Raw genomic sequence first — 114,451 nt, 5'->3', positions numbered from 1 at the left:
CCAGGCCGTAGAGCATACGGCTGGTGGAGAAAATACCGCTGTTGGCCGAAGAGGCGGCGGAGGTCAGCACCACAAAGTTAACGATGCTGGCGGCCGCCGGCAGGCCAATCAGCATAAACATTTCCACAAAAGGACTGCGGTCGGCCACGACCTGCGTCCACGGCGTAACGGCCATGATCACCAGCAGCGCAAAAACATAAAACATAATGATGCGCAGCGGGATAGCGTTAATAGCGCGCGGCAGGACTTTCTTCGGATCGTGCGTTTCCGCAGCCGCCGTGCCTACCAGCTCAATACCGACAAAGGCGAACACCGCAATCTGGAAGCCGGCAAAAAAGCCGCTCATTCCTTTTGGAAACAGGCCGCCATGATCCCAGATATTGCTCAGCGCCGCCGTGCCGCCGCCCGGTGAAGGGTAGTGCATAGCGACCAGCACAATGCCGGTAACGATCAGCGCGACAATGGCCACTATCTTGATGATGGCGAACCAGAACTCCAGCTCGCCGAACAGTTTCACCGTGGCGATATTCAGCGTCAGGAAAACGGCGATGCAGAGCAGGGCGCTCATGCCGACCGAGAAGCTGGGGAACCATAACTGGAAATAAGAGCTGATGGCGACCACGTCCGCAATACCGGTGACCACCCAGCAGAACCAGTAGGTCCAGCCGGTAAAGTAACCCGCCCAGGGGCCCAGCAGATCGGCGGCAAAATCGCCGAAAGATTTATATTCAAGGTTGGAGAGCAGCAGCTCGCCCATCGCCCTCATCACGAAGAACAGCATAAAGCCGATGATCATATAGACGAAAACAATCGACGGGCCGGCAAGACTGATAGTTTTCCCGGACCCCATAAACAGGCCGGTGCCGATAGCGCCGCCGATTGCAATAAGCTGGATATGCCGGTTATGTAAGTTGCGCCGCAGCTCGCCGGGCGCCTCCTCCTGAAGAGGCTTTTTCAATTGGTCAACCATAACGAGAAGTTATCCTGTAGATGTTGTGTCAGCTCTGAGGGCTGTTATTTAGTTAATGCGCGTCGGCAACTCGTTGTATTACCGCGCTCTCCGGGAAAAAACGGCATAAGGCCGACATCGTTTTTCCGCTTAAGGGCGCAAATCTTAACGTAAAAGCGCGTGGCTGGCAGGTAAAGTTATTCACAGTTGGTTCGATCGCACAAAAACGCCGCTACACTCATTATTCGACAAAACGGGCCGGCGGAGCGGCATGAACGGGAGGAGATGATGAAAGCACTGATTGGCGCAGGCATCATTATTCTGCTGACGTTGCTGATAACGCCGTGGCTGCAAAAAAACCTGCCGTCGGCCTGGAACCCCTTTACGCCGCTGAACGTCACCGACGCGCCGGGCTGGATCACCCGCTATAAGCTAAAGCGGCTGCAAAACGATCCCGAAGCCTGTATGGCGGCACTACGGCGAGCGCAGGAAGGCGGCTATATCCGCTTCAGCCGCGTCCGGCCCGTTGGGGGAAATTGTCCGCTTGCCGATCCGGTGCGCGTACAGGGGTTCGGCGATGTGCGTCTCAGCGCCTCGTTTCTGGCCAGCTGCTCGCTGGCGCTCTCAACCACGATGTTTATCACGGCGGCAAAACCACTGGCGGCTGCGCAGCTCGGCTCACCGCTGGCACGTATCGATCATGTCGGCAGCTACGCCTGTAGAAATATTTATCACCGTGCCACAGGCAGGCTAAGCGAACATGCCACGGCGGAAGCGCTGGACGTGGCGGGTTTCCGCTTACAGGATGGCAGACAAATTACCGTGCAGAAGACGTGGGGACAGCAGCGCCCCGAGGCGCTCTGGCTACGGCAAGTTTTCCAGCAAAGCTGCGCCTGGTATGGTAATTCACTGGGCCCGGATTACAACCGCGCCCACGCCTCGCACTTTCATCTGGGCATGCGAGGATTTGGCGTCTGTCGGTAACCTGCCGGCGCCATATTTCCAGATCGGGTAAAAGCGCGTCGTCGCCAATTGAGGGCGGAGAAAAGGCGTACTACAGCCGTAATTAATAATTATCCTAAAGACAAATTTCTGTCTTTAATGCTTTAATTTGCTGTAAATCAGATGGTTATAATATTTGATACTGTCGTATCAAATTGATTTTCCGCAAGTGCCTCCTTTTAAGCAATAAATTTTTAGCAGGCTTTAAAATCGACCCTTAAAAGCGCATGATTGAATATTTCCAGGAAAAATCTTATTCTTGTTTCTTAAAAGAGGCATCGGGCGGGTACAAGGTAACCTTTTGGCTGATGGCTGATGGCTGATGGCTGATGGCTGATGGCTGATGGCTGATAGTGGATAGTGGATAGCTACGGCTACCGGCGTCACCAGGCGCAATCACGCTGCATTTTTCTGTTAATTTAAAAGGTTACTGCTATGCCTGCGATTTTCGGACAATCAGGAGCACCTTTTCTTGTTATTATCCCGCGACATAAGGATAAGTAGTGGGCGTTAATTCTCCCCCTATATTACCTGGTATTCAGAATTGACCCTAAATTTACAGCAGGATGCGGGCTGATGCCTCATCCATCCGAGGCAGCAATGGCTACTGGAAATTATTTCAGCTGGTGTAAGGAAACCGAGGCGGCTTTCCTTGAGGTCACAGATACGACTGAAATAATGCGACTGCTTGCCCAACACACGCTGGATCTGGGGCTAAATTTCTATGCGCTATATATACGCCATCCTGTTCCTTTTACTCGCCCTAAAATATTTGTTTTTTCCAACTATCCTGAAAGGTGGGTGCGGAAATGGCAGGAAGAAAATTTTTCGGAAGTTGATCCGATCATTCGCTATTGCCAGGTACCGGGCACTTTGCTGCTGTGGAACGATCCGGTGGTCAAGGAAGGACGAAAAGTGTTCGATGCCGCTAAAGAGTTTGGTATTCGTTCCGGGTTTTCCTGCTCCAGGATAGCCAGCAACCGCGTTGTGGGCATTTTGTCGATGGCCTCGGGTAAATCTTTTGAAAAGACAGCGTTATGCGCTGAAAAACAACTTAAACTCCAGTTTTTGTCGGACCGGATACTTGATGCTTTACAGCGCGTAAAGGATCGTTCGCTCAGCGTAATGACGATACCTTTAAGCCAGCGGGAACGAGAAATACTCAAATGGACAGCAGAAGGCAAAACCGCAGCGGAAATCTCACTGATCCTGTCCATTTCAACACATACTGTGAATTTTCATCAGAAAAATATGCAAAGAAAGTTCAACGCGCCAAATAAAACGCAGGTGGCCTCTTATGCCGCTGCGATTGGGCTACTTTAAACGAATCATAGCTACCAATTTTAGTAGTTTCGTATTGCCGGTCGGTTGTCTACCCTGCGCCTGGGGTTGCCAGGCCTGAGCCACATGGAAAGGCATTCAGCGGTGAATGCAACAGAGGATTAATGATGAAGATTATCCAGACCAAGCTAAGGGACATGCCCTCGTCTTTGCTGGCAGAATTAGGAAGTTATCGCTACAGCGTTTTCGCGCGGGGCGAAGGATGGTCGATTCCATCGCGGTTAAGTACGCCTGGCCAGGAGTACGATCGCTTTGACCGCTCGGACGTGGTCTGGTTAATCGCCTGGACCGCACAGCAAGGCATTTGCGGCTGCGCTCGCCTGATGGAGTGGAACGACAGGGAAAGCGGAGAGAAGCGCCAGCAGGCTATCTGGGAAATGTCGCGTTTTTCTGCCCGTCTGGATGTTGACCCCGAGCTACCGCTTAGCATTCTCTGGCACAGCGTGCAGCTGGCCGAACAGTCGGGCGTGGAATACCTTTATAGCGCGGCTACGCCAATGCTGGAAAGAATGTTCGAACAGCATCTGGTGGTCTATGAACCGTTAACGGCAGGCGTCATTCAGTCTGAAGATAATCTTTTCGCCGTCAGGATCCCGGTTAACCAGCCTAATCTGGCGGAAAAATTCCGTGGCGCGCGCCGTTTCAGCCCTGAAGAGGTGCTGCCGACGCTGGGTGTTTCCGTCAGCTGGAGCGGCAGAGGACGTCAGGCTTAAGCCTGACTGCGCGCCCACAGCGTAATCAACAGCCATGCGGCCAGACACCAGCACCCCACGGCGCCACCAAGCGCCAGGGGGAGCCGCATCATGCCGACAAAATACCAGAGCGTCAGCAGATAGATAAAATAGGGGATGATGGCCCACATACCAAAGATGATGGTGGTGCGGAGGGCCTCAATGCCGCGTTCGCTGGCTACGATATAGTGGGCAATCAGCGCGAAGGTAGGGAAGAGCGGCAGCAGGCCAGCCAGATAATAGCTGCGCGTTTTAGATAAAATACCAATCAAAACGACAACCAGCGCACCCAAAACAGCTTTAAAAATTAAGCCCATTGTTCCCTTAAGTCATTGGTGAGTTAAGCGAGCCCCACGCTGACCGGCAGACAATGGGCTACTTTGCTGCGGGCAATTACTGGCGGTAAGCCTGCTTAATTTGACTAATCGTGCTACTGAACACGTCCGCCTGCTGGCGATCCGTCAGCTGAGCAATATATTTTTCCATGTTAATAATTACCTTACCGGCATCGGCCTGGCCCATACCTTTCAACATAAATGTAACCAGCGCTTTCATGCAGGCCATCTCTTCGGCCAAAGTTTGCGTATCTTTACTGGTTGAAAAATCAGTGTCGCTCATGTTTTCTCCTGGTTTTTTTATTAACGGATCGGCTGCGCGATTTTTGGTGCTGATAATACAATTAAGTAACGAGTATATCATATTTACCCCATCTATACAGGCACCTGGCGCGCACGGCGTGCAATAACACCCGGCGGAACAGGCGTTTATTTATGTTCTAACGGCAATCAAAAAGAGGTAAAATCGACGGTCTGTTAATGATCCTTCCCCCCGTTAATACCCATTTGGAGAGGCCTTTTGATACGCGTTCTTCTTGTTGACGACCATGAACTGGTGCGGGCCGGCATTCGACGCATTCTGGAAGACATCAAAGGCTTTCAGGTTGTCGGTGAAGCCTGCTGCGGCGAAGACGCAGTGAAGTGGTGCCGCAGCAATGATGTCGACGTCGTGCTGATGGATATGAACATGCCCGGCATCGGCGGGCTTGAGGCAACGCGGAAAATCGTGCGCTACAGCCCGGATGTGAAAATCATTATGCTGACCATCCACACTGAAAATCCGCTGCCCGCCAGGGTAATGCAGGCGGGGGCGGCCGGCTATCTCAGCAAGGGCGCCGCGCCGCAGGAAGTGGTCAGCGCGATTCGCCAGGTTAACGCCGGACAACGCTACATTGCCTCGGATATCGCCCAGCAGATGGCCCTCAGCCAGATCGAGCCGCAAAAAACGGAGTCGCCTTTTGATTGTTTGTCGGAACGCGAATTACAGATTATGCTGATGATCACCAGGGGCCAGAAAGTGGCAGATATTTCCGAACAGCTTAGCCTGAGTCCGAAGACCGTTAACAGCTATCGCTACCGTATGTTCAGCAAGCTGAACATTAGCGGCGACGTCGAGTTAACGCATCTGGCTATCCGGCACGGGCTGTTCAATGCGGAGTCGTTAACCAGTAGTGAATGATGTTTTTGATGCCAAATCTTTCCTGAAAACGGTCACCAGCCAGCCAGGCGTCTATCGCATGTATGATGCTGGCGGCACGGTTATCTACGTCGGTAAAGCCAAAGATTTAAAAAAACGCCTGTCCAGCTACTTTCGTGGCAATCTGGGCAGCCGAAAAACCGAAGCGCTGGTCGCCAGCATTCATCAGATAGACGTGACGGTCACCCATACCGAAACCGAAGCGCTGCTGCTTGAGCATAACTACATCAAGCTGTATCAGCCGCGCTATAACGTCCTGCTGCGCGACGACAAATCCTATCCCTATATATTCCTCAGCGCGGATGAGCATCCTCGTCTGGCCAGCCATCGCGGCGCCAAGCATGCCAAAGGCGAATATTTCGGGCCTTTCCCTAACGGCTATGCGGTGCGGGAAACGCTGTCGCTGTTGCAGAAAATATTCCCGATCCGCCAGTGCGAAAACAGCGTATACCGCAACCGCTCCCGCCCGTGCCTGCAATATCAGATCGGGCGCTGCCTTGGGCCGTGCGTGGCGGGGTTAGTCAGCGAAGAAGAGTATGCGCAACAGACGGACTATGTACGGCTGTTCCTGTCCGGCAAAGACGATCAGGTGCTGAAGCAGCTGATTAGCCGTATGGAGGAAGCCAGCCAGGCGCTGAAGTTTGAGGAAGCAGGGCGGCTGCGCGACCAGATCCAGGCGGTACGGCGCGTAACCGAACGGCAGTTCGTTTCCAATAATGGCGACGATCTGGATGTTATCGGCGTCGCTTTCGATGCCGGGATGGCCTGCCTGCACGTGCTGTTTATCCGTCAGGGCAAAGTGCTGGGCAGCCGCAGCTACTTCCCTAAAGTGCCGGGCGGCACCGATATCGCCGAAGTGGTGCAGACGTTTGTCGGGCAGTTCTACCTACAGGGCAGCCAGGCGCGCACGCTGCCTGCTGATATTCTGCTGGACTTCGCGCTGCCGGAAAAAGATCTGTTAGCCGCGTCGCTGAGCGAAATGGCCGGCAGAAAAGTTTCCATTCAGAGCAATCCGCGCGGCGATCGCGCTCGCTACCTGAAGCTGGCAAGAACGAATGCCAGCACCGCGCTGGTTAGCCGTCTTTCGCAGCAGTCCACTATTCACCAACGCTTACAGGCGTTAAGTGAAGTGCTGGATCTGCCGGAAATCAAACGGATGGAATGCTTTGATATCAGCCATACGATGGGCGAGCAGACGGTGGCTTCCTGTGTGGTTTTCGACAGCAATGGCCCACTGCGTTCTGAATATCGGCGCTATAACATTACCGGCATTACGCCGGGCGATGACTATGCGGCCATGAATCAGGTGCTGCGCCGTCGCTATGGCAAAGAGCTGGAAGAGAGTAAAATTCCAGACCTGATCCTGATCGACGGCGGCAAAGGCCAGCTGGCGCAGGCGAAAGCCGTGTTTGCGGAACTGGATGTCGGCTGGGATAAAGATCGGCCGATCCTGCTGGGCGTGGCCAAAGGCAGCGATCGCAAAGCCGGGCTGGAAACGCTGTTCTTCGAGCCGGAAGGGGAGGGATTCTCTCTGCCGTCCGACTCGCCAGCGCTGCATGTCATCCAGCATATTCGTGACGACTCTCACAATCATGCAATTACCGGCCATCGCAATAAACGGGCGAAAGTTAAAAATACCAGCGCCCTGGAAAGCATCGAAGGCATAGGGCCTAAACGTCGTCAAATGCTGCTTAAATATATGGGCGGCCTGCAGCCGCTGATGAACGCTTCGGTCGAGGAGATTGCTCGGGTGCCCGGCATTTCGCAGGCGCTGGCGGAGAAAATCTTTTATTCGCTGAAACACTAAGCATTGCGTTGGCTAAGGCATTGTAGGAACATAGGGACAAATTCTACTCTGCCCAGACAGTTAGCGTACCTATGCATTTTAATATTCCGACCTTACTTACTCTGCTTCGTGTCGTGTTGATCCCTTTCTTTGTATTGGCTTTTTATCTGCCGTTTGAATGGGCGCCGCTGGTTTGCGCACTGATCTTTATCGTGGCGGCGATCACCGACTGGTTCGACGGCTGGCTGGCGCGTCGCTGGAAACAAACCACGCGTTTTGGCGCGTTTCTCGATCCGGTTGCGGACAAAGTGATGGTGGCTATTGCGCTGGTTCTGGTGGCCGGGCATTACCACGAATGGTGGATTACGCTACCGGCGGCTACGATGATCGCGCGGGAAATTATTATCTCGGCGCTGCGTGAGTGGATGGCGGAAATCGGCAAGCGCAGCAGCGTGGCCGTCTCCTGGATCGGCAAAGTGAAAACCACGGCACAGATGCTGGCGCTGTTTGCGCTGCTGTGGCGTCCGGATCGCCTGGTAGAAGGCATCGGCGTGGCGGCGCTCTACGTGGCCGCCGTCCTCACTTTCTGGTCGATGTATCAGTATTTGAGCGCGGCACGCGGCGATCTGCTCGAACGATGATCAATGCGATTTAAAAAGCAGCAAACGAGAAAAAAGTGCGGATATTTGTGTTGACTCATTTCGTCCAGTCAGTAGAATGCAACGCATCGAAAGGCAGCTGAGTCGCCAGAAGATAAAGTAAATCAGCAAGTTCTGTTAAGAACGCTGAAAAATGCGGGAATAGCTCAGTTGGTAGAGCACGACCTTGCCAAGGTCGGGGTCGCGAGTTCGAGTCTCGTTTCCCGCTCCAGATTTAGCGGTCAGCGTAGCGCTGGCAGCAAAGCAGAATAAAGGCGCGTTGGCAGAGTGGCCATGCAGCGGATTGCAAATCCGCCTACCTCGGTTCGACTCCGGGACGCGCCTCCACTTTACACCCATGCCCGGGTGGTGAAATCGGTAGACACAAGGGATTTAAAATCCCTCGGCTTATGGCTGTGCGGGTTCAAGTCCCGCCCCGGGCACCACGCTTTGACTACCGATTAAAACAAATAAAAACAAGCACTTTGTGCAATGTCGTGAAGCCGCCGCAAGGCGGTTTTTTTGTGCCTGAAAATACCCGCCTGACATGCCGCCTGACATCATTTTTTTGTGTGTGCATGACTATTCATTTTTCCTGATTACCTGGCACTGGAACTATTTTAACCTTTCTGTCATAGCGCATAGTTTGTTCGATATTTTGCGCCTGAAATTCCCCGTCTGAAATCATGATGCGTACATGGTTACCCCTTTTTCCTGACTATCCGGCACCGCAACTATTTAAACCGCTCTGGTATGGTGGGGCGCTGCCGCCTCGCTTTATATTCTGTCAATGATTTTCAGGAATAAAAAACCTTTATCGCGGGCTGCTGGCTTGCCGTGCAGGCGCAGAGCCTGTTTTGCGATAATTTTCCCAGGACCACGGCAAACCGCTTTCTGTCGACTATGATCCTTGATTATAATCATGCTCTGTTTTTTGTTAGCAACCTAATTATCAGGCTTCTATATATTGAATATTCAGGATCTCACCTTTTCCCGGCTGCTTCACCTGACTGCTCAGGCCTGGCGGCAGGCGATCGATCGTCGTGTGAAAGAAGATGGTTTAACCACCAGCAGCTGGATGGCGATAGCGACGCTGGCAACGCAAACCGCGCCCGTCAGCCAAAAAGAGCTGGCGCTGGCGCTGGGCCTGGAAGAGGCGACGATAGTGCCGCTGGTGGATCGGCTGGTTAAACAGCAGCTGGTGGTGCGAACGCAGCCGCCGGAAGATCGCCGCAAACGTCTGGTCGCCATTACGCCAGCGGGAACGGCCCTGCATCAGCAGCTGGCGGGCGAGATAGAAAAGCTGCGTAACGAGCTGCTGGCGACCATCAGCCGCGACGAATTAATCGTCGCACAGCGAGTGCTGCAAAAACTGTTGAAAGCGACCGAGGCGAAATAGCGTGCGCGCTAACCGTCCCGATCCTTTCGCGCCGCGCGAATGGGCGCCAGGCGAAAAGCCGATGCTGCCCGGATCGCCCTCAACACCTCTCCATCCCACGCCAAAACGCATCGCCTTTGGTCTGATCGGACTGCTGATTTCCGTTACCGGCGCGCTGAGTAATGCGCTGGTCACGGCGAACCTGAGCAATTTACAGGGCGTGTTTGGCGCCTACAGCAATGAAATAGCCTGGCTGCCTTCGGTTTACGTGATGGGCAACATTTCTATTAACCTGCTGCTGGTGAAATTCCGCCAGCAGTATGGTCTGCGCGCCTTTACCGAAGCCTTCCTGGTGCTTTACGCGCTGGTGTCTTTCTTTCATCTGCTGGTTAACGATCTTAGCTCGGCGATTATCGTGCGCGCCGCCCACGGCATGGTAGGCGCGGCCCTTAGCTCGCTGGGCATTTATTATCAGGTGCAGGCCTGGCCGGCAAAGCATCGCTTAAAAGCGATGGCTATCGGCCTGGGCGCTTCACAGCTGGCTATCCCGCTGGCGCGCCTCTTTTCCAGCGAGCTGCTGCAGCTGGAGCAGTGGCGTGGTCTTTACCTGTTTGAGCTTGGGCTGGCGATGATCTGCCTGGGGGCGGTGCTGATCCTGAAGCTGCCGCCGGGCGATCGTATGAAGGTGTTTGAAAAGAAGGATTTTCTGACCTTTATGCTGATGGCGCCGGGTATGGCGCTGTTTTGCGCCGTGCTGTCGCTGGGCCGCATTGAGTGGTGGACCAGCACGCCGTGGCTGGGCGTATGTCTGGCGCTCGGGCTGGTGCTGGTGATTGCCGCCGTGGTGCTTGAACATAACCGCAGCAATCCCTTAATCAATACGCGCTGGCTGCGTACCGGTGCCATTTTCCGTCTTGGCATCGTGATGGTGATGCTGCGCGTCACGCTGGCCGAGCAGAATACCGGCGCTATTGGCTATTTACAGCAGGTCGGGCTGCTGAACGATCAGATGCAGGGCCTGGCGCTGGCTATCCTGCTGGGGGTGATTGCCGGCATCGCCACCAGCGCGCTGACCATCAATGTTAAACATCTTAGCTGGCCAATCGTGGTGTCGCTGCTGTTGATTATCGTAGCCTCGTTGATGGACGCACAGTCAAGCCCTTTGACCCGCGGCAACAATATGTATTTCAGCCAGTTCCTGCTGGGTTTCAGCAGCACCTTCTTTATTGCGCCCGCGCTGCTGCTGAATATCGGCAGCGTAGTGACCCAGCCGAAAAACCTGGTCAGCCTGGTGGTGCTGTTCGGCATGAGCCAGAATCTGGGCGGCCTGATCGGATCGGCGCTGCTGGGAACGTTTCAGGTGTGGCGGGAAAAATATCACTCCAGCCTGCTGGGCGACCAGCTCTCCCTGCTGGATCCCAACGTCACCGAGCGGCTGTCGCAATATTCAGGGCTGTTCAACAGCCTGATCGGCGATCCCGCTCAGCTCAGCGCGCAGAGTACGGCGCAGCTACAGACGGTAGCTACGCTGCAGGCAAACGTGCTGGCTTACAACGATACCTATCTTCTTACGGCCGGCATGGCCTTTGTCACATTAATCTGGGTACTGTGGCGTCTGTCGCGGCTGCGCTATCTCAACTGGCAGCAGGCCAAACGCGAAGCGGAAGCGGAAAGGCAGATGCTGCAGGCGAATAAAATAATGAGGAATGAATGAGTCAGCAGGAACAGAGCCAGCTCGCCGAGCGTGAACGCAATAACAGGCTACGGATCATCTCTATAGTGACGGGCGCAGGCATTGCCCTGGTCGGGGTGCTGGTGATCCTTTATGCCTGGCAGCTGCCGCCTTTCACCAGTTCAGTTCAGTCTACGGAAAACGCCTACGTGCGCGGCCAGGTCACGTTTATCAGTCCGCAGGTCAGCGGCTACGTCACCGCCGTCAACGTGCTGGATTACCAGCCGGTGCGTAAGGGCGAGGTGATGATGACCATTGACGATCGTATTTACCGGCAGCGGGTGCATCAGGCGCAGGCGCAGCTGGCGATCAAAAAGGCGGCGCTGGAGAACAACGTCCAGCAGCGGCGCAGCGCGCAGGCGGTGATCGCCCGCAACCAGGCCGTGCTGGAAAATGCCAAAGCTCAGGCGCTTAAAAGCGGGCTGGATTTAAAGCGCGTCGAGAATCTGGTGTCTGACGGCTCGCTGTCCGTGCGCGAGCGCGACGCCTCCCGCGCCAGCAATGCCCAGACGCTGGCCGAAGTACAGCAGGCGAAAGCCACGCTGGAAGTTTCCCGTCAGGATCTGCAAACCGCGATTGTTAACCATGCCTCAATGGAGGCGGACGTGGCGAATGCGCAGGCCGCGCTGGAGCTGGCGCAGATCGATCTGGACAATACCCGGATTATCGCGCCGCGCGACGGCCAGCTGGGGCAGATTGCCGTTCGCCTGGGCGCTTACGTGGCGGCAGGCACCCGGCTTACCTCGCTGGTGCCGCCGCAGAAGTGGGTCGTTGCCAATATGAAAGAGACGCAGATGGCGCATATCCGGCCTGGCCTGCCCGTGACCTTTACCGTCGATGCACTGAACGGCGAAACGTATCAGGGCAAAGTTGAATATATTTCGCCTGCGGCCGGTTCGGAGTTCAGCGCGATTTCGCCGGATAACGCTACCGGCAACTTTGTCAAAATCGCCCAGCGTATTCCGGTGCGGATAGCCATTACCAGCGAAAAAGTAGAGCGTCTGCGACCCGGCATGTCCGTTGAGGTGAATATCGATACCGCCGCCGGAGAGTCGAAATGAGGCCTCGGGCGCTGGCGCTGCTGATCGTTATCCTGCTGCCCGTCGGCTGCGCCACCAAAGTCGAAAAGGCGCCGGGATCGCTGCCCGTTCCGGCGCAGTGGCGCCATCAGGCCGGGCCTTCCTCACCCGTAGAAGCCGGATGGTGGCGCGCCTTTGGCGATCGCGATCTGAACGTACTGGTTGAGCAGGCGCTGAAGCATAATCTGGATATCCTTACCGCTCGTTCCCGCGTCGATCAGTACCGTGCTGAGCTGCGGGCGGCCGAGGGTGATAACTTTCCCACGCTGAGCGCAGGCGGCTCCGCCAGCCACGCCAGAGCGCTCTCGTCGGTCAGCGGCCAGCCCCATGAATCTGCCGTATTTCAAGGGTTGCTCCAGGCCAATTATGAGGTGGATTTATGGGGCGCACGCAGCAGCAACATTGCGGCCGCTGAGTCCTCGCTGGCGGCAATCCAGGCCGCGTCTTCTGCCGCAGAGTTGACCGTAGCCAGCTCGGTGGCCTCTGGCTATATGACGCTGCTGGCGCTGGACGAGCAGCTGCGCGTAACGGAGGCGACGCTCGCCACGCGTGAGAATTCGCTGCGGCTGGCGCAACGGCAGTTTGAAACCGGCTATACCTCCAGGCTGGAATGGGTGCAGTCGCAGTCGGAATACCAGACGGCAAAAGCGCAGATCCCGGTGCTGCGGCATCAGATTGCGCAGCAGGAGAATGCGCTCAGCATCCTGGTGGGGATGAATCCTCGCGAAATCGCCCGACAGGGCCGTTTTAAGCAGGTCGCTCCACAGCAGCTGCCTTCTCTGCTGCCTTCCGAACTTTTGCAGCGGCGTCCGGACATCGTTCAGGCCCAGCGCCTGCTGCTGGCGGCGGACGCCACGCTGGCCTCTTCGAAAGCGCGCCTGCTGCCTTCGCTGAATTTGACGGCCAGCGGCACGCTGCAAAGCGCCGCGCTGCATCAGCTGGCGGATAATCCGTTCCGGCTCTGGAGCATCGGCGGCAGCGTGCTGGCGCCCATCCTCAACCGCGAGGCGCTGACGGCGCAGGTCGATGTCTCTATGGCGGCCCGCAATCAGGCGCTGTTTAACTATGAGAAGGTGGTGCGCAACGCTTTCAGCGAGGTGAACAACGATCTGGATGCTATTGCTCGCTATAAAGAGCAGCTGGCGGAGCTGCAAACCCAGGAGCAGGTAGTGAGCGAAGCGCTGCATATTGCCAATAATCGTTATCAGAACGGTTACGCATCTTATCTGGAGGCGCTGGACGCGCAGCGAACGCTGTTCAGCACCCAGCTGAACCTGGTGCAGGTAAAAAATAATTTACTGCAGGCGCAGATAGATCTGTATCGGGCGCTGGGCGGCGGCTGGCAGGCGGGAGACGCTGGCAGCGGATAAAACCCTGCGCAACTAATGGATTACTTCTCTTAAAGTGGCGGTAAAAGTGGAGTTTACCGCTTGCATTCCCGGCAGCTATAAAGATAATCGCAATCCGAATAATAATGATTATCACTCAGCTTGCTATCAGGGAACCGCCATGGCCCATACACGCCTGTTTCACCGCCGCTTCAATTTTACGTTGCTGGCGACGTTTATCGCGTCCGCCGGTATGCCAGCTATGTCGGCAGAAACGCCTGCCGCCGCAAAAACAGTCTCTGCCGCCGCCAACGTCCCGGCCGACAAGACCATGACCGTTATTGCCACAGGCGCGGATAATTTCAAATCGGGCGGCGACCAGCTGGTGCCCGCTTATCTGGAAGGGCAGGTCGCCAACGGCGGCCGCCTGGGCATGCTTGGCGAGCAGAATGCGCATGATGTGCCTTTCAACGTGATCGGCTACACCAGCAAGATGATCCAGGATCGGCAGGCGCAAACGCTGAAGGATGTGGTTGCTAATGACGCCTCGGTACAGAACGTGCAGGGCTACGGCAACTTTGCGGAAACTTATCGCATTCGCGGTTTCGATCTGGACGGCGACGATATGACCTTCGGCGGGCTGCCTGGCGTGATGCCGCGTCAGGTCGTTTCTACCCAGATGGTGGATCGCGTGGAAATCTTTAAGGGATCTAACGCGCTGATTAATGGTGCCGCCACCAGCGGCGTCGGCGGCATGATTAACCTGGAGCCTAAACATGCCGAAGACGCGCCGTTGACTCAACTGGGCGTGGATTATACCTCTTCTTCCCAGGCAGGGACGTCGCTGGACGTAGGACGCCGCTTCGGTGACAGCAACCAGTGGGGCGTGCGCGCCAACGTGTTGCATCGTGAAGGTGAAACGGCGATTGATAACGAAAAGCGCCGCACCACATTAGCCTCGCTGGGACTGGACTATCGCGGCGACAGGCTGCGCACTTCGCTGGATCTTGGCTATCAGAAGCAGGCGTTCCACGGCGGGCGCATTGGCGTTAACGTCAGCGGCGTCGATTTTATACCCGCCGTGCCGCGCGCAACCAGCAACTACAGCCAGAACTGGGTTTACAGCAACCTGGAAAGCGAATTTGGCATGGCGCGCGCGGAATACGATCTCACCGACAGCTGGACAGCTTACGGTGCCGTGGGCGGCCAGCACTCTCACGAAATGGGCGCTTACGGTACGCCGAAACTGCTTGATGAAGACGGATCGGCGACCATCAGCCGTATGGATACCAATAAATATGTCGACGCCTTCAGCGGCATGGGCGGCGTTCGCGGTAATTTTCACACCGGTTTCGTCAGCCACAGCGTCAACATCGGCTATTCGGCACAGACCAAACGTGAAAAAACCGCTTATGGCATGGCACTGACGCCGCAGGCGACCAATATCTATCAGACCTCCGCCGTACCGGCGCCAGCCAACACCTATTTCGGCGGCGATCTTGACGATCCTCGCCCCACCAGTCGGATCCGTACGCAGGGCGTTCTGCTGGCCGATACGCTCGGCTTTCTGGATGATAAGATTTTGCTGACGGCAGGCGTACGTCATCAGAAGGTGGTGGTGCGTAACTATGCTTACGGCACGGCGATCGAAGATACCGACTCGCGCTTTACCCAATCGCGCTGGACGCCGGGCTACGGGCTGGTGGTGAAACCCTGGGAAACGGTTTCGCTTTACGCTAACCATATTGAAGCGCTGCAGCCGGGCGACACGGCCACCAGCGACGCAAAGAACGCGGGACAGGTCACCGGTATTTCACTTTCCAGGCAGAATGAAGTGGGCGTGAAGCTTGATAGCGGTCGTCTCGGCGGGTCGCTGGCGCTGTTTGAAATCAAAAAACCAACCGGCATTATTAACCAGCAAACGCAGATGTTTGGGCTTTACGGCGAGCAGCGCAACCGTGGCGTGGAGCTGAATCTCTTCGGCGAACCGGTTTACGGCGTGCGGCTGAACGGTAGCGCCACCTGGCTGGATCCAAAAATGACCAAAACGGAAGATGGCCTCTACGAAGGGAAAAACGCTATCGGCGTGGCGAACTTCTATACGGTGCTGGGCGCGGAATATGATATCAAACCGGTTGAAGGGCTGACGGCGCTGGCGCGGGTGACGCATTCCGGTTCGCAGTACGCCAACGCCGCCAATAGCAAAAAGCTGAACAGCTACACCACGCTGGACTTAGGGCTGCGCTACCGCATAAGCGTGCAGCAAAACGAGATGACCTGGCGTCTGGGCGTGGAAAACGTCACCAACAGGAAGTACTGGTCGGGCGTGGAAAGCTATGGCTCTTATATCTATCAGGGAAACCCTCGCCAGCTTAAGCTTTCAATGGCCTACGATTTCTGATTATTTCCTGCTAAATCCGCGAGGCGTTCGTTGCAAAAAAGGGACGAGCGTCTCGCTTTAAACCGTCTCAATTTTCACCGGCAGCCCGGCTGAATTTTCCAGATTAATCTGTAATTTATTGTTCTTACTGGTAATATTAAGAAACATTACTCTACATTTACATTTGTCTAACAAAGGTGCGTTAAGCTTTAGTGAGGCTGAACAATTATCAGGCTCCGTAACGTCTTTTAGCGCCATATAAAGCTAAAGCTTGTTCTGTTTTACTGTCAGGACCCTACGTTATCTCTTTTCCTTCCACGCAACTCAATGGTGAACAATGTGCTGATTAAGAAAAAGAAGGTCAGGTCCCACACGGAAGATCGTTACCTGGCGTTAGTATTGGCCACCACGGCAGGGATTTTGAACGCTATGGCGCTGGGCGCGTTTGGCTTTTTCCCCTCGCATATGACAGGAAACACCTCGCAGATCTCCTCAGAAGTTTTCAGCGCCGATATGCAAGGCCTGATTTTTCTGGCGGTGCTGATCGCGGCTTTTGTCATTGGCTCCGTCTGTGCAAGATTTATGGTGCTGGCGGGACTAAAAAAGAATTTCAGAACCATTTTCTGCCTGATTATCCTGGCAGAAAGCGTGGTACTCTCTCTGATCTCCGTTTTTGAGCTGGCTTTCTATTCGCCGGGCAATAACAAGGAAATATCGGTGCTGCTGGGTTTCCTGATGGGCATCCATAACTCGACGTCCACGCAGCTTTCCAACGGGCGGGTCAGGGCAACGCACATCACCGGCACGCTGACGGATGCGGGTATCGCCTTAGGCTCGTTCGTCTCTTCCTTTATCAGCCATGTTTCTTACAGCGAGCGCCGCTTTCAGCAGAAACAGCTTTATACCCATCTGACCACCGTCTTTTCCTTTTTGACCGGCTGTATCGTGGGCCTGCTGCTGTTCAGATTCGCCGGCTTTGTGGCGATGCTGGGGCTGGGCGTGTTCCTGGCGGTCGTGGCGCTTTGGGCAATCGCCGTCACGCTGCACAGAGCTAAAAAAAACGTTTACGGACTAAATAAGATACGTCTGTCTTAAAGCTTTATTATCTGGCCGGCAGGGAAGCCGACTCTCCACTTTTTTTAAACGCCCGTCTTATTTCCTTCCTGTTTTACTTCAGATTATTCTTAGCTTTTCATGCGCCAATACTTTATTATATTTTATGAGTACACGCTGCTGCTCTGAGAGGTAAGACATGACTTTAATAAGGGATTCCATCCTGAAAAAGGCCGTGCGCGATGGGGTGCTCCATCGCGGTACGCTAAGGATCTGTAACTTTAGTAAATCACTGGATAACGACATTGATGTCTCGCCTGCGGGCGGCTTTATTGATTTTCTTAAGGGTATGGATGTAATAAAAGAAGAGTATGCAAAGAAAGGATTCGTTAAAAAAAATCGCGCTCTGTTTCTTTATAATGAAGGACTGGTCGATAAAAACAGTACGCTGTTGCTGGCTCGTAAAGGCGATCGGGTGTTAGGCACGATAGGCGTTATCAGAGAGAAAAATAATAAACTGCCGTGCAGTAAGCTTTTTGCCGAAGAGCTGCAGACGCTTAATCTCCAGCATCGACAGGTGACGGAAATCGGCGCGCTCTCCATTAAGAGCGATGCGGGCACGGAAAACCTGGTGTTTATGCTTTATCTGAAGACGATGATGTACGCCATTTTTGTGGATAAAGTGGACGACATCGTGGTGCAGGTCAGAGAAAAAGTGGCTGCTTTTTATATCAGAAACTTGCTGTTTGAACAGATTGGCGCAACCAAAATCCATCCTGATTACGGCAATATACATACCTGTCTTCTACGGGTTGATGTTAAGGCCATCCGGGAAAAAATTTACGAAAAGCCGCAATACGGTACCCGAGGCTGGATAAGGATATTACACGAGCTGGGCCTGCTGGCCGAATACAAGAAAACCTGCCATCAGAGCTGGCTGTGTAACAAATTTACCCTGGATAAAAAGGACGCTGAGCTTTATCACTATCTTTGCCATCTATAAATTATTCCAGTAGTAATGAATTTGCAATAATAACTACGTATGCTTTATGCGTTTGCTTTTCTGGCGCTGTTGCCGCTCAGGGAAAATAAAGACTTTCTTTCTCTGTTGATATTTATTGTTGCTGCTATTAATTTTCATTGAAAATAAACTCAGGTCTCAATGCTGGTGAGGGGCGTATTGCGCATGCCTGTTATTATTAAACGAATATGAAACTATCGTGCGGATTGCATTATAAGTGAGCTTAATTATCGATAAATAAAAATCGGGGTTCAAAATTGAGACGATAGTAGCATTAAATAAGGCTATTTATCTTTGCGTCCCCAGGCAGGGATTATGATACACTCCCTTTTTTATGCGCGGCAGATGTACGACACCTGAAGGAATCAGCGACGCTAAAGCGTAAATTTTATTTATGCGCTGCCTTGTCAGAACGATAACGCTTTGCCCGGAGTGCCTTGCGTATTTAACAGAGCAGGGCTGGCAGCGTGTCAGGCCAGCCGACAGTGATTAACATGACAGAACCAACGCAAGAAAGCCTTTCCGGCGAGTCGCGTCACCAGCTTGACGATGCCCATTTTGCTATTGTGGTGCTTGCAGTCGCTTCCTTTACGCTGATAATCTTTGTGCTACTGGTTACGTTATTAATGACGTAATGGTTGTCAGGATGGAGGTAAAAGAGCATGGACACTCGCGAAGATCGCCTGCTGGCGCTCACAGGATTGCTGGCCGCCGGGCTGATTGCCGTGGCGGTTATCTTTGTGCTGACCTGGCTGTCAGACGTGCGGCGCACGCCGGTGCCTTACCCACTGCAGGAGTGCGCGCCGCCCTCGTCCGTTATCCCCCTAAAGACTTCATCCTGATATGCTGGCTGCGCAGCTCCAGCGCATAGGGCTCGCAAATCGTGCGGTTGCCGTTGGCATCAGGCAGGCCAAACAGCCCGCCCGGCGAGCGGCGATCGTCGGCCCATGAAGGGTAGTCCACCACCGGAAAAATCGAAACGCCTTCCACATCTGCACCCTGATCCCTGGCCTGCATGACCTGTGCTACGACGTTTCGCAGCCACGGCGCGCGCTTATCGCCTTCCGCGCCCGTTTCCGCTATCAGCAGCGGTCGTTGATAGCGCTGCCAGACCTCCAGCAGCAGGCTGGACAGCTCGCGATATTCAGCCTGTTCGGGCGTAAGCGGATCGCCGTTTAAATACCATTGGTTATCGGGATAGTAATTAAGGCCGATAATATCCAGCAGCGAAGGATCGCCGCCCAGCTCGGGCATCAGCCGCCCGCTTAGCATATCCCAGGCCTCAAACTGCGCGTCGTGCTGGCGCTGAGCCTCTTCGCGAGCGGCCGCTGACGCTTCGTGGGTGGCGATATGTACCAGCGGATCGGTCAGCACAAATCTTGCGCCCGGCAGCTCTTCGCGAATAGCGCGCATCGCGGCAAGCGAAGCCCTGACCAGCTGCTGCTTCAGCGCCTTGCCACGGCCCGTCACGCCGGGATTAAACAGCGCGGCTTCGGCGCCTGCCCATGCCCAGAACGAAATCTGATTAACCGGGGTGAAAAAAGGCGTCTCGTAGCCTTCGTCCCGCATCAGACAAGCCATAGCACGCGCAAAGGCGGCAAAGCGATCGACAAAGGCCGGCTGCCAGATATCCAGGCCGTCGGGCCAGCCAAAGTGCGCCAGCTCCCAGATAATTTCCAGCCCGTTGTTTTCCGCGGCGTGCAGCATAGGCAGAAAGGTCGACCAGTCGTAGTCGCCCGGCGTTTTTTCAATCAAATACCAGCGGGCGCTGTCGCGCGCGGTGAGCAGCTGGTTAGCCGCCAGCTGTGCATAATCCTTCTCCAGCAGCATATCGTGGCCGCTGTTGATCACCAGATCCACTCTTTTTCCCTCGCCCCGACAGGCGGTGGAGCAGGCGAAACTGCCCTGGAAAAAGCTTTTGAACAGCGGCTGGTCGTGCCTCTGAGACGGCAGCGGATGCGTTACTCTCATGACGTTTTCCTCATAGCAAAACCTGCGCGATATGCGCTAAGTCTAGACCAATTGGTATTAACGACTATGTTTATCACTGCTGCCGCACCGCTATCAGAACAGTCGCATGACAATCTGCCATAACTGGAACAATAATAGAGAGTGCCTGAATTGTTCCTCACCGCCTGTATATCGGGAAGTTAAAATAAGGAAGAACCGTGGTTGAAGCTTTTGCGCCAGAAGATGAGCCAGCCGCGCGCGCGTCGCTGACGAGCGCCGTTTCCTCTCTGGTAGAGAGTCACCCTGAACACAGCGGCATTTATCCGCTGGAAGAGGGCCTGGACGCCTTTGCCGCCCGCTATCAGCTGATGGCTAACGCCGAACGCACGCTGGATATTCAGTACTATATCTGGCAGGACGATATGTCCGGCCGTCTACTGTTCAGCGCCGTGTTGGCGGCAGCAGATCGCGGCGTGCAGGTGCGGCTGCTGCTGGATGACAACAATACGATGGGGCTGGACCACACGCTAAGCGAGCTGAGCCGCCATAAAAATATTCAGGTTCGGCTGTTTAATGCCTTCTCGTTTCGTACGCTGCGCGCGCTGGGCTATCTCACCGATTTCGCCCGGCTTAACCGCCGTATGCACAACAAGAGTTTTACCGTCGATCGGGAAGTCACCATCGTGGGTGGCCGTAACGTAGGCGATGAATACTTTGGCGCCGGCGACGAACCGCTCTTTTCCGATCTGGATGTGATGGCTATCGGCCCGGTAGTGAACGAGGTGACGGATGACTTTGAACGTTACTGGGAAAGCCATGCCGTGCAGCCCTTCAGTAAAGTGGTGGATATTGAGCATGAAGCTGAACGCGCAGCGGCGTCGCTGCCCGCCGAGTGGCTGAATAACCCGCAGGTGAAACGCTATCTGCAACGTATTGAAGCCTCCTCCTTTACTACGCAGCTGGCCGCGGGCGATCTGCCGCTTACCTGGGCTAAAACGCGCCTGCTCAGCGACGATCCTCGTAAGGGATTGGGCCGTGCCAAAGCGTCGACGCTGCTGCCACAGCGTATGTTAGAAGTGATTGGCCAGCCCCAGCGGCAGTTCGATATTATCTCCGCCTACTTTGTACCTACTCGCGCGGGCGTGGCACAGCTGTTAGGGCTGGTCAGAAAAGGCGTAAAAATAGCGATTTTGACCAATTCGCTGGCGGCAAACGATGTGTCGGTGGTTCATGCAGGCTATGCCAAGTGGCGCAAAAAGCTGCTGCGGCACGGCATCACGCTTTACGAGCTGAAACCTAACACCGGGCTACGTGAAAAGCCGCACGATCGCGGCCTGACCGGGAACTCCGGTTCCAGTCTGCACGCCAAAACTTTTAGCGTCGACAGTGAAAAGGTGTTTATCGGCTCGTTTAATTTCGATCCCCGCTCGGCCATGCTCAATACCGAAATGGGTTTTGTGATTGAAAGCGAACCGTTAGCCACCAGCATCCATCAGCGTTTTATCAGCCGGATCCGCGACCGCGCCTGGACGCTGCGGCTGGATAAATGGGGCAGGGTAAACTGGGTGGAATATCCCGGAGAAGGCGATAAGGAGATCGTTCATCGTCACGAGCCGGGTACGCGTTTTATTCAGCGGCTGCTGGTGCGGCTGGTCTGGCGTTTGCCTATAGAGTGGCTGTTATAAAAGGCCCGGCGTCGCCGGGCCAGTTTTCAGGCGCTATTTTTGCGGCAGCTTGCCCGAAAAGAGAAAGCGCAGCACCGGGATCCGCAAATGGATCTCGTAAAGCATAAACGCGATACCGAAGACGAACACCAGACCGGCGAAAAAGCCCAGCGTATTGCTGCCGATATGCGGCACCAGGAAAATACCGTAAAGGATAGTCAGCGGGTGGTGCACCAGGTAGATAAACAGGGAGGCGTTGACCAGATAGGTCACGCGAGGCGAATGGCTGTTCAGCAGGCGATGTCCCAATGAAAACACCACGTTAACCATCCACAGCCCCATCATCATTGATACCACGGCGTCAATCTCATAGAGCCAGCCTTCGCCTTTACTCCATGTCTGATTAGCAATATAGGCGACAAACGCGAGCGCGGAACCGATAAACGTCCAGGGCACAGGTTTAATTAAAAGGGCCTTAATCGCCGGATATTTCCACGCCATCGCGCCCAGTATAAAGAAGGGCAGGAAGAACAAGGTTTGCATAACCACAAAATTAAACAGGGCATTACTTAACAGCTGCGGCTCGAAAATAAACAGCAATCGCCGAATCGCTCCCCAAATCACGCTGCAAAGCAGGATAGCCAGGCTAAGACGTGTCCAGTTCAGCTCGGAATAGTCCGTTAATTGTCTTCCGTCACGCAGTTTTTTAAACAGCCATGCGCCGGTCAGGGTCAGCATAACCAACACCAGCAAAAACCACAGGTGCGAGATAAGATCCCAGCTAAGCGCATTAAATTTCTGATAAAGCGTTAGCTGGCTCCAGTCGCCAATTCTCGCGGTCCAGGCCTTTAGCATAAAAAACTGCGGCAGCGTCAGCAGCGGCACGGCCGCCAGCATCGGAATGCCTACACGCTCCAGACGCACCTTCAGCCAGTACTGCGGGCTGTAGCGTAAAAAGAGCATATAAGAGAAATAACCTGAAATAACGAAGAATACCTGCATCCTGAATGCGTGAATAAAATCATTCAGCAGCGTAAGCCATTCGGAAGCGTGCGGACTATTTACTGACCAGCTTTGGCTGGAATAAATCAACGAGACGTGAAAAGGTACGCCTAAAAGCATCAGGTAGGCTCTGATCGAGTCAAAAAAATATTCTCGCTGCCCGGATTGTTTTGTCATATTCGTCCCATATTCAACACGTTACAGCGTTTGCTCACCCTGAGCCACGCTAAAGCTTACCGCTTACTCTAGTGGAGAAAACACAGGTATACTATCAGGGGAATCCGTATCCGCTAAGCAGTTGAGAACAGGGCGCTAAAAGCAACAAATGCGAGGAACAAAAATGTTGTTGAGCTGTCGGAATTGCGAATTATCCATTAAGATGGATGGGATTGATTTAAGCACACGAAAGGGGGGGATGTGCTGATTAAAATGAAAAATAAGCCAAAACTGATGAAATTGCGTCTGATTGGCGCAACGGTTTTGCTGTCAATGTATGCCAGCTCCGGCTGGGCTTTCAGCATTGATGATGTAGCAAAACAGGCGAAAGATTTGGCCGGGAAAGGGTATGAAGCGCCCAAAAGCAATTTACCTTCCCAACTGCGCGAGATGAAATATGCTGACTATCAGCAGATCCAGTTCAATCGCGATAAAGCCTGGTGGAGCAAGCTGAAAACCCCGTTCAAGCTGGAGTTCTATCACCAGGGCATGTACTTCGACACGCCGGTGCAAATTAATGAAGTGACGGCGTCTACCGTTCATGAGATTAAATATTCACCGGACTATTTTAATTTCGGCAATGTTAAGCACGATCCTGAAACCGTCAAAAACCTTGGGTTTGCCGGATTTAAAGTGCTTTATCCGCTTAACAGTAAAAATAAAAAAGACGATGAGATCACCAGTTTCCTGGGTGCCAGCTATTTCCGCGTTATCGGGGCTGGTCAGGTTTACGGTCTTTCGTCGCGCGGGCTGGCTATTGATACCGCGCTGCCTTCCGGCGAGGAATTCCCGCGTTTTAAAACGTTTTGGGTAGAACGACCAAAACCGGCCGACAAGCATCTGGTGATCTACGCGCTGCTTGATTCGCCACGCGCGACCGGCGCCTATCGCTTCCTTATCACGCCAGGTAAAGAAACCACTGTCGACGTACAGTCGAAAGTCTACCTGCGCGATAAAGTCGGCAAACTGGGCGTAGCGCCGCTGACCAGCATGTACCTGTTCGGCGCTAACCAGCCTTCCTCGCAGGTTAACTATCGTCCTGCTCTGCATGATTCCGACGGCCTGTCGATCCATGCCGGCAACGGCGAATGGATCTGGCGTCCGCTGAATAACCCTAAACACCTCGCGGTCAGCACCTTTACCGTAGAGAATCCAAAAGGCTTCGGCCTGCTGCAGCGCGGCCGCGATTTCTCTCAGTATCAGGATCTGGACGACCGTTACGATTTGCGCCCAAGCGGCTGGATTGAACCGCAGGGCGAGTGGGGCAAAGGACGGGTGGAACTGGTAGAGATCCCGACGGCTGATGAAACCAACGACAACGTCGTGGCCTACTGGACGCCGGAAAGTCTGCCGGAGCCGGGCAAAGAGATGAACTTTAAGTATCGTCTGCACTTTACCCGCGACGAAAGCCAGCTGCACTCGCCGGATATGGCGTTTGTAAAAGATACGCTGCGCTCAACCGGCGATGTGAAACAGTCTAACCTTGTTCGTCAGCCGGACGGCACGGTCGCCTTTATCGTCGACTTCGCCGGTCAGGATATGAGCAAGCTGCCGGCCGATACGCCGGTTGCGCCTCAGGTCAGCATCGGTAATAACGGCGAGCTGGTGGAAAACAGCGTTCGCTACAATCCGGTCACCAAAGGCTGGCGTCTGGTGATCCGTCTACGCGTTAAGGACAACAAACAGCCTACAGAGATGCGTGCTGCGCTGGTTAACGGCGACAAAACGCTGACCGAAACCTGGAGCTATCAGTTGCCTGCCAATGAATAAGACTAACGCTGATTATATTGATGCGCTGCCTCTGCCCGCGGAGCGGAAAGAGGCGCTGCTGAACGCGCTGCCTGACCAGTCTGAGGCGGCTTTTAGCCAGCTGCATCAGACGCTGGGCGAGCCGCCAATGCCGGAGCGCGCGGACGACGCGCCGCTGGCTTCGGTGAAATCGCGGATTGAGATGACGTGGCCGGATGCCGTGGGTAAAGGCGAACAGTTTGCCGAAGATGCGCTGCATCGCACCACGCTGAAGGCGATGCCGCCCCACACGCGTTCTTCTATGTACCCGGAAGCCTGGCGTACTAACCCGGTGTCACGCGCGTGGGATTCTCTGCGCGGGCATAAAACCAAACCGCGCTATGCCAATGCCGAAGAGCAGCGTGCAGAAGATAAATGGCGTCACGTCGGATCGATTCGCCGCTATATCCTGCTGCTGCTGACCATCGCGCAAACGGTGATCGCCACCTGGTACATGAAAACCATTCTGCCTTATCAGGGCTGGGCGCTGATCGATCCTATGGAGATGATCAACCAGAACTGGCAGCAGTCGGTGCTGCAAATTCTGCCGTACGTGCTGCAAACCGGGATCCTGTTCCTGTTTGCCGTGCTGTTCTGCTGGGTTTCCGCCGGCTTCTGGACGGCGCTGATGGGCTTTTTACAGCTGCTGATCGGCAAAGACAAATACAGTATCTCGTACAACAGTAACGATAACGATCCCATTAACCCGGAACATCGTACCGCGCTGATTATGCCGATCTGTAATGAGGATGTGGAACGCGTTTTCGCTGGCCTGCGGGCTACCTGGGAGTCCGTGGTCAGAACGGGCGAGCAGCAGCATTTCGATGTTTATATCCTCAGCGACAGCTACAACCCGGACATCGCGATGGCCGAGCAGAAAGCGTGGATGGAGCTGGTACGTGACGTGGGCGGGGAAGGGCGCATTTTCTATCGCCGCCGCCGCCGCCGCGTGAAGCGTAAAAGCGGCAACATCGATGACTTCTGCCGCCGCTGGGGCAGCCAGTACAGCTACATGGTGGTACTGGATGCGGACAGCGTCATGAGCGGCGAATGTCTGACCGGCCTGGTGCGTATGATGGAAGCTAACCCGAACGCGGGTATCATCCAGTCTTCGCCGAAAGCTTCCGGTATGGACACGCTCTATGCGCGCTGCCAGCAGTTCGCCACGCGCGTCTACGGGCCGCTGTTCACTGCCGGTCTGCACTTCTGGCAGCTGGGCGAGTCGCACTACTGGGGCCATAACGCCATTATCCGCGTGAAGCCGTTTATCGAGCATTGCGCGCTGGCACCGCTGCCGGGCGAAGGCTCATTCGCCGGTTCTATCCTGTCGCATGACTTTGTGGAAGCCGCGCTGATGCGCCGTGCGGGCTGGGGCGTGTGGATCGCTTACGATCTGCCCGGCTCCTATGAGGAGCTGCCGCCAAACCTGCTGGACGAGCTGAAACGCGACCGCCGCTGGTGTCACGGCAACCTGATGAACTTCCGCCTGTTCCTGGTTAAAGGGATGCATCCGGTACACCGTGCGGTGTTCCTGACCGGCGTGATGTCCTATCTGTCGGCGCCGCTGTGGTTCCTGTTCCTGGCGCTGTCAACGGCGCTTCAGGTGGTGCATACGCTGATGGAGCCGCAGTACTTCCTGCAGCCAAGACAGCTTTTCCCGGTCTGGCCGCAGTGGCGTCCCGAACTGGCGATAGCGCTCTTCTCCACCACTATGGTGCTCTTGTTCCTGCCTAAACTGCTCAGTATCATCCTGGTGTGGTTCAAAGGAGCGAAGCCTTATGGCGGCGTGGTGCGCGTAACCGTTTCGCTGTTCCTGGAAGTGCTGTTCTCCGTCCTGCTGGCGCCGGTGCGTATGCTGTTCCATACGGTGTTCGTGGTCAGCGCCTTCCTGGGCTGGGAAGTGGTCTGGAACTCGCCGCAGCGCGATGACGATGCGACCCCATGGAGCGAGGCGTTTAAACGTCACGGTTCCCAGATGGCGCTTGGCATCGTCTGGGCGGCAGGCATGGGCTGGCTGGATCTGAACTTCCTGTGGTGGCTGGCACCGATCGTCTTCTCGCTGATCCTCTCGCCTTTCGTGTCGGTGTATTCAAGCCGCTCCACGACCGGAATGGCGTCGAAACGCGCTAATCTGTTCCTGATCCCGGAAGAGTTTGAGCCGCCGAGAGAGCTGGTCGACACCGATCGCTACAACGCGCTGAACCGTGAACGTGCGCTGAAAGATGGCTTTATGCACGCGCTGTTCAATCCGTCGTTCAACGCACTGGCCAGCGCGATGGCCACTTCGCGCCACCTGAAAAGCGATATTCTGGAATTCGCCCGCGATCGCCGTGTCGAGCAGGCGCTGAGCGAGTCACCGGCGAAACTGGATCGCGATCGTCGTCTGGCGCTGATTAGCGACCCGGTGACGCTTTCCAGAATGCACTATCGTCTGTGGCAGAACGCCGATAAGTATCACGACTGGTTCGATTACTATCAGTCGCTGCGCATGAATCCGCTGGCTATTCAGCCGACGAAAATCTGATGCAGGCATAAATAAAAAATCCGGGAACGCAGGTTCCCGGATTTTTTTTGCCTTAAGGAAGAGGCGTTACTTTTTCGCTTCTACGCCCGGCGCGGCGTCGCGCGTCATAAACTGCTCGGTAACGTCCGGCAGATGATTCAGCGCCCAGTCGGCCATTGCCACTTCCTGCTCGCGGATCTGCGCGAAAATTCTTGCGCCTTCGGTATCGCCAACCAGTTCAGCCGCCGCAATCAGCGAGGTGTAGCTGGCAATTTCCAGGTTCTCAAACACATAGCTGCTGATAGCGCCTTTCACGACTTCATCATCCGCCATCATGCCGCCCATCGCCTGACCAAAAGCGGTGAGTTTACCCATGGTATCTTTAAAGACGGAATTTGAAGTATCGTAGCGGTCGATAACCGACTGTACCAGCGCCTGCTGCTGACGAGTTTCTTCAATATGCTGCACGATACGGGCTTTCAGATCGGGATAATGCTCAAGACGTTCTGCCTGTTTTTCCAGCATGCTTTCCGCCTGTTTTTCCATCGCGTGCGCATCTTTCACCCAGGCTAAATAGTTCTCTTCATGCGTTGTCATGGTGTACCTCTTGATTGAATTATTTTCCGGGGGCCAGCTTCTGGCGTTACTGCTGCTCAGCGATGACGGTAAGCTTCTCGTCAGTGGCCTTCTCTTCTTCCAGCGTTTCGCCCAGTAGGCGAGCAGCCTCTTTATAGCCCAGCTTTAAAGCCAGCGCGCGCAGCGTGCCGTAAGTGGCAATCTCATAGTGCTCGACTTTTTGCGCCGCGCCGATCAGGCCAGCGTCACGAACCGGGCCAGCCTCCACGGAATCAATAATTTCCTGGGCTTCTTCTACCAGGCCTTCAAGCGCGTGGCATTTCATTCGCTTAATGCGCACGCCGTCGGTGCTTTCCACCAGCTGGTCCAGACGCTCTATCTGGCCCTGAGTCTCTTCAAGATGCTGTTTGAAAGCGGCTACCAGTTTTTCATCGGTAGCGGCACGCGCCATTTTAGGCAGGGCGCGAGAGATTTGTTTTTCTGCGCTATACACATCCGACAGGTCATGAATAAATAAATCTTCCAGCGTCTTGATGGTCATATTTCACTCCATTTCAATAACAGGAAAGAAAGTGCAAATTCACACTCTGTAAAGCTACAGGAATAAGGTTAGCCTGGTCTGAGCATTTCGGAAGGCAAGAAGGGGAGAATATCCTTTTCAAGGAATATTCTGAGACAGCGGTCACAGACAGAGGGGAAAAATATAATTAACAAATAGTTAACTTATGAACGTTATCAACGACCCACGCTGGCGAGCTGTTAAAAAGTCGCCGGAGGTAAAGCATCTGGAAACGTCAGACTTCCAAAAATAGCGGCGGTACTTTACGGAAAAACAGTTCGTTTTGCCCGCCAACAGATACTGTGGCGGGCTTAAGATTAATTAAACCGTTGCCTGGGCGCTTGCCATTCCCGGCACCAGGATAATCTTGCGACAGTCTTCCTGACGCTTTTCAAAGATCTCATAGCCACGTGCCGCCTCTTCCAGCGGCATATGGTGGGTAACGATCTCTTCGGGTTTCAGGTGGCCCTGCTCGATCAGTTTCAGCAGATCGGGAAGGTAAGCGTGAACGTGAGTCTGACCCATTTTAAAGGTCAGCCCTTTATCAAAGGCATCGCCGAACAGGAAGCCATGAATAAAGCCCGCATAAACGCCCGGTACGCTGACAATGCCGCCACGGCGCACGGCCGCAATGCACTGGCGTAGCGCTTTGCCGCTGCTGCCTTCCAGCTTCAGGTTGCTGAGCACGGTTTCCGTCAGGCTGCCTTTGGCCTCAAACCCTACCGCATCGATCACCGCATCCACACCGCGATGGCCTTTGGTATTTTCAATAATCCAGGCGGCCGGATCGTCATTTTCATCAAAATTGATCGGGATAACGCCATAGCGCTCGCGCGCAAAGGCCAGTCGGTAGTTATGATGGTCAATCATAAAAATCTGCTCGGCGCCCGCCAGTCTGGCGCAGGCGGCGCTGAGTAAGCCAACCGGGCCGGCGCCAAAGATAGCCACGCTGGAACCCTGTTTGACTTCAGCGTTCTGTACCGCCTGCCAGGCCGTGGGCAGAATATCGGAAAGAAACAGTACTTTCTCATCCGACAGCGTGTCCGGCACTTTAAAAGGGCCGGCGTTGGCTTTCGGCACGCGCACGTATTCCGCCTGTCCGCCGGGAATACCGCCATAAAGGTGGCTGAAGCCGAACAGCGCGGCGGGCGGCGTGATTTTTTTCGGGTTCAGAATGGCACCGCGGCCGCTGTTAGTGGTTTCACAGGCGGCATACTGATGCAGATGACAGAAAAAACAATCGCCGCAGGCAATCACAAAGGGAATAACCACCCGATCGCCTTTTGCGACTTTGGTCACGCCACTGCCTGCTTCCACCACTTCGCCCATAAACTCGTGGCCAAAAATGTCGCCATGCTCCGTGCTGGGAATTTTTCCGCGGTAAAGATGCAGATCGGAACCACAGATAGCGGTGGCCGTTACGCGCAGAATAATATCGTCTGCGGCTTCAATCGTCGGGTCGGGCATGTTATCAACGCTGACCCGATGCGGGCCGTGGTAGGTAAGGGCTCTCATAGTCTCTGCTCCGGTATTTTTTTCAGTCTCACGTCAAGGCAAAAAAATTTGCGTTTACCAAGCATAGAACATGAAAAACGAACGCAGGGCGCGCGGCGAGCCGAAAGGTCAAACATCGGACAAAGAGAAGGCTAAAATTAAGGAAGATTTTACGGATATTTTGCGCTGCGCAGGCTTACTGCCCTTAGCCGTTGCTGTACAATGGCGCGTTTTTTATACGGATCGGGAAAGGTAATGACCACACTGTTACGTGCTTTATTGCTGGCATGCTGCCTGACGATGCTGACCGGCTGCGGCAGCATCATCAGTCGAACCCTGCCCGGACAGGGGCACGGCAATCAATACTATCCTGGCGTGCAGTGGGATGTCCGTGATACGCCCTGGCGCTTTCTGACGATTATCGATTTGCCGCTGTCGCTGGTTCTCGATACGTTGCTGCTGCCGGTGGATGCGCACCACGGACCCTACGAGTAAAATTACTCCCAGCGGTCTGCGCGGTCGGAATCGCTGTTATCGTCTTCCCACTCGTCCGCCGCTGCTTTGCCTTCTTCGGTATCGCCCGGCGGCTCCAGCTGAAATTCGCCTTCATCCCACTCATGCAGCGTATTTTCCGGCAGCCACTCCTGACGCAGTTCGATCTCGTCAAAATCACCGTCGAAAATGGCCTGTGCCGCTTCACCGCTGCGCAGCGCCAGCACCTCTCCCTCTTCGATATCATCCGCCAGGAACTCCGCCTGCCACATGATATCGCCATCCTGCATCACATATTTTTGTAGGTTGAACTGGCTGACCGCGGCATCGTCCTCTTCCATCTCCGGATTAGCGGCCAGAAACTCTTCACGCGCAGCGTCGATAGCCTCTTCCAGGGTTGCATACATGCTCATTGGGTATCTCCATAACGAAAAATGCAGGTTTTAAAGAAGGATAGTAGAAGATCGGCTGCGGTAAACCCGGCGAAGGAAAAAAATAAATGAGAATTTATATTAATTAATCAATGAGTTAATACTATAGCGTCTGTCAGCACCAGGCGAGCATCCAGGCGCCTGGTGAGATAAGCCAGGAAATAGGGAGCGGGCAGAGCTTGCTGCGCTGCCATAAAACAAAAAAACCCGGCCTGAGCCGGGTTTTGTCTTGTAGCGTAAGGCTTACTGCAGCAGAGACAGCACGCCCTGTGGAACCTGGTTGGCTTTTGACAGCACGGAGGTACCAGCCTGCTGAAGGATCTGCGCCTTCGACATGTTAGAAACTTCAGTTGCGTAGTCAGCATCCTGGATACGTGACTGTGACGCGGTCAGGTTGGTCACAGAGGTGTTCAGGTTGTTGATGGTGGATTCAAAACGGTTCTGAATCGCACCCAGGCCGCTACGTGCGGTATCAACGCTCTTGATACGCGCGTCGAGGTCTGACAGGTTACCGCCGGTCACGCTGAAGGTTGCGCCCAGGCCAGAAGACTGGAAGCCTGCGCCTGACAGGTCGATATTGATGACGTTAGCGTCGGTTGCGTCGTTGGCGCCAACCTGGATTTTTACGCTGCCGGTGCTGTTGAAGATCGCCGTGCCGTTGAAGGTGGTAGCCGTACCGATACGGTTGATTTCAGACAGACGCGCGTCAACTTCTTTCTGGATTGAGTCGATGTCGTCGGCGCTGTTGGTGCCGTTTTTCGCCTGCACAGTCAGTTCACGGATACGCTGTAAGTTGGTGTTCATCTCGTTCAGAGAGCCTTCAGCCGTCTGAGTCAGAGAGATACCGTCGTTGGCGTTACGTGAAGCCTGAGTCAGACCTTTGATCTGCGAGTTCATGCGGTTAGCAATCGCTTCGCCTGCTGCGTCGTCTTTTGCGCTGTTGATACGCAGACCGGAAGAAAGACGCTCGATAGCGGTGCTCAGAGAAGCCTGTGATTTGTTCAGGTTGTTCTGAGTGGTCAGGGACATAATGTTAGTATTGATAACGGACATAATCGTTTCCTTAAAGTTTAACCAGGGTTCGGATACGGCGCCAGGATGCCCGTCACCGTCTGTATTATTTATCGTCACACCCTGAAAAAACTTTAAACAGTTTTAGCATAAAACCTGCACAAAACGGCTTATTCCTCCACATACGAACGATATCAATGGGTTACCCGGATGATCGGCTGAAGCATCGCTAATATTTCATCAACAGCACAAAATGAATTTACACATTTAAATGTTTAAATATAATAGCGGCTCTTATTACCTGAGCGAGTGGAATTATGAGCAAGCAAACCCTGTTTACGCCTTTGCAAATTGGCGATCTGACCTTACGTAACCGTATCGTGCTGCCGCCGCTGACGCGTTGCCGCAGCGACCAGCCGGGCAACGTGCCGGGCGAGATGATGGTGGACTACTACCGCCAGCGCGCCAGCGCCGGTTTTATGATCACGGAAGGCACGCAGATTGAACCGCGCGGGCAGGGCTACGCCTGGACGCCAGGTATCCACAGCGCGGAGCAGATTGCGGGCTGGAAAAAGGTCACCGCAGCCGTCCATCAGGAAGGCGGAACAATTTTTTGCCAGCTGTGGCATGTGGGACGCGTTTCACATAGCGAACTGCAACCGGGCAAGCAGCCGCCGGTGGCGCCGTCTGCCGTGCCTGCAACGGGCGTACGCGTCTTTATCGAAACCGGACCGGGCGAAGGCATCCTGACCGCGCCGGATGCGCCGCGCGAACTGACCACCGCCGAAGTCAAAGAGATTGTCGAGCTGTACCGCACGGCGGCGCAAAACGCGAAGGAAGCCGGGTTTGACGGCGTTGAGCTGCATTCAGCCAACGGCTACCTGATCAATCAGTTTATTTCCGAACACAGCAATTTCCGCACCGATGAATATGGCGGCTCGCTGGAAAACAGGCTGCGCTTCCTGAAAGAAGTTACCGAAGCGGTCAGTTCCGTGTTTGGCAGCCATCGCGTCGGGGTACGCTTTGCACCGCTGTTTACCAGTACGGATGAAGAGCGGGTTTACCTGGGCCTGGTGGAAAGCGATCCGCAGACTACCTACACCGTAGCGGCAGAGATGCTGAATACGCTTGAGATCGGTTATCTGTCAATCGCAGAAGCCGACTGGGATAACAGCCCCGATCTGCCGGAAACCTTCCGCATTGCGCTGCGTAAAGCCTGGCGCGGGCCAATTATCTATTCCGGCCGCTACACCCAGGAAAAGGCAGAACACGTGCTGCAACAGGGCTGGGGCGATCTGTTTGGCTTTGGCAGAACCTTTATCGCCAACCCGGATCTGCCGGAACGCTTTCGCCACGGCTATCCGCTGAACGCCGTGGATGCCGCTTCGCTATATGGCGGCACGCGTAAAGGGTATACTGACTATCCTTTTTACGGTTCCTGATTTTGTGAGGCTGGATGACCCCTGAAAACGCGATGAAGCTGCTGGCCAATCCGACACGCATGGCCGTGCTGGCCTGGCTGAAAAACCCTGATGAAGCCTTTGCCGGCTATAGCCAGCTGTATGACTTCGACCGTTACGGGGTGTGCGCCAGCCTGATTCAGGACAAGGCGGGCTTATCGCAGCCCGCCACCTCGCTCTGCCTGAAGGTGCTTCAGGAAGCGGGCCTGCTGGAGGCGAGCAAAGTCGGCAAGTGGACCTACTATCGCCGCTGCGAGCCGCGTATCCGCGAGCTTGCCGACACGATAGGTAATTTCCTGGGCGCGTTATAGTTTACGCGTCCGGTCTCGTCACGCGGCGGCGCAGCGTCCGCCATGAGTAAACCGCATTGAAAAGCACGATGGCGGCCGTCACGATAAACACCGCACGAAACCCCCAGTGAGCCGAAACCACCGCGCCCATCAGCGGCCCGGTAACGTTGCCAATATCGCGAAATGACTGGTTATAGCTAAAGATACGTCCGGCGACGCTATTGCTGACGTTATAGATCAGCAGCGTCTGTACCGCGGGCAGCAGCGCGCCGTCGGCCGCGCCCAGCAGAAAACGCAGGATCCCCAGTTGCAAAGGGGTCTGCACCAGCGACATCGGGATCAGTAGCAGCACGGAAACCACCAGCATGGCGATAAGAATACGCTCAGGCCCGATACGGTCGCCCAGTTTACCCAGCCGGGGCGCGCTGAGCAGCGCAGCGACGCCGGGCACCGAGGCAATCATTCCGCTGACAAACGCCAGATTCTGGATATCGCCAGCCAGATCCCGCACGTAGAGCGTCAGAATAGGCGCGATAGATCCGGTAGCAACCTGAATAATCAGCGTGGTGACAAACAGCGCCAGCACCAGCTTCGGCCGTTTTAAAGAGCTAAAAACGTCACGGGCGTGCAGCATATCTTTCTTCTGTACCGGCACGAAGGTTTCGCGGATAGCAAACAGCGTCATCAGGAAACAGAGAAACAGCACGGCGGCGGTAATAAAGAACACCGGGCGCAGGCCAAAGCTGTCGGCCAGCAATCCGCCAATCAGTGGGCCGATCAATGCGCCGCTAACCGCGCCCGTCGACAGCCAGCCCAGCGCCCAGCCGCTTCGCTTCCGCGGCACCTGAGTCGCTATCAGCGCGTTGGCATTGGGCACAAAACCGCCCAGCAGACCTAACAACGCCCGCAGCGCCAGAAACTGCCAGATGGAGGTGGCCATCCCCATCAGCACCATCACTATCGCCATGCCAAGCGCCGACCGCAACAGCATGATTTTGCGGCCTTTACGATCGGCCAGCCCGCCCCAGAATGGCGACGCGACAGCGGAAAACAAAAAGGTAATGCTGAATACCACCCCCGACCAAAGATTCAGCGACTGCGGATCGGTTACGCCAAGCTGCTCGACGTAAAGCGGCAGAAAGGGCATCACGAGGCTGAAGGCGACGCCGGTCAGAAAACAGCCGCACCAGGCGACAAAGAGGTTTTTTTGCCAGTTAATCGGGGAAGGGGAAGCATCGGTCACAGCCATAAGCGCAGCCTGGTCAGTTTGTTAGCAGACTAAGTATGCGCCTAAAGCGCACGACTTAATAGCACCCGCCGGGGAAAACGCGGGAGGATTGAGCCGTGGTTGAGAAACGGGCGGGGTCGGTTCCGCCCGGAGCATCAGTACAGAGAGGGTTCGCCTGCGGGGCGCGTTTTAAAGCGGCGGTGCAGCCACATATACTGCTCCGGCGCCATCAGCACGCCGTGCTCGACGACTTTATTCATTCGCGCGGCGGTAGCAGCTTCATCATCCAGCGGCATATTCTCTTCCGCCGGCAGGATCACCATCTCATAGCCTCTGCCGTGCGGTAAGCGACGCGGCACAAAAGGGATCACGGCGGGCTGGCCGCTGCGGATCAGCAGATAGCTGCCTTTGGTGGAAGCCGCTTTTTCCACGCCGAAAAAGGGCACGAACACGCTGCTTTTTGGGCCGTAGTCATGATCGGGCGCGTACCAGATAATATCGCCGTTTTTCAGCGCGCGGATCATGCCTTTCAGATCCTTGCGATCCAACATGCTTTTATTGGATCGCATTCTGCCCCAGGTTTGCAGCCAGTCCAGCAGCGCGTTGTCGTTAGGACGATAAACGCCGATACCGGGATTATGGATGCCGAAGATGCGGGCGCCCAGTTCCAGGGTCAGAAAATGCATCCCGATCAGCAGCACGCCTTTGCCTTCCTGATGCGCTTTGTCGATATGCTCCAGACCGCTGACCTGAAACCATTTGCTGATGCGCCAGTCGGGCCAGAACCAGGCCATGCCGGTTTCGATTAAGCCCATGCCGACGGATTCGAAGTTGCGAACCACCATCGCCTCGCGCTCCGCTTCCGGCATTTCAGGGAAGCAAAGTTCCAGATTGCGTCGGGCTACCGCCACGCGGCGAGTGATAAAACGCATGGAAAGACGACCCAGGCCGCAACCGAGGCGATAGAGCACGGGATAGGGCAACAGCACCAGCACGTAGAGCAGACCAATACCCAACCAGGTAAACCAATAACGGGGATGCAACAAAGCGCGCGAAAACTGAGGCAGCTGAGTCATGAGTTTCCAGATCGTAAAAAAGGGGCACCATTATGCTGCCCGGGATTTATTATTTATGACCTATTGTGCCATTTTTTGACAGCGAACTGAAATAATGCGTTGAGATTCAGAAGGTTTAAACACCAGCGCGCGGGCGCGCGCTGGTTAACAGGGACTACGAATTAAACAGCCCTTTGACTTCATGGGGTTCGCAACGCCAGTATTGCTCTGGCGCGTCCACCTTCGCACCCAGCTCGGCGGCGGCATGCCACGGCCAGCGCGGGTTATAAAGCATACCGCGAGCCAGCGCGACCATATCCGCTTCGCCTTCCACCAGCACCGCTTCCGCCTGGCGCGGTTCGGTAATCAGCCCGACCGCAATCACCGGGATGGCGACTTCTTTTTTAATCGCCGCAGCGAAAGGCACCTGATAGTTCGGGCCGACGGTGATTTTCTGCTGCGGTGCCAGGCCGCCGCTGGACACGTGGATATAGGCACAGCCTTCCGCCTCCAGCGCTTTGCTCAGCGCGATGGACTGCGCCAGATCCCAGCCGCCGTCTACCCAGTCGGTAGCGGAAATACGCACGCCAACCGGCTTGTCTGCCGGGAATACGCGACGCACCTCGCGGAACACTTCCAGCGTCAGGCGCATACGATTTTCCAGCGAGCCGCCGTACTGGTCTTCGCGCTTGTTGGAAAGCGGAGACAGGAACTGATGCAGCAGATAGCCATGCGCGGCGTGAACTTCCACCAGATCCAGACCAAGGCGATCGGCACGAACAGCGCTGTCGACGAAGGCCTGTTTGATCTCTTCAATACGTTCGAGCGTGAGCGCAACCGGCGCGTTATCGTCATCGCTGAAAGGCACCGCAGAAGGCGCGGAGGTCTGCCAACCGCCCTGTTCCGGCTGCAGGAAACCGCCGCCGCGCCATGGCACATCGGTAGAGGCTTTGCGGCCGGCATGGGCCAGCTGGATACCAATCGGCATCGTGGAATAGCTGCGTACATCCTGCAGCACGCTGCCCAGCGCCTGTTCGGTTTCGTCATCCCACAGGCCTAAATCCTGCGGCGTAATGCGGCCGGCGGCTTCAATGGCCGCCGCTTCGACAATCAGCAGGCCGGCGCCGGAGAGCGCCAGATGACCCAGATGAATGCGGTGCCAGGCGGTGGCTTTGCCGTGCTCGGCGGAGTACTGGCACATCGGTGCGATGGCGATACGGTTCTTAAGCGTTAACTTGCCCAGCTCGATTGGGGTAAATAGCTGACTCATGCAATATCTCCGTAAAAAATTAAGTCGGAACAGGCTAACTATAGGCGGATTTTTTTGTGATGTTGGTCCGGATATGCTTTTCCGCCTGTTGCAAGGCTCTAACTTTCCTGAGACAAATTTTTTACGCTGCGTCCCGATTTTGGTTTGCTTCTGGCGCTATTCAGGTATGATATCGCCCGCAAAATTTCTCAAAAGTCGCAGGAACGTACACCATGCCAGTGTTACATAACCTTGTTTCTAATGAAGAGCTGAAAGCGCGGATGCTGGCCGAGACCGAGCCGCGTACCACAGTCTCTTTTTACAAGTATTTCACCATTACCGATCCCAAAGCGTTTCGTGACGCGCTCTATATCGCCTTAACCAAACTGAAAGTGTTTGGTCGCGTTTACGTCGCCGCAGAAGGGATCAATGCGCAAATCAGCGTGCCGGCCAGCAATTATGAAGCGATGAAGACGATGCTTTACGCTTTCGACCCGGCGCTGGACAACCTGCGAATGAATATCGCGCTCGACGATGACGGAAAATCGTTCTGGGTGCTGCGTCTGAAAGTGCGCGAGCGCATCGTTGCTGACGGCATCGCAGACGAAACCTTCGACGCCAGCGACGTCGGCGGCTACCTGAAAGCGGGCGAGGTCAACGCCATGCTGGACGATCCGGATGCGGTCTTTGTCGATATGCGCAACCACTACGAGTATGAAGTCGGGCACTTTGACAACGCGCTGGAAATCCCGGCGGATACCTTCCGCGACCAGCTGCCGATGGCCGTGGATATGCTGCAGGACAGCAAAGATAAAAAAATCGTGATGTACTGCACCGGCGGGATCCGCTGTGAAAAGGCGAGCGCCTGGATGCGGCACAACGGTTTTGAGAACGTCTATCACATTGAAGGCGGCATTATCGAATACGCGCGTCGCGCACGCGAGCAGGGGCTGCCGGTACGCTTCAAGGGCAAAAACTTTGTTTTTGATGAGCGCATGGGCGAACGTATTTCCGATGATGTTATTGCGCATTGCCATCAGTGCGGCACGGCCTGCGATACGCACGTTAACTGCAAAAACGACGGCTGCCATCTGCTGTTTATTCAGTGCGCCAGCTGTGCGGAAAAGTATCACGACTGCTGTAGCCCAATCTGTATGGAAGAGCTGGCGCTGGCGCCGGAAGAACAGCGGGCGCGTCGCGCCGGTCGGGAAAACGGCAATAAAATTTTCAACAAGTCGCGCGGCTTGCTGAATATGACGCTAAAAATCCCAACGCCCGATAACTGAGTGACCGTCAGGCAGCATTCAGGGCCGGTTTTACCGGCCTTTTTTGCTCTTTCAGCCGGTAACGGCGGCAATTCCCCGTTTTCTCACTTTTTTGCTCCGCTAACATTGCGCTAACGTTTTGTCGTCTGCACATAGTTACAACATACTGAAAGCCCGTAAAGAATGTCAATCTGAGCAGCCAGTAGCGCATCAGCACGGCTTTTTCAGGCAGGGCGTCCTGCTGCCTTCCGGCTCCCCAACGCGATACGCACAGTATTAAAATGGCTATTACAGCGATTTCTGTCACAAACTTGATAAAAAGAAGACTGTCGTATAGAGTAAATTCCCGTAAAGAAACGTTTTTAAGCGCCGTACTTTTAATCTTCGCTGCTTTATAGCTTTCATTCCCTTCTTTCTCTACAGGCTCCACCGGCAACGAAAGCTATGATGCTGCCAGTCATTCTCATTAAGGGGACTGCATGAGCACGCACTCAGAAAACAGACATAAAAAGCACTTCTGGCAGAAAAAACAGAAAGAACTCACCGTAGACGATATCACCATCGTGGATAACGACATGCTGAAGCGTGCCGTCGGCGCAGCCGCGCTCGGTAACGCGATGGAATGGTTCGACTTCGGCGTCTACAGCTATCTGGCCGTGACTATTGGTAAGGTCTTCTTCCCCGGCGGCAGTTCGGCGGCCCAGCTGCTTGCCGCCTTTGGTGCCTTTGCGGCAGCCTTTGTGGTGCGTCCTATCGGCGGGCTGGTGTTCGGGCCGCTGGGCGATAAAGTTGGACGGCAGAAAGTGCTGGCCGTCACCATGATTATGATGGCTATCGGTACCTTCTGTATCGGCCTGATCCCCAGCTATGACAGCATCGGTATTCTTGCGCCAATTCTGCTGCTGGTCGCTCGCCTGGTGCAGGGCTTCTCCACCGGCGGTGAATATGGCGGCGCGGCGACTTTTATCGCCGAATACTCTACCGATAACCGTCGCGGCTTTATGGGTAGCTTCCTGGAGTTCGGCACGTTAGGCGGCTATCTGCTCGGCGCAGGGCTGGTCACCGGCCTGACGGCGGCGATGCCGGAGGCGACGCTACTGGACTGGGGCTGGCGTATTCCGTTCTTTATCGCCGCGCCGCTGGGGCTGTTTGGTCTTTATGTCCGTCTGAAGCTGGAAGAAACTCCGGCGTTCCAGAAGCATATGGAAAAGCAGGACGCGCTGGAACACAGCAAGCCGCGTCTGACGCTGCTGCAAATGCTGAGCAAATATCGCGCCCAGATGCTGAAATGTATTGGCCTGGTGCTGCTGTTTAACGTCTCCAACTACATGCTGACCTCCTATATGCCAAGCTACCTGACCGGTATCCTCGGCCTGAGCGAGATGAGCAGCCTGCTGCTGATCCTGGTGGTGATGTTTGTGATGATGCCGCTGACGCTGTTTTCCGGGCACTGGAACGATCGCCTGGGCCGTCGTCCGGTTATTTTAAGCGGCGCTATCGGCCTGATTGTGCTGGCTATCCCAAGCATGATGCTGATTGGTTCCGGTAATATGTGGCTGGTGTTTGCCGGGCTGATCATCCTTGGCGTGCTGCACACCTGCTTTAGCGGCTCGATGCCGGCCACGCTGCCTGCGCTGTTTGCCACGGATATTCGCTATAGCGCGCTGGCGATCGGCTTTAACCTGTCCGTTTCGCTGTTTGGCGGCACCACGCCGCTGATTACTACCTGGCTGGTGGAAACGACGCATAACCTGATGATGCCGGCTTACTATCTGATGGGCGCTGGCGCAATCGGCGTGATCACCGTCTTTACCATGCGTGAAACGGCACGTAAGCCGCTGACCGGTTCAGCGCCTGCGGTTGGCAGCGAAGCGGAAGCGCACAAGCTGGTGAAAAAACTCCGTCTGCGTCAGCAAAAGAAAGATGCGGCGGCGTCGGTTAAATAATATTTCTCGCCGTTATCAGATGACGGCTGGAAATAATTAGCGTTATGGAAAGGCGGCATTTAACGATGCCGCCTTTTTTATTTATAAGCGGGAAAGTGAGAAGGGCGTTAAATCAAATTCTGCGGTTTTTCCCTGAGCAAATTGCGCGGCGATTTCACCCAATACCGTGGCGAATTTAAATCCGTGTCCGCTTAGCCCGCTAATAATCAACCTGTCTGCTCCCAGCGTATCGATAATAAAATCTTCGTCCGCCGTATTATCGTAGGTACAGGCTTCACCACGCAGGCAAACGCCTACACCAGGTAAAAACTGCCGTAAAAATCCGAAGAGTTCGCTGCCGTCTTCAGCAACGGCGCCAAAAGGCTTACGTTGTTCCGGCGCGCTAATCGGCTGACCGCCGTTGTGCTTGCCGATTTTGATCGCGTTGTTTTCAGCAGGAAATCCATAAAAATGGGTGCCGTCCGGCATTTCCACGGCAAACGCGGGAAACTTATTATTTTCACTGTAGCGGCCGTCCGCCTGATGCCAGGCAAAGACTTTTCTGACAGGGGTGACAGGCAGTTCCGGCAGCAGCGTTTTGATCCAGGTTCCGGCGCTCAGCAGCAGCTTTTTGCCCCGGAAGGCGCCTTCCGGGGTCTGGACGACTTGCAGGCCGTCACGCTCCTCCAGCCCGGTGACCGCGCAGTTAAACAGCTGCGCGCAGCCCGCTTCTTTGCACAGGCGGATCAGGTGACGAATAGCCAGTTCGGATTTCAGATAGCCGGACTGCGGCTCGTAAATCCCCGTATAGTTTTCAGGGACGGCCAGCTGCGGCCAGCGCCGCATGGCATCTTTACCGCTGAAGATCTCCACCGGCAGGCTATAGGTTTCGGCGCTCTGCCGCACGTTGCGGATAAATTCGGAACGATCAGGCGCAAGATTCAGCACGCCGCTGCGCTGCATAATTCGCTCGCCGCACTGCTGCTCCAGCTCGTCCCACAGCTGCTGAGCGCGCAATACCATCGGCACGTAGCGGGCGCCTTCGCCGTAAGCGTGGCGAATTAAACGCGTGTCTCCATGATGGCTGCCTTCGCGATGGGGCGGATGCGCCCGATCGATCATCAGGACATTCAGTCCCGCCTGGGTGGCGTACCAGCCGGCCGCTGCACCTACCGAGCCGCTGCCCACCACAATTAAGTCATAAACCATCAGTACCTGGCTCCATCGGTTATACAGGCAGGCAGAATAGCAAAATGCGGCTGGAATGAAAAAAAATGCGGCAGAAATGAAAAAGGCACCCATTTGGGTGCCTTCAGGCCAACGCGGACGAAATTAGTGCTTTTTGTAGTCGCGATCCTGATATTCAGTAGCTTCTATCTTCGCTATGCCAGCTTCGAGAATGGAGATAAATTGTCTGGCAACATCGGTGGTCAGCCAGTAGGTCTGGCCCACTTCAGCTTCATCGTCTGGCTGTTCATTTGATGAAAGTGAATGCAGACGGATCATCATAGCATCGTAGCTGTCTACGGTACTGATATCCCACCCAACGAGGGGATGTGTCTGGATAACCTCTTTGTTTCTGTCCATTATAACCCCCTTATTACTCGTGTTAACAATGACAACGAAGTGATTTATCGAGGTTCAATGCGGCTTTTTTTCATAGAACAGGAAAATTATAACAGAAATTCCAATGTTCGCAGAATGAAATGTCGATCTGAGCCGATTGCCTTTAATTGTTACGGGATTGCGTACGCAGAAACTAAGAGCGGGTGCTCCCGATATAATAAATATCGGCAGCGAAATAACAATACTTGAGTAAATATTATTCACCCGGCTCGTTTGGCTAACTCATCGGCCAGCGCGGCGAAGTGCTGCCGCTTATTTTCATCATAATCTGAACGGGTCGCTTCCAGACGAAGCTTGTCGACCAGCCGCAGCGCGGCCTGTTCATCCAGGCACAAAGAGAGAGAGGAGAAAGCAACTTCCAGCACGCTCAGGCGGCGCTGTTGATCGGCGATCAGCGCCAGCAGCTCGCCAAACGTCATCGCTTCTTCAGGATTTTCAACATTCATGGCAGACCTCTTAGCCAGCGGCAGCAACGCATATTTGGTCACTCTACTATAGCCAGATTCCGTCAGGAGCAAAGAGGGGAGAAAAGAAAAAAGCCGGACGGCGAAGCCCGGCAAAAAACGGAAAGACCACGGGACGTCGATCAGTCGGTGATAAACCAGTCGTCGGCGCTTTCCCAGGTTTCCTGCAGGATATCGGTAATCTGGTCTTTTGCCTCTTTACCGCCGCCCATCACCGTCAGATTATTGGCTGCGGCGTAGCGTACCGAAACGCTGTGGGCGGATTCAGGAAATTGTTTGTCGATTCGCTTGCTCAGCTCGGCGCTCAGCGCATCGATGGCGCCAGCGGGCAGCGAGGTGGTTCTTGCTACAGTGACTTCAATACGCATAAAAGCCTCCGATGAATTCACTGTGAATATATACAGTAAGATCGGCGGAAGCAATCATTTTGTCTGAATTACAGCTCGACGCGCCAGTTCAGCGTTTCGCCAGCCAGGAACGGCACCAGCGTGTCTTCGCCCAGCGTGACGCTCTCCGGCACCGTCCACGGCTGACGCACCAGCTTCAGCGTGCCTTCATTCAGCGGCAGGCCGTAGAAGCGCGGGCCGTTCTCGGAACAGAACGCGGCGAAATGCGCCAGCGCGCCCAGCTCTTCAAACACGGTGGCGTAGGCGGGCAGGGAAGAAGGGGCATTAAAGACGCCTGCACAGCCGCAGCTGGCCTCCTTACGATGACGCAGGTGCGGCGCGGTGTCCGTTCCCAAAAAGAAGCGTTCGTGGCCGCTGGCGACCACTTTGCGCAGTGCTTCCTGATGCACGTTGCGCTTCAGGATGGGCAGACAGTAAAGATGCGGACGCACGCCGCCCACCAGCATATGGTTACGGTTGAACATCAGGTGCTGCGGGGTGATGGTAGCACCAAGCAGATGATTGCCTTCCTGCACGTACTCAGCGGCTTCTTTGGTGGTGATATGCTCAAAAACCACTTTCAGCGCCGGATAGCGTTTGCGCAACGGCTCCATCACGGTTTCGATAAAGCGTGCCTCGCGATCGAAAATATCGATGTGCGCATCGGTCACTTCGCCGTGGATCAACAGCGGCATGCCGATTTTCTGCATCCGCTCCAGCACGGTGGCGATGGCATCGATATTGGTCACGCCGTGGCTGGAATTGGTGGTCGCATGGGCGGGATAAAGTTTGGCAGCGGTAAACACGCCTTCGCTAAAGCCTTTCTCGACCTCGTCCGCAGCCAGCGAATCGGTCAGATAACAGGTCATCAGCGGCGTAAAACGGTGGCCTTCCGGCACGGCGGCCAGGATGCGATCGCGATAGGCCACGGCGGCGGCTACGCTAACAATCGGCGGCACCAGATTAGGCATAACGATTGCCCGACCGTTGACCTCGCTGGTGAAGGGCAGCACGGTTTTCAGCATCTCATCGTCTCGCAGATGGATATGCCAGTCGTCAGGGCGGCGGATAATAAGTTGCTGAGGGTGTGCAGTCATGAACAGGCTCCGGCAGAAGTGAAATCGTATGGCGCGATTTGGCCGGGTATCAAGGATAAAGGGAAAGCCAAACGTTTGCACCTGCTTTATGAGGGCGGCAGCGAAATGGGCCAGGGTTTCCCATAGCGTTTGCACCTGCTTTATGAAGGCGGCGGAGAAATAAATCAGGGTTTCCCGCAGCAGTCGGGAAACCCTGAGGTGTTAATCAGTAAATGGGATCACTAGCTCGCCAGGCTTCACTACCAGACCTTTAGCGAAACGCTTCGCCATCGACTCCGCCTTGCTGCGATCGGTGCTGAGCAGGTAAGCCGGCTTCTGATTGAAATACTCTTTCAGCGACTGATTCAGGTAGGGCGTCAGCGTATTCAGCACGCCCTGCATTTTCGCGGGCTGCGCCTGGACGTCGGTCAGCTGCATATCTTTCAGGAAGATTGCCCCTTTTTCCTTATCGAAAACAGGCTGCGCCTTCATGGTCAGCAGCATTTCCGCGTGCTGTGGGCCGAACAGCGAGCTGATGTCCACGGTAGCTTTACCGGTCAGCGTGACTTTGTCCGCCTCTTCGCGCCCGATTTTGCTGTTGAGATCGGTCAGGACAATATGGGCATCGACCAGCCCGGCCACGCCAATCTGCTTTTCATAATTATTATGCTTTTGCAGCGCCTGGTTTACTTCCTGCTCGCTGACGGAATATTGAGTCAGCTTGTTGCAGCCCGCCAGGCTCAGCGCCAGCATCAGGGCCATCGCGCCCCGCATAAGATTGTTCATAGTGCTCCTCGTCACGTTATGACGTCAGTTACCCCTTCTGACGCGCAGCGATAGCTTGCCCGACAAATGACAAAGAGTCACCCGGCTGGTGGGAAAAGTTGTGACGAAATAAGGCGGGGCCGTGAAAACGGCCCCGGAAGATCAGGCAGCCACGGAAGAAAGCAGATTGATCTGCGTCTGTTTCGCCATATTGTCGCGATAGTCAGCCACGCGGCTGGGATAGTCGACGCCCGCTACCAGGGTCAGGGAACGCAGCACCGGGAAAAGGTGGATATCATCCAGCGACAGCTCGCCGTTCACCGCGTTGGGCTTCACAATCAGCTTGTCGAGCTTGCGCAGATCGTCATTGATATTTTTAATAAAGCCTGCGGAATGCTGCCTCAGCTCGTCAAAGCTGCCGACGCTGGCTTCTTTTTTCTCCGTGAAGTAGCGGCGCGCTTCGGGCGTGGCGAACTCGGCAAAGGATGCCGTGGCGATGCGAGGCAGCAGCAGCTTGTTCAGATAGCTGTTAACGTGACGCAGCCAGTCGCTGATCGCGGGATTAGGACGGCCCGTCAGCAGCGGCTCGCCGTCGCTTTTATCAACAAAGGCGACGATATCCAGGCTTTCCGGCATGCAGCTGCCGTCTTCTTTCATCAGGATCGGCGCCATTTTTTGTCCGATCAGCTTCTTCGGCGTTTCTTCATCGTCATTCAGCATCACCACCAGTTCGACCGGCAGGTTTTTCAGGCCAAAGATCATGCGTGCCTTTACGCAGAACGGACAGTGTTCGTAAATAAACAGTTTCAAAAGTGCCTCCTTACAGCGATAAAGGTAACGGCAAATACCATTAACCTTCTTAATGTATGCAGGGAGTATGGAAGAGAACGGCTGACAGGGCAAACCGGTGCGCCAGCTATCGTGCGTTTCAGCCGTTTCCGCCATTCACAACGGGAATATTTCCCGGCATTATTTTACCCGACTGCAATCAGGCGGTTATAGTAAAAAGACGTGCCGTCGACGCAACGCGGCGCTTTTATTTATGATCGGCTGAATTCAGGAGAGAAGATGTTTGGCTATCGTTCCGCAGCCCCTAAAGTGCGCCTGACTACCGACAGGCTGGTCGTGCGCCTGGTACACGAGAGAGACGCCTGGCGTCTGGCGGATTACTATGCGGAAAACCGGGCATTTCTTAAGCCCTGGGAGCCGATTCGGGATGAAAGCCACTGCTATCCTTCCGGCTGGCAGGCGCGGCTGGGGCTGATCACCGATATGCATAAGCAGGGCAACGCCTACTATTTTGCGGTGATGGATCCGGACGAAAACGAAGTGCGCGGCGTGGCCAACTTCAGTAACGTGGTGCGCGGCTCGTTTCACGCCTGCTATCTGGGCTATTCGCTGGGGCAGAAATGGCAGGGACAGGGCATGATGTTCGAGGCGCTCCAGTCGGCTATTCGTTATATGCAGCGCCAGCAACATATGCACAGAATTATGGCGAACTACATGCCGCATAATCAGCGCAGCGGCAACTTACTGGCCCGGCTCGGCTTTGAAAAAGAGGGCTATGCCAAAGACTATCTGCTGATAGACGGACGCTGGCAGGATCACGTGCTGACCGCGCTGACCGCCAGAGAATGGACACCCGAACGACGTGGACCTCTTTGATGAAAATTCTTCTTTCGCCCGTTGAGGCGCGCATTATTGGCTGCCTGCTGGAAAAGCAGGTGACGACGCCCGATCAGTATCCCATGTCGTTGAACGGCGTGGTCACGGCCTGTAACCAGAAATCGAACCGCGAACCCGTGATGACGCTGGCTGAAACCGGCGTGCAGGATGCGCTGGACATGCTGGCGAAAAAGCATTTGGTTACCTCGTTTAGCGGATCCGGCCAGAGAGTGGTGAAATATGAGCACCGCTTCTGCAACAGCGAGTTCGGCCAGCTCAAATTTTCTGCCGCAGAGCTGGCGCTGGTGGCTACTTTGCTGCTGCGCGGCCCGCAAACGCCGGGCGAACTGCGCACGCGCAGCGCACGGCTGCATGAATTTGCCGATATGGCTGAGCTTGAGCGGACGCTGGAAAATCTTGCCGCGCGCGAGGACGGCCCCTTTGTCGTCCGGCTGGCGCGTGAGCCAGGCAAGCGGGAAAGCCGCTATATGCACCTGTTCAGCGGCGAGGTGGATGAGGCCGCATTGCCCGCCTCTTCAGACGCACCAGAAAGCGGCGATTTGACAGAAAGAGTGGCGGAACTCGAGCGCCAGATGGCGGAAATGCAGCGGCAGCTGGCTCAATTGCTGAAAGGATCCTGATATGACGTTGCGTATAGGTATGGTGGGGCTGGGCAATATTGCGCAGAAAGCCTGGCTTCCGGTGCTGGCTGACGCGCAGGGCTGGCGGCTGGCGGGCGCGTTTTCCCCTAATCAGCAAAAGGCCCGCCCGATTTGCGACAGCTGGCGTATTCCTCTTTATGCCACGCTGGATGGATTGATTAACGACTGTGACGCGATCTTTGTGCATACCTCAACCGCCACGCACTTCAGCATCGTTAAACAGCTGCTGCTGGCGGGCAAGGATGTCTGCGTCGATAAACCGCTGGCGGCAACGCTTGCCGAAGCCGAACAGCTGGTGGCGCTGGCGCAGCAGCGTGGCCGCAAGCTGATGGTGGCGTTCAACCGCCGCTTTGCGCCTCGCTATCTGCAGCTAAAAGCGCTGGGCGGTCTGGCCTCGCTGCGCATGGACAAACACCGCAGCGACAGCGTCGGCCCGCGCGATCTCTTTTTTACGCTGCTGGACGATTATCTGCACGTCGTGGATACCGCGCTGTGGCTCGGTGGCGGCGGGGCGACACTGCAAAGCGGTACGCTGCTGACCAATGACGACGGCGAAATGCTCTATGCCGAGCACCATTTTCAGGTCGACAAGCTGCAAATCACCACCAGTATGCACCGTCGGGCGGGCACCCAGCGCGAATCGGTGATGGCGATAGCGGACGGCAGCGTCTGGCAGGTTGACGATATGCGGGAGCTACGGCAGGAAACGGCCGGTCGCCTCGTTATCGATCCCGTTCCAGGCTGGCAGAGCACGCTGGAGCAGCGTGGGTTTGCTGGCGCGGCGCGCCATTTTATCGACTGCGCGCAAAATCAGACTATGCCGCAAACCTCCGGCGAGCAGGCGCTGGCGGCGCAGCGCGTCATTGAAAAGCTCTGGCGCGACAGCGACAGGGAATAATGCTGTAACAATAGGATGTGGTTATTTCACGGCATATCAGTAGACTATGCCAGCTTTCGCGCCGTCTGAAGCGGCCGGATGATAACCGTGGCGCGCCACCTCCTTTAAAAGAATCGAAGATCATGAACCTGTTGAAATCCCTGGCAGCGGTCAGCTCGATGACCCTGTTTTCTCGCGTGCTGGGCTTTGCGCGCGATGCCATCGTGGCAAGAGTGTTCGGCGCGGGAATGGCAACCGACGCCTTCTTTGTCGCCTTTAAACTGCCGAACCTGCTGCGCCGCATCTTTGCCGAAGGCGCCTTTTCTCAGGCCTTTGTGCCGATCCTCGCGGAGTACAAAAGCAAGCAGGGCGAGGAGGCGACGCGGGTGTTTATCGCCTACGTCTCGGGGCTGTTAACGCTGGCGCTGGCGATTATTACCGTGGCCGGGATGTTTGCCGCGCCCTGGGTGATTTTAGTGACCGCGCCCGGCTTTGCCGATACGGCCGACAAGTTTGCGCTGACTTCAGCGCTGCTGCGCGTCACCTTTCCCTATATCATGCTGATTTCGCTGGCCTCGCTGACGGGCGCGATCCTGAATACCTGGAACCGCTTTTCCGTGCCGGCCTTTGCGCCGACGCTGCTGAACATCAGCATGATCGGCTTTGCGCTGTTCGCGGCCCCGCATTTCCACCCGCCGGTGATGGCGCTGGCCTGGGCCGTGGTGGTCGGCGGCGTCTTACAGCTGGGCTATCAGCTGCCGCATTTAAAGAAAATTGGCATGCTGGTGCTGCCGCGCCTTAACCTGAAGGATGCGGGCGTCTGGCGGGTGATGCGCCAGATGGGGCCAGCGATCCTGGGCGTGTCCGTCAGCCAGATTTCCTTGATTATCAACACTATTTTCGCTTCATTTCTGGTTTCCGGTTCCGTTTCCTGGATGTACTACGCCGACCGCCTGATGGAGTTTCCTTCCGGGGTGCTGGGCGTGGCGCTGGGCACCATTTTGCTGCCCTCGCTGGCCAAAAGCTTCGCCAGCAATAATCACGATGAATATAACCGTCTGATGGACTGGGGACTGCGCCTCTGCTTCGTGCTGGCGCTGCCAAGCGCGGTTGCACTGGGGATCCTCGCTAAGCCGCTGACCGTCGCGCTGTTTCAGTATGGGAAATTCTCCGCGTTTGACGCGGCCATGACCCAGCGCGCGCTGGTCGCCTATTCGGTCGGACTGATGGGGCTGATCGTGGTGAAAATCCTGGCACCGGGCTTTTATTCGCGGCAGGACATCAAAACGCCGGTCAAAATCGCCATCGTGACGCTGATTATGACGCAGGTAATGAACCTGGCCTTTATCGGCCCGCTGAAACATGCCGGTTTGTCGCTGTCGATTGGTCTGGCGGCCTGTCTGAACGCCGCGCTGCTTTACTGGCAGCTGCGCAAACAGAAAATATTTCTGCCACAGCCTGGCTGGTTCAGCTTTTTGCTGCGTTTAGTTATCGCGGTTATCGCTATGGCGGCCGCGCTGGCAGGGATGATGTGGGTCATGCCGGAATGGGCGCAGGGCAATATGCTGATGCGTTTGCTGCGTCTGGCGGCGGTCTGCGCCGTTGGCGGCGGCGTCTACTTTGCGGTGCTGGCGCTGCTGGGATTCCGCGTTAAGGATTTCGCCCGCACTACGGCCATATAAAGCAAAACCCCGTTGCAAAACGGGGTTTTTAGCTTCTGCACTCACTAAAACGCAAACCCCGGCGCAGGCCGGGGTAGTGACGGCGCTTTATACCTTACGGCTGATAAAGCCGCTTGAAGTTGCCTGGCCGTTCGGGCCATAAAACTTCTGGGTCTGATAGGGCTTTAATACCTCAATCGCCTTTTCCGTAAAGGTGATTTGATGGTTAAGCAACATCCCGTTATGCAAATTAGTATCGCGCAGTTTTACCGTCTGCTCCTGTAGCGCAGCCCAGCGACGAGCCATTTCCGGCTGACCGCTGTAGGGCGCGTGGAAGCCCGCTTCTTTCTCCGCATCGCGGCGCAGCTGCTCAAGGAAATTGAGCGTGGCCAGCAGCGAACTTTTATCTTCCGTAATACGTTGCAGCAGGCTGCTGTTGATCTGACCGCTCGAGAGCTGTTGTTGCTCTGCCGCCATTACGTCAGACAGACTTTTCAGGACTTCCAGCATTTTATCGAGCGCGTTCAACAGTTTAGTCATTTACCTGATTAACCTTTTAAAGAGTCTTTGGCTTGCTGGATCAGGGCGTCGGCGATTTTGCCGGTGTCCATTTTCAGTTCGCCGTTACGGATGGCGGTCTTCAGCTGCTCAACGCGCGCGGTATTAATATCCTGCGAGCTGGATTTGGTCAGCTGTGACTGTGCGCCGCTCAGTACCACCTGGGTACCTGATTCGGTTGTTTTTGTCTCTACCTTCTGCGCCTTCGGCGTAGCCATTTCAGGAAGATCGCGAGGCTGCACGGTACTGGCCGGCTTCATAGGTTGAGTTCTGTCAATGCTCATAATCTGGCTCCAGTTTGCTCAGGCAAATAGCGGCCTGAATTGCTCAAGTGTATTACGTCTGTTATTTACACTATCGGCAGAGATGAAGCCATCTTTAACGCTTTACAACGATATAAGAATATTCCCATCGGAGCCGACTTTCCCGCTCACAATCTGCCCTGAATTCATGCGTACTCTGACCGGCTGCGCCGCCGTGGCGTTGTTCATGGCGCGGCCCTCGCTGGCGACGTTAAAACCGTCTCCGCTGGCGATAACATTGACGTTGTCGCCGGCCTTCACGCGCCACGGCTGGCGCACCATCATCATCGTCAGCGGCTGGCCGGGCACGATGTCCCGCAGCGCGACAGCGTCGGCCACGTCGGCCATATTGATCACCGCACGCGCCGGCAGCGTATCCAGACGGCCATGCACCACTTTTAAATCGTCCGCGGTCAGCGCGGTACCGCGCACGACCTGACGAGCCGCCACCAGATAATCGCCTTCAACCTGCACCTGTACCTGTAGATAGCGCCGGTTCTGGCCACAGTTGGCGGCCACGCTCATGTTGCCCCACATCCGGCTATTGCCCGGTAAGGAAAATTGCGGTGCATCACAGGCGGGCCACTGCCCCTGCGGCGTTTTCACTACCACGCTCAGGGTATCGGCACCCTGGCCGGTTTCCCCATAGCGGGCTTTAAAAAATTGATTGAGCTGGGCCGTCAGGTCGGCGGCGCTGGCGCTAACCGTTGCCAGACTCAGACTCATCAGGAAGAGAGTCAACACACGCATATTTTTCATCCTCGCTGCAACATGGCGACGATTCTACGCACGGGGCCGCAAAGTCAAGGCGCAAATTAACGACGCTTTTTAGCGCTATTCTGCCGATCGGATTAATCCTAACCCGCTTATTCTCTCCCCACTGAATTTTCAATTGCGGAGGAAACATGCTCGACAAACTCGACGCAGCCCTACGGTTTAACACTGAAGCACTTAACCTGCGTGCACAGCGGCAGGAAATCCTGGCATCCAATATCGCTAACGCGGACACGCCAGGCTATCAGGCGCGCGATATCGATTTCGCCAGCCAGCTGAGCAAAGTGATGGAGCAGGGGCGAGCGCAGGGAACGGGCATGTCGCTGGCGGTCACCTCGTCACGCCATATTGCTGCGCAGTCTTCTGCACCGGCATCGATGGATCTGATGTACCGCGTGCCGTCCCAGCCCTCGCTGGATGGCAACACGGTGGATATGGACCGCGAACGTACCGAATTTGCCGATAACAGCCTGAAGTATCAAACGGATCTGACTCTTATCAGCGGCCAGATCAAAGGCATGATGTCCGTATTACAGGGGCAATAATAAATGGCTTTACTGAACATTTTTAATATCGCCGGATCGGCAATGGCTGCCCAGTCGCAGCGTCTGAACGTCAGCGCCAGTAACCTGGCCAACGCCGACAGCGTAACCGGGCCGGACGGTCAGCCTTACGTGGCGAAGCAGGTGGTTTTCCAGACCGATGCGGCGCCAGGCGCAGCGACCGGCGGCGTACGCGTCGCGCAGGTAGTGGACGATCCTACGCCAGCGAAGCTGGTTTACGAACCGGGCAACCCAATGGCCGACGCGAAAGGTTACGTCAAGATGCCAAACGTGGACGTGGTCGGGGAAACGGTTAACACCATGTCGGCGTCGCGCAGTTACCAGGCCAACGTTGAAGTGCTGAACACCGTTAAACAAATGATGATGAAAACCCTGACGATGGGTCAATAAGGAACAGACAGATGGGCATTACCGTTGGCGTTAATGAGTCACTTGACAACACAGCTATTACTTCTTCGTCGTCGACTACCGATAAAACGGCAGCCGACCTGCAAAGTAACTTCCTGACCCTGCTGGTCACGCAGTTAAAAAACCAGGATCCGACGAACCCAATGGATAACGGCCAGCTGACTACACAGCTGGCACAGATCAATACCCTGAGCGGCATTGAAAAACTGAACACCACGCTGGGATCGATTTCCGGCCAGATCAACAGCGGACAGTCTTTGCAGGCTTCCACCCTGATCGGCAAAGGCGTGATGGTTAACGGCTCGCAGGTGCTGGTCGGCAGCGGTCAGACCACGCCGTTTGGCGTTAGCCTGGAACAGGCTTCAACGGCGACCACCGCCACCATTACCGATCCTTCTGGCAAGGTAGTGCAAACCATTAACCTGGGTGCGCTCAGCGCCGGCGTCCACACCTTCTCCTGGGATGGTTCGTCAGCAGACGGCACCACCGCAGGCGACGGCAAATATAACGTGGCCATCAGCGCCAGCAACGCTACCGGACAGCTGGTCGCGCAGCCGCTGAATTATGCATTAGTCAATGGGGTTACTAACGACACCAGCGGTGCCGTTCTCGACCTCGGCACGATGGGTAAGACCACCATCGCGAATGTTCGTCAGATTATTTAACTTAACCCCGATTCAGGAATACACACATGGCATTTTCTCAGGCAGTCAGCGGTTTAAACGCAGCATCCAGCAACCTGGACGTTATCGGCAACAACATCGCCAACTCCGCAACGGTGGGTTTTAAATCCGCTACCGTTTCCTTCGCTGATATGTTCGCCGATTCTAAAGTCGGTCTGGGCGTAAAAGTAGCTGCGGTAACCCAGGACTTTAACGACGGTACGACCACTTCTACCAGCCGTGGCCTGGACGTGGCAATCAGCCAGGCCGGCTTCTTCCGTATGGCTGACGCCAGCGGCGCGGTTTACTACAGCCGTAACGGCCAGTTCACGCTGGACGCTAACCGTAACATCGTTAACGCCAACGGCCTGCAGCTGACCGGTTATCCGGCAACCGGCACGCCGCCAACCGTGCAGACCGGTGCTAACCCGGTTGCGCTGAGCGTACCAACCACGGCGATGGCGGCGAAATCCACCAGCGCAGCGGCACTGGTAGCTAACCTGAACTCAACCGACAGCGTGCCGACGACCACGCCGCTGGATATTAACAACACCAGCTCTTACAACAGCAAAGCGTCAATGACCACCTATGACTCGCTGGGTAACGAGCACAACCTGAACCTGTACTTCACCAAAACGGCTGACAACGCCTGGACGGTGAACGTGAAGGACGGCAGCTCGGCGAACCCAACCGCTGACGTGGGCACGTTCAACATGACTTTTGATACCAGCGGCCAGATGACATCCACCGCGACGCAGGCGATTACGCTGGCGGGCCTGAACGGTTCTGCTGCCACTAACTTCACGCTGAACATGACGGGCAGCCAGCAGCAGAACACCGGCACCAGCACCTTCGGCAACCCAACGCAGGATGGTTACAAGCCGGGCGAACTGACCAGCTACCAGATCAACAACGACGGCACGGTAGTAGGTAACTACTCCAACGAGAAAACCCAGACCCTGGGTCAGATCGCCCTGGCTAACTTTGCTAACCCGGAAGGCCTGAAGTCTGAAGGCAACAACGTGTGGTCAGCAACGGCTTCTTCTGGTCAGGCGCTGGTTGGCCTGGCGGGCACCGGTAACCTGGGTACGCTGACCGCAGGCGCGCTGGAGTCTTCCAACGTCGACCTGAGTAAAGAACTGGTCAACATGATTGTGGCACAGCGTAACTATCAGTCTAACGCCCAGACCATTAAAACACAGGACCAGATCCTCAACACCCTGGTCAACCTGCGTTAATTCGGCTAACAGGGGAGTCAAATGGATCACGCGATATATACCGCAATGGGGGCTGCCAGTCAGACCCTCCAACAGCAGGCAGTCACGGCGAACAACCTGGCCAACGCCTCCACGCCTGGCTTCCGTGCGCAGCTGAACGCGCTGCGCGCCGTGCCGGTGCAGGGCGAGTCACTGCCGACCCGTACGCTGGTGACGGCTTCGACGCCGGGCTCAGATATGACCCCGGGCGCGATGGACTACACGGGACGTTCGCTGGACGTCGCCGTTCGTCAGGATGGCTGGCTGGCCGTGCAGGCTCAGGATGGCGCTGAGGCCTACACCCGCAACGGCAACATGGAGCTGAACCCGGCCGGACAGCTCACCATCCAGGGCAAACTGGTGATGGGCGACGGCGGACCGATTGCCGTACCGCAAGGCTCGGAAATCACCATTGCCGCTGACGGTACGATTACCGCGCTGAACCCTGGCGATCCGCCGAACGCCACTGTCCAGCTGGGACGTCTGAAGCTGGTAAAAGCCACCAGCTCGGAAGTCACTCGCGGCGACGACGGCCTGTTCCGTCCGACCGGCGCAGCGCAAACCCTGCAGGCCGATGCGACCATTCAGGTGATGCCTGGCGTACTGGAGGGCAGCAACGTCAGCTCCAGCCAGACCATGGTCGATATGATCGCCAACGCACGCCGCTTTGAGATGCAAATGAAAGTCATCTCCAGCGTCGATGAAAACGAACAACGCGCTAACCAGCTGCTGTCAATGAGCTAAGAGCAGAGGAACTAACATGATTAACTCTTTATGGATTGCCAAAACCGGTCTTGATGCTCAGCAGACCAATATGGACGTTATCTCGAACAACCTGGCGAACGTCAGCACCAACGGCTTTAAACGCCAGCGTGCCGTGTTTGAAGATCTGATGTATCAGACCATTCGTCAGCCTGGCGCGCAGTCTTCTGAACAGACTTCTCTGCCTTCCGGGATGCAGCTGGGTACCGGTACTCGTCCGGTAGCGACCGAGCGTCTGCACACTCAGGGCAACCTGAACAAAACCGACTCATCGAAAGATGTGGCGATCAGCGGGCAGGGTTATTTCCAGGTACAGATGCCGGACGGCACGCTGGCCTATACCCGTGACGGCTCTTTCCAGACTGACCAGAACGGCCAGCTGGTGACCAACGCCGGTTTCCCGGTGCAGCCGGCGATCACTATCCCGGCCAACGCCCTGAACATGACTATCGGCCGTGACGGCGTGGTCAGCGTGACGGTGCAGGGTCAGACCCAGCCTACGCAGGTCGGCCAGCTGACGCTGAGCACCTTTATTAACGATGCTGGCCTGGAAAGCAAAGGTGAAAACCTGTACCAGGAAACGCAGTCATCGGGCGCACCGACCGACAGCACGCCGGGCAACAACGGCGCGGGCCTGCTCTATCAGGGCTACGTTGAAACCTCCAACGTAAACGTTGCCGAGGAGCTGGTCAGCATGATCCAGACTCAGCGCGCCTATGAGATCAACAGTAAGGCAATCAGCACGTCCGATCAGATGCTGGCCAAACTGACTCAGCTGTAAGTAAGACCGTGCCGGGTTCGCCCGGCGCTTAATAAAAGCTTTCTCTAATGATTAAAGGTTAATTCCATGGCGAAGCAAATTTCAGTGCCTGGACGCTTGTTAGTAGCCTTAGCGCTTCTGACGCTTAACGGTTGTGCTTTAGTTCCACGTCAGCCCCTGGTTGAAGGTTCGACAACGGCCCAGCCGCTGGCCGCTTCGCCGCCTGTGGTTAACGGCTCCATTTTTCAGGGCGTGATGCCGATGAACTACGGCTACCAGCCGCTGTTCGAGGATCGTCGTCCACGTAATATCGGCGATACGCTGACCATTACCCTGCAGGAAAACGTCAGTGCGAGCAAAAGCTCCACGGCCTCCGCAGGACGTGACGGTAGCGCATCCCTTGGTCTGACGGCGCTGCCTTCCGCGCTGACCGGCCTGCTGGGCGGCGAAAAAACCAATATCGACGCCAACGGCAAGAGCGACTTTGCAGGTAAAGGCGGCGCAACGGCGAACAACACCTTTATCGGCGTCATCACCGTGACCGTGAATCAGGTGCTGCCGAACGGCAACCTGAAAGTGGTTGGTGAGAAACAGATTGAGATTAACCAGGGTACGGAATTTATCCGCTTCTCGGGCGTGGTTAACCCACGCACCATCAGCGGCAGCAACAGCGTAGTTTCGACCCAGGTGGCGGATGCCCGCATTGAGTACGTCGGCAACGGCTATATCAATGAGGCACAGACGATGGGCTGGCTGCAACGGTTCTTCCTGAACCTGTCACCATTCTAAGAGGTTAAAATGCGTAAGATTATTCGATTCACCCTGCTGCTGCTGACTGCGGTCAGCGCTTTTGCCCACGCCGATCGCATTCGCGATTTGACCACGGTTGGCGGCGTGCGCGACAACTCCCTGATCGGTTACGGTCTGGTTGTCGGGCTGGATGGATCCGGTGACCAGACTACCCAGACGCCGTTTACCACGCAAAGTCTGAACAACATGCTGTCGCAGCTGGGCATTACCGTGCCCAGCGGCACCAACATGCAGCTGAAAAACGTCGCGGCGGTGATGGTCACCGGCAAGCTGCCTGCCTTTGGCCGTCAGGGCCAGGTGATTGACGTGGTGGTTTCTTCTATGGGTAACGCCAAAAGCCTGCGCGGCGGCACGCTGCTGATGACCCCGCTGAAAGGTGTGGATAACCAGGTTTATGCGCTGGCGCAGGGCAACATCCTGGTGGGCGGCGCGGGCGCTTCTGCCGGCGGCAGCAGCGTCACCGTTAACCAGGTGAACGGCGGCCGTATTACCGGCGGCGCGACCATCGAGCGTGAGCTACCGAACAGCTTCGGCGCGTCTAACGTGATCAATCTGTTCCTGAATGAAGAAGACTTCAGCATGGCGCAGCGTATTGCTGACGCGATTAACGGTCGCTACGGCTCTGCTCAGGCGCTGGATGGCCGTACCGTGCAGGTGCAGGTTTCCGCTAACGGCACCTCTCAGGTTCGCCTGCTGGCTGATATCCAGAACATCGATGTTTCCGTGCCGATTCAGGATGCAAAAGTGATTATCAACTCGCGCACCGGCTCGGTGGTAATGAATCGCGAAGTGATGCTCAGCTCCTGCGCTATCGCTCAGGGCAACCTGTCGGTCACGGTTAACCAGCAGCAGAACGTCAGCCAGCCGAACACGCCGTTCGCAGGCGGCCAGACCACGGTCACGCCGCAAACGCAGATCGACCTGCGCCAGAGCGGCGGCGCGCTGCAAAGCGTAAACGCCAGTGCCAACCTGAACAGCGTTGTTCGTGCCCTGAACGCCTTAGGCGCCACGCCGATCGACCTGATGTCCATCCTGCAATCAATGCAGAGCGCGGGCTGTCTGCACGCCAAACTGGAAATTATCTGATGAGCAACGCCCAGTCTCTGATGGGAGCCGCCTACGACAGCGGCTCACTGAACAACCTGAAACGCCAGGCCAGCAACGACCCGAAAGCGCATGCGCGGGAAGTCGCCAAACAGGTAGAAGGGATGTTTGTGCAAATGATGTTGAAAAGTATGCGCCAGGCGCTGCCGCAGGATGGTCTGCTGAGCACCGAACAGACGCGTCTTTATACCTCAATGTACGATCAGCAGATTGGGCAGGAAATCGCCTCGAAAGGGCTTGGCCTGGCCGACATGATGGTCAAGCAGATGGAGCAGGCGCAGGCGCCCGATGAGAAAGCGGGCACCGTGCCGATGAGGCTGGATAAAGACTTTATCAACACGCTGCCGCCGCTGGCGATGGCGATGGAAACAGAGCAGGAGCGGATCGTCCGTCGCGCCGTGCCGCGCCTGCCTGCTTCGCCGGACAGGCCGCTCAGCGGCGACAGCGCTGACTTTATTGCCAAACTGTCGCAGCCGGCGAAAGAAGTCAGCGCCGGTACCGGTATTCCTCATCACCTGATCCTGGCGCAGGCCGCGCTGGAGTCTGGCTGGGGCCAGCGGCAGATCATGACCGCAGAAGGCAAGCCAAGCTTTAACCTTTTCGGCATTAAGGCGACGGGCAGCTGGCAGGGCAAAACTACCGAAATCACCACCACCGAATATGAGCACGGCGAAGCGAAAAAGGTGAAAGCCAAATTCCGCGTTTATGACTCCTATTTCGATGCGCTGAGCGACTACGTGAAGCTGATTGCCAACAACCCGCGCTACCAGGCGGTGACCACGGCGGCAACGCCGGAGCAGGGCGCGCAGGCGCTTCAGGCGGCAGGCTACGCCACCGATCCGAAGTATGCGCAGAAGCTGGTGGGAATGATCCAACAATTCAAGAACATGGGCGAGAAAGTAGTGAAAGCCTATAGCCAGGATATCGGCGATTTGTTCTGATTTTCTGCTCAAGTTTGCCTTATTTTTGCCGATAACGTTTAAAAGCCGGTTCCGCATCAGCGCATGCCGGCAACCGATTGTAATGCCGGCCCGTGCTGGAGCAATAAGGAACCGACATGTCTAACTTAATTAACACCGCTATGACCGGTATCAACGCCGCTTCGGCCGCGCTGAGCACCACCAGTAACAACATCAGCAATTACAACGTTGCTGGCTATTCACGTCAGACCACGGTTCTTGCCCAGGCAAGCAGCACGCTGAACGGCACGCAGTATTATGGCAACGGCGTGGCGGTGGCCAGCGTCAACCGCGAATACGATGCCTTTATTACCAATCAGCTGCGCAGCGCCAGCACCCAGTCCAGCGCGCTGACCACGCAGTACAGCCAGCTGTCCAACATTGACGATATGTTTTCCAGCACCACCAATACGCTGTCGACCACCGTGCAGGATTTCTTCTCTTCGCTGCAAACGCTGGTCAGCAACGCCTCCGACTCGTCTTCGCGTCAGGCGGTATTGGGTAAGGCCGACGGTCTGGTTAACCAGTTCAGGGTTACGGATACTTATTTACGTAACGTAGACAGCAGCCTGAGCACCTCGATCACCTCCAGCGTCGATCAGATCAACGGCTACGCTAAGCAGATCGCCAATATCAACCAGCAGATCACCAAGCTGAAAGGCGCGGGCGCGGGCAACGAGCCTAACGATCTGATGGATCAGCGCGATCAGCTGGTCAGCGATCTGAACAAAATTGTCGGCGTAACCGTCAGCCAGCAGGACGGCGGCAGCTATAACATCAGCATCGGCAACGGTATTTCGCTGGTGCAGGGCGACAGCTACAGCAAGCTGGCCTCCGTTTCTGCCAGCAGCGATCCGAGCCGTAAAACTATCGCTATGGTGGATAATACCAGCGGTAAGGCGACGGAAATCCCGGAAAGCCTGGTGACCACCGGCTCGCTGGGCGGCCTGCTGGCTTTCCGCACCGATCTGGATAATACCCGTAACCAGCTTGGCCAGATGGCGATGGCGCTGGGCGACAGCTTCAATACCCAGCACAAAGCGGGCTATGACAGCAACGGCGACGCGGGCGAGGCCTTCTTTAACCTCGGCGGCCCGTCGGTGACGTCCAACACCAATAACAGCAAGACGGCTTCGCTTTCGGCAGCCTGGACCGATACCAGCGCGGTAAAAGCGTCTGATTATAAGGTGAGCTACGACACCAACGGCTGGAGCGTAAAGCGTCTTTCCGACAATGCCAGCGTGTCCGCGAACCCGTCTACGGACGCCAGCGGCAACACCACGCTGAACTTTGATGGCCTGCAGCTGACGGTGTCCGGTACGCCAACGGCGAAGGACAGCTTCCTGGTGAAGCCGGTTGCCAACGTTATCACCAATATGAGCGTCAATATCACCGACGAAGCTAAAGTCGCCGCTGGCGATGCCGATAATGGTGTGAGCAACAACAAAAATGCTCAGTCGCTGCTGGATTTGCAGACCAAAAAAGTGATCGGCGGCAGCAGCACGGTGACGCAGGGCTACGCCAGCATGGTTGCCTCTATCGGTAACAAAACCAGCAACCTGCAAACGACCAGCACCACGCAGGGCAACGTGGTGACGCAGCTGACCAATCAGCAGCAGTCCGTTTCCGGTGTGAACCTGGATGAAGAATACGGCAACCTGACGCGCTATCAGCAGTATTACACGGCCAATGCGCAGATTTTGCAGACCGCCACGACCATATTTAACGCGCTGATTGGCGCCGTAAGCTGATTCCTCAGAAGGATAAAATCATGCGTTTAAGCACCACAATGATTTATGACCAGCAAATGCGCGGCATTTCTGATTCGCAGGCCAGCTGGCTGAAGTCAGGCGAACAGTTATCGACCGGCAAACGCGTGGTCAGGCCCTCGGACGATCCGGTCGCGGCGGCCCAGGCCGTTGTGCTGTCTCAGGCTCAGGCCGAGACCAGCCAGTACAAAACGGCGCGTAACTTCGCCACCAGCAGCCTGTCGCAGGAAGCCACCAATCTGTCTCAGGTGACCAGCGTGATCACCCAGGCGCAAACGGCGGTAGTGGCGGCTTCAACCGGCACACTGTCGGACGAAGACCGCTCGACTTATGCAACCACGCTCACCAGCCTGCGCGATCAGCTGATGAACCTGGCGAACTCCACGGACGGTAACGGCCGCTATATTTTTGCCGGTTACAAGTCCGATACGGCGCCTTTCACTCAGGATGCCAGCGGCAACGTCGCCTACAGCGGCGGCGATACCGCCATCAGCCAGAAAGTGGATGCCAGCCGCACCATGACCACCAGCCACACCGGCAGCCAGGTCTTTACCTCGCTGACCAGCAATGCGGTGGCGGAGCCGGACGGCAGCGCCAGTGAAAGCAACATCTTCACCACGCTGAACACGGCGATTAACTCGCTGAAGCAGCCGCTGGCGAATGCGGACGGCGCGACCAAAGATGCGGCGGCAGCGGATATGGCTAAGGCCAACCGTGGCCTGCGTAACTCCATGAACAACGTGCTGAAAGTTCAGTCCGAAGTGGGTACGCAGCTGAGCGAGCTGGACAGCATTGAAGCGAAATCTGACGATACCGCGCTGAGCCAGGCGACCCAGATGAGTAATCTGGTAGATGCCGATTACACCAGCACGATTTCGTCTTACACCATGAAGCAGGCTGCGCTACAGGCGTCTTATAAAGTGTTCAGCTCCATGTCGCAGATGTCGCTGTTTAAAATGAATTCTTAGGTTTACCCATTTTGGACGCGCTTAAACCGGGTGCGTCCGTTTTTTCCCCGTCTTCAGATTAACCTCCTGACGACGGGTTTTTTTTGCCTGTTGTTTGCTTATTCCACCACCAGCGACGTGCCGGTGGTATAGAAATGTTTGCCGGCAATATAGTGCAGGCTACGCCACTCATCGCCCGCTTCTTCAAAGTGCCAGTGACCTTCTCTGAATACCCGGCTGTCAGCCCACGCGCTTTTAATTTCCCCGATAAATAAATCATGATCCTGCTGATTTTGTTCAAGCGGGATAAGATGACAAAAAAGCCAGGCGGCACAGCCTGCCACCAGAGGCGGCGCAACTTCCGGCACGGAGAAAAGATCCACGCCCGACTTTAACAGCTTATCCTGCTCGTGATGGCGTGAATGGGTGCCCAGGTAATGCACAAGGTCAGCCTGCGCTGCGGTGGGAACCTGGATAACAAACTGACCGCTGGCTTCAATCAGGCGGCGGGTAAAGGCGCTTTTATCAAGCACCACCGTTAATTTTGCCGGTTTGAAATCCAGTCCACACGCCCAGGCGGCGGACATCACGTTTTCGACGCCTTCATGTGTTGCCGACACCAGGATTGTTGGGCCGTGATTGATCAGTCGATAAGCTTTTTCGAGTTCAACAGGTTGAAAAAAAGCATCCATAAATAGCCTCCTTTGAAATGGATAAATAAAGCTAAGCGTGGCGGTGGGATATTACAATGCCGAATGGCGTCCCTTCACCGGAGTAACGGCTTCCGGTAACAAAGCCACGTGTAAAACAGTCGCTTCTGCATGCCATTTACCGACGATCTGCACTGCCCGTACCAAAAGAAAGCGACACGCCGGGTAAACCGGTTACGTTAAGCGGCACCGTCGCCCCTTGCAGACAGATTGCGTCAACGCTTTGCCCCGCAATAGTAAACTGTTCAACGCCATGTTTATGAGCAGGAACGGGCAGCACTTACGTAATCAGCAGGTCATAGCGTGAAAAATAATCGGCAACGCCATCGCGTAGCCGCCTGGCCGGCCTGATCCCGACCAAGGCCGGAAATCGAGCGTTTGGCGCGGATAATTACTATCAAAAATAATGATTAATAGCGGAGAAGCGGCGCATATCGCGCAGCCAGCATAGTTTTGCGCCAGCGCAGGCAAAAAAAAGCCCCGGTCAGTGACCGGGGCTTTTTATCAGCATCGCTGCTTACTCAGGGCGAGTGGCCGGAGCCGTCGCCTGATGAGTGGCGGCATGACCACCTGCGGAACCTTTGCCTTCAAAGTTGAAGGAAGGACGCACCCAGTCGCTGTTGCGAGCAGGTTCTGCCTGGTACTCAGGCGCTGGCGCTTTGGTCATCGGTGCCGTGGCATGATGTTTAAAGGCCGGCGCGGCAACTTCAGGCTGCGCTTTTTCAGCAACGGCTGTTGTTGACGCCGGTGCTGCCTGAGCCTGTGGAGCGGCTTCAGCAGGTGCCTGAGGACGCGCTGGCGCAGCGGAAGCAACACGCGGTGCTTCAGCCTGGGCTACTGGCGCTGCTGCTTCAGCCGGAGCATCAGTCTGCGCTGCTGGTGCTGCTGCTTCAGCCTGAGCCGGAGCCTGTGCTGCTGGCGCTGCTGCTTCAGCCTGAGCCTCAGTCTGTGCTGCTGGTGCTGCTGCTTCAGCCTGAGCCGGAGCCTGTGCTGCTGGCGCTGCGGCTTCAGCCTGAGCCGGAGCCTGCGCTGCTGGCGCTGCGGCTTCAGCCTGGGCCGGAGCCTCAGTCTGCGCTACTGGCGCTGCTGCTTCAGCCTGGGCCGGAGCCTCAGTCTGCGCTGCTGGCGCTGCGGCTTCAGCCTGTGCGGACGCAGAAGCAGGCTCGTCGCGACCGGCAACCGGCGCGTGCGGCTCGGAAGCCACTACGGGTGCTTTGACTTCTGGCGCGTTAAGCACTTCGGCTACCTGCTGCTCTGTTTGCTCGCTGACGTCGGCGGCGAAAGCCCGATCGGCAGCTTCGCTTTCTGCGGGTTCCGCAGCCGGGAAGGCGGCCTGTGCAACCTCTTGTGCGACTTCTTCGTCAGCGGCGGAGATAACGGCAGGTTCTTCATTCACCGGCGCAGCAATCGCAGCGTTGTCGGTTACGGCTGTTGGCGCTACGGCAGCAGCGATTTCAGCCGATGTTGTTGGCTCGACAGAGACTGGCTCAGCGATATGTACCGGCTGCGCTTCGTCCTGTACGTCCTGCGGCAGGCTTTCAGCGACCGCCACGGCAACGGCTGCGGCCGTCTCTTCGTGACCGTAATCCGGCACTACCGACTGCTCAATCTCATGGTTATCAGAGATATGGGCTACCGGATAGGAGACCCACACTTTACCTGAAGCCATTTCCGGGGAAGCGGCGGCAAAGGTCAGCGGCATCGGCGACTGGTTCGGGTAACGCTCGTCACGATAGCGACGACGACGCTGGCCGCTAACGCGCAGATGACGTGGCGAACGACGTGAACGACGAGGCATGCTGTTGGTGTCGCGCTCTTCCTCATCAGCTTCCACGATATCCACCGCTTCGGTCAGGGCTGGCTGCTGTTCTTCAGCTGGCGCGGCTTCTTCCGGCGCGAAAGAGCGGGCTGCGGTTTGCTCAGCCGTCTCGATACGCACTTTCTGGCTCAGCTGGCGCGGCTTACGACGCGGCATTACCTGAACCTGCTCTTCACCCTGTTCAACAGCGACAGCCGCTTCTTCTTCTGGCAGTGCGCTTTCAACTTTTTCTTCCTGAGCGGCCAGGCGTTTTTCTTCCTGACGACGTTTGCGCTCGGCGCGCTGTTCGCGGCGTTGCTGCTGCTGCTCTTCACGCTGCTGGTTGCGAACTTCTTCACTGACCGGCGCATCATCCTGCGGCGTGACGTTGCGTTTGTTGCGACGATTCTCTTCGCGTGCTTCCGCCTGCGGATCGCTGTCGCGCACCATGCGCTCGTTACGATTGCTGTTGCGATTGTTGTTACGCTCGCCGTTGCGGTCGTTACGTTCGCCATTGCGGTCATTACGCTCGCCGTTGCGGTCATTACGCTCGCCATTGCGGTCATTACGCTCGCCGTTGCGGTCGTTACGTTCACCGTTGCGGTCGTTACGTTCGCCGTTGCGATCGTTACGCTCGCCGTTACGGTCGTTGCGTTCACCGTTGCGGTCGTTACGCTCGCTACGGTCACCGTAACGATCGCCATTGTTGCGGTCGCGACGGTTATTCTGACGGCGGTTGTTACGACGCTCGCTGCGCGGCGGGGTAGCTTCCGGCGCTTTCTCTTCTTCTTCCACCACGGCGGCAGGCTGAGGCTGTTCGGCTGGCTTCTCTTCGGCAGCGAACATCTTCTTCAGGCCACGCAGGAAGCGGCCGACCAGGCCCGGCTCGTTAGCAGCAGGCGCGGCGGCAGGCTGAGCGACAGCAGCAGGCTCGACAGGCGCTTCTGGTTCCGGCTCGTGCGGCACAGGCGGCGCATCCGGCATTACAAACGCGGCCAGAGCCGGTTGCTCAGGACGTTTGCGCTCGGCGTGCTCTTCTTCCGAAGGCAGCGCCATTTCGGCTTCATGCAGCTTTGGCAGATGATAGCTGAGGGTCTGCGTTTCTTCGCCGCTGCGCACGCGCAGCACGGAGTAGTGCGGTGTCTCCATCTGATCGTTAGGCACGATAATCGCGCGCACGCCGCCCTGGCGTTTTTCAATGGCGCTTACCGCTTCACGTTTCTCATTCAGCAGATAGGATGCGATCTGTACCGGAACAATAGCGTGGACTTCTTTGGTGTTCTCTTTCAGCGCTTCTTCTTCAATCAGACGCAGAATAGAAAGCGACAGCGATTCGTTATCACGGATGGTGCCGGTGCCGCTACAGCGAGGGCAGACGTGATGACTGGATTCGCCCAGCGACGGGCTGAGGCGCTGACGCGACATCTCCAGCAGGCCGAAACGCGAGATATGGCTAATCTGGATACGGGCACGATCCTGGCGCACGGCTTCACGCAGGCGGTTTTCTACCGCGCGCTGGTGGCGAACCGGCGTCATATCGATAAAGTCGATAACAATCAGGCCGCCCAGGTCACGCAGGCGCAGCTGGCGGGCAATTTCATCCGCCGCTTCCAGATTGGTATTAAAGGCGGTTTCTTCGATATCGCCGCCGCGGGTAGCGCGCGCGGAGTTGATGTCGATAGCGGTCAGCGCTTCGGTGGAATCGATAACGATAGAGCCGCCGGAAGGCAGACGCACTTCACGCTGGAAGGCCGACTCGATTTGCGATTCGATTTGGTAATGGCTGAACAGCGGGATTTCGCCGGTGTACAGCTTGATTTTGCTGCTGAAATCGGGACGGCCCAGCGCGGCGATATGCTGGCGAGCCAGCTCCAGCACTTTCGGGTTATCAATAAGGATTTCGCCGATATCCTGACGCAGATAGTCGCGGAAGGCGCGAACGATAACGTTGCTTTCCTGATGGATCAGGAAGGGAGCAGGGCGGCTGTCGGCAGCCTTTTTAATCGCTTCCCAGTGCTTCATACGGAAGCTTAAATCCCACTGCAGCGCCTCGGCGGATTTGCCGACGCCTGCGGTACGCACGATCAGACCCATGCCTTCCGGGAGATCCAGCGCGGAAAGCGCTTCTTTCAGCTCGGTGCGGTCATCGCCTTCGATACGGCGGGAAATGCCGCCTGCGCGCGGATTGTTCGGCATCAGCACCAGGTAGCTGCCGGCCAGACTAATAAAGGTAGTCAGCGCCGCGCCTTTATTGCCGCGCTCTTCTTTATCAATCTGAACAATAACTTCCTGACCTTCACGCAGCACGTCTTTGATATTAGGACGGCCATGAGAGGAATAGTTGGCAGGAAAGTTTTCGCGGGAGATTTCTTTCAGAGGGAGAAAACCGTGTCTCTCAGCGCCGTAATCAACGAAGGCGGCTTCAAGGCTGGGTTCGATGCGGGTAATTTTACCTTTATAGATATTGGCTTTCTTCTGTTCGTGTCCTGGGCTTTCGATATCCAGATCGTACAGACGCTGTCCGTCTACAAGGGCGACACGCAACTCCTCCTGTTGAGTTGCGTTGATCAACATTCTTTTCATCGTAACTTACTCATTATTCTTACATTAGTGACAAAGCTACGGGCATAGTAACGCTGGACGCGTCTAAACCGATGGCCCCGTGTCTCATCGCAAAGCCGTCAACCTCCCGGTTGTCGCCAGCTCAAGGGGCGCAAATCTCGGTAGCCTGCTTTTCAACTGGAAAAACAGCGCGTTTATAAAGAGGGATAACCACCAGTGGTACCAGAGTGAACCTGTCCCGTCTTGTCGTCCAGGCTGCAACCCGCAGCCCGCTAAATGCCTGATTGCACAATACGTCTTACGCCATTGCTGCGTGTATGTACGATCCGGCAAAATTCTTATAACGCTATTCTCTTGTTTCACATGCGTTGAGCCAGTAAAACGGAATCATTATTCCACTGCTAAGCTTGTGATAGCAAGGTGACTTTTCCCGCTCTGCGAAGTTTATTCCAGCTTTTAAAACGATTTGCAGCGCTTTTCAGCAAATTGCCGAAAAAACAGGCATAAACCTTCTGCGGCAGAGGTCACTGTCAGTTAAGCACAGAAAAAGAAGTGGCGCTATGCTGACGCTCTATTTAGAATCGCCAACCATGAAAACCAATACTCCAGCAGTTCAAATTGTGACTATCGCCGCCGATGACGCGGGGCAGCGCATCGATAATTTTTTACGCACGCAGCTAAAAGGCGTGCCGAAAAGCATGATTTATCGCATTTTGCGCAAGGGCGAAGTGCGGGTAAATAAAGGACGCATTAAGCCGGAATACAAGCTGGAAGCCGGGGATGAAGTGCGTATTCCACCGGTTCGGGTCGCAGAACGCGAAGAAGCGGCCGTTTCGCCAAAGCTGGATAAGGTGGCCGCGCTGGCGAACGCTATCGTTTATGAAGACGATTATATCCTGGTGATGAATAAGCCCTCAGGCACCGCCGTTCACGGCGGCAGCGGGCTAAGCTTCGGCGTAATCGAGGGCCTGCGGGCGCTGCGTCCGGAGGCGCGTTTCCTGGAGCTGGTGCACCGTCTGGATCGCGATACCTCTGGCATCCTGCTGGTAGCAAAAAAACGCTCCGCGCTGCGTTCGCTGCATGAACAGCTGCGTGAAAAGGGGATGCAGAAAGACTACCTGGCGCTGGTGCGCGGCTCGTGGCCTTCCCATGTAAAAGCGGTGCAGGCGCCGCTGCTGAAAAACATTTTGCAAAGCGGCGAGCGCGTGGTGCGGGTAAGTAGCGAAGGCAAGCCTTCCGAAACGCGTTTCAAAGTTGAAGAGCGTTATGAAAAGGCGACGCTGGTCAAAGCCAGCCCCATTACCGGGCGGACGCACCAGATCCGCGTACACACGCTGCATGCGGGGCATCCGATTGCCTTTGACGATCGCTATGGCGAAAGAGATTTCGATGCTCAGCTGGCGGGAACGGGTCTGAAAAGGCTGTTTCTGCACGCCGCCGCGCTTAAGTTCACCCATCCGAACAGCGGAGAAGTGATGCGAGTGGAAGCGCCGCTGGATGATGAGCTGAAGCACTGCCTGGCCGTATTGCGAAAAACCTCTCCGGCGAAGTGATCTTTAGTGCAGCGTTATTCGACATTGGGCATGGATGCTCAGCGTCAGTAAAGGCAGGTCATAACCGGTTCTGGCAATCGTCAGCGGTAAAGACGGTTCGCCAGTGAGAGATAACGGACGATCGTATGTCTTAAATAATATGCCTTCAATAAATCAGTGATAAATTGCAGGCCCTGTTTTTAAGCGATTCCTCCCTGGCGCTACGCTAAGGCTAATGGCGGGAGGCGCTGTCCGGATAAGCGAACCGAGCGTGTCAGGGATGACGTTTTTTGCGTGTCCCGGTTCCGGATGGCCCCTCCCGCTTTCTTACAGGCTAAAGCGACTTAGCCCATGGGGACTTACGTATAGCCTTGAACCTCCTGACAAGCCAGAAACGACCTGCCAGCCTCAAAATTTCTGACCAGCCAGAAGCTGCCGAGCCGACAGGATCCTAACCTGCCAGCGGATCCATTCCCGCCTCGCGCAGCATTTCGCAAAGCGCGATTAGCGGCAGCCCGACCAGCGTATTAGGATCGCGGCCCGTTAATCTGTCGAACAGCGTAATACCTAATCCTTCGCTCTTAAAGCTGCCTGCACAGCCCAGAGGCTGCTCTTTGCGAACATAATTAATAATCTCCTGCTCCGTTAATAATCTGAAATCCACGCTGAAAGGTTCGCAGATCGCCTTTATGCTTTTCGTCCGGCTATTAAAAAGCGCAAGGCCGGTATAAAAAATCACGCTATGGCCGCTGGCCTGGCGTAACTGCTCGCAGGCTTTCTCTTCCGTATGCGGTTTTCCGGTTATTTTACCGTCTATTACGCAAACCTGGTCGGAGCCTATAATCAGATGGTCAGGATAGCTTGCCGCCAGCGCGCGGGCCTTCTGGCCGGCAAGGCGCTGCACCAGATCTATCGCAGATTCGCCGGTCTGCGGCGTTTCATCCACCTCCGGCGCTGCGGTAATAAAAGCGAGGCCCAGTTTCTCAAGCAAGGCTTTTCTGAAAGGGGAGGTTGAAGCCAGAACCAGCTGTGTCATAATTTTTTCCGGAATAGATAGCGCAGGAGTGCAGGACATTTTAAACTATGCGCCGCACTGGTTGCGAATAATGGGTGAAAGATGCTGTTAAACGGCCTTTTTCTTTGACTCTAACTCGTTACAAAGTTAATATGCGCGCCCTATGCAAAAGGTAAAATTACCCCTGACTCTCGATCCGGTTCGCACCGCTCAGAAACGCCTGGACTACCAGGGCGTTTACACCCCTGAACAGGTGGAGCGTCTTGCCGAATCGGTAGTGAGTGTGGATAGCGATGTAGAATGTTCGATGTCGTTCGCAATCGACAATCAGCGTTTAGCGGTGCTGAAAGGCACTGCGGCGGTCTCCGTTACGCTGTGTTGTCAACGCTGCGGCCAGAACTTTCCGCATTCTGTCCACGTAACGTATTGCTTCAGCCCGATCGTCAATGACGAGCAGGCGGAGGCACTGCCGGAAGCGTACGAGCCGGTCGAAGTCAACGAGTTTGGCGAAATCGACCTGCTGGCGGTGGTGGAAGATGAAGTTATCCTCGCCCTGCCGGTCGTTCCGGTGCATGATTCTGAACACTGTGAAGTGTCCGAGGCGGACATGGTCTTTGGCAAGTTGCCTGCAGAGGCGGAAAAACCAAACCCATTTGCCGTATTAGCCAGTTTAAAGCGTAAGTAATAGGAGTAAGGTCCATGGCCGTACAACAGAATAAACCAACCCGTTCCAAACGTGGCATGCGTCGTTCACACGATGCGCTGACCACTGCCACTCTTTCCGTAGATAAAGTTTCTGGCGAAACGCATCTGCGTCACCACATCACTGCGGATGGTTACTACCGCGGTCGCAAGGTCATCGTTAAGTAACTCACGGCCCAGCCGGCGATACTTTGACACGTTTGACCCTGGCGATTGATGCCATGGGCGGGGACTTCGGTCCCTGCGTGACAGTGCCTGCGGCAATGCAGGCACTGGCGTCCGATCCGCAGCTACATCTTCTTCTGGTCGGCGATCCCGACACACTCACGTCATTACTCGCAAAAGCTGATTCCGCGCTCCGGGAACGTCTACAGATTATTCCTGCCGAGTCGGTTATTGCCAGTGATGCCAGACCGGCACAGGCTATTCGTCATAGCCGGGGTTCCTCAATGCGCGTGGCGCTTGAGCTGGTAAAAGAAGGACAGGCCGACGCCTGCGTCAGCGCAGGCAATACCGGCGCGCTGATGGGGCTGGCCAAGCTCATGCTCGGATCGTTAAACGGTATCGAGCGTCCGGCGCTAATGACCGTGCTGCCCAACGTACGGGCTGGCAAAACGGTGCTGCTGGATTTAGGCGCTAACGTGAATTCCGATAGCGCTATGCTGGTGCAATTCGCGATAATGGGTGCGGTCATGGCGGAAGAAGTGCTGGCCATCAGCCGACCGCGCGTTGCGCTGCTGAATATTGGGCAGGAAGAAACCAAAGGTCTGGAAACGATTCGGGACGCCGCAGGTATTCTGCGTGACGCGCCGGAAATTAACTATATTGGATACCTCGAAGGCAACGAACTCCTTACCGGGAAAACGGACGTCCTTGTGTGCGATGGTTTCATCGGCAACGTCACGTTAAAGACAATGGAAGGCGTGGTCAGAGTGTTTCTTTCGCTGTTGCAATCGCCAGAAGGTAAAAAAAGGGCCTGGTGGCTGTCGCTGCTGGGGCGTTTGCTGAAAAAACGCCTGGCTAAGCGCTTCGGTCATCTTAACCCCGACCAGTACAATGGCGCCTGCCTGTTAGGGCTACGCAAAACCGTGGTAAAAAGTCACGGCGGCGCCAGCCAGCGCGCATTTGTTGCGGCGATAGAACAGGCAGAGCAGGCGGTGCGGCGGCAACTTCCGGATAGGATTGCCGCCCGCCTTGAAACTGTATTACCTAAGAGTGACTGAGCGGACATGTATACAAAGATTATCGGTACGGGCAGCTATTTGCCTGAACAGGTGCGGACTAACGCCGATCTGGAAAAAATGGTGGATACGTCGGACGAGTGGATTGTCACCCGTACCGGTATCCGTGAACGTCGCATCGCTGCGCCCGACGAGACCGTGGCGACGATGGGCTTTCATGCCGCCGAGCGCGCGCTGGAAATGGCGGGTATCGATAAAGACGATATCGGCCTGATTGTGGTGGCAACGACCTCCTCCAGCCACGCCTTCCCAAGCTCCGCCTGCATGATCCAGCAAATGCTGGATATTAAAGACGCCGCGTCTTTCGATCTGGCGGCGGCCTGTGCGGGCTTCACCTACGGCCTGAGCGTCGCCGATCAGTACATTAAAAACGGTGCGGTAAAAAATGCGCTGGTGATTGGTTCCGACGTGCTGGCGCGTATGCTCGATCCTGAGGATCGCGGCACGATCATTCTGTTCGGCGATGGCGCGGGCGCCGTGGTGCTTGGCGCCAGCGAAGAGCAGGGCATCATTTCCACCCATCTGCACGCCGACGGCCGCTACGGGCAGCTGCTGACGCTGGCTAACCAGGATCGTGAGAATCAGGCACAGCCTTCTTACGTCACCATGGCCGGCAACGAAGTCTTCAAAGTTGCCGTGACGGAGCTGGCGCATATCGTTGAAGAAACGCTGCAGGCCAATAACCTTGAGCGCGAAGCGATTGACTGGCTGGTGCCGCATCAGGCCAACCTGCGTATTATCAGCGCTACCGCGCGCAAGCTGGGTATGGAAATGGATAAGGTCGTGGTCACGCTCGATCGTCACGGCAACACGTCTGCCGCCTCTGTGCCGACCGCGCTGGATGAAGCGGTGCGCGATGGCCGCATCAAGCCAGGTCAGCTTATTCTGCTGGAAGCCTTTGGCGGCGGTTTCACCTGGGGCTCGGCGCTGGTTCGTTTTTGATTAACAGGATATAACAATGACGCAATTTGCTATGGTTTTTCCAGGTCAGGGTTCGCAGACCGTGGGTATGCTGGCCGAACTGGCGGCAGAAAACGCGCTGGTAGAACAGACGTTTCGCGAAGCTTCCGACGCGCTGGGTTACGATCTGTGGGCGCTGGTGCAAAACGGCCCTGCTGAAGAACTGAACAAAACCTGGCAGACGCAGCCCGCTCTGCTGGCTGCATCTGTTGCTATTTTCCGCGTTTGGCAGGAAAAAGGCGGATCTCAGCCTGCAATGCTGGCAGGACACAGCCTGGGCGAGTATAGTGCGCTGGTTTGCGCAGGCGTGATCGACTTCAAAGAAGCGATCAAACTTGTCGAACTGCGCGGCAAACTGATGCAGGAAGCGGTGCCGGCAGGCACGGGCGCCATGCAGGCGATTATCGGTCTGGACGACGCGGCTATCGCTAAAGCCTGCGAAGAGTCGGCGCAGGGCGAAGTTGTTTCTCCGGTGAACTTTAACTCGCCGGGTCAGGTTGTTATCGCGGGCAACAAAGCGGCGGTAGAACGCGCTGGCGCAGCCTGTAAAGCCGCTGGCGCAAAACGTGCGCTGCCGCTGCCGGTTAGCGTCCCGTCGCACTGCGCGCTGATGAAGCCCGCTGCGGACAAGCTGGCCGTCGCGCTGGAGGCGATTGTCTTTAGCGCGCCAACCGTGCCGGTCGTCAACAACGTGGATGTTAAGTGCGAAACGTCGCCTGAAGCGATCCGCAGCGCGCTGGTTCGCCAGCTCTACAGCCCGGTTCGCTGGACTGAATGCGTAGAGTTCATGGCGCAGCAGGGCGTTACGTCGCTGCTGGAAGCAGGGCCTGGCAAAGTGCTGACCGGCCTGACAAAACGAATTGTAGACACCCTGACGGCAACGGCGATCGGCGATGCGGCCAGCCTGTCAGCGGCGATCGAGCAGTAAAAAGAGGATGAAGATGAGCTTCGAAGGAAAAATTGCGCTGGTGACCGGCGCGAGCCGCGGCATTGGCCGTGCGATTGCAGAAACCCTGGTCGCGCGTGGCGCGAAGGTGATTGGTACCGCTACCAGCCAGAGCGGTGCGGATGCAATCAGCGCTTATCTGGGCAGCAATGGCAAAGGCCTGCTGCTGAATGTTACCGACAGCGCGTCTATTGACGAAGTGTTGGGAAATATTCGCGCAGAATTTGGCGAAGTGGACATTTTAGTCAATAATGCTGGCATTACGCGTGATAATCTTCTGATGCGTATGAAGGACGACGAGTGGCAGGATATCCTGGACACTAATCTGACTTCCGTATTCCGCCTGTCAAAAGCGGTAATGCGCGCTATGATGAAAAAACGCGTGGGCCGAATTATTACCATTGGCTCCGTTGTTGGAACAATGGGTAATGCGGGTCAGGCAAACTACGCGGCAGCAAAAGCGGGTTTGATCGGCTTCAGCAAGTCACTGGCGCGTGAAGTCGCGTCACGTGGTATTACCGTTAACGTTGTGGCTCCCGGTTTCATTGAAACCGACATGACGCGTGCGCTGACTGAAGAGCAGCGTGCGGGCATCCTGGCGGAAGTGCCGGCGGGTCGCTTAGGCGGCGCGCAGGAAATCGCCAGTGCCGTTGCATTTTTAGCCTCTGACGAGGCGGCGTACATCACTGGTGAGACGCTGCACGTCAACGGCGGAATGTATATGGTCTGATAATCGCGAAAACTATTTGCGTTATTTGCGGTAATGCCCGCAAAATAGCGTAAATTCGTGGTTTGACCAGCCGGGATTTAGTTGCATCTTTTTCAACATTTTATACACTACGAAAACCATCGCGAAAGCGAGTTTTGATAGGAAATTTAATAGTATGAGCACTATCGAAGAACGCGTTAAGAAAATCATTGGCGAGCAGCTTGGCGTTAAGCAGGAAGAAGTTGTTAACACTGCCTCTTTTGTAGAAGATCTGGGCGCTGATTCTCTTGATACCGTTGAGCTGGTAATGGCTCTGGAAGAAGAGTTTGATACCGAGATTCCGGACGAAGAAGCTGAGAAAATCACTACCGTTCAGGCTGCTATTGATTACATCAATGGTCACCAGGCGTAAGTGAGCATCTCCAGGCGGTCGCTCGACCGCCTGAGTTTTATCTGTAGGTCCCACTGATTCTCTTTTATCCCCTCCCTGGAGGACGAACGTGTCTAAGCGTCGTGTAGTTGTGACCGGTCTTGGCATGTTGTCTCCTGTCGGCAATACCGTAGAGTCTACCTGGAATGCTCTTGTTGCCGGTCAGAGTGGCATCAGCCCGATCGACCATTTTGAAACCAGTGCCTACGCAACGCGTTTTGCTGGCTTAGTAAAGGATTTCAACTGCGAGGAGTTTATCTCGCGTAAAGATCAGCGCAAGATGGACGCCTTCATTCAATACGGCGTTGTTGCTGGTATGCAGGCTATGCAGGATGCCGGTCTGGTCATTACTGACGAGAACGCGCACCGTATCGGCGCCGCTATCGGCTCCGGCATCGGCGGTCTTGGTCTGATAGAAGAAAACCATACCTCGCTGGTGAACGGCGGTCCGCGTAAAATCAGTCCTTTCTTTGTGCCTTCCACTATTGTGAACATGATTGCCGGTCATCTGACTATCATGTACGGCATGAAAGGGCCGAGCATTGCCATTTCTACCGCCTGTACAACCGGTGTGCATAACATTGGTCAGGCTGCGCGTATGATTGCCTACAACGACGCCGACGTCATGATTGCTGGCGGCGCAGAGAAAGGCAGTACGCCACTGGGCATTGGCGGCTTTGGCGCGGCACGTGCGCTTTCTACCCGTAACGACAATCCTCAGGCGGCAAGCCGTCCGTGGGATAAAGACCGTGACGGCTTCGTGCTGGGCGACGGGGCAGGTATCGTCGTGCTGGAAGAATACGAACATGCTAAAAAGCGCGGCGCGAAGATTTACGCCGAGCTGGTTGGCTTCGGCATGAGCAGTGATGCTTACCACATGACCTCGCCGCCGGAAAACGGCGCGGGCGCGGCGTTGGCAATGGAAAACGCCCTGCGCGATGCACAGCTGTCGCCGGAAAAAATCGGCTATATCAACGCACACGGCACCTCGACGTCTGCGGGCGATGTGGCAGAAGCGCAGGCTGTGAAATCCGTATTTGGCGCTGCGGCGTATGACGTAATGGTCAGCTCCACAAAATCCATGACCGGTCATCTGTTAGGCGCGGCGGGAGCAGTAGAATCCATCTACTCTATCCTTGCACTGCGCGATCAGGTCATTCCGCCTACCATCAATCTGGATAACCCGGATGAAGGTTGCGATCTGGATTTTGTGCCGCATACGGCGCGTCAGGTTAAAGGACTGGAGTACGCTCTGTGCAACTCCTTCGGGTTTGGCGGCACTAATGGCTCGCTGATCTTCCGGAAAATCTGATTGTCTGTTGTGAAAAAAGGCCCGCAAATGCGGGCCTTTTTTGTATAGTATTCACGCCTGTTTTATTATCAATTCAGCATCTTAGATGTTTTCTGGTACATCACGGCTCCTCTGGAATCCACAGATGTAGTCCTCTGCATTCGTTTGTTGATGCGCGTCCGATGCACTCTGTATTAACCCGGCCAGCAGGTGAGCGCACTTAAACAGAAGTCCAGTCTTCTAATCGACTAAATTGTCACTCGCGCGCGGGTTTTTATACGCCTATTAAAGTGTCGCCTGTTGCTTACTGAGTCGTTCAGACCTGGCCGCCATTGCAGCGTACGCACCCCTGTAATTTGACAGAATAAATAGTTTGCAGACAAACCAGCACCGCGCCGGGTGTGCTTGCGTAATTCCAGCCAAAATTTTCTACAGTGGGCTTGATTCTGAAAGGAAAAATAGTCGATGGAAGGGATGTGATTTCCTGGTTATTATTTGGGCTACCTTGATGGAAAGGAGCTCCATAAATGAGTAAACGGCAAAATATAATTGACGGTCGCCAAAGTCATTTAAGATATGGATTGATTTATACTGAAGTACTTGGATGGGTCGATCTCGGTCATGCGCAGGGTAGCGATATTAAAAGCCTGTTGAGAAAAATCGATAACGGAGAACACTCAGGTCAGGCGTGCTATGACGTTTCTTATTCGCAGGCTATGGTTGACCCGACTCACTCTTACAGGACAGGTAAATTTATAACCTGGCGCATTAAAAAAGGGCGTTCTAATTCTGAACGGCAAAGTATTGCACTGGCAATGATGATGTCGCTGGCACGGAAATTTGAAGGTTTGCAGGCCTCGTTTCCGTTTAATCTTATGACGGATAGTGGATTTAGCGGGGAAGATTTGGTTTCAGATTTACTGGGGTTCTACCGCGTCATTTCCAGCCACGATGTTTTTTCAGCATTACGACCTGTTAGTAAGAAAGAGGCGCTCAGGCGTTGGGATCATTACGGCCCAATAGGATCCTTTAAAAACGATTCATTTTCACCACTTCTTTTCCCCGATCCTGAAAAATCCCCTAATGCCAGGCCGCATAAAGGTGTATTACCTGATTTTATGAACTGGGTCAGGCCGTGGGATGACTTTCATTCCGGGAAGGTCAGTATCGCTTCCGCTGATGGTTCGTACATTGATAAAGCAAAGGGAGGCACATTACCCTATGCGTAAATCGTTGAAGATACTTTGTCCCATTTTTATAGTAGCTATTGCCGCACTTGCCTGTACCTGGCCTTACATAAGGATGGAGTTTGCTGGTAGCGCACACTATACCGAACAGGATAAACGTGAATACAATTTTTATACGCCTGATATCCTCAAAAAAATGCCGCGTATTTCCTGTCGCTATGACTTCGATTTTGCCAACATTACCGGCCCGGCAACGCACGTCTATGCAATAAAATTTTATGATACTGCGGATACTCATATAATTAATAATTATCTGGCTTCAGCCGGTTATAAGCAACAAAATGAATGTGATGCAGAGTCAGTGTGCTGGCGTGGCTCAGATCCTCTGGAAATAATTTATGTCGGAGTATTGAGAGGGGAAAAAACCGTCATTGTGCAGGTTGTTTACAATTTTACATAATGTTAGCCTGCTGGCCTGAAAATGAGTATGGAAAGAAACATAATCTATGAAGTAAAATTATTTATGTTTTAGTAGGTTAGTTTTATTTTCAGGCCCGCAAAAGCGGGCCTTTTTTGTTTTAACGTCTCGCTGCTTTGAGGATTCAAAAGGGCGTGGATCTGCGTAAGGATGCAGGTAAGCTTGCGCGTAGCAAATAAGGAGAGCAGATGATCTGGATAAACGGCCAGCCTCAGGAGCATTTGTCCGTCAGGGATCGCGCCGTACAGTTTGGCGATGGCTGTTTTACTACGGCCCGTATAGAGCAGGGTAAAGTCTTTGACCTGCGCGCGCATCTTGAACGATTACAGCAGGCCTGCGAGCGCCTGCTAATCCGTGATGTTGACTGGCAAGCCTTGCGGCAAGAGATGAAGATAGCCGCCGCGACGCGTACAACCGGCGTGCTTAAAGTTATTGTTTCTCGCGGTGTCGGCGGCCGGGGCTACAGCGCCAGCGGCTGCCAGCAGGCTTCACGCATCATTATGCTGTCGGACTATCCGACGCATTATCATCAGCTGCGCCAGACGGGCGTAAGGCTGGCGCTAAGCACCATCCGTTTGGGCCGCAATCCGCAGTTAGCCGGTATCAAGCATCTTAATCGCCTGGAACAGGTACTCATTCGCACAGAGCTTGAGCAGACCGGCGCTGACGAAGCGCTGGTCCTTGACACTCAGGGGCTGCTGGTGGAATGCTGTGCGGCAAATTTATTCTGGCGTAAAGGCGAGGAAGTTTTTACCCCCGACGTGACGCAGGCCGGCGTAAACGGTATCCAGCGTCAGCGGGTGATGCGGCTGCTGGCCGCGCAGGGTGTCAGAGTCAGGGAAGTCAGCGTACCGCCACAGATCCTCGAACAAGCGGACGAAATTTTTATCACCAATGCGCTGATGCCAGTGCTGCCGGTAGTGGAGATAGACAACCGGTTTTATCGCTCAAGAACGTTGTTTAATCGGATCAATGAGCACGATTTTCAGGGAAATTTATGACAGTAAAACGCAAACTAGTCGGCGGGATCGTCGCGCTTGTTATCGCCGGTTTGGCTTTCAGCTACTGGCAAATTAAGCAGCTGGCCGGTTCGCCGCTCTCGATTAACCATGAGACGATTTTCACGCTTCCGGCCGGATCGGGCCGCGTGGTGCTGGAAGCCGAGCTGAACAGGCAAAAAATTATTCCGCATTCCATCTGGTTTGGCTGGCTGCTCAAGCTGGAGCCGGAGCTGGCGAATTTTAAAGCCGGTACCTATCGCTTCACGCAGGGTATGACGGTACGCCAGATGCTGGCGCTGCTCTCCAGCGGTAAAGAGGCGCAGTTCCCGATCCGGTTTATCGAAGGGTCGCGGATGCAGGAGTGGCTGGCGCAGCTGCGCGCAGCGCCCTATATCAAACACACGCTGGCTGACGATAAACTGACCACGCTGGGTCAGACGCTGAAAATGTCGGAGCAAAACGTCGAAGGCTGGTTCTATCCCGATACCTATTCCTACACCGCCAATACCACGGACGTGGCGATCCTGGAGCGGGCTCACGGCCAGATGGTAAAAATCGTCGATACGCTGTGGCAGAACAAAGCGGACGGGCTGCCCTATAAAGATAAAAATGATTTGTTAACCATGGCGTCGATTGTGGAAAAAGAGACGGCGTTGGGCGAAGAGCGCAGCAAGGTCGCTTCGGTATTTATCAATCGTCTGCGGCTGGGAATGCGTTTGCAGACCGATCCGACCGTGATTTACGGTATGGGCGACAGCTATAAAGGCACGCTGACGCGCAAGGATCTGGAAACGCCGACGGCCTATAACACCTATGTGATTGCCGGCATGCCGCCGGGGCCTATCGCCACGCCGGGCAAAGCCTCGCTGGAAGCCGCGGCGCATCCGGAAAAAACGGACTTCCTTTATTTTGTTGCGGACGGCAAAGGCGGACACACTTTTACCACTAACCTGGCGAGCCACAATCGCGCGGTCCAGGCGTGGCGCCTGCTGCTCAAGGAAAAAAATGAAAAGTAATTTTATCGTTATCGAAGGGCTGGAAGGCGCGGGCAAAACGACCGCTCGGGATACCATCGTTGCGACGCTTAAACAGCACGGCATTGAGGATATCGTCTTTACCCGCGAACCGGGCGGCACGCCGCTGGCGGAAAAACTCCGCGAGTTGATCAAGCAGGGGATTGAAGGCGAGCAGATCACCGACCGCGCGGAGCTGCTGATGCTTTACGCGGCGCGAGTGCAGCTGGTGGAGAATGTCATTAAACCGGCGTTGGCGCGCGGCGCCTGGGTGGTTGGCGATCGCCACGATCTCTCTTCTCAGGCCTATCAGGGCGGCGGGCGAGGCATGGATATCCGTCTGATGGCGCAGCTGAAACAGAGCGTACTGGGTGATTTCGCGCCTGATTTGACCCTCTATCTGGACGTGACGCCAGAAATCGGTCTGCAACGCGCCCGCTCGCGAGGCGCATTAGATCGGATCGAACAGGAGTCGCTGAACTTCTTTACCCGCACGCGTGAACGCTATCTGACGCTGGCCGCCGCGGACGAAAGCATTAAAACTATCGACGCCACGCAGGATATAGAGGGCGTCTCCGCCGCTATCCGACAGACGCTGGCGCAGTGGCTACAGGTACGGTCATGATCTGGTATCCGTGGCTTAACCAGCCTTACCGGCAGATCGTCGGCCAGCATCAGGCCGGACGCGGACACCACGCGCTGCTGCTCCAGGCGCTGCCGGGCATGGGCGATGCCTCGCTGGTCTGGGGGATCAGCCGCTGGCTGATGTGCCAGCGCAGAGACGGGCTGAAAAGCTGCGGAGAGTGCCACGCCTGTCGTTTGATGCAGGCCCATACGCATCCGGACTGGTACGAACTGACGGCGGAAAAGGGCAAAAGCTCGCTGGGTATTGATGCGGTGCGCGGCGTTACGGAGAAGCTCTTCCATCATGCCCAGCAGGGCGGAGCGAAAGTGGTCTGGCTGCCCGATGCCGCTCAGCTGACGGAGGCCGCCGCCAACGCGCTGCTGAAAACGCTGGAAGAGCCGCCGGTGAACACCTGGTTTTTGCTCTGCTGCCAGCAGCCTTCACAGCTGCTGGCCACGCTGCGCAGCCGCTGTCAAAGCGTTCACCTGGCCGCGCCGGACGAGACGCAAAGCCTGAGCTGGCTGCAAAAGCAGGCTGGCGCATCACAGCAGGATTGCCTGACCGCGCTGCGGCTAAGCGGCGGCGCGCCTGCAGCGGCGCAAACGCTGCTGGAAAAAAGCTGGGCGGCGCGGCAGGCGCTGTGCGAGGCGCTGCCGGGGGCGCTGCAAAAAGATATGCTATCCTTGCTGCCCGTTCTGAACCACGACGACGCGGCGGCGCGTACCGGCTGGCTTTGCGCGCTGCTGGTGGATGCGCTGAAATGGCAGCAGGGCGGCGGGCGCTTTATCGCCAATGCCGACAGCCAGACGCTGGTGGCGGAGGTTGCCCGTCAGCTACCGGCCAGCGCGCTGGATGAGAGCATTCGCCAATGGTTCCTGTGCCGCGATCGCCTGCTGAACGTGGTGGCCGTAAACCGTGAACTCTTATTGACCGACCAGCTGCTGGCGTGGGAGCAAATGCTCCATGCTTCCGTGGTCGGCTAACGAACCAGAGAATAATTATGTTTTTAGTAGATTCCCACTGTCATCTTGACGGCCTGAATTATGAAAGCCTACACCGCGATGTGGATGACGTGCTGGCGAAAGCCGCCGCACGCGACGTGAAGTTTATGCTGGCGGTAGCAACCACGCTGCCCGGCTATAAAGCGATGACCGACCTGATTGGCGATCGTCCCAACGTGGCGTACTCCTGCGGCGTGCATCCGCTCAATCAGGATGAACCTTATGATTTTGCCGAGCTGCGCCAGCTGGCCGCCGACGAGCGTGTTATCGCCATGGGCGAAACCGGGCTGGACTACTACTATCAGAAAGAAACCATGGCGCAGCAGCAGGCCTCTTTCCGCGAGCATATTCGCATCGGTCGCGATCTGAATAAACCGGTTATTGTGCATACGCGCGATGCGCGCGAGGATACGCTGGCGATCCTGAAAGAAGAGAAGGTGGAAGGGTGCGGCGGCGTACTGCACTGCTTCACGGAAGATCGGGAAACGGCGGAAAAGCTGCTGGATATGGGCTTTTATATTTCGTTTTCCGGCATTGCCACTTTCCGCAATGCGGAAACGATCCGCGAGGCGGCACGCTATGTTCCGCTCGATCGCATGCTGGTGGAAACCGACTCGCCTTATCTGGCGCCCGTGCCTTACCGCGGCAAAGAGAATCAGCCAGCTTACACGCGCGATGTAGCGGACTATATGGCCGTAGTGAAAGGCGTCAGTATTGAAACGCTGGCCGAAGCCACCACAGCGAATTTCTCCCGCCTTTTCCACGTGCCGATGAGCCGCCTTACAGACTAACCGCTTTATTTTATTGCTCGTAATAAATTTGTAAAAAAAGCAGTTCGTATCGCCTCTTTGCGGGCGATACGGCTTTTCAATGGGCAAAAACTGGCAAATTTCCGGGAATTAAACTACATAGCAGGCGGTTGTTCAGTGAAACGTGATAACCGTCAAACAAATGCTTTCGGAATTATTTTACAGTTCGTAATAAATCACGAGGGCGCAAAGCGCTCCACCCATAGCGGGTCCTCCCCCCGTTATATCGCGTTGAAAAGCGCGTAAAGCACCCATACTCAGGAGTTTCACACTATGTTCAAAAACGCATTTGCAAACCTGCAAAAGGTCGGTAAATCGCTGATGTTGCCGGTATCGGTGCTGCCGATTGCCGGTATTCTGCTTGGCGTAGGCTCCGCCAACTTCAGCTGGCTGCCCGCCGTTGTCTCTCACGTTATGGCGGAAGCAGGTGGATCCGTCTTTGCCAATATGCCGCTGATTTTCGCCATCGGCGTGGCGCTGGGCTTTACCAACAATGACGGCGTCTCTGCGCTGGCGGCGGTGGTGGCCTACGGCATCATGGTAAAAACGATGGCGGTCGTAGCACCGCTGGTGCTGCATATGCCAGCCGGGGAGATCGAAGCGAAGCATCTCGCCGATACGGGCGTATTGGGCGGTATTATCGCCGGTTCGATAGCAGCCTATATGTTTAACCGCTTCTACCGTATCAAGCTGCCGGAATATCTCGGCTTCTTTGCGGGTAAGCGCTTTGTTCCAATTATCTCCGGTTTCACGGCGATCTTTATCGGTATCCTGCTTTCCTTTATCTGGCCACCAGTTGGTACCGCCATTCAGGAATTCTCACAGTGGGCCGCCTATCAGAACCCGGTAGTCGCTTTCGGTATCTACGGCGTAATTGAGCGTTCTCTGGTGCCGTTTGGTCTGCACCATATCTGGAACGTGCCTTTCCAGATGCAGATCGGCGAGTTCACCAATGCGGCTGGTCAGGTTTTCCACGGCGATATCCCGCGCTATATGGCAGGCGACCCGACCGCGGGCAAACTCTCCGGCGGCTTCCTGTTTAAAATGTACGGCCTGCCTGCGGCAGCGATTGCTATCTGGCACTCCGCTAAACCAGAAAACCGTGCGAAAGTGGGCGGCATCATGATTTCCGCCGCGCTGACCTCGTTCCTGACCGGCATCACCGAGCCAATCGAATTCTCCTTTATGTTCGTGGCGCCAGTCCTGTATGCGATCCACGCTATCCTGGCCGGTCTGGCTTTCCCTATCTGTATCCTGCTGGGGATGCGCGACGGCACCAGCTTCTCGCACGGCCTGATTGACTTTGTGGTGCTGAGCGGCAACAGCAGCCGTATCTGGCTGTTCCCGATTATCGGTATCCTGTACGGTCTGGTTTACTACACCGTGTTCCGCGTGCTGATTGTTAAATTGAATCTGAAAACGCCGGGCCGTGAAGAAACTTCAACGACGCAAACGGCAGGTAATTCCAGTGAAATGGCTGCTAACCTGGTAGCCGCTTTCGGTGGTAAAGAGAACATCACTAACCTTGATGCCTGCATCACGCGTTTACGCGTCAGCGTGGCGGACGTATCCAAAGTGGATCAGTCCGGTCTGAAACAGCTTGGCGCAGCGGGCGTGGTCGTGGCGGGTTCCGGCGTTCAGGCCATTTTCGGCACCAAATCCGATAACCTGAAAACCGAGATGGATGAGTACATCCGCAAGCAGTAATCAATCGGTAAGATAAAACAAAAAGCCCCACCTTCGAGTGGGGCTTTTTTTATCCGGCGTAAATGTCAGCCGCCAAAAAGGCCGCGATTCATCCATCCAATCCAGACAAGCGCCAGCAGCACCAACACCAGCATCGGCATAATCGCTCCGTCTCAATACGGCAGCTGACATCGGACCGCCGTCTCTTCTTGCTATCCTTGTAACACCCGAAACAGGCAAACGTTACTCGCGCAAAGCGTCACGTAAGGCGTTAAATCTGCGGTCAGCGCCGCGAAAAGCGGCAGACAGTAAAGAAAAGCCAGCGGAAGGTTGAAAGAAAACAAATATCTCGCTCATACTGCCGTAACTCATCTCATAGCTTAAGGACATGCATCATGGCTGAAGAAACGATTTTCAGTAAAATTATCCGCCGCGAAATCCCGGCCGATATTGTTTATCAGGACGAGCTGGTCACGGCCTTTCGCGATATCTCGCCAAAAGCGCCGACGCACATTCTGGTCGTGCCGAATATCCTGATCCCTACCGCCAACGATGCGGTGGCGGGGCATGAAGCCGCGCTGGGCCGGATGATTGTGGTGGCCGCGAAAATCGCTAAACAGGAAGGGATCGCCGAGGACGGCTATCGTCTGATCATGAACTGCAATCAGCATGGCGGACAGGAAGTCTATCATATCCATTTGCATCTGGTTGGCGGTCGTCCGCTGGGCCCGATGCTGGCTGAATAACGTGCCGGAGGCACTATGATGCGGATTATCGTCCTGGGCGCCATGCTGGCGTTGCTGAGCGGCTGCGCCAGCGATCGCACGACCATTGATACTTCGCAGTCGCTGGTTATGGAATCATCGGTACTGTCGGCGGGGATCCTTACCGGCGAGCCGGTGATATCGGAGCATGAAGGGCAGCAGCGAGGCGCTTCGCAGCTCTATAACCAGCAGGAAAAACCCGTTACGCTCTACTATCGCTTTTACTGGTATGACGATAAAGGGCTGGAAATTCTGCCCTTCGAAGCGCCTCGCAAGATTACGGTCGCGCCGCATAGCAGTGTTGAAATATCGTCGCAAACGGGTAACCTGACGGCCAGTAAGGTTCGCCTTTACCTGTATCTGTAGGAGATTATTGCGTGGAAAGGAAGATAGCTAAACTCTCGGGCGTCATGTTGCTGGCGCTTATTCTTAGCGGCTGTGTGGTGCAACAGCAGCAACAGCCCGCGCCCGTCGAGCCGGTGCAGCCGGTTCCCGAACAGCCGCAGCCCGTGCCGACCCAGCCGCCGCCGCCGGAAACGGTGCCGCAGCCGCCTAAAATGCGGTCGATTAACTGGGATGCCAGCGTAACGCCGCTGGTGGCGCAAATGCTGAAAGCGGACGGCATCACGCCCGGTAGCGTATTGCTGATCGACGGCGTGAAAAACAGCACCAACGGCAGCCTGCAACGCGCCAAAGCCACCGCTTCGCTGCAAAGCGCGCTGCAAAATAACACCCAGTTCAAGCTGGTGACGCCTGAACAGCTTGCTACCGCTAAACAGACGCTGGGACTGTCAGCCGAAGACAGCCTGAGCTCGCGCAGTAAAGCCGTCGGCCTGGCTCGCTACGTTGGCGCACAGTATGTGCTCTATACCAACGCTAAGGGCGACGTAAAATCGCCGGAACTGCAAATGCAGCTGATGCTGGTGCAGACTGGCGAAATCATCTGGTCGGGTAACGGTGTCGTACAGCATTGATCCCGCACTGAGCAGGCTGATTAAACAACGATTTCCGGCGGAGCGATCCGCCGGTTCTTTTTTTCCGCTGCACGGCCTGACGGGGCTGACGGCAAAGGTGGAGCTGGAAAGGGCGACGCTGCTGGCCCGCCATCAGCGACAGGATAATCCCGTGCCGGGTGTGGATCGCCAGCGTGAGTATCGTATTTTACGCAAGCTTTCCGGCTGCGATCTCGCGCCTGCCGCCTGCGGCTATGCTGATAACTGGCTGCTGCTGGGCTGGCAGCCGGGCGAGGCGCTGAGCGAGGCGGCCTTTCCCGGCGCGCTGGACGCGGTTGTCAGCGAGCTGGCAAGGCTGCACCAACAGCCGCTCAGCGGCTATCCTTTGCAGCTGCAAAAGCTGCTGGAGCGCTACTGGCAGCTCAGTCGGCCTGCACGGCGGCACTGCGGCTGGCTGCGGGCATTGCAGCGGCTACAGCGGCGCGGCGAGCCAAAACCGCTGCGGCGGGCGCTGCTGCATATGGATGTGCATCCGGGCAATCTGATCCGTCAGCAAAATAGCCTGCGGCTGATTGACTGGGAGTATGCCAGCGATGGCGATGTCGCGCTGGAGCTGGCCGCGCTGGTTGCAGGAAACGCGCTGGATGCTGAGCAGCAGCTGGCGCTAACCGAGCGCTATGCCGCGCTGCAACGGCTGGATGCGGCAAGGCTACGGCAGCAGATGGCGCGCTGGCAGCCCTGGCTGACGCTGCTGGCGGCAAGCTGGTACGAGCTGCGCTGGCAGCAGAGCGGCGAACAGACGTTTTATACGCTGGCGGCACAGGCCTGGCAGCGAGTTCGATCATAAGAGGTAATCTGTGGGACCGGTAATGTTAGATGTGCTCGGTTACGAGCTGGACGCGGAAGAGCGGGAAATTTTACAGCATCCGCTGGTGGGCGGGCTAATCCTGTTTACCCGCAACTACCACGATCCTGAGCAGCTTCAGGAGCTGATCAGGCAGATCCGCGCGGCCTCGCGTCATCGCCTGGCGATCGCGGTCGATCAGGAGGGCGGGCGCGTGCAGCGCTTCCGCGAAGGCTTTACGCGCCTGCCTGCGATGCAATCTTTTGCCGCGCTGAACAGCGAAGCCGAAGCGGCAAGGCTGGCGCAGGAAGCGGGCTGGCTGATGGCTGTCGAAATGATCGCGATGGATATTGATATCAGCTTCGCGCCCGTACTGGATATAGGACACGGCAGCGCGGCAATCGGCGAACGCAGTTTCCATGACGATCCTGCCGTGGCGCTGGCGATGGCGCGCCGTTTTATTGATGGCATGCATGAAGCGGGTATGAAAACCACCGGCAAGCATTTTCCCGGTCACGGTGCGGTAAGCGCGGACTCGCATAAAGAAACGCCGCGCGACGATCGTCCCGAAGCGATGATTCGTCAGCACGATATGCAGATCTTTAAGCAGCTGATTGACGAAAACAGGCTGGATGCGGTGATGCCTGCGCACGTTATCTATACTCAGGTAGACCCGCATCCGGCCAGCGGTTCCTCGCACTGGTTGAAAAAAGTGCTGCGCAAAGAGCTGGGTTTCGACGGCGTGATTTTTTCCGACGATCTGTCGATGGAAGGCGCAGCGATTATGGGCAGCTATGCCGAACGCGGTCAGGCTTCGCTGGACGCCGGCTGCGATATGATCCTGGTCTGCAACAACCGTCAGGGCGCCGTCAGCGTGCTGGATAATCTGTCGCCGATCAATGCCGAACGCGCTACGCAGCTGTACCATCGTGGCACGTTTACCCGCCAGCAGCTGCTGGCTTCGCCGCGCTGGAAAGAGAGCAGCCAGGCGTTAAGCAAGCTGCAAACCCGCTGGCTGGAGCAGCGAGGCTGACGCATACACCACAGGAGAAGGGCGATGATCATCTATCTGCACGGGTTTGATTCAACCAGTCCCGGCAATCATGAAAAAGTGCTGCAGCTGCAGTTTATCGATCCCGATGTACGGCTGTTGAGCTACAGCACGCTGCATCCTAAACATGATATGCAGTATTTGCTGAATGAAACCCACAAGCTTCTGAGCAGCAGCGACGATGAACGCGTGCTGATCTGCGGCGTAGGGTTAGGCGGTTATTGGGCCGAGCGCATCGGCTTTCTGAACGATATCCGTCAGGTAATGTTCAATCCCAACCTGTGGCCAGAAGAAAACATGCCGGGCAAAATCGACAGGCCTGAAGAGTATGTGGATATTGCCACCAAGTGCGTCAGCAACTTTCGGGAAAAAAACCGCGATCGCTGCCTGGTGATCCTCTCCCGACGCGACGAGGCGCTGGACAGCCAGCGTAGCGCGTCAACGTTGGGTGACTATTATGAAATCGTCTGGGATGACCACCAGCCGCATAAATTCAAAAACATCTCCTCGCACCTGCAGCGGATCAAAGCATTTAAAACGCTGGGCTAACCGCTAACGCTCGCCCGCCTTATCCCGGCGGGCAGCAAACGTTCACAAGCTTTTCTTCATCGGTCACTGCTCCGGCATAATATTACTCGTGGCGGCGGCCTGGCCGAATGTTGCTAACGTCGCTGATATCCCTGTCCGGATACGCCGCGCTTTCATGTTCCACAATCACCACGCTGTTATTCGGCATGTCAGCCAGCAGAAAGGCTACCGCGCCTGCCTGGCTATGACCACGTAATTGACTGTTTATATCAGCATCCTTTCAAACCAGCCTTTTTAAATAGCCGCTGTGTAGCTCATGTACGCACCCGTAAATAGCGATGTCTCTTCCCGCTTTGATTGCTGATTTAACAGGCCAGGCATTAATTAAATTCACCGCCTGCGCCATAAGGTGGTATTCGGTTAATTTTTCCTTCCCTGTCGTGGCTATTTTCATTTCAGGCTGGAAAACAGCCATCCAGTCGTTAAGCGAGTCGTACAGTTTTTGCAGATAGTGGGTTAACGGATCGGAAAAAAGCGGCGCGTTGACCTGCTGCAACGCCAGCGCGGCCTGGATACCGTCGCAGTCGTAGTGGCCGCACAGGATCAGGGTATCAATCTGCAAATGCCCGAGCGCGTATTGCAGCACGCTCATCAGGCTCTCATCCTCTTCCAGCACCATATTGGCGATATTACGGTGCACAAAAAGCTCACCGGGATGAGCGTTAGTTAATACCTCGGCGGGCACCCGGCTGTCCGAGCAGCCTATCCATAGCGCCTGCGGCGGCTTGGCGGCCATCAGATTTAAAAAGTAATTTGGATCGCGGTTTGCCTGCTGCTGCGCCCAGCTGCGGTTTTGTGCCAGCAGTCTGTTCAATATCTTCATTCCTTTTCCCTCTTCCTTTTTCGGCAGAATAGCCGGAATAGCTTAAGAGGATATTAATAACTAAGCCTGCTGCAAGTTTTTCAGGGTAATTACTATTAAATATGCCGGGTTTTTTATTGGAGCTTGATTTGGTTTTTTTAGTATATATTTAAATACGATTACCACAGGTGATTGCAGGACAATAAAATAAACTGAAAAAGGGGACGTCATATTTACTCCACCCAATCGGAGCGGGTATCGGTCAATTATTCCTGTTGAGTCGCATTATCAGAGATAAAAAATCACTCAGGTGGTGAAATAAACGCCTTGCGGACGCACCTTATCCTCCCCGAAACACGGAAAATTATTCAGCAAAAACAGCGTGCTAATAAGAAATGGTTGAAAAAAATTGACCTGTATCAATTTTTACAGGACGGCCGATTTCCCGCGTGCTATTCTGCCTGCAGATAGCGAATAAATCGCCAACCCTATGTTAATTAAGGATATTATTTAACCTTTAATTAACGACTGGTTCACAATTTAAGGGGGTCGTTTGACTACACCAATGAAGAAGATTGTTATTGTCGGCGGAGGAGCCGGCGGGCTTGAGCTGGCGACACAGCTTGGTCAGAAACTGGGACGGAAAAAAAAGGCGGAAATAACCCTGGTGGACCGTAATCACAGCCATCTCTGGAAGCCGCTGCTGCACGAAGTCGCGACCGGATCGCTGGATGAAGGGATTGACGCGCTGAGCTATCTGGCCCACGCCCGCAATCATCACTTCCAGTTCCAGCTGGGCACGCTGACCGAAATCGATCGGGACAATAAAAAATTACAGCTGGCGGAAATCCGCAACGAGCAGGGCGAGCTGCTGGTGCCGGAACGCGAAGTGGCGTACGACACGCTGGTCATGGCGCTGGGCAGCACCTCCAATGACTTCGGCACGCCGGGCGTTAAGGATCACTGCATTTTCCTGGATAACCCGCACCAGGCGCGCCGTTTCCATAATGAAATGCTGAACCTGTTCCTGAAATTCTCCGCCAGCGAAGGGCGCCAGGAGCAGGTGAATATTGCTATCGTCGGCGGCGGCGCGACCGGCGTAGAGCTTTCCGCCGAGCTGCATAACGCGGTGAAACAGCTGCACAGCTATGGCTATAAAGGTCTGAACAACAGCGCGCTGAACGTCACGCTGGTAGAGGCGGGCGAGCGTATTTTGCCTGCGCTGCCGCCGCGCATTTCCACCGCTGCGCATCAGGAGCTGACTAAGCTGGGCGTACGCGTGCTGACGCAGACGATGGTGACCAGCGCCGATGAAAATGGCCTGCATACCAAATCGGGCGAGTTTATCAATGCCGATCTGATGGTCTGGGCGGCGGGTATCAAAGCGCCGGACTTTATGAAAGAAATTGGCGGGCTGGAAACCAACCGTATTAACCAGCTGGTGGTACAGCCAACGCTGCAAACGACCCGCGATCCGGATATCTACGCGATTGGCGACTGCGCTTCGTGTGCGCTGCCTTCTGGCGGCTTTGTGCCTCCTCGCGCGCAGTCAGCGCATCAGATGGCGTCGCGCGTGCTGGATAACATTCTGGCACAGATGAAAGGACGCGAGCAGAAAGCCTATATTTATAAGGATCACGGCTCGCTGGTTTCGCTCTCGCGTTTCAGCACGGTCGGCAGCCTGATGGGCAACCTGATGCGCGGTTCAATGATGGTTGAAGGACGCATCGCGCGCTTTGTCTATATTTCGCTTTATCGTATGCACCAGGTCGCTCTGCACGGCTACTTTAAAACCGGCCTGATGATGCTGGTGGGCAGCATTAACCGGGTTATCCGTCCGCGCCTTAAGCTGCACTAAGTAAAATCAGGACCGCCTGATCTATAGTAACAGGGCTTATAACGATACCGTCGTTATAAGCCCTTCTTCTGCCGCATCCCTCCTAAGAACTCTCTTAAAAGCTTTTGCATTTGACTTTAAACATTTATTTCGTCCTGAATTCTTATTGTCATAACTGGTCCTGATAAGCACACTTTACCGGACAAAGCGCGTCGCGTATGGCCCGGACTCTGCGGCTGGCGACGATGCGTAATAACCGTTTCAGGAGACAGCCCTGTGAATAAATCAATGTTGGCAGGTATCGGAATTGGCGTAGCGGCCGCGCTGGGCGTTGCCGCTGTAGCAGGCATGAATGTATTCGAGCGTGAGCCGCAGTTTGCTCAGGTGCTCTCCGCCACGCCAATTAAAGAGACGACGAAAAATCCGCGTCAGGAGTGCCGTAACGTCACGCTGACTCACCGGCGTGCCGTGCAGGATGAGAACCGTATCGCCGGTTCCGTACTGGGCGCGGTGGCGGGCGGCGTGCTGGGTCATCAGTTTGGCGGCGGACGCGGACGCGATGTGGCTACCGTAGCGGGCGCGCTGGCAGGCGGATACGGCGGTAATCAGGTGCAGGGCGCTCTGCAGGATCGCGATACCTACACGACCACCGAACAGCGCTGCAAAACCGTTTACGATAAGCAGGAAAAAACGCTGGGCTATGACGTCACCTATAAAATTGGCGACCAGCAGGGCAAAATCCGCATGGATAACGACCCGGGGACACGCATCCCTTTAAACAGCAACGGTCAGCTGATCCTGAACAGCCAGAACCAGGCATAAGTTGCCCGGCCTCTGCTAAAGCATGACGCTCGGCCCCCTCTTAACGGAGGGGGTTTTTTTAGCACTATGCTCGAATTTGCTCACCTGCAGCGCCCTTTATCACTATGCTCGTATTTGCTCACCTGCAATGCCTTTCATCACGATACTTGAATTTGCTCACCTGCAACCTCCTTTATAAGTCCCTCCTGCAAGCGGTCAACCGTATTCTTATACAAAAAGACCAGGCGCTTTCCGAATTGATCCGTAGAAGCATTGACCTTGTTATAACGGTTGGTTAAGGAAATTTATTATCAACTGCATGACTTAAGCTAAATTTATGTGGTTGAGGGGCGTTACATAAATATTAGCCTCCGATCATTTCCAGAAATGCGGTTGTAACCATCCATTATGTCCGGGGCTTTAAAGCAAATAATATGAGGTTTTCTTGTTTTTTTTGTTTGATTTTTAATGAAAAAATTATAATTAGCTGATTCATGTCCCCCTTTGAACCTCTCAATAATCGTGTCTTAATTTCCCTTAAATCTCCTTCTATTAGTGGAACGCTTAACTGGTTTCATTAATCCCGCTCACTTATTAATGTAAGCTTTTTGTAAGTTTTTCTCTGTTTTTCCTTGAGCTTTTGCCCGGCAGGTGCATAATGTGCGCATAAAAATACGTAATACACATTTTGTTACATATTTGGCGGGCAGAATAGTCATGCAGGGAAAAATGGAAAAGCGCCTGAAGTCGGCGCTGGCTGTTATTGGGCTAACCGGCTGCGGTGCGGTTTACGCAGCGCCGGGCGATGAGCAAATTCAGCATCAGCAGGAGCAGCAAAAAGCTCGCCAGGCACAGATAGCGCCAAAAGCACCCGATATCCGTCTTGCCGAACCGCTCCCCGCACCTTCGCGGATAACTTTTCCGGCTGAAAAACCCTGTTTTACGCTTCAGCGCGTCTCGCTATCCGGCCAGCAGGCTCTGCCGCATTGGGTGCCGTTGCAGCGGCTGGCAAACCAGGCTGTCGGTCATTGCGTAGGCGTGCAGGGCATCAATCAGCTAATGGGCACGCTGCAAAACCGTCTTATTAATCATGGCTGGGTGACAACCCGGGTGCTCGCGCCGTCGCAGGATTTGCGTCAGGGCGAGCTGAAGCTGCTGATTGTGCCGGGTAAAATCCGTCGGGTTGAGCTGGCTCCCGGCGCTTCGCGCTACGTCAGCCTCTATCCCACCATGCCGGCGCATTCCGGCGATCTGCTGGATCTGCGCGATATCGAACAGGGACTGGAAAATCTGCAGCGCCTGCCGGGCGTCGAGGCGAAGATGGCGCTACGTCCGGCAGAAAAACCCGGCGAAAGCGATATTATTATCGAGCGCACCCAGCGACGTTTCTGGCGTCTTGGCGCCTGGCTGGACGATTCCGGCACGGAAAGCACGGGACGGTATCAGAGCGGCATCATGCTGGCGCTGGATAATCCCACTTCATTGAGCGATCTGTTTTACCTGACCGCCAGCCGCGATTTGGGTTTCGCCGGCAGAAAAAGCAGCAAAAGCCTGACCGGACACTATTCGGTGCCGGTGGGCTGGTGGCAGTTTGGGCTGACCGCCAGCGATTACGACTACCACCAAACGGTGGCTGGCTACAGCCGCGATTTTCTCTATGCCGGGAAAAGCCGTTCGCTTGATGTGCAGGCCAGCCGGGTGCTGCACCGCAACGCTTCTTCTAAAACTCTCGCCACCTACGATGTGCTGGTAAAAGAGTCACGCAATTTTATCAACGATACCGAGGTCGTCAGCCAGCAGCGCCGTACCAGCGCCTGGCGGTTAGGGCTGTCGCATCGCCACTATATTGGTCCGGCCACGCTTGATGCCGGAGTCAGCTATCAGCGCGGCACGCGCTGGTTTGGCGCCTTACCGGCCTGGGAAGAGTCTTATCACGACAGCACCTATGCGACCGCGCTGTCAAAAATACTGACCTGGCAGGCGGCGCTGACGGTGCCATTCTCACTGAGCACTCAGCGTTTTAATTACAACATTCAATATCGTCGGCAGGTGAGTAACACGCCGCTGACGCCGCAGGATGAGTTTGCTATCGGCAACCGCTGGACGGTGCGCGGCTTTGATGGCGAGCGCACCCTGAGCGCCAGCCGTGGCTGGACGCTACAGAATACGCTGGCCTGGCAGACGCCGCTGCCTGCCCAGGAGTTCTATCTTGGGGTCGACTATGGCGAAGTCAGCGGCAACAGCGCAATCCAGGGCGGTTTGCCCGGACGCCATCTGGCCGGAGGCGTAACGGGGCTACGCGGCGTCATCGCGCCCGTCAACCTTAGCTATGACCTTTTTGCCGGGATCCCGCTCTCAAAACCAGAGGGATTTAAAACCGATCCGGCAACCTTTGGCTTCAGCCTGAACTGGAACTACTGACCCGCTTCTTTTGCCTGACAAGGGACTGTGCGCATTATGAACAAGCTTTGCTACCGCATTATCTTCAATAAAGTTCGCGGCATGCTGATGGTGGTGCCCGACATTGCCCGTAGCGGCTACGGCCATCTTGCCCGTCGCCGTCAGCGCAACTCGCGTACGGAAAAGCCGATCCGTATCAGTCCACTTAGTTTCGCGCTTTGGCTGGCGGCTGGGGCGGTTAGCCTGCCTGCGCAGGCCAATATCGTTGCCGACAGCAGCGCGCCCGGCAACCAGCAGCCGACGGTGATGTCCACCGCCAACGGGCTGCCGCAAATTAATATCCAGACGCCGAACGGCCAGGGCGTCTCGCGCAATCAATACAGCCAGCTCGATGTCGGCGAGCGCGGTGCCATTCTGAACAACAGTCATCAAAACACGCGCACCCAGCTGGGCGGCATGGTGGCGGCTAATCCCTGGCTGTCAAAGCAGGAAGCCAGCGTCATCCTCAATGAGGTCAACAGCCGTAATCCCAGCCAGCTCAACGGCTTTATTGAAGTGGCCGGAAAGCGGGCCGCGGTAGTTATTGCTAATCCCGCAGGGATAACCTGCAACGGCTGCGGTTTTATCAATGCCAGCCGTAATACCCTGACCACGGGCCAGCCGATTATGGAAAACGGCCAGCTGAAAGGCTTTGACGTGAACGGCGGGCGGATCAATATCGAGGGCAAAGGCTTAAACGACAGCGATGCCGATTACACCCAGATCGTCGCACAGTCGGTAGCGGTAAATGCCAGGCTGCACGCCCGAGAACTGAACGTTGTTACCGGACGAAATCAGGTAGCTACGGAAGGTAGCGTAACCACGGTGAAAACCAGCGACGCGACCGCTCGCCCAGCCTATGCGCTCGACGTCGCCGCGCTTGGCGGCATGTATGCCAACAAAATCACCCTGACCGGCACCGAAAAAGGGGTTGGCGTACGCAATGCCGGCGAACTGGGCGCCGGCGCGGGCGAACTACGCCTGACCGTAGATGGCCGGCTGGAAAACAGCGGCACGCTGCAAAGCCAGGCCGCTTTGCAAATCGCTACTCAGGATGACCAGACCAACAGCGGCAGGATCCTGTCACAACAGGCGGTCACGCTGGCCTCTAACGGCACCCTGCATAATGACGGCACCATCGCCGCAAAAGGCAACGTGACGCTGACCGCCAACGGGATCGAGAGCAATGGCGGAAGCGCGCTGGCAGCAGGGGTTGATGACAGCGGCGCGCTGACGCAGCCCGGCAGCCTGGTTTTAACCAGTCAGGGCGAGCTGAAAGCGCAGGGCAAAAACCTGGCACGCGATGGGATCCAGGCGCACGGAAGCCGGGTCGATTTGGGTGGCAGCCAGACTGCAGCGGATGGGATAGTGCTAAGCGCTACCCAGGGCGACATCAGTACCGCAGGCGCAACGGTGACTGGCAAAACGGTGCAGATACAGGCCGCTACCCGACTGAATAACGATGACGGTCAAATATCAGCCGGAAAGCTGGTCGTTGCTGCCCGGGACATCAGTAACAATCGCGGGCTGCTGCGTCAGCAAAACAGCGAGGCGCTGAGTCTGGACAGCGGGCAAATCCACAACAATCAGGGCACGATTGTTAACGCAGGCGATACCCATCTTAAAGCGCAACAAATTGAAAACCGCAGCGGGCTGATTGCCGGTAACGGTCATGCGCTTTCGCTGGATGCTCAGCAACTTGATAATCAGCAGGGGACTATACAGCTGGCTGGCGATGGCGCACTGACGCTGACTGCCTCGCAGCTTAATGGCAACCAGGGCGCGCTGCTGTCGGCCGGGGCGCTGGATCTGAAAGGCGGGCGGCTCGATCTCTCACAGGGGCATACTCAGGCGCAGGCGGTAACGCTGTCGGCGGAAACGCTCGATCACCGCCAGGGCCTGCTTTCCCAGCGCGGCCCTGGTGAAATGACGCTGTCGCTCTCTGGCGCGGCGGACAATCAGGATGGTCGCATGGAAAGCGGCGGCAGTCTGCGCATTGCTTCCGGCAGTCTGGATAACAGCCGCGGCACGCTGCTGGCGGCTCAGGGCGATCTGCTTCTGACCGCGGGCGAAGCGCTGAACAATAATCAGGGCGAACTGCTGGCCAACCGGGATCTGCGCCTTGCCGCAGCAAGTCTGGATAATCAGCAAGGACGCATTTCCGCGACGGGCGGCGAAGCACAGCTAAAAACGGATCGGCTTATCGACAACGATCGGGGGCGGATTGAAGCCAGCCAGCAGCTGACGGCGCAAAGTCAGGGAGTGAATAACCACGGCGGCACGCTGCTGGGCGATCGCATCGTAGTGGCTACGCAGCAGGGCGATTTTATCAACGCCAGCGGCAATGTAGTCGCGCAGGACACGCTCAGCCTGTCGGGCGGCGCGACAGATAATCACGCGGGCCTTATCCAGTCCGGTCACGATCTGACGATCGATACGCACGGACAAAAGCTGATCAACAGCGACAGCGGTAAAGGCGGCATCCTGAGTGGCGGCACGCTGACCCTAACCAGCGGCGAGACTGATAACCGTGGCGGCATTATAGCCGCACAGGCGGCTGGTATCGCCAGCGGCGCGCTGACGAATACCGACGGTACTGTGCTGGCAGATCGCACACTCTCTCTTACCACCGGCGCAATGGATAATCAGCGGGGCCTGTTGCAGGCGGGTGAGGATCTCTTGCTTGATACGCAGGGCGCAGCGCTTGATAACCGCGACAGCGGCGAACGAGGCGGGATCGTCTCTCGTGGCGATCTCAATCTGGCAACCGGGCGGATCCTGGGCGATCGGGGTACGATCCAAGGGCGGAACGTTGTTATCGACAGCCATGAGCAGGCGTTTGACCATCAGGACGGCAGCCTCAGCGCGAAGGAAAGCCTGCGGCTGAACAGCGGCGAACTGAACAACCGCGCGGGACGTATTCAGTCCGGCGGTGATATGCAGCTTGATACGCATGGCCGCACGCTTACCAATCAGCAGAGCGGAGCGTCGGGCGGCGTCATCGCGGGCGGCGAGCTGAGCCTCAACAGCGGCGATATAAATAACGACGCTGGCATGTTGGCGGCAGCGGGCAATATCCGGCTGCACAGTGGCGCGCTGAGCAATATTGACGGCACGCTGGCTTCAGACGGATCGCTGACGCTAACTGGCGGCGCGGTAGATAATCAGCGTGGCCTGATCCAGGCGGGCCAGGCATTATCGCTCGATACCCAGGGCGCAGCGCTGACCAATACCGACAGTGGCCAAAAAGGCGGTATTGTCTCCGCAGGCGATCTGCTGCTCAACACCGGGCAAATCAACGGCAACCACGGCGTGATGATTGGGCAGAATGTCACAGTCGACACGCATCGGCAGACCTTTGACCATCAGCAGGGAGAGCTGGGCGCGCGGGGCGCTTTGCAGCTGGATACCGGCACGCTGAACAACCGCGCCGGATTGCTGGAATCAGGGCAGGATCTGCGGCTGGATACCCAGGGTAATCCCTTTATTAATGAAAATGGCCAGCTGATCGGCGGCGGCACGTTAACGCTTCACGCTGGAGAGATAAATAATCAGCAGGGCACGATCGTTGGCAAAAACGCGACCCGGCTTACCGGCGGAAACCTCAACAACCGCGCAGGTACGCTGAGCGGCGGTAAGGGGGAGCTGACTCTGACCGCAGGAGAAATACAGAACCAGGGCGGCCTGTTACAGGCAGGCAGCGATCTGACGCTGGACACCCAGGGGCAGGCGCTGATTAATACCGACAGCGGCAACCAGCACGGCATTGTCGCCTTGGGTAATCTGGATCTGCGCAGCGGCGGGGTTAACAACCAGACCGGTTTTATCGCGGCGGGCAATCTGGCGTCGCTGCAGGCCGCCGATTTGAACAACGTTCAGGGGCAGCTGGCCGGCAACGGCGGGTTGACCTTTAGCGGCGGAGCCTTGAATAACACAGACGGCAAACTGCAATCTGCGGGCGATATCGCGATTGATACCACAGGCCAGACGCTGATCAATCAGCGCGGCCTGATTGCCGGTTCTGGCGCGACCCGTATCGACAGCGGCGCGCTGGAAAATCAGCAGGGACAGATCCAGGGCGGAAAAGATCTGACGCTGGCGCTGGGCCAGAATGCGCTACAAAATCAGAGCGGCAAACTGTTTTCCGCCGGAACGCTGACGCTGACCGCGGGGCAGCTTGCTAATCAGTCCGGCCAGCTACAAAGTGTGGACGCCGGACGGTTAACGCTTTCTCAGCAGCTTGATAATAGCGACGGCCTGCTCCAGGGCGGGCAGGGGTTGACTATCACCACGCCACGCCTGCTCAATCAAAACACGCAGAAGAGTGGTAAGGGCATTGAGGCCGGAACGCTGACGGTACAGGCCGACACGCTGGACAACAGCAAAGGCGCGCTGAAGGCAACGGCCATGCTTTCGCTGACCGTGCGGCAGGCGTTGGAAAACCTCAACGGGCTGATCTCCTCCGCCGGTACGCTGATTGTTCAGGATGCCGCTCAGGGACAGGCGCTGAGTATTAATAACCGTAAGGGCACGCTGATTGCCGATAAGCAGGCCCAGATCGGTGCCGCCTCGCTGAGCGGCGACGGGCAGGTGCTGTCACAGGGTGATTTGGGCATTACGCTGGCGGGCGACTTCCATAATGCTTCCCAGGTTAAAGCCAACGGCACGCTGCGGCTGGCTACGGGCGGCAGCCTCACCAATGACGGCACCATCAGCGCGCAGCATGCGCTCTGGCTCTCTGCCCGCAACGTCACTAACGGCAAAAAAGGGGAAATCAGCGCGCAGGAAACGCACGTCACCGCTGCGGATACGCTAAATAACACCGGCCTGATAGACGGCACGCTGACGCACCTTGTAGCCAACGTGCTGAATAATACCGGCACCGGCCGCATTTTTGGCGATCGTATAGCCATTGCCGCTACGGTGCTGAATAACCTCAGCGACGGCGGCAAAGCGGCTGTGATTGCCGCACGGGATCGCCTCGATCTGGCTGCGGATACGGTGAACAACCGCGACCATGCCCTGATCTACAGCGTTGGCGATATGCATATCGGCCGCCAGCTGGACAGCAACTATCAGGCCATCGGGCAGGGGCGGCAGCTCAATAACGACGGGGCGACTATTGAAGCCGGACGGGATGCGGCGATCGCCATGGCCGAGGTCAACAATACCAACCGTAACCTCACCACCAAAACGGTCACCACGGAAAACGCTCAGCATCATGATGCGGTGCTGAAAGGCCATACCGATCGTTTCGACTGGAGCGAGGTGGATACCAGCCATAAAAATAAATATAAGGTGCACAGCGCGCGCATGCCGGACGGTACCAGCGGCAGCGAGTTTTATGAGTACACCTATCAGCGGGTGGTAAAGGAAACGCAGATCAAATCGAGCGATCCGGGCAAAATCCTGTCCGGCGGCAACATGACCTTTACCGCCGATCGCCTGTTCAATCATGACAGCCAGATTGTGGCTGGCGCCACGCTGGGTGGGCAGATTGGCGATCTGGATAACCAGGCCACGAAGGGAACGCGCGTCACGACGGATAACGGCAAAGTGGTGCGCTGGTACGCCAAGAAAAAGAAAAAGAAACTGGGCGGCACCAAGACTTCTCAAGGTAAAAGCAGCAGCAACTATCGTCCGGCTGCCGTAACGGAAACCATCGACCTGAAAACCTTTGCCTGGCAGGCGAACGCGGCGCCACAGGGCAGCGGCTATCAGACCGGCAACCGACAGCAGCAATCGGTAAGCATACAGGCGGGGGCGGTCGGCGCGATTAACGGCCAGCAGGCGGCGACGGCGGTCGCGCTGACGCCGTCTGGCGATACGGCTTCGCAACCCGTTATCGCACCGCGTTACGACAGCACTCTGACGCTGGACAAGCTGGCCGGGCAGAAGGATCGTCCGCTGCTGTTGCCAGCCGGGCAGCAATTCTCACTGACGCTGCCCGCCACGGTGGTTAACGGACAAAGCATTACGCCCGTTATCCGCGCCGTTTCGGCGGATACGCGTCTGCCAGACAATAGCCTGTTTTCGCTTCAGCCTGCCAGCGACAGCCACTACCTGGTGGAAACCGATCCACGCTTCGTTAATCAGAAGCAGTGGCTGGGCAGCGACTATATGCAGAACGCGCTGTCGACGGACGGCAGCCAGACCCTGAAGCGACTGGGCGACGGCTATTATGAACAGCGCCTGGTACGCGATCAGATTACGCAACTGACCGGCAGTCGCTATACCGCGGGCTACAGCAATGATGAAGATCAGTTCCGCGGATTGATGAATAACGGCGTGGCTTTTGGTAAAACATACCAACTGACGCTCGGCGTGGCGCTGACGCCCGCGCAGATGGCGCTGTTGACCAGCGATATCGTCTGGCTGGTTAACCAGACGGTCACGCTGCCGGACGGGACGCAGCAGAGGGTGCTGGTGCCGCAGGTCTATGCGAAGGTAAAAGAAGGCGATCTTACCGGCGACGGCGCGTTGCTCGGTGGCGGTAGCGTGGCGCTGAATGCTCAAAAGGATATGACCAATAGCGGCACTATCCACGGGCGTGAAGTGACGCAGCTGACGGCGCAGACGCTGACCAACAGCGGGTATATCGACGGTAATCAGGTCAGCCTCAGCGCTCGCCAGGATATCGCCAACCTTGGCGGCACCATCAGCGGTGATAAATCTGTTTCGCTGCTGGCGGGACGCGATATTACCAGCCAGGCGACGCTGCGGGGCGACGGCACGGACAGATGGGTGGATCGGCCTGCGGGCATCTACGTGCAGGGTTCCGACGGCAAGCTGTCGCTGAGCGCGCTGCATAACATCACGCTGGCGGGTAGCGATATCGCTAATGCGGGTGAAAACGGCACCACACAGATCCGCGCGGGCAACGATCTGACGCTGGGCACCGTCTCCACGCAGCACAGTGAAAACGACAGCTGGGGCAGCGATAATTATCGTCGTCTTTCGCAGCAGAACGATGTCGGCACACGAATTACTACCGCAGGCGATTTGCAGCTCAGCGCGGGGCAGGATATTTATTCCCGCGCCGCAGAAGTGACGGCTGGCGGTACGCTGACGGCCAGCGCCGGGCGCGATATCACTTTAGGCACCGGCAACAGCAGCACCGATCTGGTCGAGCACAGCAAGCAGAGCAGCAAAGGGCTGCTGTCCGCCAGCAGCCTGGAAACGCACGACGAGGTACACGATCGTCAGGGGATTAGCACCACGTTCAGCGGCGACAGCGTACAGCTTCAGGCAGGCCGCGATCTTACCGTCACCGGCAGCAACGTGGCGGGCACGCAGGATGTGACGCTGAGCGCAGGACAGGATCTGAAAGTCACCACCGCGGCTGAATCCCACCAGGAAAATCACCAGCGCGAAGAGAAAAAATCGGGCCTGATGGGCACGGGCGGCATCGGCTTTACCGTCGGCCAGGCGATGCAGAAAAGCACCACTGACGCGGACGGCGCGCTCAATAAGGGCAGCACGATTGGCAGCAGCGACGGCAACGTGACGCTCAGCGCCGGTAACCAGCTTAACATCCACGGCAGTGACGTCATTGCCGGTAAAGATCTGACGCTCAGCGGCAGCGACGTGGCGATTACGGCAGCGGAGAACAGCCATACCGCACTGACCAGAACCGAGCAGAAGCAGAGCGGCCTGACGCTGGCGCTTTCCGGCACCGTGGGCGCTGCGCTGAACACGGCAGTCAGCGTGGCGCAGACGGCGCAGGATACCGGCGACGGCCGCCTGAAAGCGTTGCAGAACACCAAAGCGGCGCTGAGCGTCGCCCAGGCGGAGCAGGCGTATGAACTGGATGGCGCGCAGACCGCTGCGGCAACCGCACATAATGATGCGCTGGGCCTGAAGCCGGGCGATGAGGGCTATCAGGAAGGCGCGACCAACACCGTAGGCGTTAACCTCTCTTACGGCAGCCAGTCGTCTAAAAGCGAAACTCGCACGGAGAGCCATCAGGCGCAGGGCAGCTCGCTGGGCGCGGGCGGCAACGTGCAGGTAACCGCCACCGGCGCGCAGCCGGGCAGCCGGGGCGATATCACCGTGCAGGGCAGCCAGCTGCAGGCGGGCGGCGACATGACGCTGGCGGCGAAGAACGATATCAGCCTGCTTTCCGCGCAGAACAGCGAGCGAACCGACAGCAGCAACAGCAGCAAGGGCGGCAGCGTCGGCGTGGGGCTGACCGCCGGTTCCGGCGGCACCGGGCTCAACGTCTCGGCCAGCGTCAACGCGGCAAAAGGGCGCGCTAACGGCAACGGCCTGACGCACAGCGAGACGACGCTGAACGCGGGCAACGGCCTGAGCCTGAACGCCGGACGCGACACGCTGCTGCAGGGCGCGCAGGTCAGCGGGAACAGCGTGAAGGTGGACACCGGGCGCAACCTGACGCTGACCTCGGAGCAGGACAGCGACCGCTACGACAGCAGGCAGCAGAGCGCCAGCGCCGGAGCCAGCTATACCTTCGGCGGCGGCGGTGGCTCGGCCAGCGTGAACCTGAGCCGGGACAAGATGCACAGCAACTGGCAGAGCGTGGCCGAACAAACCGGCATCTTTGCGGGCAAGGGCGGCTTTGACGTGACGGTGGGCGACCACACGCAGCTGAACGGCGCGGTTATCGGCTCGACGGCAGCGGCGGATAAAAACCGGCTGGATACGGGCACGCTGGGCTTCAGCAGTATTGAAAACCACGCGGACTATAAGGTCGAACACCAGAGCGTGGGCATGAGCAGCGGCGGCCCTATTGGCAGCCAGATGCTCGGCAACCTGGCCAGCACGATGCTGGCGGGCATCAACGGCGGCGGCAGCGCCTCGTCAGTGACAAAGTCGGCGGTGAGCGAGGGCGCCATTACCGTTCGCAACGGTGAGAAGCAGCAGCAGAGCGTGAACGACCTGAGCCGCGACGTGGCGAACGCCAACCCGGGTCTGGATAAAATCTTCGACAGGGAGAAAGAGCAGCGGCGGGTGGAGACGGTGCAGGCGGTGGTGGACATCGGCCTGCAGGCCAGCGATATCGTGAGGACGCAGGGCCAGATAGCGGCGACGAAGAAGGCCACGGACGCGCTGAATAAGGCCGGTCCGGAAGAGCTCAAAGCAGCACAGAAAGCGTGGCAGAAGGCGAACCCGAACAAAACGCCGACGCAGGGCGATATCGTTCAGCAGCTGTACCAGACATCCTATAACAAAGCGATGCTGGACAGCGGTAAAGGAACGGGCGGGGCCCTTCAGCAGGGCATCAGCGCGGCGACGGCGGCGGCCTCGGCGCTGGCGGGCGGCAACGTGGCGGGAGCCGTTGCGGGCGGTGCGGCGCCGTATCTGGCGGAGCTGATACATAAAGCGACCACCACCACGGATGCAAACGGCAAAGAGGTGGTGAACGTCGAGGCAAACCTGATAGCGCACGCGGTGCTGGGCGCGGCGGTGGCGCAGGCGTCGGGCGGTTCGGCGCTGGCGGGAGCGTCAGGCGGTGCGGCGGGCGAGTATATCGCGCAGCAGCTCTATCCGGGCGTGGACCGTGCAGACCTGAGCGAGGAGCAGCGTCAGACCATCAGCGCGCTGGGGACGCTGGCGGCGGGGCTGGCGGGCGGGCTTGCCGGGGACAGTGCCGGCGGTGCGGTGACGGGCGCGCAGGCCGGGAAGAACGCGGTTGAGAATAATACGTTGTCCGACCTCACCGATGCTCTGGCCGCAGGTAAATCACCGCAACAGGTTGCCAGAGAACACACTGAAGAAACGCTCGAAGAGATTAAAAAAGAGCAGTGTGCAGGGCTGGGTGCGGAAGCATGTTCTGTCAGACTGGAAGCTTACCGGCAGGAAATGGTTGCAGGGGCAGTGTCTCTCGGTCTGGATTTTGTGCCGGTAGTGGGTACGTTGAAAAGCGTGGCGGAAGCAGAAAGTGCGCTTGGATATCTTGAAGCTATTGCTTCAGTTATTCCGGGTGAACGGGTTGCTGGCAAGATATTCAGGGCAGCAAGAGCAGCGCTGAATAAAGGGGATGTTGCTGAAGCGTCGAAGCTGATCAATAAAGCCAGCGATGAAATTGAAACTGTAGTCCGCCCAGGTCACAGGCAATCTGAAATAGATGTAGGTAAAGATCTCGGTGACGGATGGCGCGAACAAGTCAGCTTCAAAGATGGTAAAGAAGTTCCCTACGGTACAAAAGGTGGGGTTCGCCCTGACTGGTGTCAGGGAAATGTCTGTAGTGTTGAAGTGAAAAACTATAATATTACGACTAACAAAAATGGGCTGATTAATAACGTAGCAAAACAGGCAATTGAGCGGCAGAAGAATTTACCTGCGGGAATGCAACAGCGTGTTGTTATAGATACTCGTGGGCAAACAATTTCATTAGATCAGGAACGAGAGATTATTAAAGGTATTGTTGGGAAATCCAATGGTGCTATTGACCCAACCTCTATTAGGTTCAAAAGGTAACAACAAATGAAACATGTTGGTTTCTGTGGTGGAAGCTCTTTTTTTGAGTTGGGTAGCCCTTCAGATATGGTTCGTTTTTTTGATGTTTTGCATCATCTTTCCCGTAATGAAAGGGAGCGTAACTTATTGGAAAGGCTGTATAAAAAATATGTTAACCTTGATGAAATTGGTGAAACTCAATTAGTTATACAAGAACTAAAATCGCTTTCACATGAAAGTTTCCTGATGGAGTTTTCGAAGTATTTTGAGAGTATTGAATGGTGTTTTCAATCAGCTAAAGCTTTTTATGAGGATTGGAATATTTATCAGGCGGTAAAAATTATTATTACAGATATGCCATATTGCGTCTCAGATATAGACAGGCCAAAAGAAGAATATGATGTTCTGACTTCAGATGATATGCCTTTTTGGCTGAGGTAATCTGGATTTGCTATTTTAGTTATTATTACTAAATCCCGGCCGCTGAGCCGGGATTTTACTTTGTACACCAGTCAGTTACCGCCACTTCTCAGTCGCCGCTGCGGCGTGGCGACCAGTTCAATAAACTCCTCAATCTGCCGCTGCTTACGGTCAGAGAGCTTCTTGCAGGCCTTCCTCAGGGTGGTCACCACCTCCGGCTCTGCGGGTGGTTCCGGCAGTGGCTCCTGCGCGGCCAGTATCAGACAGCCCGGTAAAACCTTCACCTCCAGCGCCGTCCCTGTATCAAAACCCATCTCCTTCAGCCAGTGGCCCTTCAGTGTGACAGCCGGAACGGGCTGGTACTTCGCGTCACTGACATAACCCACGGTATAACAACGGGTTGTGTGTGGCAATCTCTGGCTTATGATGTGTCTCAGCCATAATCAACTCCTTGATAGTTGGTTGTGGTCAGCGGGTTGGTGGTGTTAGCGCACCTTCAGCCCGCGTCTGTATTAACTCTCTTCTTTAACCGCTTTCCTTGCAGAGTCCCAGCGGCGGGACTGATACTTGATAATCAGGCTCTCCAGCACTTCGCGCACTATCGCCTGCTCATTCTCCGGCAGCTGACTGATGGCTTCAAACTGAAGTGCCAGCTCGCCGTCCGGGCCACGTTCATGTTCATCAAACAGCAAAAAATCGGTACTGACGTGCAGCGTGGTGGCTATCTTCTTCAGCGCATCCAGAGAGGGCAGCCGGTCGGCCCGGCGACGCACCCGAAAAGCCTGTACGCGCTGCTGCTGCGGTTCGTGAAGTGGCGGCAGGAGCGCAACTGGTCGGAAACCACGCTGAAGGTGCAGACGCATCACAGCTACCGCTTTATCTGCTGGGCGGCAGAGCGCGGCCTGCACTATGCGGCGGAGGTCACCCGACCGGTGCTGGAGAGCTGGCAGCGCTGGCTGTATCAGTACCGCAAGAGCAACGGCGAGCCGCTGACGAGCAGGACGCAGCGGACGGCGCTTCAGCCGCTTCAGGTGTGGTTCTCCTGGATGGCGAAACAGGGTCTGATACTGGCGAACCCGGCGGCGGACCTGGAGCTGCCGAGACTGGAGAGACGTCTGCCGCGCACCATCCTGAGCGTGGAGCAGGTGGAAGAAGTGCTGAACTTGTGCGACCTGACGACGCCCCAGGGTATCCGGGACCGGGCGCTGCTGGAGCTGCTGTGGTCAACGGGTATCCGGCGTGGCGAGGTGACGGTGCTGGACATATACAGCGCGGACTTCGGTCGCCAGATACTGACCATCGAACAGGGTAAGGGGAAGCAGGACAGGGTTATCCCGGTGGGCGAACGGGCGCTGTGGTGGCTGGAGCGCTATATCCTGGATGTTCGCCCGCAGATACTGGTCAGCCCGGAGTGTAAAGCGCTGTTCCTGGCGATGGACGGCGTGGCGGGTCTGACGGCGCACGGTATCACCGGGGCGGTGGTGCCGTACCTGAGAGCGGCGGGCATCGACAAAGGGAGCTGCCACCTGTTCCGTCACGCGATGGCGACGCAGATGCTGGAGAACGGCGCAGAGCTGCGGTGGATCCAGGTGATGCTGGGCCACCGGAGCGTGGAGAGTACGCAGATCTACACGCAGGTCAGCATCCGGGCGTTGCAGGCAGTACATGCGAGTACGCATCCGGCTGAGCAGCGGGACAGCGAGAAACCAGACAATATGGAGTAAAGGTGATGATAAGGTATATACTCGGTCAGTATATGAGCGGAATGAGAGAAAGAACCATGCCTAAAGAAGCGGTGTTCACGATGAAGCTGGAAAGCTCGCTGCGGGAAGACTTTATCGCCGCAGCGAAAGCCAGCGACAGACCGGCCTCGCAGGTGATACGCGAGCTGATGCGGGAATACATCCGGCGACAGAACGAAAGCCGGGCTTACGATGCTTACCTGGCACAGAAAGTGGAGAGAGGACGGCAGGATATACGGGCAGGTAACGTTGTGAGCAACGAAGAGGTTGAAGCGCAGTTCGCCGCGCGTCGTGCAAAACTGGCGGGGAAAGCGTGAAAGTGCTCTGGGCGCAGGAAGCGCTCAACAACCGTACAGCAATATGGGATTACCTGGCAGAACGAAACCCGCTGGCGGCGATGGAACTGGATGAACGGTTCAACGAAGCAGCAGCCAGGCTGGCAGAGCATCCGCTGATGGGTGTGGTGGGAAAAATAGCCGGCACGCGGGAGCTGATACCGCATGAGCATTACCGGCTTGTGTACGAAGCGGATGAAGAAGCCGGTATCGTCTGGATAGTGACGCTGATCCACACAGCCCGGTGCTGGCCGCCGGTGTCGCCGTACAGCCAGCAGAGCTAGCGGAGCACTCTGTGAGCCGGACTGTTCCGGGTTACGGCAGAGCGCGCCATCCCTGGCGCGATCTGCCTTCTTCACGTCCTGGGTGCGGGGGGGTAAACGGTCGCCCGGCCAGCGGTAAGTGGCGGCGCGTTCTGGCAGTCAGCAGCTGGCCGTTCGTCCGTTCAACATAACGCCGGAGATTATACGCACTCTCGCGCCCGCCTCATGTACACCACATAAACCCCGTCATGCGCTCGTATGCGTATAATCTGCGTTATGTCTTGCGCCGCCCGCGTTCAGCACCGGGTGAGGCCGCCATCCCTGGCGGCGTTGGCATCTTGATCGTGTTCAGCAAACGGCAAAGCGGTTGTCGGCCTGCGGCCTCCGCTAAAGGGCGTTCATGCCCGCCCGGCTGCGTCTGGCTGCGGCGGCTCGCACTGCGTTGCTCGTTCCCGCCTCGCCAGCTACCGCTTCCCGCCCCGGTTCAGTGTTGTCATGCAAAATCAAAACCCGGTCAGACAGCGGTGGAACAGAGCGCCGTTCCGTCGCTTGCGGGCCTCGCCAGCCCGCGCCCGGCGGATACTTCCCCGGCCCACAGGCAAGCTGTGAACCGGGGAAGCATCTGATGCAAAGCAGTAATGACAGAACGGGCAACGCTGGTAAAATGCGCGGGTGCAGGCACAGCGCCACGGCCGGGCGGTAGCGTGTTACGGGTCAGAAAAGCGCGTCGGGGAAAATATCACCGGGCATCAAAACGCGACATACAAAACCGGCTGTAATTACCGGAAAGCACAGGGAAAAGTTAAGTTCGGCGGCAAGTTCCACAGCGTAAGAAGTTGTTGTTGAGAATAATGCGCTGAGTGTTAAGGAAAACCAGTCCCGCGTTCAGGAAATGTCTCAGTGTCAGGGCAATAAAGCTTGTGAGGGAACAGTCACCGAGAAGTACAGGCAGATCTCAGCGGCACAACAAAAGCGTGTTGTGGAGTGTACAGGCGCTCGTGACTGTGTTGACAAAGCGAATGAAGTTGGCAGGTTGCAGACTGATTATGCTAACCGTCCCAATGAGTTGCTGGAAAAAGCGCGAGTTAATGGCGGTCTGAGTCCGGCAGATCAGAACGAGCTTTCGATCCTTCAGGTGACGTCTATCCAGCTTGAAGCAGACAGAAATGCGGCAATTCACAATGCGTTAATGTCTGATGATTCGTCTGAAGCGAAACAGCTTGCGATAAACTCACTGGCACAGGTAGCCGGAACCAGTGCGGCGGGAATAGCTGCCGGGATTGGAAAGGCTGGCTCAGGAAAAGGTAATATTCAGCAAGATTCGATGCTGGGTCAGAATGGTGTTCAAACTGCCAGTAAGACTATATGGAAAGGTACTGGAAAAGAACGAATAGATGTTGAAAACCCTAATCCAGGTCAAAGACCAGGACAGTTACATTATCAGGATAATAAGGGAAATAAATACCTTTACGATCCCCAAAAAAATTCATTCCCTGATGCGCCTAAATCAGTAAATAACTTATTGAATGACAGCTCATTTAAGAAAGCTATCGATAAAGGTATGACGCAATATCTTGGAGAGAAAAAATGAAGTGTAATTCACTGATGATGAAGAAAATTATCAATGCAGACTGGAAGGACCTCTCTCTTCCTGAAGAACTTCAACTATGGGTGGATTGTGGTTTTATAATAGTTGATGGATGTGTCTTTTTGGCTGGTCTATTCAAGGGTAATCCTGGGATAAATAATCATTTTGATAAAACAGGAATTGAATGTTTCGTAAATTCCTTCCATATCGATGATTACGTTTCTGAAAGATACCTAGACTATTCTTGTTTATTTTGTAATAAAATACTAAGTCAATGGGAATGTAATAATGATAATAAGGCTGAATATCTAAATGTCATTATTTCTCTTGATGATTTTGGATCTGTTATTAAAACTCATATGAAGCGCGAAGGTGAAAATTGGTTAAATAGTAATCTTGACAAATATGAAGATGCTATTCTGGAAACGAGTACACCACTTTGAATTGTAAGAAAAAAATCCCAACCCTTGTGTTGCAGGCTGACCGTGCTGCTGTAATCAGTGGCCAATTTTATTGGCACGCTTTGCATGCCTGATACTACTACGGTTGTTATAGTTGCTCTTTAACAGTGTCAGGAAAATGGATAACGGGGTGCAAAAGTGCGCGTCGGGGCTATGCGTCGGCACATCAGAATGCACTGAAAAACAGCTTCTAACTCACGGAAAAGACAGGGAAACATCGGTTACTGCTGCTGATGCCGTAGCGGATGAAGTTGTTGTTGAGAATAACTGGCTGAGCGTTCAGGAAGCAGACAGAAAGAAACAGCTGGAGACGAAGCGCGACTACCTGAAACAGGAGTTAACACCGGCTGAAGCGAAAGAACTGGCGACGATTAATCAGACAGGTAAAGCGCGTGATGAAGCGATAAAAGCGGTCTGTACGGATGGTAATAAAGGGGGTTCAGCCTGTGGTGCGCTGGTTAGCCCGGCACAGGAAGCACTGAAGAAGTACGGTGAAAATGTCAGTTATTCGCTTATTTATAAGGATCTTTATCCACACGAAGCGGCGAATCTGGAAAACATTCTTCAGGGAGTGGATGCGGGAAGTATCAGCCGTGACCAGGCGATAACTGCAATAGCGGCGTCAACGCATCGTGACTGGAATGACGTTGCGAAAGATTATGACTCTGCAATGCAGACGCAGGCGATAGCGGTAGCGCTGGCCGGTATGAAAGGTATGCAGGCCGGGATACCAGCTAAAGCCAGCAAGCCGTCTGTACCGAATGCAGATAAAAACCTCAATTATGTTGATGAACCCCCCTTCAATCCTGGAGGGACCGCTGGCAGTGCGCAACCATGGTCAACTAAAGCCCGTATAAATTATGTTCAGCTTCCTAATAAAGGGAAAATCCGTTACATACCGCCGGAAGGATACTCTCCATCTCAACCTCTACCGAGAGGGCCAAATAATGGTTATATTGACAAATTTAAGAATGAATGGGTAAAAGGCCCATCTCGTACAGCAGGGCAGGAGTTTGAATGGGATGTACAGTTATCACGTACTGGTAAAGCTCAGTTAGGTTGGGCGACACGCGATGGCTCGCATCTAAACATATCTCTAGATGGTAAGGTTACTCATAAGTGATTGATATGAAAATTGATTTTTATTATGAAGTAGAAGTCATAGCTGGAGCCAAGAATAATAAATATGTTGGCTGTAAGGGGGCGGTTCTTGGCATAAGCGAGGAAAATGGTGTTGTGTATGGTTACTCTGTTGCCATACATGGAAAAGAAATGGCTGTTTACTTTGATAAAAATGATCTTGTACCTACAGGTGTCTGTTTTACGCGAGAAGATTATTACTGAAAAATATCCCGGTCTTCAAACCGGGATATTTTTATCTGTCACTCAGCGACGAGGTTGAGAATAACTATCTGAGCTACGACGAGGCGCATGCTTTTGACAGAGAAATGACAGCCTGTCGTAAAGCTGGCCGTGAATGCGGAGATATACAGAACAAGTATGCTGTAATTAGTGCTGATAACCGACTGAAATTGCATATTGATGTCGCTGCTGACCCTCTGACGGCTCTATCCGGGGAAGATAAATGGAATATTGAGGGCGGACTCAGCGCGGCAGGTCGACCTGGCTGGCTATATGGTTCGCTGGAAAACCAGGATGTGAAGGACTACGTCATTGAAGGCAACAGATACGACCTGAACTATCTGAATAGCAATACGTCACAGGGGGATAGAGCTCTGGCTTTCTTCGGTGAGCCCGAAAATTATTGGGGGGCTGTAGCGGGGGTTAGTTCACTGTTTGCTTCATCGGCAACATTGTCAGAAAAAGTTATCAGTGCCGGGCTGAGCTTCGGGGCAAATGGGGCGGTCCAGATTGCAACCGGCAATACCGGTGAGAAGTTCGATTATCTCAGTTTCATGATGTCAGGCTTAACCGGTGCAGGTACAGCCGGGAAAGGATATTACGCTAACCAGTTGTTGGGTGCCGGTAGTGCTTACATGAGCAGCCAGATTGAAGGCCAGGACAGTACTGCATCAGTAGTGGGTAGCATGGCTGGTACAGGCCTTGGCTATAATATTGGTGCTTCAATTACTAATAAGTTTGAATCGCAATACATCAAAAACCAGCTTGGAATGGACGCCAGCAAAAATGCCTTAAAATACTCTGAATCGTCTTTTGGTCCCGGATATTTATTAAAAGGTGGTGAAATGAGTCCTTTACCTGGGACCCTGGGTGGGCTTGGTGGTTCATTAATATCAGAAGGTGCAAGTAGTGTGACTCAAAAAGAAGCTAATGGTGGTGGTAAATGAAACATCCTCTATTAGAACTTATTAAGCTGATGTTTATTCTGGCAGTTACTTTTTCTTTAGGAATGGTAGTTAGCATTTGGCTTATCACTCCAGAACCAATCTCTCAAGAGGTGTATATCAAATATGGGGTGATTGGTGCTATTGTCGGGTTATGGGGAGGGGCTGGCACTTGGTTGATACTTTACCTACAAATACGAAGGCATTCTCGTAAGTAGTTGTTGTTGAGAATAATGCGCTGAGTGTGCAGGAAAACCAGTCCCGCGTTCAGGAAATGTCGCAGTGTCAGGGCAACAAAGCCTGTGAAGGCGCAGTAACCGAGAAGTACAAGCAGATTTCAGCAGCACAACAAAAGCGCGTGATGGAGTGTACAGGCGCTCAGGACTGTGTTGATAAAGCGAATGAAGTTGGCAGGTTACAGGCTGATTATGCTAACCGTACCAGTGAGTTGCTGGAAAAAGCCCGAGCTGATGGCGGTCTGAGTCCGGCAGATCAGAACGAGCTTTCAATCCTTCAGGTGACTACGATCCAGCTTGAGGCGGACAGAAATGCGGCGATTCATAATGCGCTGATGTCCGGTGATTCACCTGAAGCGAAGCAGGTCGCGATAAACTCGCTGGCACAGGTGGCAGGAACCAGTGCTGCGGGAATTGCGGCAGGAGTTGGGAAAAATAAGCCTAATACTGGAGGAAGTGCAGTCAAAAACGGAGCGAAAAACGCACCAGAGACGCAAACTAGTGTTGATAATAAATTAACTAATTACCTGTTAGCGAAAGATCATCCTGTTGGCGGAAGCAAGGCTGAATGGTTTGATAAAGCCCTCGGTTTTAACAAAGGGAATTCAAGCGATCTTGCGAAACAAATTGTCTTCGAACCAGGCAAAGCTGTGAAAACAGCAGAAACGCAGCACGGTGTTAAATATGACCAAGTAATATCTATCACTGGTGCTAACGGAAGAACAATAGATGTGAAATTCGGTTGGATTAAGAATAATGATGGTGTCGTTAGACTTGTGACAGCTATTCCGGCTAAGAAATAACGGGTGCTAAAATTATGATTAAAGAATATGATGTCGTTAAGGCCACCAAAGTGTTATCTGACTCTATAGCCGCAGGATGTAAAGGTGCTGTTGTCATGGTATATACAGAACCTACTTTAGGCTATGAAGTAGAGTTTGTTGATGCTAATGGTGAGACGTTAGATGTTTTGACTGTTTATCCAGACGACATTCGGCTATTGAACTAATATTATGCTCCAATAAATGAAATCGCGGCCAGTGAGCCGGGATTTTTGCTTTCAAGCCCTTGAATCCCCCGCTTACCGCCGCTGCAACCGGAGCACACCGGGCGCAGCGGTAATCTCGAGCTGAACGGCGCGGTTATTGCGAGTATGGCAGATGCCAGCCTGAATAAACTCGACACCGGCACGCTGGGCTTTGGCGGCATCCACAATCACGCGGACTATAAGGTAGAGCACCAGAGTGCGGGGATAAGCACGGGCGGCAGCGTGGGCGGTCAGTTCGCCGGGAACATGGCGAACGGCATGCTGGCGGGGCTGAACGACAGCGGCAGCGCGGACTCGGTGACGAAGGCGGCGGTATCGGAAGGTACGATAGTTATCCGCGATAAGGAAAAGCAGACGCAGGACGTTGCAGACCTCAGCCGCGACGTGGCTAACGCCAATCCGGGGCTGGACGTCATCTTTGATAAAGAGAAGGAGCAGAACCGGCTGAAGGCGGCGCAGCTGATAGGTGAGATAGGCGCTCAGGCGGGAGATATCGCCCGGACGCAGGGCCAGATAGCGGGGATGAAGGCGCAGCAGGACCCGGCGGCTCTTCAGGCGGCGCGTGAGCAGCTGGCGGCAAGCGGTAAGCCCTATACGGAAGCCGATATATCGCAGCGGGCGTCACCGTACCTGGCGGAAAAGATACACGAGCTGACCACAGATGCGAACGGTAAGGTTAATGTCCAGGCGAACCTGATGGCGCACGCGGTGCTGGGTGCGGTAACCTCGTACGCGGCGGGCAATGCTGCGCTGGCCGGAGCCTCGGGCGCGGTGATGGGCGAGTACATCGCGCAGCAGCTGTATCCGGGCGTTAAACGTAAAGACCTGTCTGAGGAGCAGCGACAGACGATAAGTGCGCTGGGGACGCTGGCGGCGGGTCTGGCTGGCGGCGTAGTGGGTGACAGTACGGCGGATGTTGTTGCGGGGGCTCAGGCGGGTAAGAACGCGGTTGAGAATAATTATCTCAGCGATACGGACGTCACGTCATTCACCGAGAAATATGCAAACGCGAAGACCGATGAGGAGAGAGACCAGCTTGTAGCAGATCTGAAAAAGCTGGATGCAGAGAAACAGGGTAAGGCGCTTACAACAGCAATACCGATTAGAGAGCAGAAAGCAGAGCTTGAGAAGCTGAAAGTACTAAAGGCTTCGCCGGACTGTAATACACAGTGTCAGCAGCTGGTTACCTACTCAATCTCTGAGCTGGAACCGGTGGCTAACAATACGGAATTGCACAAGAATAACCTCAGTAAGGCGGTATTGGCAGGTGTGATATTTGGGTTAACCGTTGAGAAACCGACAGCAAACAATCCAATATCGCGGCTAACAAGGGAACAGCAGCAGTTAATTGAGAGAGCTGAATTTACAACGACAGCTAAAGGGATACAGAATGCTTTCCCGCGTGATCTGAATGAGAAAGTTGTGTGGAATCAGATTCGGGCTAATCCAGGTTCTGCAGGAGAACCGCTCAAAGGAATGAATAAGGATGCTCGCTTCCCAACATCTGCAGGCTTCCAGAAAATGGAAGCAAAGCAAAAACTATCTAATGGCTCAACTATAACAGTACATTACCAATATAATTCCATAACTGGTAAAGCTTATGATATGAAAATAACCACACCTCAGAGAAGTGTTAATGACCCTGCCAAGGTGATTGATTCTATTAAGGATGCTGTTAAATGAAAATAAAAGAAAACGACGGAACACTAATAGATGTCTATGCCATTTACTGGATTAAAGGCAAAACCTATTTCTATGGTTTAGTAAAAGATTATGGCTTATCTGTTTTTAATGCAGATAAAGTAGGCATTGTTGATCCTACAATGTCAGGTGATTTTATTTTTTTTGAAGATGGTATGTTTTTTAAACCACTCATTGCAGAAAGAATATTGGATGATCTTGTCGAGGGTGATCCAAAGACTTACAAGCGTTTTATTGAAATTCTAAAAGCTGAAGGTCAAATAGAGCCTGACTTTTACTGACTAACAAAATCCCGGTCTGGCCGGGATTTAACTTTACAATCAGCTTATTACCTTAAAGCGGCAGCCACTCCACAGTTCCTTCCGGGAGCCTCCGTGGCCGCTTCTGCGGCGTGGCAATGACCTGGATAAACTCCGCAATCTGACGCTGCTTGCGGGCAGAGAGCTTTTTACAGGCCTTATGCAACGCGACGACGACTTTCGGCTCTGCCGTCTCTGGCTGCGGTTCCTTAGCAGTCACGATCAGACAGCCCGGCAGCACCCGGACTTCAACCGGCGTGTCGATCGTAAATCCAGCCTCTTCCAGCCAGTCACTGAGTTTTGATAAAGAGCTGTCAGATTGCCGGAGCTCAGGTGGTGACTGCCAGGCAGTTATCGATAAGTGGAAAAAGGTCAGCGATAAGCAAAGTGCAGACACTGAACAAAAACTGAAAGATAATCCACTGGAAGCGCAAGTTGTTGATAAGAAGATTGCTCAGGGCGGCATTGATATGACAGAGCGCCCGGGCTGGCTGGGTAACGATGTTGGTTTAGCTTCTGCCAGCAGACCAAGCTGTTTATATGGTTACCTGAACAATATTTATAATGTAATAGCCTTGTCGCCTAAATTATTTATATTCAATGTAAGTTTGATATTATATCCTCTATTCCCGAGTGAAAAAATACGGTTATATATAAAATTAAACGGTTACGATGTAAATCAAGACCATCCCTCCAAGATCTTTCATTGGTAATCATGTAGTTAATTCAGCTTTCGCCACTCCACAGTCCTTTTCTGGATCATACGTGACTGCCTTTTCGGCGTGGTATCAGCTCAACGGCAGCGACGGATAAAAACCGGCTGGATACGGGCACGCTGGGCTTCAGCAGTATTGAAAACCACGCGGACTATAAGGTCGAACACCAGAGCGTGGGCATGAGCAGCGGCGGCCCTATTGGCAGCCAGATGCTCGA

Annotated in this window: 110 protein-coding genes, 3 tRNA genes and 2 pseudogenes (1 of these 115 cut by a window edge); 84 read left to right on the top strand and 31 right to left on the bottom strand. The window is 55.4% G+C overall.

The genetic code is table 11. The features are described from left to right. Positions 1-970 carry the 5' portion of a D-serine/D-alanine/glycine transporter gene (gene cycA, locus AB6T85_RS04205; RefSeq protein ID WP_253454650.1) on the bottom strand. Its footprint begins 422 nt before the window's first position, so only the first 970 of its 1,392 coding nucleotides appear in the window; the start codon lies at positions 968-970; its stop codon lies beyond the left edge, outside the window. 267 nt (positions 971-1,237) lie between these two features. On the opposite strand from cycA, the gene AB6T85_RS04200 reads away from it, so the two are divergent. From AB6T85_RS04200 to AB6T85_RS04190, 3 genes are all read left to right on the top strand, one after another. Next, on the top strand, positions 1,238-1,933 hold the full coding sequence (locus AB6T85_RS04200) for an extensin-like domain-containing protein (protein WP_253454649.1): 696 nt from the start codon (positions 1,238-1,240) through the stop codon (positions 1,931-1,933). Between the two features lie 618 nt (positions 1,934-2,551). After that, positions 2,552-3,274: an autoinducer binding domain-containing protein gene (locus tag AB6T85_RS04195; RefSeq protein ID WP_440135764.1), complete on the top strand. Its 723-nt coding sequence runs from the start codon at positions 2,552-2,554 to the stop codon at positions 3,272-3,274. A gap of 125 nt (positions 3,275-3,399) precedes the next feature. Further along, positions 3,400-4,005 carry an autoinducer synthase gene (locus AB6T85_RS04190; protein WP_253461038.1) on the top strand — a complete coding sequence of 202 codons (606 nt, stop codon included), beginning with the start codon at positions 3,400-3,402 and terminating at the stop codon, positions 4,003-4,005. Here AB6T85_RS04190 and AB6T85_RS04185 read toward each other — a convergent pair. Both AB6T85_RS04185 and AB6T85_RS04180 read right to left on the bottom strand, forming a co-directional pair. Next, positions 4,002-4,340: a GlpM family protein gene (locus AB6T85_RS04185; protein ID WP_253454647.1), complete on the bottom strand. Its 339-nt coding sequence runs from the start codon at positions 4,338-4,340 to the stop codon at positions 4,002-4,004. The genes AB6T85_RS04190 and AB6T85_RS04185 overlap by 4 nt on opposite strands. Positions 4,341-4,416: 76 nt before the next feature. Next, entirely contained in the window at positions 4,417-4,641 is a 225-nt protein-coding gene (locus tag AB6T85_RS04180) for a DUF2594 family protein (protein WP_125288658.1), read from the bottom strand. Between the two features lie 237 nt (positions 4,642-4,878). Here AB6T85_RS04180 and uvrY point away from each other — a divergent pair, with 237 nt between their 5' ends. From uvrY to AB6T85_RS04105, 15 genes are all read left to right on the top strand, one after another. Next, complete coding sequence (uvrY, locus tag AB6T85_RS04175; RefSeq protein WP_253454646.1) at positions 4,879-5,538, top strand: UvrY/SirA/GacA family response regulator transcription factor; 660 nt, start codon at positions 4,879-4,881, stop codon at positions 5,536-5,538. Continuing rightward, complete coding sequence (uvrC, locus tag AB6T85_RS04170; RefSeq protein WP_253454645.1) at positions 5,531-7,363, top strand: excinuclease ABC subunit UvrC; 1,833 nt, start codon at positions 5,531-5,533, stop codon at positions 7,361-7,363. Before uvrY ends, uvrC begins: the two co-directional genes overlap by 8 nt. 71 nt (positions 7,364-7,434) lie before the next feature. After that, a complete protein-coding gene (pgsA, locus tag AB6T85_RS04165) occupies positions 7,435-7,983 on the top strand; it encodes a CDP-diacylglycerol--glycerol-3-phosphate 3-phosphatidyltransferase (RefSeq protein ID WP_253454644.1) in 549 nt (182 codons plus the stop codon). A gap of 153 nt (positions 7,984-8,136) precedes the next feature. Further along, positions 8,137-8,212 (top strand) — tRNA-Gly (locus tag AB6T85_RS04160). A gap of 42 nt (positions 8,213-8,254) precedes the next feature. Continuing rightward, a tRNA-Cys gene (locus AB6T85_RS04155) sits at positions 8,255-8,328 on the top strand. A gap of 12 nt (positions 8,329-8,340) precedes the next feature. Then, positions 8,341-8,426 (top strand) — tRNA-Leu (locus AB6T85_RS04150). 521 nt (positions 8,427-8,947) lie between these two features. Continuing rightward, positions 8,948-9,379 carry a MarR family winged helix-turn-helix transcriptional regulator gene (locus AB6T85_RS04145; RefSeq protein WP_253454643.1) on the top strand — a complete coding sequence of 144 codons (432 nt, stop codon included), beginning with the start codon at positions 8,948-8,950 and terminating at the stop codon, positions 9,377-9,379. Between the two features lie 61 nt (positions 9,380-9,440). After that, the gene (locus AB6T85_RS04140; protein WP_301251306.1) at positions 9,441-11,072 is read left to right on the top strand and encodes an MFS transporter; all 1,632 of its coding nucleotides are present in this window, start codon (positions 9,441-9,443) and stop codon (positions 11,070-11,072) included. Continuing rightward, a complete protein-coding gene (locus tag AB6T85_RS04135; protein ID WP_301729747.1) occupies positions 11,069-12,151 on the top strand; it encodes an HlyD family secretion protein in 1,083 nt (360 codons plus the stop codon). The genes AB6T85_RS04140 and AB6T85_RS04135 overlap by 4 nt, the downstream gene beginning before the upstream one ends. Beyond that, the gene (locus tag AB6T85_RS04130) at positions 12,148-13,539 is read left to right on the top strand and encodes an efflux transporter outer membrane subunit (protein WP_301251178.1); all 1,392 of its coding nucleotides are present in this window, start codon (positions 12,148-12,150) and stop codon (positions 13,537-13,539) included. The genes AB6T85_RS04135 and AB6T85_RS04130 overlap by 4 nt, the downstream gene beginning before the upstream one ends. Before the next feature lie 139 nt (positions 13,540-13,678). After that, complete coding sequence (locus tag AB6T85_RS04125) at positions 13,679-15,898, top strand: TonB-dependent receptor (RefSeq protein ID WP_369894868.1); 2,220 nt, start codon at positions 13,679-13,681, stop codon at positions 15,896-15,898. A 318-nt stretch (positions 15,899-16,216) separates the two neighbouring features. Further along, positions 16,217-16,972: a YoaK family protein gene (locus tag AB6T85_RS04120; RefSeq protein ID WP_253454640.1), complete on the top strand. Its 756-nt coding sequence runs from the start codon at positions 16,217-16,219 to the stop codon at positions 16,970-16,972. Between the two features lie 157 nt (positions 16,973-17,129). Beyond that, a complete protein-coding gene (locus AB6T85_RS04115) occupies positions 17,130-17,933 on the top strand; it encodes an N-acyl amino acid synthase FeeM domain-containing protein (protein ID WP_301251174.1) in 804 nt (267 codons plus the stop codon). A 512-nt stretch (positions 17,934-18,445) separates the two neighbouring features. After that, positions 18,446-18,586, top strand: a complete 141-nt coding sequence (locus AB6T85_RS04110; protein ID WP_199746402.1) for a hypothetical protein — start codon at positions 18,446-18,448, stop codon at positions 18,584-18,586. Positions 18,587-18,613: 27 nt separating this feature from the next. Then, the gene (locus AB6T85_RS04105) at positions 18,614-18,793 is read left to right on the top strand and encodes a hypothetical protein (protein WP_125288648.1); all 180 of its coding nucleotides are present in this window, start codon (positions 18,614-18,616) and stop codon (positions 18,791-18,793) included. Here the strand turns inward: AB6T85_RS04105 and AB6T85_RS04100 are convergent. After that, entirely contained in the window at positions 18,768-19,922 is a 1,155-nt protein-coding gene (locus AB6T85_RS04100; protein WP_369894867.1) for a beta-glucosidase, read from the bottom strand. The genes AB6T85_RS04105 and AB6T85_RS04100 overlap by 26 nt on opposite strands. A gap of 197 nt (positions 19,923-20,119) precedes the next feature. Between AB6T85_RS04100 and AB6T85_RS04095 the strand changes: the two genes are divergently transcribed. Further along, positions 20,120-21,586 (top strand): phospholipase D family protein, encoded by a 1,467-nt coding sequence (locus AB6T85_RS04095; protein ID WP_369894866.1) that lies wholly within the window; start codon positions 20,120-20,122, stop codon positions 21,584-21,586. 33 nt (positions 21,587-21,619) lie between these two features. On the opposite strand, the gene mdoC is transcribed toward AB6T85_RS04095, so the two are convergent. Further along, entirely contained in the window at positions 21,620-22,744 is a 1,125-nt protein-coding gene (gene mdoC, locus AB6T85_RS04090; protein WP_253454636.1) for a glucans biosynthesis protein MdoC, read from the bottom strand. Between the two features lie 270 nt (positions 22,745-23,014). Between mdoC and AB6T85_RS04085 the strand changes: the two genes are divergently transcribed. Together AB6T85_RS04085 and mdoH are read left to right on the top strand one after the other, a co-directional pair. Next, positions 23,015-24,553 (top strand): glucan biosynthesis protein G, encoded by a 1,539-nt coding sequence (locus AB6T85_RS04085; RefSeq protein WP_301251305.1) that lies wholly within the window; start codon positions 23,015-23,017, stop codon positions 24,551-24,553. Next, positions 24,546-27,095, top strand: a complete 2,550-nt coding sequence (gene mdoH / locus AB6T85_RS04080) for a glucans biosynthesis glucosyltransferase MdoH (RefSeq protein WP_253454635.1) — start codon at positions 24,546-24,548, stop codon at positions 27,093-27,095. The genes AB6T85_RS04085 and mdoH overlap by 8 nt, the downstream gene beginning before the upstream one ends. Before the next feature lie 66 nt (positions 27,096-27,161). On the opposite strand, the gene AB6T85_RS04075 is transcribed toward mdoH, so the two are convergent. The 3 genes from AB6T85_RS04075 to AB6T85_RS04065 form a co-directional block, all read right to left on the bottom strand. After that, the gene (locus AB6T85_RS04075; RefSeq protein WP_125288643.1) at positions 27,162-27,671 is read right to left on the bottom strand and encodes a ferritin-like domain-containing protein; all 510 of its coding nucleotides are present in this window, start codon (positions 27,669-27,671) and stop codon (positions 27,162-27,164) included. Between the two features lie 46 nt (positions 27,672-27,717). Further along, a complete protein-coding gene (locus AB6T85_RS04070; RefSeq protein ID WP_125288642.1) occupies positions 27,718-28,191 on the bottom strand; it encodes a YciE/YciF ferroxidase family protein in 474 nt (157 codons plus the stop codon). Between the two features lie 339 nt (positions 28,192-28,530). Beyond that, positions 28,531-29,724 (bottom strand): zinc-dependent alcohol dehydrogenase, encoded by a 1,194-nt coding sequence (locus AB6T85_RS04065; protein WP_253454634.1) that lies wholly within the window; start codon positions 29,722-29,724, stop codon positions 28,531-28,533. 70 nt (positions 29,725-29,794) lie between these two features. Between AB6T85_RS04065 and AB6T85_RS04060 the strand changes: the two genes are divergently transcribed. Together AB6T85_RS04060 and AB6T85_RS04055 are read left to right on the top strand one after the other, a co-directional pair. Next, positions 29,795-29,959, top strand: a complete 165-nt coding sequence (locus AB6T85_RS04060) for a hypothetical protein (RefSeq protein ID WP_253454633.1) — start codon at positions 29,795-29,797, stop codon at positions 29,957-29,959. After that, a complete protein-coding gene (locus AB6T85_RS04055) occupies positions 29,959-30,198 on the top strand; it encodes a YceK/YidQ family lipoprotein (RefSeq protein ID WP_253454632.1) in 240 nt (79 codons plus the stop codon). The genes AB6T85_RS04060 and AB6T85_RS04055 overlap by 1 nt, the downstream gene beginning before the upstream one ends. A 2-nt stretch (positions 30,199-30,200) precedes the next feature. On the opposite strand, the gene AB6T85_RS04050 is transcribed toward AB6T85_RS04055, so the two are convergent. Together AB6T85_RS04050 and AB6T85_RS04045 are read right to left on the bottom strand one after the other, a co-directional pair. Further along, positions 30,201-30,608 (bottom strand): MysB family protein, encoded by a 408-nt coding sequence (locus AB6T85_RS04050; protein ID WP_125288639.1) that lies wholly within the window; start codon positions 30,606-30,608, stop codon positions 30,201-30,203. Between the two features lie 261 nt (positions 30,609-30,869). Next, positions 30,870-31,679, bottom strand: coding sequence for a flagellin N-terminal helical domain-containing protein (locus AB6T85_RS04045; RefSeq protein ID WP_369894865.1), 810 nt, complete (start codon positions 31,677-31,679; stop codon positions 30,870-30,872). Positions 31,680-31,954: 275 nt separating this feature from the next. Here AB6T85_RS04045 and AB6T85_RS04040 point away from each other — a divergent pair, with 275 nt between their 5' ends. Together AB6T85_RS04040 and AB6T85_RS04035 are read left to right on the top strand one after the other, a co-directional pair. Next, positions 31,955-33,079 (top strand): alkene reductase, encoded by a 1,125-nt coding sequence (locus AB6T85_RS04040; RefSeq protein WP_253454624.1) that lies wholly within the window; start codon positions 31,955-31,957, stop codon positions 33,077-33,079. Between the two features lie 14 nt (positions 33,080-33,093). After that, a complete protein-coding gene (locus AB6T85_RS04035) occupies positions 33,094-33,408 on the top strand; it encodes an ArsR/SmtB family transcription factor (RefSeq protein ID WP_253454623.1) in 315 nt (104 codons plus the stop codon). Position 33,409: 1 nt separating this feature from the next. Here AB6T85_RS04035 and mdtG read toward each other — a convergent pair whose 3' ends face one another. The 3 genes from mdtG to AB6T85_RS04020 form a co-directional block, all read right to left on the bottom strand. Beyond that, the gene (mdtG, locus tag AB6T85_RS04030) at positions 33,410-34,636 is read right to left on the bottom strand and encodes a multidrug efflux MFS transporter MdtG (RefSeq protein ID WP_253454622.1); all 1,227 of its coding nucleotides are present in this window, start codon (positions 34,634-34,636) and stop codon (positions 33,410-33,412) included. 134 nt (positions 34,637-34,770) lie between these two features. Then, positions 34,771-35,691: a Kdo(2)-lipid IV(A) acyltransferase gene (locus AB6T85_RS04025; RefSeq protein ID WP_301252704.1), complete on the bottom strand. Its 921-nt coding sequence runs from the start codon at positions 35,689-35,691 to the stop codon at positions 34,771-34,773. 154 nt (positions 35,692-35,845) lie between these two features. Further along, positions 35,846-36,940, bottom strand: a complete 1,095-nt coding sequence (locus AB6T85_RS04020; RefSeq protein ID WP_253454620.1) for an NADH:flavin oxidoreductase/NADH oxidase — start codon at positions 36,938-36,940, stop codon at positions 35,846-35,848. Positions 36,941-37,152: 212 nt separating this feature from the next. Here AB6T85_RS04020 and trhO point away from each other — a divergent pair, with 212 nt between their 5' ends. Then, on the top strand, positions 37,153-38,205 hold the full coding sequence (gene trhO / locus AB6T85_RS04015; RefSeq protein ID WP_253454619.1) for an oxygen-dependent tRNA uridine(34) hydroxylase TrhO: 1,053 nt from the start codon (positions 37,153-37,155) through the stop codon (positions 38,203-38,205). A gap of 7 nt (positions 38,206-38,212) precedes the next feature. Here the strand turns inward: trhO and AB6T85_RS04010 are convergent, their stop codons facing one another. After that, positions 38,213-38,620, bottom strand: coding sequence for a hypothetical protein (locus AB6T85_RS04010; RefSeq protein ID WP_369894864.1), 408 nt, complete (start codon positions 38,618-38,620; stop codon positions 38,213-38,215). Between the two features lie 43 nt (positions 38,621-38,663). Between AB6T85_RS04010 and proP the strand changes: the two genes are divergently transcribed. Next, complete coding sequence (gene proP / locus AB6T85_RS04005) at positions 38,664-40,130, top strand: glycine betaine/L-proline transporter ProP (RefSeq protein WP_301252705.1); 1,467 nt, start codon at positions 38,664-38,666, stop codon at positions 40,128-40,130. A gap of 81 nt (positions 40,131-40,211) precedes the next feature. On the opposite strand, the gene solA is transcribed toward proP, so the two are convergent. From solA to grxB, 7 genes are all read right to left on the bottom strand, one after another. Continuing rightward, on the bottom strand, positions 40,212-41,318 hold the full coding sequence (gene solA / locus AB6T85_RS04000) for an N-methyl-L-tryptophan oxidase (RefSeq protein WP_369894862.1): 1,107 nt from the start codon (positions 41,316-41,318) through the stop codon (positions 40,212-40,214). Positions 41,319-41,441: 123 nt separating this feature from the next. Beyond that, entirely contained in the window at positions 41,442-41,696 is a 255-nt protein-coding gene (bssS, locus tag AB6T85_RS03995) for a biofilm formation regulator BssS (RefSeq protein WP_125290802.1), read from the bottom strand. Between the two features lie 239 nt (positions 41,697-41,935). Next, complete coding sequence (locus tag AB6T85_RS03990) at positions 41,936-42,181, bottom strand: hypothetical protein (protein WP_253454615.1); 246 nt, start codon at positions 42,179-42,181, stop codon at positions 41,936-41,938. 140 nt (positions 42,182-42,321) lie between these two features. Further along, on the bottom strand, positions 42,322-42,567 hold the full coding sequence (gene dinI / locus AB6T85_RS03985) for a DNA damage-inducible protein I (RefSeq protein ID WP_125290800.1): 246 nt from the start codon (positions 42,565-42,567) through the stop codon (positions 42,322-42,324). A 68-nt stretch (positions 42,568-42,635) separates the two neighbouring features. Beyond that, positions 42,636-43,682 carry a dihydroorotase gene (gene pyrC, locus AB6T85_RS03980; RefSeq protein ID WP_301729740.1) on the bottom strand — a complete coding sequence of 349 codons (1,047 nt, stop codon included), beginning with the start codon at positions 43,680-43,682 and terminating at the stop codon, positions 42,636-42,638. A gap of 201 nt (positions 43,683-43,883) precedes the next feature. Continuing rightward, positions 43,884-44,447 (bottom strand): lipoprotein, encoded by a 564-nt coding sequence (locus AB6T85_RS03975; protein ID WP_253454613.1) that lies wholly within the window; start codon positions 44,445-44,447, stop codon positions 43,884-43,886. Positions 44,448-44,588: 141 nt separating this feature from the next. Next, positions 44,589-45,236 carry a glutaredoxin 2 gene (gene grxB / locus AB6T85_RS03970; RefSeq protein ID WP_253454612.1) on the bottom strand — a complete coding sequence of 216 codons (648 nt, stop codon included), beginning with the start codon at positions 45,234-45,236 and terminating at the stop codon, positions 44,589-44,591. A 258-nt stretch (positions 45,237-45,494) separates the two neighbouring features. Between grxB and rimJ the strand changes: the two genes are divergently transcribed. The 4 genes from rimJ (at position 45,495) to murJ (ending at position 49,312) form a co-directional block, all read left to right on the top strand. Continuing rightward, entirely contained in the window at positions 45,495-46,091 is a 597-nt protein-coding gene (gene rimJ, locus AB6T85_RS03965; protein ID WP_125290796.1) for a ribosomal protein S5-alanine N-acetyltransferase, read from the top strand. Then, positions 46,091-46,732 carry a DUF480 domain-containing protein gene (locus AB6T85_RS03960; protein WP_253454611.1) on the top strand — a complete coding sequence of 214 codons (642 nt, stop codon included), beginning with the start codon at positions 46,091-46,093 and terminating at the stop codon, positions 46,730-46,732. Before rimJ ends, AB6T85_RS03960 begins: the two co-directional genes overlap by 1 nt. Position 46,733: 1 nt before the next feature. Next, positions 46,734-47,651, top strand: a complete 918-nt coding sequence (locus AB6T85_RS03955; protein ID WP_253454610.1) for a Gfo/Idh/MocA family protein — start codon at positions 46,734-46,736, stop codon at positions 47,649-47,651. 122 nt (positions 47,652-47,773) lie between these two features. Beyond that, positions 47,774-49,312, top strand: coding sequence for a murein biosynthesis integral membrane protein MurJ (murJ, locus tag AB6T85_RS03950; RefSeq protein WP_253454609.1), 1,539 nt, complete (start codon positions 47,774-47,776; stop codon positions 49,310-49,312). Between the two features lie 87 nt (positions 49,313-49,399). Here the strand turns inward: murJ and flgN are convergent, their stop codons facing one another. The 3 genes from flgN to flgA all read right to left on the bottom strand — a co-directional run bounded on the left by flgN (position 49,400) and on the right by flgA (position 50,901). Further along, positions 49,400-49,831 carry a flagellar export chaperone FlgN gene (flgN, locus tag AB6T85_RS03945; RefSeq protein ID WP_125290792.1) on the bottom strand — a complete coding sequence of 144 codons (432 nt, stop codon included), beginning with the start codon at positions 49,829-49,831 and terminating at the stop codon, positions 49,400-49,402. Between the two features lie 8 nt (positions 49,832-49,839). Next, positions 49,840-50,133, bottom strand: coding sequence for a flagellar biosynthesis anti-sigma factor FlgM (flgM, locus tag AB6T85_RS03940; protein WP_125290791.1), 294 nt, complete (start codon positions 50,131-50,133; stop codon positions 49,840-49,842). 102 nt (positions 50,134-50,235) lie between these two features. Continuing rightward, the gene (gene flgA, locus AB6T85_RS03935) at positions 50,236-50,901 is read right to left on the bottom strand and encodes a flagellar basal body P-ring formation chaperone FlgA (RefSeq protein ID WP_253454608.1); all 666 of its coding nucleotides are present in this window, start codon (positions 50,899-50,901) and stop codon (positions 50,236-50,238) included. A gap of 155 nt (positions 50,902-51,056) precedes the next feature. On the opposite strand from flgA, the gene flgB reads away from it, so the two are divergent. From flgB to flgL, 11 genes are all read left to right on the top strand, one after another. Next, complete coding sequence (gene flgB / locus AB6T85_RS03930) at positions 51,057-51,470, top strand: flagellar basal body rod protein FlgB (protein WP_125290789.1); 414 nt, start codon at positions 51,057-51,059, stop codon at positions 51,468-51,470. 3 nt (positions 51,471-51,473) lie between these two features. Further along, entirely contained in the window at positions 51,474-51,878 is a 405-nt protein-coding gene (gene flgC / locus AB6T85_RS03925) for a flagellar basal body rod protein FlgC (RefSeq protein WP_253454607.1), read from the top strand. 11 nt (positions 51,879-51,889) lie between these two features. Further along, the gene (gene flgD / locus AB6T85_RS03920; protein WP_253454606.1) at positions 51,890-52,561 is read left to right on the top strand and encodes a flagellar hook assembly protein FlgD; all 672 of its coding nucleotides are present in this window, start codon (positions 51,890-51,892) and stop codon (positions 52,559-52,561) included. Between the two features lie 26 nt (positions 52,562-52,587). Next, on the top strand, positions 52,588-53,796 hold the full coding sequence (gene flgE, locus AB6T85_RS03915; RefSeq protein ID WP_369894859.1) for a flagellar hook protein FlgE: 1,209 nt from the start codon (positions 52,588-52,590) through the stop codon (positions 53,794-53,796). A gap of 21 nt (positions 53,797-53,817) precedes the next feature. Further along, the gene (locus AB6T85_RS03910; protein ID WP_253454604.1) at positions 53,818-54,558 is read left to right on the top strand and encodes a flagellar basal body rod protein FlgF; all 741 of its coding nucleotides are present in this window, start codon (positions 53,818-53,820) and stop codon (positions 54,556-54,558) included. Between the two features lie 16 nt (positions 54,559-54,574). After that, positions 54,575-55,357 carry a flagellar basal-body rod protein FlgG gene (gene flgG / locus AB6T85_RS03905; RefSeq protein WP_125290784.1) on the top strand — a complete coding sequence of 261 codons (783 nt, stop codon included), beginning with the start codon at positions 54,575-54,577 and terminating at the stop codon, positions 55,355-55,357. Positions 55,358-55,423: 66 nt separating this feature from the next. Continuing rightward, positions 55,424-56,125 carry a flagellar basal body L-ring protein FlgH gene (locus tag AB6T85_RS03900; RefSeq protein ID WP_253454603.1) on the top strand — a complete coding sequence of 234 codons (702 nt, stop codon included), beginning with the start codon at positions 55,424-55,426 and terminating at the stop codon, positions 56,123-56,125. Positions 56,126-56,134: 9 nt separating this feature from the next. After that, entirely contained in the window at positions 56,135-57,232 is a 1,098-nt protein-coding gene (locus AB6T85_RS03895; protein ID WP_301252711.1) for a flagellar basal body P-ring protein FlgI, read from the top strand. Further along, entirely contained in the window at positions 57,232-58,191 is a 960-nt protein-coding gene (gene flgJ, locus AB6T85_RS03890; RefSeq protein WP_301252713.1) for a flagellar assembly peptidoglycan hydrolase FlgJ, read from the top strand. Before AB6T85_RS03895 ends, flgJ begins: the two co-directional genes overlap by 1 nt. 116 nt (positions 58,192-58,307) lie before the next feature. Next, the gene (gene flgK / locus AB6T85_RS03885) at positions 58,308-59,960 is read left to right on the top strand and encodes a flagellar hook-associated protein FlgK (protein WP_253454601.1); all 1,653 of its coding nucleotides are present in this window, start codon (positions 58,308-58,310) and stop codon (positions 59,958-59,960) included. A gap of 20 nt (positions 59,961-59,980) precedes the next feature. Continuing rightward, positions 59,981-60,946, top strand: a complete 966-nt coding sequence (gene flgL, locus AB6T85_RS03880) for a flagellar hook-associated protein FlgL (RefSeq protein WP_253454600.1) — start codon at positions 59,981-59,983, stop codon at positions 60,944-60,946. 98 nt (positions 60,947-61,044) lie between these two features. Here the strand turns inward: flgL and AB6T85_RS03875 are convergent, their stop codons facing one another. Together AB6T85_RS03875 and rne are read right to left on the bottom strand one after the other, a co-directional pair. Beyond that, positions 61,045-61,617: a flavin reductase family protein gene (locus AB6T85_RS03875; RefSeq protein WP_369894858.1), complete on the bottom strand. Its 573-nt coding sequence runs from the start codon at positions 61,615-61,617 to the stop codon at positions 61,045-61,047. A 535-nt stretch (positions 61,618-62,152) separates the two neighbouring features. After that, positions 62,153-66,016, bottom strand: coding sequence for a ribonuclease E (gene rne / locus AB6T85_RS03870; RefSeq protein WP_369894857.1), 3,864 nt, complete (start codon positions 66,014-66,016; stop codon positions 62,153-62,155). Positions 66,017-66,585: 569 nt separating this feature from the next. Between rne and rluC the strand changes: the two genes are divergently transcribed. Beyond that, positions 66,586-67,548 carry a 23S rRNA pseudouridine(955/2504/2580) synthase RluC gene (gene rluC / locus AB6T85_RS03865; RefSeq protein WP_253461018.1) on the top strand — a complete coding sequence of 321 codons (963 nt, stop codon included), beginning with the start codon at positions 66,586-66,588 and terminating at the stop codon, positions 67,546-67,548. Positions 67,549-67,978: 430 nt separating this feature from the next. On the opposite strand, the gene AB6T85_RS03860 is transcribed toward rluC, so the two are convergent. Then, on the bottom strand, positions 67,979-68,563 hold the full coding sequence (locus AB6T85_RS03860) for a Maf family protein (RefSeq protein WP_253454597.1): 585 nt from the start codon (positions 68,561-68,563) through the stop codon (positions 67,979-67,981). A 142-nt stretch (positions 68,564-68,705) separates the two neighbouring features. On the opposite strand from AB6T85_RS03860, the gene yceD reads away from it, so the two are divergent. The 22 genes from yceD (at position 68,706) to ycfP (ending at position 86,782) form a co-directional block, all read left to right on the top strand. Next, complete coding sequence (yceD, locus tag AB6T85_RS03855) at positions 68,706-69,227, top strand: 23S rRNA accumulation protein YceD (RefSeq protein WP_125290775.1); 522 nt, start codon at positions 68,706-68,708, stop codon at positions 69,225-69,227. 14 nt (positions 69,228-69,241) lie between these two features. Then, the gene (gene rpmF / locus AB6T85_RS03850; RefSeq protein WP_013025362.1) at positions 69,242-69,412 is read left to right on the top strand and encodes a 50S ribosomal protein L32; all 171 of its coding nucleotides are present in this window, start codon (positions 69,242-69,244) and stop codon (positions 69,410-69,412) included. 23 nt (positions 69,413-69,435) lie between these two features. Then, complete coding sequence (plsX, locus tag AB6T85_RS03845; RefSeq protein WP_253454595.1) at positions 69,436-70,467, top strand: phosphate acyltransferase PlsX; 1,032 nt, start codon at positions 69,436-69,438, stop codon at positions 70,465-70,467. Positions 70,468-70,473: 6 nt separating this feature from the next. Beyond that, positions 70,474-71,427 (top strand): beta-ketoacyl-ACP synthase III, encoded by a 954-nt coding sequence (locus AB6T85_RS03840; RefSeq protein ID WP_125290773.1) that lies wholly within the window; start codon positions 70,474-70,476, stop codon positions 71,425-71,427. 16 nt (positions 71,428-71,443) lie between these two features. Beyond that, entirely contained in the window at positions 71,444-72,373 is a 930-nt protein-coding gene (gene fabD, locus AB6T85_RS03835; RefSeq protein ID WP_301252721.1) for an ACP S-malonyltransferase, read from the top strand. A gap of 13 nt (positions 72,374-72,386) precedes the next feature. Next, positions 72,387-73,121 (top strand): 3-oxoacyl-ACP reductase FabG, encoded by a 735-nt coding sequence (gene fabG, locus AB6T85_RS03830; RefSeq protein WP_125290771.1) that lies wholly within the window; start codon positions 72,387-72,389, stop codon positions 73,119-73,121. A gap of 154 nt (positions 73,122-73,275) precedes the next feature. Then, positions 73,276-73,512: an acyl carrier protein gene (acpP, locus tag AB6T85_RS03825; protein ID WP_004157115.1), complete on the top strand. Its 237-nt coding sequence runs from the start codon at positions 73,276-73,278 to the stop codon at positions 73,510-73,512. An 88-nt stretch (positions 73,513-73,600) separates the two neighbouring features. After that, positions 73,601-74,842: a beta-ketoacyl-ACP synthase II gene (fabF, locus tag AB6T85_RS03820; protein ID WP_125290770.1), complete on the top strand. Its 1,242-nt coding sequence runs from the start codon at positions 73,601-73,603 to the stop codon at positions 74,840-74,842. 506 nt (positions 74,843-75,348) lie between these two features. Further along, on the top strand, positions 75,349-76,050 hold the full coding sequence (locus tag AB6T85_RS03815; RefSeq protein ID WP_369894855.1) for a hypothetical protein: 702 nt from the start codon (positions 75,349-75,351) through the stop codon (positions 76,048-76,050). Continuing rightward, positions 76,043-76,468, top strand: a complete 426-nt coding sequence (locus AB6T85_RS03810) for a hypothetical protein (RefSeq protein ID WP_369894854.1) — start codon at positions 76,043-76,045, stop codon at positions 76,466-76,468. Before AB6T85_RS03815 ends, AB6T85_RS03810 begins: the two co-directional genes overlap by 8 nt. A 206-nt stretch (positions 76,469-76,674) precedes the next feature. Further along, positions 76,675-77,487, top strand: a complete 813-nt coding sequence (pabC, locus tag AB6T85_RS03805; protein WP_369894853.1) for an aminodeoxychorismate lyase — start codon at positions 76,675-76,677, stop codon at positions 77,485-77,487. Next, positions 77,484-78,503, top strand: coding sequence for an endolytic transglycosylase MltG (mltG, locus tag AB6T85_RS03800; protein WP_253454592.1), 1,020 nt, complete (start codon positions 77,484-77,486; stop codon positions 78,501-78,503). Before pabC ends, mltG begins: the two co-directional genes overlap by 4 nt. Then, the gene (tmk, locus tag AB6T85_RS03795; protein WP_253454591.1) at positions 78,493-79,125 is read left to right on the top strand and encodes a dTMP kinase; all 633 of its coding nucleotides are present in this window, start codon (positions 78,493-78,495) and stop codon (positions 79,123-79,125) included. Before mltG ends, tmk begins: the two co-directional genes overlap by 11 nt. After that, entirely contained in the window at positions 79,122-80,108 is a 987-nt protein-coding gene (gene holB, locus AB6T85_RS03790) for a DNA polymerase III subunit delta' (protein ID WP_369894851.1), read from the top strand. Before tmk ends, holB begins: the two co-directional genes overlap by 4 nt. A 17-nt stretch (positions 80,109-80,125) precedes the next feature. Continuing rightward, positions 80,126-80,917 carry a metal-dependent hydrolase gene (locus AB6T85_RS03785; protein WP_301729736.1) on the top strand — a complete coding sequence of 264 codons (792 nt, stop codon included), beginning with the start codon at positions 80,126-80,128 and terminating at the stop codon, positions 80,915-80,917. A 291-nt stretch (positions 80,918-81,208) separates the two neighbouring features. After that, positions 81,209-82,642: a PTS glucose transporter subunit IIBC gene (ptsG, locus tag AB6T85_RS03780; RefSeq protein WP_253454588.1), complete on the top strand. Its 1,434-nt coding sequence runs from the start codon at positions 81,209-81,211 to the stop codon at positions 82,640-82,642. A gap of 374 nt (positions 82,643-83,016) precedes the next feature. Next, positions 83,017-83,367, top strand: a complete 351-nt coding sequence (hinT, locus tag AB6T85_RS03775; protein WP_253454585.1) for a purine nucleoside phosphoramidase — start codon at positions 83,017-83,019, stop codon at positions 83,365-83,367. An 18-nt stretch (positions 83,368-83,385) separates the two neighbouring features. Beyond that, the gene (locus AB6T85_RS03770; RefSeq protein WP_253461015.1) at positions 83,386-83,751 is read left to right on the top strand and encodes a YcfL family putative periplasmic lipoprotein; all 366 of its coding nucleotides are present in this window, start codon (positions 83,386-83,388) and stop codon (positions 83,749-83,751) included. A 44-nt stretch (positions 83,752-83,795) separates the two neighbouring features. Then, positions 83,796-84,359, top strand: a complete 564-nt coding sequence (gene lpoB / locus AB6T85_RS03765; RefSeq protein WP_369895041.1) for a penicillin-binding protein activator LpoB — start codon at positions 83,796-83,798, stop codon at positions 84,357-84,359. After that, the gene (gene thiK, locus AB6T85_RS03760; RefSeq protein ID WP_369894850.1) at positions 84,343-85,185 is read left to right on the top strand and encodes a thiamine kinase; all 843 of its coding nucleotides are present in this window, start codon (positions 84,343-84,345) and stop codon (positions 85,183-85,185) included. Before lpoB ends, thiK begins: the two co-directional genes overlap by 17 nt. Positions 85,186-85,195: 10 nt before the next feature. Further along, positions 85,196-86,215, top strand: coding sequence for a beta-N-acetylhexosaminidase (gene nagZ / locus AB6T85_RS03755; protein WP_301252738.1), 1,020 nt, complete (start codon positions 85,196-85,198; stop codon positions 86,213-86,215). Positions 86,216-86,239: 24 nt separating this feature from the next. Further along, positions 86,240-86,782, top strand: a complete 543-nt coding sequence (ycfP, locus tag AB6T85_RS03750; RefSeq protein WP_253454581.1) for an alpha/beta hydrolase YcfP — start codon at positions 86,240-86,242, stop codon at positions 86,780-86,782. Between the two features lie 259 nt (positions 86,783-87,041). On the opposite strand, the gene AB6T85_RS03745 is transcribed toward ycfP, so the two are convergent. Continuing rightward, positions 87,042-87,644, bottom strand: a complete 603-nt coding sequence (locus tag AB6T85_RS03745; RefSeq protein WP_369894849.1) for a carbonic anhydrase — start codon at positions 87,642-87,644, stop codon at positions 87,042-87,044. 532 nt (positions 87,645-88,176) lie between these two features. Between AB6T85_RS03745 and AB6T85_RS03740 the strand changes: the two genes are divergently transcribed. The 5 genes from AB6T85_RS03740 (at position 88,177) to AB6T85_RS03720 (ending at position 103,560) form a co-directional block, all read left to right on the top strand. Beyond that, positions 88,177-89,481 (top strand): NAD(P)/FAD-dependent oxidoreductase, encoded by a 1,305-nt coding sequence (locus AB6T85_RS03740; protein ID WP_369894848.1) that lies wholly within the window; start codon positions 88,177-88,179, stop codon positions 89,479-89,481. Positions 89,482-89,736: 255 nt separating this feature from the next. Further along, a complete protein-coding gene (locus tag AB6T85_RS03735) occupies positions 89,737-90,282 on the top strand; it encodes a glycine zipper 2TM domain-containing protein (protein ID WP_125290754.1) in 546 nt (181 codons plus the stop codon). 708 nt (positions 90,283-90,990) lie between these two features. Further along, the gene (locus AB6T85_RS03730) at positions 90,991-92,682 is read left to right on the top strand and encodes a ShlB/FhaC/HecB family hemolysin secretion/activation protein (RefSeq protein WP_369894847.1); all 1,692 of its coding nucleotides are present in this window, start codon (positions 90,991-90,993) and stop codon (positions 92,680-92,682) included. A gap of 36 nt (positions 92,683-92,718) precedes the next feature. Then, on the top strand, positions 92,719-103,140 hold the full coding sequence (locus tag AB6T85_RS03725) for a hemagglutinin repeat-containing protein (RefSeq protein WP_369894846.1): 10,422 nt from the start codon (positions 92,719-92,721) through the stop codon (positions 103,138-103,140). A gap of 6 nt (positions 103,141-103,146) precedes the next feature. Continuing rightward, positions 103,147-103,560, top strand: a complete 414-nt coding sequence (locus AB6T85_RS03720; RefSeq protein ID WP_062749673.1) for a hypothetical protein — start codon at positions 103,147-103,149, stop codon at positions 103,558-103,560. 71 nt (positions 103,561-103,631) lie between these two features. On the opposite strand, the gene AB6T85_RS03715 is transcribed toward AB6T85_RS03720, so the two are convergent. After that, the gene (locus AB6T85_RS03715; RefSeq protein ID WP_369895039.1) at positions 103,632-103,925 is read right to left on the bottom strand and encodes a SymE family type I addiction module toxin; all 294 of its coding nucleotides are present in this window, start codon (positions 103,923-103,925) and stop codon (positions 103,632-103,634) included. Positions 103,926-104,051: 126 nt separating this feature from the next. Then, positions 104,052-104,294, bottom strand: a pseudogene (locus AB6T85_RS03710) (RstR family transcriptional repressor); the annotation flags it as partial. Between AB6T85_RS03710 and xerC the strand changes: the two are divergent. The 13 genes and pseudogenes from xerC (at position 104,214) to AB6T85_RS03645 (ending at position 113,500) form a co-directional block, all read left to right on the top strand. After that, entirely contained in the window at positions 104,214-105,263 is a 1,050-nt protein-coding gene (gene xerC / locus AB6T85_RS03705) for a site-specific tyrosine recombinase XerC (protein ID WP_369894844.1), read from the top strand. The pseudogene AB6T85_RS03710 and the gene xerC sit on opposite strands and share 81 nt — an antisense overlap. A 56-nt stretch (positions 105,264-105,319) precedes the next feature. After that, the gene (locus AB6T85_RS03700; protein WP_369894843.1) at positions 105,320-105,598 is read left to right on the top strand and encodes an antitoxin of toxin-antitoxin stability system; all 279 of its coding nucleotides are present in this window, start codon (positions 105,320-105,322) and stop codon (positions 105,596-105,598) included. Beyond that, positions 105,595-105,900, top strand: a complete 306-nt coding sequence (locus AB6T85_RS03695) for a type II toxin-antitoxin system RelE/ParE family toxin (RefSeq protein ID WP_369894842.1) — start codon at positions 105,595-105,597, stop codon at positions 105,898-105,900. Before AB6T85_RS03700 ends, AB6T85_RS03695 begins: the two co-directional genes overlap by 4 nt. An 871-nt stretch (positions 105,901-106,771) precedes the next feature. Beyond that, positions 106,772-107,470, top strand: coding sequence for a hypothetical protein (locus tag AB6T85_RS03690; RefSeq protein WP_369894841.1), 699 nt, complete (start codon positions 106,772-106,774; stop codon positions 107,468-107,470). Then, the gene (locus AB6T85_RS03685; RefSeq protein WP_502092338.1) at positions 107,467-107,910 is read left to right on the top strand and encodes a PM0498 family protein; all 444 of its coding nucleotides are present in this window, start codon (positions 107,467-107,469) and stop codon (positions 107,908-107,910) included. The genes AB6T85_RS03690 and AB6T85_RS03685 overlap by 4 nt, the downstream gene beginning before the upstream one ends. A 136-nt stretch (positions 107,911-108,046) precedes the next feature. Further along, positions 108,047-109,051, top strand: coding sequence for a polymorphic toxin type 17 domain-containing protein (locus AB6T85_RS03680; protein WP_369894838.1), 1,005 nt, complete (start codon positions 108,047-108,049; stop codon positions 109,049-109,051). Then, positions 109,048-109,272, top strand: coding sequence for a hypothetical protein (locus AB6T85_RS03675; protein WP_369894837.1), 225 nt, complete (start codon positions 109,048-109,050; stop codon positions 109,270-109,272). Before AB6T85_RS03680 ends, AB6T85_RS03675 begins: the two co-directional genes overlap by 4 nt. 104 nt (positions 109,273-109,376) lie before the next feature. Then, positions 109,377-110,237: a hypothetical protein gene (locus AB6T85_RS03670; RefSeq protein WP_369894836.1), complete on the top strand. Its 861-nt coding sequence runs from the start codon at positions 109,377-109,379 to the stop codon at positions 110,235-110,237. Then, positions 110,234-110,452 (top strand): hypothetical protein, encoded by a 219-nt coding sequence (locus AB6T85_RS03665; RefSeq protein WP_301731076.1) that lies wholly within the window; start codon positions 110,234-110,236, stop codon positions 110,450-110,452. Before AB6T85_RS03670 ends, AB6T85_RS03665 begins: the two co-directional genes overlap by 4 nt. 26 nt (positions 110,453-110,478) lie before the next feature. Beyond that, a complete protein-coding gene (locus AB6T85_RS03660; RefSeq protein ID WP_369894835.1) occupies positions 110,479-111,273 on the top strand; it encodes a DUF6883 domain-containing protein in 795 nt (264 codons plus the stop codon). Positions 111,274-111,287: 14 nt separating this feature from the next. Further along, positions 111,288-111,479: a DUF4926 domain-containing protein gene (locus AB6T85_RS03655; protein WP_125290993.1), complete on the top strand. Its 192-nt coding sequence runs from the start codon at positions 111,288-111,290 to the stop codon at positions 111,477-111,479. 117 nt (positions 111,480-111,596) lie between these two features. Continuing rightward, positions 111,597-112,485, top strand: a pseudogene (locus AB6T85_RS03650) (VENN motif pre-toxin domain-containing protein); the annotation flags it as partial. A 712-nt stretch (positions 112,486-113,197) separates the two neighbouring features. Beyond that, complete coding sequence (locus tag AB6T85_RS03645) at positions 113,198-113,500, top strand: hypothetical protein (RefSeq protein ID WP_369894834.1); 303 nt, start codon at positions 113,198-113,200, stop codon at positions 113,498-113,500. A gap of 52 nt (positions 113,501-113,552) precedes the next feature. Here AB6T85_RS03645 and AB6T85_RS03640 read toward each other — a convergent pair whose 3' ends face one another. Then, entirely contained in the window at positions 113,553-113,738 is a 186-nt protein-coding gene (locus tag AB6T85_RS03640; RefSeq protein ID WP_369895053.1) for a SymE family type I addiction module toxin, read from the bottom strand. A gap of 43 nt (positions 113,739-113,781) precedes the next feature. Between AB6T85_RS03640 and AB6T85_RS03635 the strand changes: the two genes are divergently transcribed. Further along, entirely contained in the window at positions 113,782-114,231 is a 450-nt protein-coding gene (locus tag AB6T85_RS03635) for a hypothetical protein (RefSeq protein WP_369895037.1), read from the top strand. The last annotated feature ends 220 nt before the right edge of the window (positions 114,232-114,451 follow it).

The sequence above is a fragment of the Erwinia aeris genome (assembly GCF_041224955.1).
In the GTDB taxonomy this organism is placed as follows: Bacteria; Pseudomonadota; Gammaproteobacteria; order Enterobacterales; family Enterobacteriaceae; genus Erwinia; species Erwinia aeris.
The sequence above is the reverse complement of the archived record's forward strand: the minus strand, read 5'-3'. Positions and strand labels throughout refer to the sequence as shown.

Bases quoted from the DNA above. Each gene is read 5' to 3' on its own strand.
- AB6T85_RS04200 (WP_253454649.1), top strand. From the start codon at position 1,238: ATGAAAGCACTGATTGGCGCAGGCATCATTATTCTGCTGACGTTGCTG.
- AB6T85_RS04195 (WP_440135764.1), top strand. From the start codon at position 2,552: ATGGCTACTGGAAATTATTTCAGCTGGTGTAAGGAAACCGAGGCGGCT.
- AB6T85_RS04190 (WP_253461038.1), top strand. From the start codon at position 3,400: ATGAAGATTATCCAGACCAAGCTAAGGGACATGCCCTCGTCTTTGCTG.
- AB6T85_RS04185 (WP_253454647.1), bottom strand. From the start codon at position 4,340: ATGGGCTTAATTTTTAAAGCTGTTTTGGGTGCGCTGGTTGTCGTTTTG.
- AB6T85_RS04180 (WP_125288658.1), bottom strand. From the start codon at position 4,641: ATGAGCGACACTGATTTTTCAACCAGTAAAGATACGCAAACTTTGGCC.
- pgsA (WP_253454644.1), top strand. From the start codon at position 7,435: ATGCATTTTAATATTCCGACCTTACTTACTCTGCTTCGTGTCGTGTTG.
- AB6T85_RS04140 (WP_301251306.1), top strand. From the start codon at position 9,441: ATGCTGCCCGGATCGCCCTCAACACCTCTCCATCCCACGCCAAAACGC.
- AB6T85_RS04135 (WP_301729747.1), top strand. From the start codon at position 11,069: ATGAGTCAGCAGGAACAGAGCCAGCTCGCCGAGCGTGAACGCAATAAC.
- AB6T85_RS04130 (WP_301251178.1), top strand. From the start codon at position 12,148: ATGAGGCCTCGGGCGCTGGCGCTGCTGATCGTTATCCTGCTGCCCGTC.
- AB6T85_RS04125 (WP_369894868.1), top strand. From the start codon at position 13,679: ATGGCCCATACACGCCTGTTTCACCGCCGCTTCAATTTTACGTTGCTG.
- AB6T85_RS04115 (WP_301251174.1), top strand. From the start codon at position 17,130: ATGACTTTAATAAGGGATTCCATCCTGAAAAAGGCCGTGCGCGATGGG.
- AB6T85_RS04110 (WP_199746402.1), top strand. From the start codon at position 18,446: ATGACAGAACCAACGCAAGAAAGCCTTTCCGGCGAGTCGCGTCACCAG.
- AB6T85_RS04105 (WP_125288648.1), top strand. From the start codon at position 18,614: ATGGACACTCGCGAAGATCGCCTGCTGGCGCTCACAGGATTGCTGGCC.
- AB6T85_RS04100 (WP_369894867.1), bottom strand. From the start codon at position 19,922: ATGAGAGTAACGCATCCGCTGCCGTCTCAGAGGCACGACCAGCCGCTG.
- mdoC (WP_253454636.1), bottom strand. From the start codon at position 22,744: ATGACAAAACAATCCGGGCAGCGAGAATATTTTTTTGACTCGATCAGA.
- mdoH (WP_253454635.1), top strand. From the start codon at position 24,546: ATGAATAAGACTAACGCTGATTATATTGATGCGCTGCCTCTGCCCGCG.
- AB6T85_RS04075 (WP_125288643.1), bottom strand. From the start codon at position 27,671: ATGACAACGCATGAAGAGAACTATTTAGCCTGGGTGAAAGATGCGCAC.
- AB6T85_RS04070 (WP_125288642.1), bottom strand. From the start codon at position 28,191: ATGACCATCAAGACGCTGGAAGATTTATTTATTCATGACCTGTCGGAT.
- AB6T85_RS04065 (WP_253454634.1), bottom strand. From the start codon at position 29,724: ATGAGAGCCCTTACCTACCACGGCCCGCATCGGGTCAGCGTTGATAAC.
- AB6T85_RS04060 (WP_253454633.1), top strand. From the start codon at position 29,795: ATGAAAAACGAACGCAGGGCGCGCGGCGAGCCGAAAGGTCAAACATCG.
- AB6T85_RS04055 (WP_253454632.1), top strand. From the start codon at position 29,959: ATGACCACACTGTTACGTGCTTTATTGCTGGCATGCTGCCTGACGATG.
- AB6T85_RS04050 (WP_125288639.1), bottom strand. From the start codon at position 30,608: ATGAGCATGTATGCAACCCTGGAAGAGGCTATCGACGCTGCGCGTGAA.
- AB6T85_RS04045 (WP_369894865.1), bottom strand. From the start codon at position 31,679: ATGTCCGTTATCAATACTAACATTATGTCCCTGACCACTCAGAACAAC.
- AB6T85_RS04040 (WP_253454624.1), top strand. From the start codon at position 31,955: ATGAGCAAGCAAACCCTGTTTACGCCTTTGCAAATTGGCGATCTGACC.
- AB6T85_RS04035 (WP_253454623.1), top strand. From the start codon at position 33,094: ATGACCCCTGAAAACGCGATGAAGCTGCTGGCCAATCCGACACGCATG.
- mdtG (WP_253454622.1), bottom strand. From the start codon at position 34,636: ATGGCTGTGACCGATGCTTCCCCTTCCCCGATTAACTGGCAAAAAAAC.
- AB6T85_RS04025 (WP_301252704.1), bottom strand. From the start codon at position 35,691: ATGACTCAGCTGCCTCAGTTTTCGCGCGCTTTGTTGCATCCCCGTTAT.
- AB6T85_RS04020 (WP_253454620.1), bottom strand. From the start codon at position 36,940: ATGAGTCAGCTATTTACCCCAATCGAGCTGGGCAAGTTAACGCTTAAG.
- trhO (WP_253454619.1), top strand. From the start codon at position 37,153: ATGCCAGTGTTACATAACCTTGTTTCTAATGAAGAGCTGAAAGCGCGG.
- proP (WP_301252705.1), top strand. From the start codon at position 38,664: ATGAGCACGCACTCAGAAAACAGACATAAAAAGCACTTCTGGCAGAAA.
- solA (WP_369894862.1), bottom strand. From the start codon at position 41,318: ATGGTTTATGACTTAATTGTGGTGGGCAGCGGCTCGGTAGGTGCAGCG.
- bssS (WP_125290802.1), bottom strand. From the start codon at position 41,696: ATGGACAGAAACAAAGAGGTTATCCAGACACATCCCCTCGTTGGGTGG.
- AB6T85_RS03990 (WP_253454615.1), bottom strand. From the start codon at position 42,181: ATGAATGTTGAAAATCCTGAAGAAGCGATGACGTTTGGCGAGCTGCTG.
- dinI (WP_125290800.1), bottom strand. From the start codon at position 42,567: ATGCGTATTGAAGTCACTGTAGCAAGAACCACCTCGCTGCCCGCTGGC.
- pyrC (WP_301729740.1), bottom strand. From the start codon at position 43,682: ATGACTGCACACCCTCAGCAACTTATTATCCGCCGCCCTGACGACTGG.
- AB6T85_RS03975 (WP_253454613.1), bottom strand. From the start codon at position 44,447: ATGAACAATCTTATGCGGGGCGCGATGGCCCTGATGCTGGCGCTGAGC.
- rimJ (WP_125290796.1), top strand. From the start codon at position 45,495: ATGTTTGGCTATCGTTCCGCAGCCCCTAAAGTGCGCCTGACTACCGAC.
- AB6T85_RS03960 (WP_253454611.1), top strand. From the start codon at position 46,091: ATGAAAATTCTTCTTTCGCCCGTTGAGGCGCGCATTATTGGCTGCCTG.
- AB6T85_RS03955 (WP_253454610.1), top strand. From the start codon at position 46,734: ATGACGTTGCGTATAGGTATGGTGGGGCTGGGCAATATTGCGCAGAAA.
- murJ (WP_253454609.1), top strand. From the start codon at position 47,774: ATGAACCTGTTGAAATCCCTGGCAGCGGTCAGCTCGATGACCCTGTTT.
- flgN (WP_125290792.1), bottom strand. From the start codon at position 49,831: ATGACTAAACTGTTGAACGCGCTCGATAAAATGCTGGAAGTCCTGAAA.
- flgM (WP_125290791.1), bottom strand. From the start codon at position 50,133: ATGAGCATTGACAGAACTCAACCTATGAAGCCGGCCAGTACCGTGCAG.
- flgA (WP_253454608.1), bottom strand. From the start codon at position 50,901: ATGCGTGTGTTGACTCTCTTCCTGATGAGTCTGAGTCTGGCAACGGTT.
- flgB (WP_125290789.1), top strand. From the start codon at position 51,057: ATGCTCGACAAACTCGACGCAGCCCTACGGTTTAACACTGAAGCACTT.
- flgC (WP_253454607.1), top strand. From the start codon at position 51,474: ATGGCTTTACTGAACATTTTTAATATCGCCGGATCGGCAATGGCTGCC.
- flgD (WP_253454606.1), top strand. From the start codon at position 51,890: ATGGGCATTACCGTTGGCGTTAATGAGTCACTTGACAACACAGCTATT.
- flgE (WP_369894859.1), top strand. From the start codon at position 52,588: ATGGCATTTTCTCAGGCAGTCAGCGGTTTAAACGCAGCATCCAGCAAC.
- AB6T85_RS03910 (WP_253454604.1), top strand. From the start codon at position 53,818: ATGGATCACGCGATATATACCGCAATGGGGGCTGCCAGTCAGACCCTC.
- flgG (WP_125290784.1), top strand. From the start codon at position 54,575: ATGATTAACTCTTTATGGATTGCCAAAACCGGTCTTGATGCTCAGCAG.
- AB6T85_RS03900 (WP_253454603.1), top strand. From the start codon at position 55,424: ATGGCGAAGCAAATTTCAGTGCCTGGACGCTTGTTAGTAGCCTTAGCG.
- AB6T85_RS03895 (WP_301252711.1), top strand. From the start codon at position 56,135: ATGCGTAAGATTATTCGATTCACCCTGCTGCTGCTGACTGCGGTCAGC.
- flgJ (WP_301252713.1), top strand. From the start codon at position 57,232: ATGAGCAACGCCCAGTCTCTGATGGGAGCCGCCTACGACAGCGGCTCA.
- flgK (WP_253454601.1), top strand. From the start codon at position 58,308: ATGTCTAACTTAATTAACACCGCTATGACCGGTATCAACGCCGCTTCG.
- flgL (WP_253454600.1), top strand. From the start codon at position 59,981: ATGCGTTTAAGCACCACAATGATTTATGACCAGCAAATGCGCGGCATT.
- AB6T85_RS03875 (WP_369894858.1), bottom strand. From the start codon at position 61,617: ATGGATGCTTTTTTTCAACCTGTTGAACTCGAAAAAGCTTATCGACTG.
- rne (WP_369894857.1), bottom strand. From the start codon at position 66,016: ATGAAAAGAATGTTGATCAACGCAACTCAACAGGAGGAGTTGCGTGTC.
- rluC (WP_253461018.1), top strand. From the start codon at position 66,586: ATGAAAACCAATACTCCAGCAGTTCAAATTGTGACTATCGCCGCCGAT.
- AB6T85_RS03860 (WP_253454597.1), bottom strand. From the start codon at position 68,563: ATGACACAGCTGGTTCTGGCTTCAACCTCCCCTTTCAGAAAAGCCTTG.
- yceD (WP_125290775.1), top strand. From the start codon at position 68,706: ATGCAAAAGGTAAAATTACCCCTGACTCTCGATCCGGTTCGCACCGCT.
- rpmF (WP_013025362.1), top strand. From the start codon at position 69,242: ATGGCCGTACAACAGAATAAACCAACCCGTTCCAAACGTGGCATGCGT.
- AB6T85_RS03840 (WP_125290773.1), top strand. From the start codon at position 70,474: ATGTATACAAAGATTATCGGTACGGGCAGCTATTTGCCTGAACAGGTG.
- fabD (WP_301252721.1), top strand. From the start codon at position 71,444: ATGACGCAATTTGCTATGGTTTTTCCAGGTCAGGGTTCGCAGACCGTG.
- fabG (WP_125290771.1), top strand. From the start codon at position 72,387: ATGAGCTTCGAAGGAAAAATTGCGCTGGTGACCGGCGCGAGCCGCGGC.
- acpP (WP_004157115.1), top strand. From the start codon at position 73,276: ATGAGCACTATCGAAGAACGCGTTAAGAAAATCATTGGCGAGCAGCTT.
- AB6T85_RS03815 (WP_369894855.1), top strand. From the start codon at position 75,349: ATGAGTAAACGGCAAAATATAATTGACGGTCGCCAAAGTCATTTAAGA.
- AB6T85_RS03810 (WP_369894854.1), top strand. From the start codon at position 76,043: ATGCGTAAATCGTTGAAGATACTTTGTCCCATTTTTATAGTAGCTATT.
- pabC (WP_369894853.1), top strand. From the start codon at position 76,675: ATGATCTGGATAAACGGCCAGCCTCAGGAGCATTTGTCCGTCAGGGAT.
- mltG (WP_253454592.1), top strand. From the start codon at position 77,484: ATGACAGTAAAACGCAAACTAGTCGGCGGGATCGTCGCGCTTGTTATC.
- tmk (WP_253454591.1), top strand. From the start codon at position 78,493: ATGAAAAGTAATTTTATCGTTATCGAAGGGCTGGAAGGCGCGGGCAAA.
- holB (WP_369894851.1), top strand. From the start codon at position 79,122: ATGATCTGGTATCCGTGGCTTAACCAGCCTTACCGGCAGATCGTCGGC.
- AB6T85_RS03785 (WP_301729736.1), top strand. From the start codon at position 80,126: ATGTTTTTAGTAGATTCCCACTGTCATCTTGACGGCCTGAATTATGAA.
- ptsG (WP_253454588.1), top strand. From the start codon at position 81,209: ATGTTCAAAAACGCATTTGCAAACCTGCAAAAGGTCGGTAAATCGCTG.
- hinT (WP_253454585.1), top strand. From the start codon at position 83,017: ATGGCTGAAGAAACGATTTTCAGTAAAATTATCCGCCGCGAAATCCCG.
- AB6T85_RS03770 (WP_253461015.1), top strand. From the start codon at position 83,386: ATGCGGATTATCGTCCTGGGCGCCATGCTGGCGTTGCTGAGCGGCTGC.
- lpoB (WP_369895041.1), top strand. From the start codon at position 83,796: ATGTTGCTGGCGCTTATTCTTAGCGGCTGTGTGGTGCAACAGCAGCAA.
- ycfP (WP_253454581.1), top strand. From the start codon at position 86,240: ATGATCATCTATCTGCACGGGTTTGATTCAACCAGTCCCGGCAATCAT.
- AB6T85_RS03745 (WP_369894849.1), bottom strand. From the start codon at position 87,644: ATGAAGATATTGAACAGACTGCTGGCACAAAACCGCAGCTGGGCGCAG.
- AB6T85_RS03730 (WP_369894847.1), top strand. From the start codon at position 90,991: ATGGAAAAGCGCCTGAAGTCGGCGCTGGCTGTTATTGGGCTAACCGGC.
- AB6T85_RS03725 (WP_369894846.1), top strand. From the start codon at position 92,719: ATGAACAAGCTTTGCTACCGCATTATCTTCAATAAAGTTCGCGGCATG.
- AB6T85_RS03720 (WP_062749673.1), top strand. From the start codon at position 103,147: ATGAAACATGTTGGTTTCTGTGGTGGAAGCTCTTTTTTTGAGTTGGGT.
- xerC (WP_369894844.1), top strand. From the start codon at position 104,214: ATGTTCATCAAACAGCAAAAAATCGGTACTGACGTGCAGCGTGGTGGC.
- AB6T85_RS03700 (WP_369894843.1), top strand. From the start codon at position 105,320: ATGCCTAAAGAAGCGGTGTTCACGATGAAGCTGGAAAGCTCGCTGCGG.
- AB6T85_RS03690 (WP_369894841.1), top strand. From the start codon at position 106,772: ATGTCTCAGTGTCAGGGCAATAAAGCTTGTGAGGGAACAGTCACCGAG.
- AB6T85_RS03685 (WP_502092338.1), top strand. From the start codon at position 107,467: ATGAAGTGTAATTCACTGATGATGAAGAAAATTATCAATGCAGACTGG.
- AB6T85_RS03680 (WP_369894838.1), top strand. From the start codon at position 108,047: ATGGATAACGGGGTGCAAAAGTGCGCGTCGGGGCTATGCGTCGGCACA.
- AB6T85_RS03670 (WP_369894836.1), top strand. From the start codon at position 109,377: ATGACAGCCTGTCGTAAAGCTGGCCGTGAATGCGGAGATATACAGAAC.
- AB6T85_RS03665 (WP_301731076.1), top strand. From the start codon at position 110,234: ATGAAACATCCTCTATTAGAACTTATTAAGCTGATGTTTATTCTGGCA.
- AB6T85_RS03655 (WP_125290993.1), top strand. From the start codon at position 111,288: ATGATTAAAGAATATGATGTCGTTAAGGCCACCAAAGTGTTATCTGAC.
- AB6T85_RS03645 (WP_369894834.1), top strand. From the start codon at position 113,198: ATGAAAATAAAAGAAAACGACGGAACACTAATAGATGTCTATGCCATT.